A 110,844-nucleotide genomic window follows, 5' to 3' on the forward strand; every position below is an offset into this window, starting at 1 on the left:
AATTGTTAACCTTTTCATCATGGTTAACCCTGTTTACGGAGCACCTCAAAAATAAACCTTACACTGGCAAGGTGAATACAATGACCGAAATAATTACCCGTAAAGAAAAGATCAGTTATGGGTTAGGCGATATGGCGAGCCATATTGGGCTGGATAACGTCATTATTTTTCTGACGTTTTACTATACGGACGTGGTGGGGCTACCTGCCGCATTCGTGGGCACCATGTTTCTTCTGGCGAGAACCGCCGATGCCATAATAGACCCGGCGATGGGCTATATCGCAGACAGGACGCGCACGCGCTGGGGCAAATTCCGCCCCTGGATGCTGTGGCTGGCGCTGCCCTTTGGGGCAAGTTGTCTGCTCACCTACGCCGTGCCAGCGTCGCTCGATCTGCACGGTAAAATGATTTTCGCCACCGTCAGCTATACCCTGATGATGCTGATGTATACCGCAATCAATATTCCCTATTGCTCCATGGGCGCGGTGATTACGCCCGACAACGATGCGCGAATTTCCCTCCAGTCCTATCGCTTTTTCCTGGCCACGCTGGGTGGCGCGCTGTCGACATTCTTTATGATGCCGCTGGCAGAGTTTTTAGGCGGCGATGATAAATTACTGGGCTACCGCTGGGCGATGGCCATTATGGCGACCATCGCGGTCGTCATGTTCTGGATCTGCTTCGCCAATACGCGTGAACGTATTAAGGCTCCCGCCACCCACAATAATTATCTTGCGGAACTGCGGGATTTATTACGAAACGACCAATGGCGGGTTGTCGCCGTCCTGGTATTAACCAACATTGGTTTTGGCGTTATTCGCCTTGGCGCAATGATGTATTTCGTCACTTATTATCTCGGTAGCGCGAGCTATTTTATGTGGATGCTCGGGGCGCATATTCTCGGGAAAGCCGCAGGCAGCGCGCTGGCCAAACGTCTGACGCAGAACGTCAGCAAAGTGCAGATGTTTGGATACTGTTCCGTACTGGCGGGGGTACTCAGCATCGCCCTGTTCTTTGCGCCTAAGTCAGTGCTTATTCTGGTGCCCATGACGTTTATCGTCTCCACCCTTTACCAGGCCACCACCACGCTGATGTGGGTAATGATGGCGGACGTCGCCGATTACGGCGAATGGAAACAGGGCAAACGCATGGACGGCGTGATCTTCTCAACCTTTCTCGCCGTACTCAAGCTGGGAATGGCGATCAGCGGCGCGATTGTTGGCTGGACGCTGGGCTTAAGCGGCTATGTCGCCAACGCCCCGGAACAGACCACCACGGCCATGTACTGCATCATCGCCCTCTTCACCGTCGTGCCTGGCGTCTTGTCACTCTGCGCGTTTGCCACGCTGCGCTGGTACAAGCTCGACGACAGCACAATGCAATCCATCCATCTTGCCAAACACCCTGTTTAGAAGGACGCGTTTTCCATGAGTGAGCTGATCCAACATTCCAACAGTATCGAATGGCGTTTTGAACGCCAGACCCTGCGTATTGAACCGTGGGGTGAAAACAGCCTGCGCGTCAGGGCCACCTGCTCCCCGGCTTTTGATGACGCCTTACAGGCACTGTTTCCCGCCGCCCCTTACCGGGCTGAGATTGTCGCCGAAGCGGAAAGCCTGACGCTGCGCAACGGCAATATTACCGCGACGCTGAATCTTAAAGGTCAGCTGGCCTTCTACAATCAGCGCGGCGAACTGCTGCTGGAAGAGATGTGGCGCCAGCGTTCAACGGTGGGTATCGGTGCCAGCGAGAAGAGCCAGGATAAATATGTCAGCGCCCTGAAGCTGGATGGCCGCGAATTTAAGCCGCTAATGGGGGGGAAATATCAGCTCACCGTCCGGTTTGAATCGCGTCCGGATGAACGCATCTATGGCATGGGTCAGTATCAACAGCCGTGGCTGGATCTGAAAGGCTGTACGCTGGAACTGGCACAGCGCAACTCCCAGGCCAGCGTGCCCTTTATGCAGTCCAGCCTTGGCTATGGCCTGCTGTGGAACAACCCGGCGATTGGTGAAGCCAGCTTTGCAAAAAATCAGACGGAATGGCGCGCCCGCGTCACAGGAGAAATGGACTACTGGATCACCGCCGCCGACACGGTGGCGGATATCACCCGCCAGTATGTGAAAGCCACCGGTACTCCGCCCTCCGCCCCGGCGTTTATCAGCGGGCTGTGGCAGTGCAAATTACGCTACCGCACCCAGCAGGAGGTGCTGGAGGTTGCGCGGGAGTATCGCCGCCGTAATCTGCCGCTATCGGTGATGGTCATCGACTTTTTCCACTGGCCGAATCAGGGCACCTGGTGCTTCGACCCCGTAGACTGGCCCGATCCTGAAGGGATGGTCGACGAGCTGCGCGAAATGGGTATTGCGCTGATGGTGTCGGTGTGGCCAACGGTAGAGGCGCGCAGCCCTCTCTACCCGCTGATGAAAGCCAAAGGCTGGCTGGTCAGCAGTGAACGTGGCGTGCAGGTCAACCTCGATTTTATGGGCAATACCACCTTCTTTGATGCGACCCATCCTGAGGCGCGGAAATTCGTCTGGGATACGGTGAAGAAAAATTACTACGACATGGGCATTAAGCTGTTCTGGCTGGACGAAGCGGAACCGGAATACCGAGCCTATGATTTTGACAACTATCGCTACCACGCCGGTCCGGTGCTGGAAGTGGGCAATCGCTACCCGCGTGACTTTGCGCAGGGCTTTTACGATGGGCTCCAGGCAAATGGTGAAACCGACATTGTTAACCTGGTACGCTGTGCCTGGGCAGGCAGCCAGCGCTTCGGCGTGCTGGCGTGGTCGGGTGATGTCCACTCCTCGTTCCATGCTTTTCGCAATCAACTCGCCGCGGGACTGAATATGGGGCTGGCGGGGATCCCATGGTGGACAACCGATATCGGTGGCTTCCAGGGAGGGAACGTTAACGACCCGGCGTTCCACGAATTGCTGATCCGTTGGTTCCAGTGGGCGGTGTTTACACCGGTTCTGCGCATGCACGGCTATCGCGAACCGCAGATCCAGCCCCCGGAGCGCTACCGTGACGGCATTCCTCAGTGTAACAGCGGTTCGCCTAATGAGCTGTGGAGTTACGGAGAAGAGAATTACGCCATCATGCAGCACTGGCTTACCGTGCGCGAAACCCTGCGCCCGTATATTGACGCGTTGTACCAGCAGGCTCATCTGCACGGAGACCCGCTCATGCGTCCGCTGTTCTGGCACTATCCGCAGGATAAGCAGAGCTGGACGTGTGAAGATCAGTATCTGTTTGGCGAAGATCTTCTGGTGGCGCCGGTTATGCAGGCCGGTCAGCGTGAGCGCGATGTCTGGCTGCCGACGGGCAATAGCTGGGTCGCTCTCAACGGTGAGCGCTACGCCGGTGGGGAGCATATCCGGGTGCCTGCGGCGCTGGAAACCATCCCGGTGTTTATCCGCGAAGGAAGTCCACTTATCCAGCAGCTGGTGGACTGACGTCAGGCAAGTGCCCAAAAATAGACAATTTTTTCAGTAAAGCCTGCCTGCCGTCGCGTTTGCGCGTAAAGTAAGCAGGCTTACTATTTTTGGCAAGGATCCCGTCATGTTCGACCCTACTCTGCTCATACTTCTGGCCCTGGCTGCTCTGGGTTTTGTCAGCCACAACACCACCGTCGCGATTTCCATTCTGGTCCTGATCATCGTTCGTGTCACACCGTTGAATACCTTCTTCCCGTGGATAGAAAAACAGGGGCTTACCATCGGGATCATTATTTTGACCATCGGCGTGATGGCCCCGATTGCCAGCGGAACGCTACCGGCCTCCACGCTGCTGCACTCCTTTGTAAACTGGAAATCGCTGGTGGCGATTGCGGTGGGCGTTTTTGTCTCATGGCTTGGCGGGCGCGGCGTGACGCTGATGAGCAGCCAGCCTTCACTGGTGGCCGGGCTGCTGGTGGGCACCGTGTTAGGCGTGGCGCTGTTTCGTGGCGTGCCGGTTGGCCCGCTGATTGCTGCCGGACTGGTTTCGCTGTTTATCGGGAAGTCGTAGTCAGGCTGGCGATATAGCGGGCGGGCGTCTGTCCCAGTCCTTTCTTAAACATGGTGATGAAGGCGGTGGTGGAGTCATACCCCAGCGCCTGCGCCGCCTGCTGAACCGACTTTCCGCCGATCAAAAACTGCAATGCGACAATCAGCTGGAGCTGGTGCCGCCAGCGGCGAAAGCTCAAGCCAGTCTCTTTCACCACCAGCCGCGCCAGATTGCGTTCGCTCATGGCAAAGTGGCTGGCCCACTGCGCCAGCGTCTGCCAGGCGGCAGGTTCGTTTGCCATGGTCTCGCTCATCAGGCGAATTTTTGGATGCGGAGATACCGGCAGCTGTAGATGCTCCTGCGGTTGCAGGGGCAGTTCATCAAACAGGACGTCAACCAGCCTTCCGGTAGCGGGAAGAGGCAGTTCCTCCCGTGACCTGTCCGCAAGCGCCAGCACCAGCTCCCGCACCAGGGGCGATATTTTCAGCGTACAGGTACGCGTCGGCAATTCGAGCGCACCGGGTTCAATAAACAGCAGACAGAGCTGCGCGCCGGGCGTCGCCTTGTTGCTGTGCGGCGTTTGTCCCGGGATCCACACCGCATACTGGGGCGGCACCATCAGCATCGCGTTCTCCACTTCACAGGTGATCGCGCCACCCAGCGCCATAATCAGCTGCCCTTTGCGGTGCTGATGCAGCGGAATATATTGTTCCTGTGCCACCACGCGGATGCGAAAGGCCACCGCCGCGTCGTGCTGGCTATCGGGATCGTAGCCGTCGAGCCCCAGTCCGTACATAAAGTTGTCCGATATTAGCGATAAACTGTCATTTTAGCCTGATTTCAACCACGACTTAAATCGGTATGGTATGCGCTCGCCTGAACGTAAGAGACAATAATGACTACTGCTATTCAACCTTCCGGGAAACAGGGTGCGCTGCTGATTGCAGGCATCCTGATGATTGCCACGACGCTGCGCGTCACCTTTACCGGTGTCGCCCCCCTGCTCGATACCATCCGACAGGACTATGGTTTAAGCACGGCGCAAACCGGCCTGCTCACGACGCTGCCTCTGCTGGCCTTCGCCTTTATCTCTCCCCTTGCCGCAGGCGTCGCCCGGCGCCTGGGCATGGAGCGCAGCCTTTTTATCGCTCTGCTGCTGATTTGCATCGGGATTGGCGTACGTTCGCTGCCGTCGGCCTCGCTGCTATTTATCGGTACGGCGATCGTGGGCTGTGGGATTGCGCTGGGCAATGTCCTGCTACCTGGCTTAATCAAACGTGATTTTCCGGGCCAGGTCGCAAAACTGACGGGGGCTTATTCGCTGACGATGGGGGCCGCTGCTGCCGCAGGGTCGGCGCTTATCGTCCCGCTGTCGCTGGGGAGTGGTGGCTGGCACGGGGCGCTGCTGATGCTGATGTTCTTCCCGCTGGTGGCGCTGCTGCTGTGGTTACCGCAATGGCGCCAGAAGCCGGCCGCCACCCTGACCGGAGCGGGCGCGCTGCACAATCGGGCTATCTGGCGCTCGGCGCTCGCCTGGCAGGTGACGCTTTTTCTGGGCATTAACTCGCTGATTTACTACGTCATTATCGGCTGGTTACCCGCGATTTTGCTTAGCCACGGCTACAGCGAAACGCAGGCTGGCTCCATGCACGGGCTTCTCCAGCTGGCAACCGCGGTTCCCGGTCTCGCCATTCCGCTGATCCTGCACCGTCTTAACGATCAGCGTGGCATTGCCGGGCTAGTCGCCCTGATGTGCGCCGTCAGCGCGGCCGGGTTCTGGTTCGCGCCGGGGCTGGCCGTCGTCTGGACGCTGGTGTTTGGCTTTGGATCCGGCGCCACCATGATCCTCGGCCTGACGTTTATCGGGCTGCGCGCCAGCTCGGCCCATCAGGCCGCGGCGCTCTCCGGCATGGCACAGTCGATTGGCTATCTTCTGGCGGCCTGTGGCCCACCGCTGATGGGGAAAATTCACGATACCGCCGGAGACTGGCGCATTCCGCTGCTCGCCTGCGCGCTGGCCGCGGTGGTGATGGCGTTATGCGGTATGCTTGCCGGGCGTGACCGGGAGATCACACCCCGCTGACATTCAAGGCAGACCCGGAGGTCTGCTTTTTTTATCCCTGCGCCGCCCGCAGCATGGCCTGTACCAGCACGACCGGGCGCCCTTGCAGCGCGGCCCGCTCATGCTGGAACAGGGTGAGGACAAAGAAAGGATGGGTTACCAGCTCTGCCGCTCGGATCTCGCCCTGCTCGTCCCAGCCCGTTACGCGCATGTCGCCCCGCTCAAGCTGGTCGGCAAACTCAGGTGAGACGCCGTAATTGCAGTGATACCCCTCCTGAATTTCCGGCTTGCCATACGCTTTAGCAATCAGCGTGTTATTCCGCAGCTCGATCGCGTCGGTTTTTTCCACCAGCGAGCAGGTCAGCGGCGCAATTACCATCCTTCCCTCGGTGTCGGTTTCGGCATGGCCTGCATCGTGCCAGCCCAGTACATTACGCGCATACTCAATCAGCGCATGCTGGAACCCGCCGCAGGTGCCGAGAAAGGGGATGCTATTCTCACGCGCGTAACGGGCCGCAATAAACGCCGCCTCGGTTTTTTTATACGGGCTTGCCGGTACCAGCCAGATGGCATCGTACCCGACGAGGTCTTCGGCGCTGGTCAGCTCAGGCGTGGCGAGCCAGTCATAATCAGCGGTGAGATCCAGAACCGCAGCGGCGTCGTCAATCGCCAGCGGGATCGCCTGGTGCGCAATAACATCGGGATTGTAATCACCAACCAGCGCAATGCGCAGCGTCGTTTTAACCGTGGAGAGTTCCATCAGAGATTCCTTATGCCGGAGGATTTTCAGATAACATAAGGAACCTCAGACTACCGATCTTTTGCAATTATCACAATACCTTAAATTGGGTGGATAAAAGCCGGGTGCTATAGTGTTCTTGCAGAACGTCGTAAGGAAATGAGGAGGACCCATGATTCAATGTAAACGCGTGTATGAGCAGGCGACCTCAAAAGACGGTTACCGGATCCTGGTCGACAGACTCTGGCCGCGAGGGATAAAAAAGACCGACCTCGTCTGTGATGAGTGGTGTAAAGCGCTAACGCCGTCCAGCGAACTGCGAAAAGCTTTTCACAGTGAAACGATAGATTTCACCGCGTTCAGTGAAGCCTATCGTAAAGAGCTGGCGCAGCATCCGGATGAAGGCAAACGCCTGGCGGCTCTCGCCAAACAGCAGACCGTGACGCTACTCTATGGGGCGAAAAATACGGAGCAGAATCACGCGCAGGTACTGGCGGACTGGCTGCGTAAACTGTGATTAACCGATCGCCAGCTCATCCACGTTGTGTGGCATCTCGTCGGGAGTAAGCGGCATCAGATGTTCCGGGCGAACAAACGCAAAACCGTGCTGATTATCAAAGGCATAAACATCACCGGTGACCAGCCACAGCACACGCGCTGACGTGGCGGGTAATTGCGTCATGACGCCGTTAACCGGGTTCACAAAACGCTGGCCCGGCTGACAGAGGCCAAACAGCTCGACGGATTTACCGATATTTCGACGGCCTGCCGCCGTACGCGCACCCACGATCATCGCCATGCTGCCCGGTTTTAACTGAAACATACTTCTTCTCGCAAACGTACTGCCAGAAACTGGCTAAGAATAATCCTAAAGAGAAGTGTATCGCAGTTTTATTGCCGTTGTCATCTGGTCGGTTGCGGGTGATCGCGGTGGTAGAGATCCCATTCATCGATCACTTCCCCGCCTGGCAATTTGCACTCGGTACGTACGCCCTGCGGGCTTTGAACAGGGATTTGCTCTCCCCCTTTCTCCAGACAGTACACTGACGCCGGGTTTGCCATACCAATAGCGTGCGGCGGTTGAGGCGCATCAGGAGGGGTTGTCTTTGTTGAGCAGGCGGCCAGCGGTAAAACCAGCGCCAGGAGAAGATATTTCATTATCATGATCCTTCAGGGTGTAAAAACGTCAGAGTAACGGGTCATCGCCGTTTTCTCCATGATTTCTCCATTAAACCTGCACGATTCCCCCTTATAGTGATGCCTGTTCTCACACTGACCAGAGAACATCATTCCGTAATCAAGATGTTTTGCCCCGATCTCAACATCGGGGCTTTTTTTTAGCTTCACCCTCATCCGCCTCCAGAAGAATCTATAAAATTAATCCTGTTCATGTTTTACTATGGCTGGAGTCTATATTTTCAGCACAACATGCAGATACAGAGGTCTTCTGCATGGGAGTCATCCTGCCTCATGTCAGATATCATTCTTGCCCGTGTTTCAGAAACCCTCTCCACTGAGCAATCTCTCGACAGTCTGGTGCGTCAGCTACTGGAAATGCTGGAAATTGTGACGGATATGGAATCAACCTACCTGACGAAAGTCGATATCAATGCGCGTTTGCAGCACATTTTATATGCCCGTAACAGCAAGCAAATGCAGATCCCTGAAGGGTTCAGCGTGCCCTGGGACGAAACGCTGTGTAAGCGCGCCATCGACAGCGACACGTTGTTCAGTAACGAGGTGCCCGACCGCTGGCCGGAGTGTGAAGCGGCCAAAGCACTGGGCATTACAACCTATATGAGCGTGCCGGTTCACCTGGCTGACGGTTCTCTGTATGGCACGCTTTGCGCGGCCAGCACCGCACAGAAACAGTTCAGCGAGCGTGGCGAGCAGGTGATCAGACTCTTTGCCGGTTTAATTGGTCAGTACATTCAGAAAGAGTCGCTTGTGCTTCAGCTTCGCGAAGCAAATGCGGCGCTCATTGCCCACTCTCACACCGACGCCCTTAGCGGCCTGCCGAATCGTCGCGCCATTTTTGAAAACCTTACCACCCTGTTCTCACTGGCGCGCCATTTTAACCGCAACGTCATGATGGCCTTTATTGACCTCGATGATTTCAAGCGAATCAATGACCAGTACGGGCATGAGGCGGGCGATCGCTTCCTTGTACAGGTCGGCAAGCGACTGACTCACGAGCAAACGCAGGATGAGATTATTGGCCGGCTCGGCGGCGATGAATTTCTGGTTGCCAGCCTGAGTCACAGCGATGATGGCGACGCCAGCAAAGGGGTCAACGCAATCAAAACCCGCCTCAATGGTCTTATTGCGGGCGAATACAGGTTAGGTAATGCCACTATTCTTTATCCCGGCGCAAGCCTTGGCGTCGTTATTGTTGATCCTCACCGCACTGATGAAGATAGCGCCCTGCGCACCGCAGACCTCGCGATGTATCAGGATAAAAAAGGAAAAAGCAAAACAGGCTTTGTCGCGTTAGATTAAAATCGTACACTCTACGGCCTTATACAAACTCAAACAGGTGATGGCATGAGAATAGGGATCCTCTTTCCGGTGGTTATTTTTATCACGGCGGTGGTGTTTTTAGGCTGGTTTTTCCTTGGTGGTTACGCCGCGCCGGGGGCTTAAATGAGAAAAACGACCATCATCATGCTGATTGTCGCCATCGTGGCCGTCGCCGGTACGCAGTTGGGCTGGTGGTAACGCCCAAAGTAAAAAGGCCGCCGTCAGGCAGCCTTTTTTAACTCAGGTCAGATTTAGCTTTTGATTTTTCTGTAAATAAACAGAACAACCAGCGCGCCAATCACCGCGACGACAAAGCTGCCGAAGTTGAAGCCATCAACTCTGCCAAAGCCGAACAGGGTACTGATCCAGCCACCGACGACTGCACCCACAATCCCCAGAATGATCGTGACGATGAAACCGCCGCCATCTTTGCCCGGCATAATCCACTTCGCCAGGATCCCCGCAATCAGCCCAAAGATAATCCAGGATAAAATTCCCATAGCTTTCCTCTCTGTATGGTTTTTGTCATTAAATCAACGACACAGAAAAGGATAGCACAGGATCTGAGAAAGGAAATTTGTGATAGGAATCACACGGTTCGTTTGATTAAAATATAAGCAGTAAAAAAATGCCGTTCCACACTCATCGTGGGGTTGCATCTTTTACTGAGAAAGATTATCTTTCTCATTACTGAATAGTTGAGCAAATCACTCAGGTATTCAGTACGACATTGCTCACATTGCTTCCAGTATTTCTTGCCCACTCTTGAGTGGGCTTTTTTTTGCCCGAACCCACCAAAATCTGGCGTTTCTTCAGTGGAGGTGAAACGCTATTCTCTGTGGCTGCTGAACAACAAAAACGTTGATAACATGAACGTATCAAGCAAGTTTGTCATCTGCCTTAATCTTGTTTCTGCCAGTACGTTACTGCTACTGCTCTCAACACGGTTTGAGTGGTTCTGAGATGAAAGGAGCATGGCATAATGGCTTTCCTTTCGATTCCGTGCAGCCTCAACTCTCATACTTGTAGCTTTTATGACCTGTGTTAAGATCCCTGCACCTCAGGACGTGGTGGGACAACAGGAAAATGAAGAAGGCCATTGCCGTTGCTATCATCTCAACCTTTATGGTCGTCCTGTCGCTGTATGCGGTTAACGCCATTATCGCTGAGCAGCAAAAGAACCGGCAGAGGGAGATCTCCCACACGCTCTTAAGCTATTCTGAAGAGTTAACGCAAAATATCGCCAGTACGCTTATAAATACCTCCGCGCAGGGATGCGATAGCGCCAGTCTGAACGACTACCGAAAATTAAAGATGCGAAGTCTCTATTTCGCCGATGTGGGGTTTATTGAAAAGGGGAAAATCACCTGCACCGCGTTTTGGGGCAAGCTGGCAAATCCCATCGCCCTTCCCTCTGAGCTGCATAATACCCAGAACGGATTCAGCCTGGCGCAGTTTTCGCAGAAAGATTTCTTTGTCGGCAATGCGACAATCTATAACCACCTTATTATCTTCACCTCCCGTTCAGCCTACGATAAATTTGCCCCCGTTACCGCCAACTATTCGCTTCGTTCTTCCACTAAAGATTTCGGCCGCACCTTTTTCACCGTTACGCCGCCATCAGAAAACTTCAGCCGCTTACAGTCTCTGTTATTTACGCTGGCTGTGACAGAGTGCAGTACACGCTGGGATTTGTGCGTTACCGTCACACACCATGATGCCGGACTGGCTTCGCTCTCCCACGTAGTGATGGTGCTTCTGTGCTTGTTTTTATACTTTATCTGGGTATCCCTGACGCTGTTTTCTCTTCGACTTTATGAAGACCGACGTTCTCTGGAACGAACGCTGGTCAAAGCGGTAAAAGCGAATACCATCAGCGTTCATTTTCAGCCTGTTATTCGGGTTGCTGATAAGAAAATCGTCGGGGTTGAAGTGTTATCAAGATGGCAGGATAACAATCACAAAGAGGTTTCTCCTGAGCTGTTTATCCCGTTAATTAAAAAAATTGGCCTGTATAACGTTTATTATCAGAACATGATAAAGAAATCCCTGGCGGAAATTGCCGCGCTGGCCGCTGAACATCAGTTAATGATTTCACTGAACGTTGGCCGGACGGAAATTGAAGACGGCAAATTCCTGGCGGTATTACGTCATGAATGCTCAGAGAACGCGATTCCCTTATCGTTAATCAAAGTTGAGTTATCCGAAAATGGCGTTTCCACCGCGGCCATCCTTGAAGAGTTTTGTGAGGAGCTTAAATCGGCAGGCGTCAAAATTTCAATAGACGATTTTGGTGTGCAAAACTCTAATCTGGCCAGGCTATCAAATCTCAAATATGACGAAATCAAGGTGGATAAGTCGTTAGTGGACGGCATCAGCGAGCACTATAAACAGGATATCCTGGTGATCTTCAGCGACGCGCTCGCTAAACTGCACAAAACCCTGGTTTTTGAAGGGGTTGAAAGCGAAACGCAATATCAGTTCATCGCGCAGAGATACCCCGATGCCCTCGTACAAGGCTGGTACTTTTCAAAGTCGCTAACCCGGCACGACCTCGCCAGGCTGCTGGCAGACTCAGCGCGATGACGCGTTATTCATTGCCCCACTGATTCAGGAAGTTCGCAATATCGTCAATGCGCGCTTCGTCTATCTCCGCCTGGACAGCCATCTCCCGCTGCGCCTCTTCACTGATTTCCTCATTGTTGTATAAGCGAGTGAGCAGCAGCTGGAAATAGTGTGCCAGCGGCGTACGTTCTGCCTCTTCTACCGGTTTCGCCGTTTCAGTCGCATACTCGTCGACGATGTCATAATACTTGAGCGGGATATCATGGTTCATAGCGTTGTTTCCGTCTTGTGTGCATAAAAAACGGGAACCCTCAGGCTCCCGTTGTCATTTAACCCAGCGAGTGGATTACATGTTCGCGATAATCGCATCCCCAAACTCTGAGCATTTCAGCAGCTTAGCGCCTTCCATCAGACGTTCAAAGTCATAGGTGACGGTTTTCGCGTTAATCGCGCCTTCCATACCCTTAACAATCAGGTCTGCGGCTTCGAACCATTCCATATGACGCAGCATCATCTCTGCGGACAGAATGATAGAGCCTGGGTTGACTTTGTCCTGGCCTGCGTATTTAGGTGCAGTACCGTGAGTTGCTTCGAACAGGGCGCACTCGTCACCGATGTTCGCGCCCGGGGCGATACCGATACCACCCACCTGTGCTGCCAGCGCATCGGAGATGTAGTCACCATTCAGGTTCATACAGGCGATCACGTCATACTCAGCAGGTCGCAGCAGGATCTGTTGCAGGAACGCATCGGCAATCACATCTTTAATGATGATCTCTTTACCGGTGTTCGGGTTCTTAATTTTCTGCCATGGGCCGCCGTCGATCAGTTCACCGCCGAACTCTTCGGTCGCCAGCTGGTAGCCCCAGTCTTTGAACGCGCCTTCGGTGAACTTCATGATGTTGCCTTTGTGAACCAGGGTCACAGAGTCACGATCGTTGGTGATAGCGTATTCGATGGCGGCACGCACCAGACGCTTGGTCCCTTCTTCGGAGCACGGCTTGATGCCGATGCCGCAATGCTCAGGGAAGCGAATTTTCTTCACACCCATCTCTTCGCGCAGGAATTTAATCACTTTTTCTGCATCAGCAGAGTCCGCTTTCCATTCGATACCGGCGTAGATGTCTTCTGAGTTTTCACGGAAGATAACCATGTCGGTCAGTTCCGGGTGCTTAACCGGGCTTGGGGTGCCCTGGTAGTAACGCACCGGACGCAGACACACATACAGATCCAGTTCCTGACGCAGCGCCACGTTCAGGGAGCGAATGCCGCCGCCAACTGGCGTGGTCAGAGGGCCTTTGATAGCAACGCGATAGTCGCGGATCAGGTCCAGAGTTTCGGCTGGCAGCCAGACGTCCTGGCCATAAACTTGAGTCGATTTTTCACCGGTGTAAATTTCCATCCAGGAAATTTTACGCTCGCCTTTGTAGGCTTTCTCAACAGCGGCATCAACCACTTTCAGCATTGCCGGGGTAACGTCTACGCCGATACCGTCGCCTTCAATGAACGGGATAATCGGGTTGTGAGGAACGTTAATCTTGCCGTTTTGCAGGGTGATCTTTTTACCTTCCGCCGGAACAACTACTTTGCTTTCCATTAACCTCTCCTTCGAGCGCTTCTGGTTGTTACTGATCTTATGTTAATAAATTGTAATGAGCCTTCCGATAGTACCTGATTGTCCGACGCCATGAAAGGTCTTCGTTATTAGGCTATAATGCGGCAATTGATAACGCCTGAAAATACCATGACGAAAACTTCTTTTAGAAAACACCGGGTTGAGCGATTCAGCTCACGACAAGCCACCAGAAGAACGCCAGAACCCCAGCCAACGCGGGTCATACTGTTCAATAAACCCTACGATGTATTGCCGCAGTTTACCGACGAGGCCGGGCGCAGCACGCTGAAGGACTTTATTCCCGTTCAGGGAGTGTACGCGGCGGGACGTCTGGATCGTGACAGCGAAGGGTTGCTGGTGCTCACCAATGACGGCGTGCTCCAGGCCAGGCTCACTCAGCCGGGCAAGCGTACCGGGAAAATTTACTTTGTGCAGGTTGAAGGCGAGCCGGACGACGCGTCGCTGGCAAAACTGCGTAACGGCGTAACGCTGAACGACGGTCCCACCCTGCCGGCTGGTATTGAGCGCGTGAATGAACCCGAGTGGTTGTGGCCGCGCAACCCGCCGATTCGTGAGCGGAAATCCATTCCCACCAGCTGGCTTAAAATAACCCTTTATGAAGGCCGCAACCGACAGGTCAGGCGCATGACTGCGCATGTGGGCTACCCTACCCTGCGACTCATTCGCTATGCCATGGGCAGCTACACGCTGGACTCGCTGGCAAACGGGGAATGGCGGGATGTTACCCCTAAGGAGAACTGATGTTTAAACCTCATGTTACGGTCGCCTGCGTGGTCCATGCGCAGGGGAAATTCCTGGTGGTGGAAGAGACCATCAATGGCAAAGCGCTGTGGAACCAGCCTGCCGGGCATCTTGAAGCCAATGAAACCTTACGCCAGGCGGCAGCCCGTGAGCTGTGGGAGGAGACGGGTATCCGCGCCGAACCGCAGCATTTTATCCGTATGCATCAGTGGATAGCGCCTGACCAGACGCCTTTCCTGCGCTTCTTATTCGCCGTTGAACTTAACGAAACGTGCGCCACTGAACCGCACGACGACGATATCGATCGCTGCCTGTGGGTGACTGCCGAGGAGATCCTGAACGCGCCAAACCTGCGTTCGCCGCTGGTGGCGGAAAGCATCCGCTGCTGGCAGTCTGCGGCGCGCCTGCCGCTGGATATCATTGCAGAGTTTAACTGGCCGTTTACAGAGGGTGTCAATGGTGGGGGGGCGTGATAGAATACGCCGCCTTGAAGTTCAATGTCGTGAGTATTCCATGTCAGATAACAGCCAGAAAAAAGTAATCGTCGGCATGTCCGGCGGTGTCGATTCCTCCGTTTCCGCCTACCTGTTGCAGCAACAGGGCTATAAGGTGGAGGGCCTGTTCATGAAGAACTGGGAGGAAGACGATGGCGAGGAATACTGCACTGCCGCTGCGGATCTCGCCGATGCGCAGGCCGTGTGCGATAAGCTCGGCATCGAACTGCACACCGTTAACTTTGCCGCAGAATACTGGGACAACGTTTTTGAACTCTTCCTCGAAGAGTACAAAGCGGGCCGCACGCCAAACCCGGATATCCTGTGCAACAAAGAGATCAAATTCAAAGCCTTCCTGGAATTCGCCGCGGAAGACCTGGGCGCAGACTACATTGCGACCGGCCACTACGTGCGTCGCGCGGATGTAAATGGCAAAAGCCAGCTGCTGCGCGGCCTGGACGGCAACAAAGATCAGAGCTACTTCCTCTATACGCTGAGCCACGAACAGATTGCCCAGAGCCTGTTCCCGGTCGGCGAGCTGGAAAAGCCGGAAGTGCGTAAGATTGCTGAAGATCTGGATCTGATCACCGCGAAGAAAAAAGACTCCACCGGTATCTGTTTTATCGGCGAGCGTAAATTCCGCGAGTTCCTGGGGCGCTACCTGCCTGCACAGCCGGGCAAAATCGTCACCGTTGACGGTGATGAGATTGGTCAGCACCAGGGGCTGATGTACCACACTCTCGGCCAGCGTAAAGGTCTGGGTATCGGCGGCACCAAAGAGGGCAGCGAAGATCCGTGGTACGTGGTCGACAAAGACGTCGAAAACAATATTCTGGTTGTGGCTCAGGGTCACGACCACCCGCGCCTGATGTCCGTTGGACTGATCGCGCAACAGCTGCACTGGGTCGATCGCGAGCCGCTGAAAGGCACGCTGCGCTGCACAGTGAAAACGCGCTACCGCCAGACGGACATCCCTTGCACCGTAACCGCACTGGATGACGATCGCATTGACGTGCGTTTCGACGAGCCGGTTTCCGCCGTTACCCCTGGCCAGTCTGCTGTTTTCTACCGCGGCGAAATTTGCCTCGGCGGTGGGATCATTGAACAGCGCCTGCCGCTGCCTGCTGTTTAAACCGTTTGCACACATAAAGGAGACCGTGTGGCGAAGAACTATTATGACATCACCCTGGCGCTGGCGGGAATTTGCCAGTCAGCCCGTCTGGTGCAACAGCTGGCGCATCAGGGTCATTGCGACGCTGATGCCCTGCACGTTTCACTCAACAGCGTTATCGATCTTAACCCAGGCTCCACGCTGGGCGTCTTTGGCGGCAGTGAAACCAATCTTCGTCTCGGTCTTGAAACTCTGCTCGGCGTGCTCAACGCCAGCAACCGTCAGGGGTTGAACGCGGAACTGACCCGCTACACCTTAAGCCTGATGGTGCTGGAACGTAAGCTTAATGCGGCAAAAGGCGCAATGAATACCCTGGGCGACCGCATCGCCGGGCTACAGCGCCAGCTCGACCACTTTGACCTCCAGTCTGAGACCCTGCTCAGCGCGATGGCCGGTATCTACGTTGACGTGATTAGCCCGCTCGGCCCGCGTATTCAGGTCACCGGTTCGCCTGCCGTATTGCAAAGCCCACAGGTACAGGCGAAGGTACGCGCTTCGCTGCTGGCAGGCATCCGTGCCGCCGTGCTGTGGCAACAGGTCGGCGGTGGCCGCCTACAGTTAATGTTTTCTCGTCATCGCCTGACGACTCAGGCAAAACAAATTCTTGCTCATTGTTAACCTCCCGGAGTTGCGAATTATGGAATTATCCTCACTGACCGCCGTATCCCCTGTCGATGGACGCTACGGCGATAAAGTCAGCGCGCTGCGCGGGATCTTCAGCGAATATGGCCTGCTGAAGTTCCGTGTTCAGGTTGAAGTACGCTGGCTGCAAAAGCTGGCCGCCCAGACAGCAATCAAGGAAGTTCCTGCTTTTGACGCAAAGGCAAACGATTACCTTGATAAAATCGTTGCTGAGTTCAGCGAAGAAGATGCCGCGCGCATTAAAACCATCGAACGCACCACCAACCACGACGTGAAAGCGGTTGAATACTTCCTGAAAGAGAAAGTGGCAAGCGTCCCTGCCCTGCACGCGGTATCTGAATTTATTCACTTCGCCTGTACGTCTGAAGATATTAACAACCTGTCTCACGCGCTGATGCTCTCTACCGCGCGGAAAGAGGTAGTACTCCCTTACTGGCGTAAAATCATTGATGCGGTGAAAGCGCTGTCCGTGGAATACCGCGACATTCCGCTGCTGTCCCGTACTCACGGCCAGCCAGCAACCCCATCCACCATGGGTAAAGAGATGGCGAACGTGGCGTACCGCATGGAACGCCAGTATCGTCAGCTGGAGCAGGTTGAGATCCTCGGCAAAATCAACGGCGCGGTGGGTAACTACAACGCCCACATCGCCGCGTACCCGGAAGTGGACTGGCACCAGTTCAGCGAAGAGTTTGTGACCTCTCTGGGGATCCAGTGGAACCCGTACACCACCCAGATTGAGCCGCACGACTACATCGCCGAGCTGTTTGACTGCATTGCGCGCTTCAACACCATCCTGATCGACTTCGATCGTGACGTATGGGGTTACATCGCCCTGAACCACTTCAAGCAGAAGACCATCGCCGGGGAAATCGGTTCGTCCACCATGCCGCACAAAGTGAACCCAATCGACTTCGAAAACTCCGAAGGTAACCTAGGTCTGGCGAATGCCGTGTTGCAGCATATGGCGAGCAAGCTGCCGGTATCCCGCTGGCAGCGCGACCTGACTGACTCCACGGTGCTGCGTAACCTGGGCGTAGGTATTGGCTACGCGCTGATCGCCTACCAGTCCACCCTGAAAGGTGTGAGCAAACTGGAAGTTAACCGCGACCGTCTGCTGGACGAGCTGGATCACAACTGGGAAGTGCTGGCGGAGCCGATTCAGACCGTGATGCGTCGTTACGGCATCGAAAAACCGTACGAGAAACTCAAAGAGCTGACCCGCGGTAAACGCGTTGATGCTGAAGGTATGAAACAGTTTATCGACGGTCTGGCGCTGCCAGAAGAAGAAAAAGCGCGCCTGAAAGAGATGACCCCGGCAAACTATATTGGCCGTGCCATCGCTATGGTTGACGAGCTGAAGTAATCGCCCTTCCCCCTTTCCACCCGGAAAGGGGGCTGCTTTTCATCATCGAGCCGACATTTCACGTCACATTATCTGTTTTGCCGGGATTAGAGCCTGCCGTCAGGCTGATTGTTATTTTTTGCCGTGGAATAACTTTCCGGAATATACCGTTTTAAGCCGAACGGGCACAGTTTGAACTGGCACGGGGTTTCAGCCGTGCACAGGCGATCCATCTCCTGTCGGTTGCCTGGACACGCGTTTTTCTGTTTGAACCCCATCCAGCCTATTGATGTAAAGGGCATTGCCTGCGCTATCCATACTCTACGCCGCCGATCGTTAATCAGGATCCCCTGGTTTGAAGTGGTGATGATTTCACCTGTACGAACGTAATAATCTCCCTTTAACCACAGGATATAATTCAGGCCATACTGTGTTTCAACTTTGCAAAAGATGGTTCCGCTTTCCGGGCTCGCAATAGTCTCAACAACCTTCCATTCCATAAAGTCCTCTTTACTCGCTATATTGCTGTTTTGTTGTGTAAAAATGCTGCTTTTCTGGCACATCTTATGCAAATCTAATTTCGCACCATAAAATAAGCGTAGACAAAGCCAGGCATAGTGAGAACATCCTTACAAAAAAAAGGGCAATATTTACAAAACTGGCGTGCCCGTGCTGTCCAAAAAGCGACTCGCCTTCAACAGTTCATAAACGGATGGCTGTTTTATCGGGATTGCGAAAGCTTGCGAAAACAAGTCAGTTTATATTACCCGCGCCTGCTGGGGGCGCATGAGGCTTACGTGAGTTGGGTGGGTGATATGAACCAGGCTCAGGTCAACATACTTAATAATCAGGTGCCTGGCGTCATCCCCCCCTGTGTTCGGGAGCATGAAAAAAATCATTTAATTTCATTGCGCTGGTGTCAACCTGAATAATCAGCGTTAAACTATTCATACCATTTATAAAGGGAGAAGTGATGATGCGCGTACTGGTTGTTGAGGATAACGCATTGCTACGCCATCACCTGAAAGTTCAACTTCAGGAGATGGGTCATCAGGTGGATGATGCTGAAGACGCAAAAGAGGCCGATTATTATCTCAATGAACACCTGCCGGACATCGCCATTGTCGATTTAGGGCTGCCGGATGAAGACGGATTGTCCCTTATCCGCCGCTGGCGTAGCCATGACGTTTCCCTGCCGGTACTGGTGCTGACTGCCCGCGAAGGCTGGCAGGACAAGGTTGAAGTCCTGAGCGCTGGCGCGGATGACTACGTGACCAAACCCTTCCATATTGAAGAAGTCGCTGCGCGTATGCAGGCGCTGCTGCGCCGCAACAGCGGGCTGGCGTCACAGGTTATCTCTCTGCCGCCGTTCCAGGTGGACCTCTCTCGCCGCGAATTTTCTATTAATGATGAAGTGATCAAGCTGACCGCATTCGAATACACCATCATGGAAACGCTGATCCGTAACAACGGTAAAGTGGTGAGCAAAGATTCCCTGATGCTTCAGCTCTATCCGGATGCCGAGCTGCGCGAAAGCCACACCATTGACGTGCTGATGGGTCGCCTGCGTAAAAAAATTCAGGCGCAGTACCCGCATGACGTGATCACCACCGTGCGTGGTCAGGGCTACCTGTTCGAATTACGCTAAATGAAAGGGATATTGCGCCACATTTTACCCCTTTCGCTGCGGGTTCGCTTTTTGCTGGCAACCGCCGCCGTCGTGCTGGTGCTGTCGCTCTCTTATGGGATGGTGGCGTTGGTCGGTTATAGCGTGAGCTTCGATAAAACCACCTTCCGCCTGCTTCGCGGCGAAAGTAACCTGTTTTATACCCTGGCGAAGTGGGAGAACAACCGAATCACCGTCGAGATGCCGGAAAACCTGAATCAGCAGAGCCCGACGCTGGCGCTGATCTATGATGAAAAAGGGAAATTGCTTTGGGCCCAGCGCGATGTCCCGTGGTTGAAAAAGCGCATCCGTCCGGAATGGCTGAAAACCAACGGTTTTCATGAAATAGAAGCCGACCTCAACTCCACCAGCAGCCTGCTGCGTGACGATCGCGCCTTACAGATCAAGCTAAATGAGATCCGTGCCGAAGATGACGACACGGAGATGACCCACTCTGTGGCCATCAACCTTTACCCCGCCACTCTGAACATGCCGCAGTTAACCATTGTGGTGATCGATACCATACCGGTTGAGCTGAAACGCTCGTATATGGTCTGGAACTGGTTTGTGTATGTTCTGGCTGCCAACCTGCTGCTGGTGATCCCTCTCCTGTGGGTTGCTGCGTGGTGGAGCCTCCGCCCGATTGAATCCCTTGCCAAAGAGGTGCGCGAGCTGGAGGAACATCACCGCGAGAAGCTAAACCCGGAGACCACGCGTGAGCTGACCAGCCTGGTGCGCAACCTCAACCGCCTGCTGAAAAGCGAACGTGAACGCTACGACAAGTATCGCACGACGCTCACCGACCTTACGCACAGCCTGAAAACCCCGCTGGCCGTGATGCAGAGTACCCTGCGTTCCATGCGCAGTTCGAAAATGAGCGTGGATGACGCCGAGCCGGTGATGCTGGAACAAATCAGCCGTATTTCACAGCAGATCGGCTATTACCTGCACCGCGCGAGCATGCGTTCCGGAAGCGCCCTGTTGAGCCGTGAACTGCACCCGGTAGCCCCGCTGCTGGATAACCTCACCTCTGCGCTGAACAAGGTGTACCAGCGTAAAGGGGTCAACATCAGTCTGGATATCTCACCGGAAATTAGCTTTGTCGGTGAGAAAAATGACTTTATGGAAGTGATGGGAAACCTGCTCGATAACGCCTGCAAATATTGTCTGGAGTTTGTCGAGGTGTCCGCGCGGGTAACGGATAACGAACTGCATATTATCGTTGAGGATGATGGTCCTGGCATTCCCTGTAATAAACGCGAAGTGGTGTTCGATCGCGGCCAGCGCGCCGATACGCTGCGGCCAGGCCAGGGCGTCGGATTATCCGTCGCCAGGGAAATCGTCGATCAGTACGAGGGCAAGATTGAAACCGGTGAAAGTTTGCTGGGCGGTGCCCGTATGGAAGTCATTTTTGGCCGCCAGCATCCCGTATCGAACGATAGTTGACCCGAAATGTGAAAAATACGCGGATCTCGCAGTCAGGGGGCGGTGCTTCCGTTATAATCCGTCTCAGTAAGAGCCTGCGGAATACAAAAATATGGATTATCAATTAACGCTTAACTGGCCCGAATTTATTGAACGTTACTGGCAAAAACGCCCGGTCGTTCTTAAACGCGGGATCAGCAATTTTATCGACCCTATTTCTCCTGACGAACTCGCTGGTCTGGCGATGGAAAATGAGGTAGACAGCCGTCTGGTGAGCCACCAGGACGGGAAATGGCAGGTCAGCCACGGTCCCTTTGAAAGCTACGATCACCTGGGCGAAAACAACTGGTCTTTACTGGTGCAGGCGGTCAACAACTGGCACGAACCCACCGCAGCCTTAATGCGTCCCTTCCGCGCCCTGCCAGACTGGAGAATGGACGATCTGATGATCTCCTTCTCCGTTCCCGGTGGCGGCGTGGGTCCGCATCTGGATCAGTACGACGTGTTTATCATTCAGGGTACCGGGCGCCGTCGCTGGCGCGTGGGCGAAAAAGTGCCAATGAAGCAGCACTGCCCCCACCCGGATCTGCTTCAGGTTGATCCGTTTGAAGGGATCATTGATGAAGAGCTGGAGCCAGGCGACATTCTCTATATCCCACCGGGCTTCCCGCATGAAGGTTATTCCCTGGAAAACTCGCTGAACTATTCGGTTGGTTTCCGCGCGCCAAGCGGGCGCGAGATGATCAGCGGATTTGCTGACTATGTTTTACAGCGTGAGCTGGGCAGCTACCGTTACAGCGATCCGGACGTTCCGGCGCGTGAGCACCCGGCGGATATTCTGCCAGAGGAGCTGGATAAGCTGCGCGGGATGATGCTGGATCTGATCAACGAACCGGAGCACTTCAGACAGTGGTTTGGCGAGTTTATCAGCCAGTCGCGTCACGAACTGGACGTCGCACCGCCAGAGCCGCCTTATCAGGCAGATGAAATTTATGATGCGCTCCAGCAGGGCGATAAGCTGGTTCGTCTGGGCGGATTACGCGTACTGCGCATTGGCGAAGAGGTATTCGTCAACGGCGAGCGCCTGGACTCTCCGCATCGCCCGGCGCTGGAAGCGATTGCCAGCCATATGGTGCTGACTGCGGATACCTTCGGCGACGCGCTGGACGATCCCTCCTTCCTCGCCATGCTGGCCGCGCTGGTGAACAGCGGGTACTGGTTTTTTGAGGACTGAGCCGCTTTAATGCCCGGTGACGCTGCGCTTACCGGGCCTACGATCGAAATGTAGGCCGGGTAAGGCGTAGCCGCCACCCGGCATAAAACATTACCGCTTCGCGGTTAACTCCGCTATCCGCACGATCACCTGCACCGCTTTCTCCATCCCTTCCAGCGTCACGAATTCATGCTTGCCGTGGTAGTTATATCCACCGGTAAACAGGTTCGGGCACGGCAGGCCCATAAACGACAGCTGTGAACCATCGGTACCGCCACGGATCGGTTTCATCACCGGCTCGATGTCACAATCGCGCATCGCCTGCTGGGCGATATCAAGAATATGCGGATGCTCCATCACCTTATCGCGCATATTGTAATAGCTGTCTTCGATGATGAGTTCAATATAGCAATCCGGATGTAGCCCCTTGCCGACCTTTTTCGCGATCTCCATCATCTTACGTTTGCGTGCTTCAAAGGCTTTGCGGTCGAAATCGCGGACAATATAGTGCATCTGCGCGCTGTCCACGGTCCCCTTGATGCTGGTCAGATGATAAAAACCCTCATACCCTTCCGTCATCTCCGGGCTCTCTTCGGCGGGCACTTCCGCATGAATACGCGCAGCCAGCGACAGCGCATTCACCATCACCCCTTTCGCAGACCCCGGGTGCACGTTGTTCCCAACGATTTTGATCGTCACCGATGCCGCGTTAAAGTTTTCATACTCCAGTTCACCCACGCCGCCACCGTCGACGGTGTAGGCCCACTGCGCGTTAAACGCCTCAACGTCAAAGTGTTTCGCGCCTTTTCCAACCTCTTCATCCGGCGTGAAGGCCACGCGGATATCGCCATGTGGGATATTTTTGCCCTTCAGCACCGCCAGCGCCGTCATGATCTCGGCGATGCCCGCTTTGTCATCGGCCCCCAGCAAGGTTTTGCCGTCAGTGGTGATTAACGTCTGCCCCAGCAGCTGATGCAGTACCGGGAACATCACCGGCGACAGCACTTCGTCGCCAATGCCCAGCGCAATATCACCGCCGCGATAGTTTTCAACAATCTGCGGGTTTACGTGTTTACCGCTAAAATCAGGTGAGGTATCGACATGAGAAATAAAGCCAATTGCCGGGATATCGCCGTCAATACTCGCCGGCAGCGTTCCCATCACGGTCCCTTTTTCGCTGAGCGTGACATCAACCAGCCCCATGGCCTCCAGCTGCTCTTTCAGCAGATTTAGCAGCTTCCACTGGCCTTCGGTGCTTGGCACCTGTCGGACCCCCGGCTTAGATTGGGTATCCAGCGAAACGTAATGTAAGAAACGCTCAAGTAGTTTATCCATGCAGTCACCCTCACTTTTTGTGACAACATTATCATTAAGCAGCAAAACGCAAATATTGCGTCAGGTCACTTTTATCCCGCAAACGAGAACTTTTTACGTTTATATCGTTGTGCGTTAATAAATGTAGCTTATGAATCAGTGAGAAGGATTGGCGATTCAATGGGTTTGCCGTAGAATGTCCGCCCTCATTACGAGTCACCAAGGTGGTTACACACAAACCCCGCTTCAGTCTGCTGCCTGAGGCGTCTATATGGGACAGCGCGAAAATTGAATACACAACCCCGTTCCCTTTCACCGCTGGTGCAACTGGAACGAATTCGTAAAAGTTTCGATGGCAAAGATGTCATTTCCGACCTTAATCTGACCATCAATGACGGTGAGTTTCTCACGCTGCTCGGCCCCTCCGGCTGCGGCAAAACCACCGTCCTGCGCCTTATCGCCGGGCTGGAAAGCGTCGATAACGGCCATATCCATCTTGAGAACCAGGACATAACCCAGGTTCCAGCCGAAGATCGCCACGTCAATACCGTCTTTCAGAGCTATGCCCTGTTCCCGCACATGACCGTGTTTGAGAACGTGGCGTTTGGCCTGCGGATGCAAAAAACACCGGCCAGCGAGATCCCACCTCGGGTTACCGAAGCCCTGCGCATGGTACAGCTGGAGGCGTTCGCCCAGCGCAAGCCGCATCAACTTTCCGGTGGTCAGCAGCAGCGTGTGGCCATTGCCCGCGCCGTGGTCAACAAACCTCGCCTGCTCCTGCTGGATGAATCCCTCTCCGCGCTGGACTACAAGCTGCGCAAGCAGATGCAGAACGAGCTGAAAGCGCTTCAGCGTAAGCTCGGCATCACGTTCGTGTTTGTTACGCACGATCAGGAAGAAGCCCTGACCATGTCAGACCGTATCGTGGTGATGCGCGACGGCAAGATTGAGCAGGATGGCACCCCGCGTGAAATTTACGAAGAGCCGAAAAACCTGTTCGTCGCCAGCTTTATAGGCGAAATCAATATTTTCAACGCCACGGTGATTGAGCGTCTGGACGAGCAGCGCGTTCGCGCGAACGTGGAAGGCCGCGAATGCAATATTACCGTCAACTTTGCCGTCGAGAAGGGGCAAAAGCTCAACGTCCTGCTGCGCCCGGAAGATCTCCGCGTTGATGAGATCCACGACACGGCTGACGTCGAAGGTCTGATCGGTTACGTTCGCGAACGCAACTACAAAGGGATGACCCTCGAATCCGTTGTGGAACTGGAAAACGGCAAAATGGTGATGGTCAGCGAGTTCTTTAACGAGGACGATCCGGACTTCGACCACTCGCTGGATCAGAAAATGGTCATCAACTGGGTAGAAAGCTGGGAGGTTGTACTGGCTGATGAAGAACACAAGTAAGTTCCAGAATGTGGTGATTGCCACGATCGTCGGTTGGCTTGTGTTGTTTGTCTTTCTACCCAACCTGATGATCATCGTAACCAGCTTCCTGACCCGCGACGACGCGAACTTCGTGGCGATGGTCTTTACGCTGGACAACTACGCGCGCCTGCTCGATCCGCTCTATTTTGACGTGCTGCTGCACTCGCTGAATATGGCGCTGATTGCTACCCTCGCCTGTCTGGTGCTGGGGTATCCATTCGCCTGGTTCCTGGCCCGCCTGCCGCAAAAAGTACGGCCGCTGCTGCTGTTTTTACTGATTGTACCCTTCTGGACCAACTCGTTAATCCGCATCTACGGGCTGAAAATCTTCCTCAGCACCAAAGGTTATCTGAACGAGTTTCTGCTGTGGCTGGGGGTGATCGAGACGCCGATCCGCATCATGTTCACCCCGGGCGCGGTGATTATCGGCCTGGTCTATATCCTGCTGCCGTTTATGGTGATGCCGCTCTACTCCAGCATTGAAAAGCTCGATAAGCCGCTGCTGGAAGCGGCGAAAGACCTGGGCGCCAGTAAGTTACAAACTTTTGTCCGCATCATTATTCCGCTGACCATGCCGGGTATTATCGCCGGCTGTCTGCTGGTCATGCTGCCTGCGATGGGCCTGTTCTACGTCTCGGACCTGATGGGCGGGGCGAAAAACCTGCTGATCGGTAACGTGATTAAGAGCCAGTTCCTGAATATCCGCGACTGGCCGTTCGGCTCGGCCACCAGCATAACGCTGACGGTGGTGATGGGACTGATGCTGCTGGTTTACTGGCGTGCATCACGCCTGCTGAATAAGAAGGTGGAGCTGGAATGATCGGTCGACTGCTTCGCGGCGGTTTTATGACCGCCATTTATGCGTATCTCTATATTCCGATAATCATTTTGATCGTGAACTCCTTTAACAGCTCACGCTTCGGGATCAACTGGCAAGGGTTTACCACCAAATGGTATGGCCTGCTGATGAACAATGACAGCCTGCTACAGGCCGCTCAGCACTCGCTGACGATGGCGGTATTTTCTGCCACCTTCGCGACGCTGATTGGCTCGCTGACCGCCGTGGCGCTGTACCGCTACCGTTTTCGCGGTAAGCCGTTCGTCAGTGGCATGCTGTTTGTGGTGATGATGTCCCCGGATATCGTGATGGCCATTTCACTGCTGGTGCTGTTTATGCTGCTGGGCGTCCAGCTCGGTTTCTGGTCGCTGCTGTTCTCGCATATCACCTTCTGTCTGCCGTTTGTGGTGGTAACCGTCTACGCGCGTCTGAAAGGGTTCGACGTACGCATGCTGGAAGCGGCGAAAGATCTGGGTGCGAGCGAGATGACCATTCTGCGCAAAATCATTCTGCCGCTGGCGATGCCCGCCGTGGCAGCAGGATGGCTGCTCAGCTTTACCCTGTCGATGGACGACGTGGTCGTGTCCTCCTTCGTCACCGGGCCGAGCTATGAAATTCTGCCGTTGAAGATCTACTCAATGGTTAAAGTCGGTGTTTCACCCGAAGTGAACGCGCTGGCGACTATTCTGTTGGTGTTATCGCTGGTTCTGGTAATTGCCAGCCAGGTTATTGCTCGTGATAAAACAAAATCTCAGGGGACACAGAAATGAAAAAAATGCTTGCCGCTGCGGCACTGGTGCTCGGAATGGGCGCCGCGCATGCTGATGACAGCAAAACGCTCTATTTCTACAACTGGACCGAGTATGTGCCGCCGGGCCTGCTGGAGCAGTTCACCAAAGAGACGGGCATCAAGGTGATCTATTCGACCTACGAGTCGAATGAAACCATGTACGCCAAGCTCAAAACCTATAAAGATGGCGCGTATGACCTGGTGGTGCCGTCGACCTATTTCGTCGACAAGATGCGCAAAGAAGGCATGATCCAGAAGATCGACAAAACGAAGCTAACCAATTTTTCAAACCTCGATCCTGAGATGCTAAACAAGCCGTTCGACCCGAACAACGACTACTCCATTCCGTACATCTGGGGCGCGACGGCAATTGGCGTCAACAGCGATGCCATTGATCCAAAAACGGTTTCATCCTGGGCTGACCTGTGGAAGCCGGAATACAAAAGCAGCCTGCTGTTAACCGACGATGCGCGCGAAGTGTTCCAGGTTGCGCTGCGTAAACTCGGCTATTCCGGTAACACCACCGATCCGAAAGAGATCGAAGCGGCGTATAACGAACTGAAAAAGCTGATGCCAAACGTGGCGGCGTTCAACTCGGATAACCCGGCTAACCCGTATATGGAAGGTGAAGTGAATCTGGGTATGGTCTGGAACGGCTCTGCGTTTGTGGCGCGTCAGGCCGGGACGCCGCTGGAGGTGGTCTGGCCGAAGGAGGGCGGCATCTTCTGGATGGACAGCCTCGCGATCCCGGCGAATGCGAAAAACGTCGAGGGCGCCCTGAAGCTGATCAATTTCCTGCTGCGCCCGGATGTGGCAAAAGAGGTGGCGGAAACCATCGGCTACCCGACGCCAAACCTGGCCGCGCGGAAGCTGCTCAGCCCTGAAGTGGCAAATGATAAATCGCTTTATCCGGACGCTGAAACCATCAGCAAAGGGGAATGGCAGAACGACGTCGGTGACGCGAGCCGCCTGTATGAAGAGTATTATCAGAAGCTAAAAGCAGGCCGTTAATGCGTAACGGGCGACGCAATGTCGCCCGTTACTCTTACAGCCCCTTCAGGAGTTTATCCACAAAGGCTGGCACCACCTCGCTCGCCAGACCGTAATGTTTCTCTTCAAACTCGCTCCCGACCTGGCTTGGCTCCAGATTAAGCTCCACCGTATGGGCACCTTGCAGTCGCGCTTCGTGAACAAATCCTGCCGCCGGATAGACATGTCCTGAGGTACCAATGGCGATAAAGACGTCCGCCATAGCCAGGGCGCTGTAGATCTCATCCATTCCCAGCGGCATTTCGCCAAACCAGACCACATGCGGACGCAGACGCGAAGGGAACTGACAGCAGTGGCAGCGGTCTTCGTCCAGCACGTCCTCTTTCCAGTCCAGCACCTGACCACTCCATGCGCACCGCACCTTGAGCAGTTCGCCGTGCATGTGAATGATGTTGTGGTTTCCGGCCCTTTCGTGAAGATTGTCGATGTTCTGCGTGACCAGCAGAAAACGATCCCCCAGCGCTTCCTCCAGCTTTGCCAGCGCCAGGTGCGCCGCATTCGGTGCAATCTCCGGCTGCTGAAGCTGGCGACGGCGGGCGTTGTAGAACGCCTGCACCAGCGCCGGGTCGCGGGCGAAACCTTCCGGCGTCGCCACATCTTCAACTCGGTGTTCTTCCCACAGTCCGTCCGCCGCGCGGAAGGTCTGAATACCGGATTCGGCGGAGATCCCCGCCCCGGTCAACACCACCACTCTGGGTTTATCCATCGCTTCTGGCATCATCCTGTCTCTGAAAAAGATCCGCTGACGCAGGCGTTCACGTAAGCGGCGTTTATTTTTGCGAAAACGGCTGAGTCGACCCTGGCGACGCGACAGCATAATAACCTCGTAAACTAATCGGTGAGATGAAGGAATGCGGCTCCGCGCATGCCTCCTGCGTCCCCGTGTCGCGCACGCTCAATGCGCGGCACGCGGGCGACCGGCAATAAATGTCGGGGCAGACGCCCGGACAACTGTTCCGTAATCGCAGTGAAATTTGACAGCCCTCCCCCGATCACCAGCAGATCCGGGTCGACGATGGTCAGGATATTCCCCAGGCACACGGCCAGCAAGTCGAGATAGCGTTCAACGTGCTCTCGCGCCTGCGCATCCCCTTGTTCCCACAGGGTAATGATTTGGGGGGCGTCATGTTTCTGATGATAGAAGTGTTCATAAAGCCATGCAAACCCACGGCCTGAAAGGTAACTCTCAATACAGCCGTGCTGACCACAACCGCAGCGGATCAACGGGAAATCACGTCCGACAACATCCAGCGCATCCACCGGCAGACGGATATGACCAAATTCGCCGGTAATGTAGCTGCGCCCGGTAATGGGCTTACCGTTAATGACTATCCCGCCCCCCACGCCGGTTCCGAGGATCAGCCCCATAACCAGCGGATAGCGACGAAACTCGTCGTCCCAGGCCTCTGAGAGAGCAAAACAGTTGGCATCGTTGTCTAAGCGCACGTCGCGCTCAAGGAGAGCAGAAAGATCGGCACGCAGCGGTTTGCCGCTGGCAGCAGGAACGTTGGCGGCATACAGCGTGCCATCGTCGGTTTCGGGCATACCCGGAATACCAATGCCGACGCTGCCTTTGACGCCAAAGCGTTCATCCGCTTGCGCCACCAGCGCGGCAATGGCGGTTAAAAATTCATCGTAGCTTTCGCGCGGCGTGGGTACGCGGGTTTCCCATTGTAGCTTAAGGTCTTTATCGAACACGCCGAGCGCAATCTTGGTGCCGCCAATATCAAATCCGTAATACATGATGCATTCCTCTGTTTGATTCAGCGGCCAAAAGACCGCTAAACCATGACGAAATTACTGGCCACTTAATACCCTCGCCGGATCAATTCGGCTTGCGCGACGCGCCGGATACCAGCTTGCCAGCAGACTCAGTAAAAGTGCTGTCACCAGCACATAAATAACGTCCAGCCAGTGCAGTTCAGACGGCAGGAAGTCAATAAAATAGATATCGCCTGACAGGAACTGATGGCCAATAAGCGCTTCAATTCCGTTAATAATCGGCGTCAGCTGAAGGGAAACCACCACGCCGATCGCCACACCGCAAAGGCTGCCAAACAGCCCCGCCAGCAAACCGTACCAGACGAAGATGGCGCGAATAAGACCGTCTTTCGCCCCTAAGGTACGCAGCACGGCGATGTCGCCGCTCTTATCCTTAACGGCCATGACCAGCGTCGAGACGATATTAAAACACGCCACCCCAATCACCAGCACCATCGCCAGATACATAATCGCGCGGATCATCTGGATATCACGGTACATATACCCGTAAGTGCCGATCCAGCTTTTGATGTAGACATAGTTATTGGTCACGCTGCCAGCGTCACGCACCAGTTTATTGGCGTTGAAGACGTCGTTAACCTTAATGGCAATGCCCGTCACGCTGTCGCTCATATCCAGATACTGGCGCGCATCTTCCAGCGGCACCATCGCGAAGCTGTGATCGAGCTGGCCGCTCAGCTGCAAAATACCGGTGACGTGCAGACGTACGCGCTTAGGCTGCTGCAATTTGTGATCAGCGCTGGCGTTCGGGATCATGATCGAGACCCAGTCGCCCTGCTTCACCTTCAGCGCATCGGCAACGCCTTTGCCCATGATGATCTGCTGCTCGCCAGCCTTAAAGTTTGCCCATGCGCCATTTTGCACATAGCGCGGCAGCGCACTCAGACGCTCTTCCTGACGAGGATTTACCCCTTTCACCTGAATGGCGCGCAGGTTTACCCCGCTCTCTACCAGCCCGGTAAAGTTGATGTAAGGTGCAGCCGCCGCAATGCCGGGCACCTTTTCCACTTTGTTAAGGGCATCACGCCAGTTGGACCACGGCTGGTTAGCCGGCTCGATTTCACCGTGGGGGACAACGGCCAGAATGCGGTTATTCAGTTCACGCTCAAAGCCGTTCATGGCGCTTAAGCCCACGATCAACACCGCCACGCCCAGGGCGATACCGATGGTGGAGATCACGGAGATAAGGGATACCATCCCGCTCCGGCGACGACCGCGGCTAAAGCGTAACCCGATGAGTAACGATAACGGTGAAGCCATTACTCCGCTCCCATCAGCGTCAGTTCAGCATTCAGACGACCGTCGCGCATTTCCAGCTGACGCCCCATCCGCTTAGCCAGTTGTAAATCGTGGGTGACCACCAGAAACGCGGTTCCCTGCGCGGCGTTCAGTTCGCCGAGAAGCTGGAAAATGCTGTCTGCGTTACGCGCATCGAGGTTACCTGTCGGTTCATCCGCCAGCACCAGGCGCGGGTTGTTGACCAGCGCACGGGCGATGGCCACACGCTGACGCTCACCGCCGGAAAGCTCAGACGGACGGTGATTCCCGCGATGACCCAGCCCTACCGCTTTTAGCATGTCGCTGGCGCGGGCATTAATTTCCGCGGGTTTCTTTTTACCAATCAGCAGCGGCATTGCGACGTTTTCCAGCGCCGTAAAGTCCGGCAGCAGATGGTGGAACTGATAGATAAAGCCCAGCTCGCGGTTACGCAGCTCGGCTTTCGCCGTAGACGACATTTTACTCAGCGGCTGCCCGGAGAAGATCACATCGCCTTCGGTTGGCGTGTCCAGCCCGCCAAGCAGGTGCAGCAACGTACTTTTACCGGAGCCAGAGCTACCGACAATCGCCATCATCTCGCCTTCGCCCACGCTAAAACTCACATTGTGCAACACGTCGGTCTGCACAGTGCCTTCCTGATAGCGTTTGGACAGGTTGTCGCACTGCAACAGGATCTTATTCATAACGTAAAGCCTCAGCGGGTTGAGTAGCGGCAGCCCGCCAGGAAGGATAAAGCGTAGAAAGCAGCGCAATGGCCATCGCGGCCAGCGCAATACCGACCACCTGGAGCGGCTCGATTGCCACCGGCAGCGCCGCGCCATCAAGCAGCGCGCCAATAATCGGCATGAGATTGTTGAGCTGGCAGGCGAGCAGCGCACCCAGCGCCGCGCCGAGCAGCGCGCCGATGATGCCGGCGCTGGCGCCCTGGACCATAAATACCGCCATGATCTGGCGCGGAGTCAGCCCCTGAGTTTGCAGAATGGCGACTTCGCCTTGCTTCTCCATCACCATCAGCCCGAGCGAGGTGATGATATTAAACGCGGCAACGGCCACGATCAGGCTCAGCAGCAGCCCCATCATGTTTTTCTCCATGCGCACGGCCTGGAAAAGTTCGCCCTTCCGGTCGCGCCAGTCCTGCCATTTCGTCCCTTCCGGTAGCGTCTGCTGGCTAAGGGTATCCACCTTCAGCGGCGCATCAAGCCACAGACGCCAGCCGGTGATATTTCCCGCCGGGTAGCGCATCAGACGCGAGGCGTCCTGAATGTTCACCAGCATCTGGTAACCATCAACTTCGCTGTTCGCCGCAAACGTGCCAATCACGTTGAACAGACGCTGGCTTGGCAGACGCCCCATCGGCGTAAACTGACTGGCTGACGGCACCATCACGCGCAGCTGATCGCCACGGTTGACCCCGAGCTGCCCGGCAAGCTGCTCGCCGAGGATGACGTTGTATTTACCCGCTTCCAGGTCGGTTTGTTTCACATTGACCAGGAACGGCGTCAGCGGATCTTTTTGCGCCGGATCGATACCCAGCATCACCCCGACCGCCACGCTACGGGCGCTTTGCAGCACCACATCGCCCGTCGTGAGCGGCGCAACGCGCGTGACACCCTGTAACTTCACCGCGCTTTCCGGCAGCTGTTGCGGATTAACGGAACCCTGAGTGGAAGAGAGAACGGCCTGCGGCATCAGCCCCAGGATATTGTTTTGCAGCTCGCGCTCGAAGCCGTTCATGACGGAAAGCACCGTCACCAGTGCCATCACGCCAAGCGTAATGCCAATAGTCGAAAGCCAGGAGACAAAGCGACCGAAGCGGTCCGCGGCGCGCCCACGCATGTAACGTAAGCCTATAAAGAGTGCGACAGGTTGATACATGAAATCCGTCTGTTTGCTGATAGCAGACCCACGAGTATATAAGCGAATCCGCTAAGCGTAAATGACTGAAACCGTAAGATTCGGTAATCATTTTTCCGAAAAATTCAGATAAATCATCATACTACTGACTGAACTTCAACCAGACAGCCTCCACCTTTTCCGAAAATCGTCCTGATACAGACTGTTACCCGTTACATCAGGGTTTCATTTTACAACAATCGTCCTTTCGTTTATGGCAACAAGGTCGTCACGCACAATGAAACAAAAAGCATTATGGATTAACCAGATAAAAGGTCTGTGCATCTGCCTGGTGGTGATTTACCACTCGGTGATCACCTTTTATCCTCACCTGGACGGGCTACAGCATCCGTTATCGGGCCTGCTCGCCAAATGCTGGGTCTACTTTAATCTTTACCTTGCCCCGTTCCGTATGCCGGTGTTTTTCTTTATCTCCGGCTATTTGATCCGTCGATATATTGACGAGGTGAACTGGCGCACCAGTCTCGACAAGCGGATCTGGAGCATTGTCTGGGTTTTGGCCCTGTGGGGCGTCCTGCAATGGCAGGCGCTGACTCATCTGAATGCCTGGCTCGCCCCCGAGCGAGAGCTGGCGACAGCATCCAATGCGGCCTACGCCGATTCCGTTTCAGGGTTTGTACGGGGAATGCTCACGGCCAGTACCAGCCTGTGGTATTTGTACGCCTTAGTGGTCTACTTTACGCTCTGTAAGCTGCTGAGCCGCTGGAAACTGCCGATGCTGGGGCTTCTGGCGCTGGCAAGCATCGCCATCAACTTCCTGCCGTTACCGTGGTGGGGAATGAACAGCGTGGTACGCAACATGGTCTACTACAGCCTCGGCGCATGGTACGGCGCGCAGTTGATGGCGTGGATGAAAGGGATGAATTTGCGCCGCAGCTGGCTGATCCTCATCGCCTCTGGTGCGGTGTCGGTGGTGCTGTGGTTCGCTAACGTCCCTCTGCCGCTCTCTCTGCTGTCAATCGTGGTTATCATGAAGCTCTTTTACAGCTTCGAGCAGCGTTATGCCGTTCATCCCAATAATCTGCTGAACGTGATCGGTTCAAACACCATCGCGATATATACCACCCACCGCATTTTAATCGAGGCATTTAGCCTGCTCCTGATCCGCGAAATGAATGCGGCGTACTGGCCGATCTGGGCGGAGTTAACGCTGATTCTGGTCTACCCGTTTATCAGCCTGCTCGTCTGCACGCTGGTTGGGCTGGGGGCACGTAAGCTCTCAACCGCCCTCTTTGGCGATCTTTTCTTCTCCCCTCCCGCGCGGCTTTCGCCCGTGCCCACAACCCGCTAACTAACCCTGTCCCATGCGTACTACAAAATAAGGCCTGCACAGACGGCTCCCTCTCCCTATGGGAGAGGGCTGGGGTGAGGGTGAACATACAGCTGTGGTGCTCGTTCCGTTCACCTTATATTCCTTGCTATTCTATAACCGCACGAGCGGTGAACGTGCCAGGGTGGCTCAGTCGCCACCACCCTGGCAACCCGGGCTCCCGGCGGTAAATCGTCGCTTCGCGATACCCTCGGCTTATTCCTTCCGGCTATCGGGTCGGGCATGAGCCTGCATCCATGCAGGCCACGCCCTCTCGGCGCATCCCTGCGCCTCGCCCCGGCCTTCAGGAAACGCCTCAGCGATTTACAGCCGGACCAGGGCATCGCTGAAAGCCCTCAGTTAGTCTGAAGACAACGTTATTGCTTCTGCTTTCAAATTACTGAGGAACCCTCTACCCATCCGGGGTCACTTTCCCTCTTGTGCGGTTACGATTTGCTTATGTAAAACGATCGAGGATAATAAAGACATTGCGTATCAGTGATATGCCCCAATACTGTTGGTATATCCCCAAGAGACTCTGACATAGCCATGCCTGAACACTATCGTTACTCCTTGCCTGTCAAAGCGGGCGACCAGCGCCAGCTGGGCGAACTCACGGGCGCGGCCTGCGCCACCCTGGTGGCGGAAATTGCTGAGCGGCATCCAGGGCCGGTGGTGCTGGTTGCCCCGGACATGCAAAACGCTCTGCGCCTGCACGACGAAATTCGTCAGTTCACCGATAGCCTGGTGTTCAGCCTGGCCGACTGGGAAACGCTTCCCTACGACAGTTTTTCTCCGCACCAGGAGATCATCTCTTCACGCCTGTCGACGCTGTATCAGCTTCCCACCATGCAGCGCGGCGTGCTGATTGTACCGGTGAATACCCTGATGCAGCGCGTCTGTCCGCACAGCTATTTGCACGGCCATGCGCTGGTGATGAAAAAAGGCCAGCGCCTGTCGCGCGATGCCCTGCGCGTGCAGCTGGACGGAGCCGGCTATCGACATGTCGACCAGGTGATGGAGCACGGCGAATATGCGACGCGCGGTGCGCTGCTGGATCTCTATCCGATGGGCAGCGATCGGCCATATCGTCTGGATTTCTTTGATGATGAGATCGACAGCCTGCGCGTGTTCGACGCTGACACCCAGCGCACGCTGGAGGAAGTGGACTCCATTAACCTACTGCCCGCCCATGAGTTCCCGACGGATAAAACCGCCATCGAGCTGTTCCGCAGCCAGTGGCGCGACAGGTTCGACGTGAAGCGCGATGCCGAACATATCTACCAGCAAGTCAGCAAGGGCACCCTTCCGGCCGGGATCGAGTACTGGCAGCCCCTGTTCTTTAACGAACCGCTGCCGGCGCTGTTCAGCTACTTCCCGGCGAATACGCTGATTGTTAACACCGGGGATATCGACGCCAGTGCCAGCCGCTTTGAAAGCGAAACGCGCGCCCGCTTTGAAAACCGGGGCGTTGACCCGATGCGTCCGCTGCTGCCGCCGGAAATGCTGTGGCTACGTACCGACGAGCTGAACGCCGAGCTGAAACGCTGGCCGCGCATGCAGCTCAAAACCGACGCGCTTGCCGAGAAGGCGGCGAACACCAATCTCGCGTTCCGGACGCTGCCTGACCTGGCCGTCCAGGCGCAGCAGAAATCCCCGCTTGATAATCTGCGCAAGTTTCTTGAGTCCTTCACCGGGCCGGTGGTCTTCTCCGTTGAAAGTGAGGGTCGCCGTGAAGCGCTGGGCGAACTGCTGGGACGGATCAAAGTTGCGCCGAAACGCATTCTTCGCCTGAGCGAAGCGACCGGAAATGGCCGTTACCTGATGATCGGCGCCGCCGAGCACGGATTCATTGATACGCTCAATAACCTGGCGTTGATTTGTGAAAGCGACCTGCTGGGCGAGCGCGTCGCGCGCCGTCGTCAGGACAGCCGTCGCACCATCAACCCGGACACCCTGATCCGTAACCTGGCCGAACTGCACCCCGGTCAGCCGATCGTTCACCTTGAACACGGGGTGGGTCGCTATCAGGGGATGACCACCCTCGAAGCAGGCGGCATCAAAGGTGAATACCTGATGCTGACCTACGCCAACGACGCCAAACTGTACGTGCCGGTGTCGTCCCTGCACCTAATCAGTCGCTACGCCGGGGGCGCGGAAGACAACGCGCCGCTGCATAAGCTGGGCGGCGATGCCTGGGCGCGCGCGCGCCAGAAGGCAGCGGAAAAAGTGCGCGACGTGGCCGCCGAGCTGCTGGATATTTACGCCCAGCGTGCGGCCAAAGAGGGCTATGCGTTTAAGCATGATAAAGAGCAGTATCAGCTGTTCTGCGACAGCTTCCCGTTTGAAACTACGCCGGATCAGGCCCAGGCCATTAACGCCGTGCTGAGCGACATGTGCCAGCCGCTGGCCATGGACCGCCTGGTCTGCGGTGACGTGGGCTTCGGCAAAACCGAAGTGGCGATGCGTGCCGCCTTCCTGGCGGTGGAAAACAACAAGCAGGTGGCGGTGCTGGTGCCGACTACCCTCCTCGCCCAGCAGCACTTCGACAACTTCCGCGACCGCTTCGCCAACTGGCCGGTGCGCATTGAGATGCTGTCGCGTTTTCGCAGCGCCAAAGAGCAGACGCAAATCCTGGAACAGGCAAGCGAAGGCAAAATTGATATTCTGATCGGCACTCACAAGCTGCTGCAAAGCGACGTGAAGTGGAAAGATCTGGGGCTGCTGATCGTGGATGAAGAGCACCGCTTCGGGGTGCGCCATAAAGAGCGCATCAAAGCGATGCGCGCCGACGTCGACATTCTGACCCTGACCGCAACGCCGATCCCGCGCACCCTGAACATGGCGATGAGCGGCATGCGCGATCTGTCGATAATCGCCACCCCACCGGCGCGCCGTCTGGCGGTGAAAACCTTTGTTCGCGAGTACGACAATCTGGTGGTGCGCGAGGCGATCCTGCGCGAAGTGCTGCGCGGCGGCCAGGTGTATTACCTGTATAACGACGTTGAAAATATTCAGAAAGCCGCCGACAGGCTGGCAGAGCTGGTACCGGAAGCGCGCATCGCCATTGGTCACGGCCAGATGCGCGAGCGCGAGCTGGAGCGGGTGATGAACGATTTCCACCACCAGCGTTTCAACGTGCTGGTGTGTACCACCATCATTGAGACCGGGATCGACATTCCAACGGCGAACACCATCATTATCGAACGTGCGGATCACTTCGGCCTGGCCCAGCTGCACCAGCTGCGCGGGCGCGTCGGGCGCTCGCACCATCAGGCCTACGCCTGGCTGCTGACGCCGCATCCGAAGGCGATGACCACCGACGCGCAAAAGCGTCTGGAAGCTATCGCCTCGCTGGAAGATCTGGGTGCTGGCTTTGCGCTGGCGACCCACGACCTGGAGATCCGCGGCGCCGGTGAGCTGCTGGGTGAAGACCAGAGCGGCTCCATGGAAACCATCGGTTTCTCGCTGTATATGGAGCTGCTGGAAAATGCCGTCGACGCGCTTAAAGCAGGACGTGAACCGTCTCTGGAAGATCTCACCAGCCAGCAGACCGAAGTGGAACTGCGCATGCCTTCTCTGCTGCCGGATGATTTTATTCCTGACGTGAATACCCGTCTGTCGTTCTACAAACGCATTGCCAGCGCGAAAAGCGAAGGCGAGCTGGAAGAGATCAAAGTCGAACTGATTGACCGTTTTGGGATATTGCCCGATGCGGCGCGCAACCTGCTGGATATTGCCCGCCTGCGTCAGCAGGCGCAGAAGCTGGGCATTCGCAAACTTGAAGGCAATGAGAAAGGCGGCGTCATTGAGTTTGCCGAGAAGAACCACGTCGATCCGATGTGGCTGATTGGCCTCCTGCAAAAACAGCCGCAGCATTTCCGTCTTGATGGCCCGACGCGTCTGAAATTTACTCAGGATCTGACGGAACGTAAAACCCGCATGGACTGGGTGCGTAACTTTATGCGTCAGCTGGAAGAGAACGCCATCGCATAACGGTTTCCCCCGCCAGCGCCCGGCTGGCGGGGGGACAATTTACAAACTCTTTGCACTTCGCCCGAACTTCCCGACTATACATTCGCCATAATTATCATTAAGGCCTTATAAAACAATAACCTTATCATTTGTATGGATTATGATAATGATGATTTCTTCGCGTTTTACCCGCTGGTTAACTCTGTTTGCGCTGGCCGCGACGGTTGCCGTCGCGCTCCCTGCTCGCGCCAATACCTGGCCTCTTCCGCCTGCCGGCAGCAACGTCGTAGGTGAAAACCGCTTTCACGTGGTTGAAAACGATGGCGGTTCGCTGGAAGCGATTGCCAAAAAATATAACGTCGGGTTCCTGGCGCTGTTGCAGGCCAACCCGGGCGTAGATCCATACGTGCCCCGTGCAGGCAGCGTACTGACGATTCCGCTGCAAACCATCCTGCCGGACGCGCCGCGTCAGGGCATTGTGATTAACCTCGCCGAGCTGCGTCTGTATTACTACCCGCCGGGCAAGAACGAAGTGACCGTCTACCCTATCGGTATTGGTCAGTTGGGGGGCGATACGCTCACGCCTACCATGGTCACCACCGTCTCTGATAAGCGCGCTAATCCAACCTGGACCCCGACGGCAAACATTCGCGCCCGTTATAAAGCTCAAGGTATCGACCTGCCTGCCGTGGTGCCTGCTGGCCCGGATAATCCGATGGGGCACCATGCGATTCGCCTGGCGGCATACGGTGGGGTTTATCTTCTGCACGGAACGAATGCGGATTTCGGGATCGGGATGCGCGTCAGCTCCGGCTGCATTCGCCTGCGCGATGACGATATCAAAACGCTCTACCGCGTGATCGCCCCTGGCACGAAAGTGAATATCATTAATACGCCGATTAAAGTGTCTGAAGAGCCGGGTGGCGTCCGTCTGGTTGAGATCCACCAGCCGCTATCGAAAAACATCAATGACGATCCGCAGACGCTGCCGATTAATCTGAATGCCTCGATGGTGAGCTTTAAAACGAATGCCAATACCGATGGCGCGGTGATGGAGCGGGCGATGGAAGCGCGCTCGGGGATGCCAACCGATGTCACGCGGCATCATGAGGTTGCTCAGCAATCAATGTAAAGCAGTAATAACGACAAACGCCCTGCATCAGCAGGGCGTTTTTTATTGCAGTGGCATAACGGAGGGTTGCGTTACGCTTATTTGTAGATAACAGCGGTACCGTGCAGGGTGTTAGGACCGGTCACAGAGGTGATGCGGAATGATTTCGCACCCATTTCGTCAGCTTTTTGTGCCAGCTGATCTTCCAGAGAGCCCAGATTAGTCCCGGCAGTGGCAGAGATGGTACCGACTTTCTGCTGGTCTGCTGGCGTGGATTGCACTTCAACAGCAGCGAAGCTTGCGAAAGAGAGTGAACTCAGAACGGCGGCAGCGATGAGGGTTTTAACGTTTTTCATGATTTTATACCTTTAGGCAGATGATGTAGTGGTCGTTAGTTATTTAGTTAACGATCGATAGGTAAATGATAGATGTGATCCAGGTCACACGTCAACCCATTTTTATAATGGTCGTTAAATTAATTTCATTTGCCTTATATTTCATAAAGATAAAATTAAATTATTTTTCAGAAATCACCGCTGGTCGTTGCAGACGTTTATTTTTATAATGACTATTCAACAAAACAACAGAGGACCAACGGCACATGACAACCGATGTTACGCGTTGCGCGAAGAAAAGCCGTGGCCGACCAAAAGTGTTCGACAGGGATGCGGCGCTCGATAAGGCCATGACGCTCTTCTGGCAGCATGGGTATGAAGCTACGTCGCTTTCCGATCTTGTGGAAGCAACGGGCGCGAAAGCCCCTACCCTGTACGCAGAGTTCACCAACAAAGAAGGCTTATTCCGGGCCGTTCTGGACAGATACATCGCGCGCTTCGCGGCAAAACATGAAGCCCAGCTGTTCTGCGAAGAAAAAACGGTTGAGCAGGCATTGCAGGATTATTTCACGGCAATCGCGACCTGCTATACCAGCAAGGACACGCCTGCGGGCTGTTTTATGATCAACACCTCCGCGACCCTCGCGGCATCGTCTAAAGAGATTGCCAACACGGTCAAATCGCGGCATGCGATGCAGGAGGAGACGCTCAGCACGTTTCTGGCTCAGCGTCAGCAGCGCGGCGAAATACCGGCGCATTGCCGTCCGCAGGAGCTTTCCCAGTATCTGAGCTGTATTTTACAGGGGATGTCCATCAGCGCCCGTGAAGGCGCGACGCTGGAAAAATTGCAGGGGATTACGCAAACAACGCTGCGCCTGTGGCCTGAACTTCTTAAACTCTGACGCAAAAAAAAGCTCCTCAGCCTGAGCGCATGAGGAGCTAAGTTCAGAGAACATCTTTTTTACACTTTGTTATTCAGTATCAGCTGACCGTTGCTGTCGAGAGGGATCTGCGTGCCAGGATCTTTATCCATGCGGATTTTGCCCTGCTGATCGCCAATTTTGTAGGTTACGTCGTAGCCCAACATTTTTTCAGACTTGTCATACACGGTTTTACAGCGCTGCTGCGTTGTGGTGTAGGTATCATTTTCCTGCATCGCGCCCTGTACCTGGTTACCGGCATAACCGCCACCCAGCGCACCAACCACCGTCGCGACATCCTTACCACGGCCGCCACCAAACTGATGACCAATCACCCCACCAGCAACCGCGCCCAGCACGGAGCCAGCGATACGGTTTTCATCCTGAACCGGACGACGGTGGGTGACAGAAACATTACGGCACTCCTGACGAGGCGTCTTGACCGTCTCTTTGATCGGTGTAGCGGAAACCACCTGCGCATACTGCGGGCCACGATCAAGTACGTTCAGACTGGCAACGGCAGCCACACCTAACGCAGCTGCGACGCCAATCCCTATACCCGCCAACATTGATTTATTCACGGGACTTCCTCCTTTGTTGCAATTGGTAGCAATTTTGCAGCGCAATAAACGCTTCGCCAATAAGATAAAGGATCAAAATCAGGGCGGTTGACCGGGACAACGTGGGTTTAAGAGAACTCTTAAGCGTCAGGAGGGAAATGCACAGCATGATGTGCTAAGAATTCCCTCCGGAGGGCCCGGAGGGAGAGAGAAATTAGTGCAGCTTCAGGCGTGGACGGATCACGCGGTTGATGCGGCCAACCAGCATCATCAGGCCGGTTTTGAAGTAGCCGTGCAGCGCAATCTGGTGCATACGATACAGAGAAATGTACACGAAGCGGGCGATGCGCCCTTCCACCATCATGGAGCCGCGCATCAGGTTACCCATCAGGCTGCCCACGGTGGAGAAGTTTGAGAGCGACACCAGAGAGCCGTGGTCTTTGTAGACATAGGCTTTCATCGGTTTGCCTTTCATCTGTGCCAGGATGTTATGCAGCACGAGGCTTGCCATCTGGTGTGCGGCCTGAGCGCGAGGCGGTACAAATCCGCCTTCCGGACGTGCGCAGGAGGCACAGTCGCCAATGGCGAAGATGTCCGGATCGCGCGTGGTTTGCAGCGTCGGCTCTGTCACCAGCTGGTTAATGCGGTTCGTCTCCAGCCCACCGATATCTTTCATGAAATCAGGCGCTTTGATCCCCGCAGCCCAAACCATCAGGTCGGCCTGGATATATTCGCCGTCTTTGGTATGCAGGCCGCCCTCATCCGCGCTGGTCACCATGGTCTGTGTCAGCACGCGCACGCCCAGTTTGGTCAGCTCGTTGTGCGCCGCGCCGGAAATACGCGGCGGCAGCGCAGGCAGAATACGTTCACCTGCTTCCACCAGCGTCACATTCAGCGCTTCGTTAGTCAGCCCTTTGTAGCCGTAGCTGTGCAGCTGTTTGACCGCATTGTGCAACTCCGCCGATAATTCAACGCCCGTTGCGCCGCCGCCCACGATAGCAATGTTGACCTTGCCGTTAGCACCCATGTTATTGGTGTACTTCAGGAACAGGTTAAGCATCTCCTGATGGAAACGACGCGCCTGATGCGGGTTATCCAGGAAGATGCAGTGCTCTTTTACGCCTGGGGTGTTGAAATCATTGGAGGTACTGCCCAGGGCCATCACCAGCGTGTCATAGGCCAGCTTGCGCTCAGGAACCAGCAACTCGCCTTTATCATCACGCAGCTCAGCCAGCGTGATGGTTTTGTTTTCACGATTGATATCCACCACCGAACCCAGCTGGAACTGGAAGTGGTGGTTACGCGCATGCGCCAGATAGCTCAGCGCATCCACGCCCTCATCCAGCGACCCGGTCGCCACTTCGTGCAGTAACGGCTTCCACAGATGACTGTGGTTACGATCCACCAGCGTGATTTTGGCTTTCTTACCGCGACCCAGCTTCTTACCCAGCTGTGTCGCGAGCTCCAGTCCGCCAGCACCACCGCCGACAATCACTATCTTTTTCAATGGCGTAGTCAACGTGACCCCCTCAAATTATTAACCAATTGTTAATTAAAAGTTATATAAATAACCCTTAATTAACAACAGGTTACTGCGCTGAAACCATTCAGATTCATTGAGAATAGCACGTCAGGCGCATTGGTCATACCAAAATTGATATGTATCAAGTTTTGATGGTTTAAAAGTAGACAACTCTGACAAAAAAGAGGCCCGGTACGCTTTCACGTACCGGGCCTTTATCAGGTTCAGGGAGATTAGCCCAGCGTTTTAAAGGCTTTAATACGCTGCAAGTGCGGGGAAATGTTTTTGAACTTGTGGGTCTGCTCTTCGTCCCAGACAATTTCGTAGTAATGGTGCAGAAGCTCGGCGGCGCGGGAGCTGTTCAGCGCTTCATCGTTGCGGGAAAGGATCACCAGACACCGATCGCGGTTCTTTTCACGGAAATTGCTCACGCATTTAGTTGCGATGTCGGCGTACTCCTCCGGGCGATCGATTTTGCCTTCCATGTTTTCGTTTGGAAAGAGGTTAGGATTAAAAATGACCTGACGGATATCGCACAAAAAACCGATGCGCTCTGCCCAGTATCCTCCTAACCCCACGCCGCAGATCAGCGGGCGATCGTCGATATTGAGCTGCAACATTTTATCCACTTCTTTAAGCAGATGCTGCATGTCATGCTTCGGATGACGTGTGCTGTAACTGATCAGCCGGACATCCGGATCGATAAACTGCAATTGCAGCACTTTCTCATGATTACCAGGACTGTTTGAGTCAAAACCGTGTAAATAAATGATCATCGTCTCACCACGCTACGCCTTCCGGGATGAATTAAAGGGCTGCTTTATGTGCCTGCCAGCGCTCGTTCAGGGCTTCAAGCCGGGCGTTTACCGTTTTCCAGCGCGCCGAGTCCATCAGCTCCTGACGACTAAATGAACCTTTATGATACAATTGTGTAACACGTTCAGCATTGATCGGCGACAGGTTATCCAGCACGCTCACCGCCCCTTTACGATTATTGCAGACGAGGATCATATCGCAACCCGCATCCAGCGAAGCCTGCCCACGTTCGGCATAGCTTCCCATGATCGCCGCCCCTTCCATGGATAAATCGTCAGAGAAAATTACGCCATTGAAGCCTAATTCCTGACGCAGCACGGTTTTCAGCCAGTGCGGAGAGCCGCTGGCCGGACGCGGATCGATCTCACTGTAGATGACGTGCGCAGGCATGATGGCATCCAGCTTGTTATCAGCGATCAGCGAGCGGAAAACCGACATGTCTTTGGCGCGAATGTCTGCTTCCGGGCGCGGATCGCGCGGGGTTTCTTTATGGGAATCCGCCGTCACCGCCCCGTGGCCCGGGAAATGTTTGCCGGTGGTTTTCATGCCCGCAGCATGCATACCGTCAATAAAGCGCGTCGCCATTGCCAGCGCAATACGCGGATCGTCATGATACGAACGCTCACCAATTGCCGCGCTAATGTGTCCTACGTCCAGCACCGGGGCGAAGCTGATGTCGATATCCATGGCGATCATCTCGCTGGCCATCAGCCAGCCGGCGTCCTGCGCCAGTTGACCGCCCTCTTCGATCCCCAGCAGCGCAGCAAAAGATTGCGCGGCGGGTAAACGGGTAAACCCTTCGCGGAAACGCTGCACACGCCCACCTTCCTGGTCTACGGCCACCACCAGGTGATTGCGCGACGCCGCACGGATCTGGCGAACCAGCTCACGCAACTGCTCCGGATCATGATAATTGCGGGTGAAAAGAATCAGCCCCCCTACCAGCGGATGCGCCAGAATTTCGCGCTCTTCCGCATCCAGCTCAAACCCTTCGACATCCAACATTACTGGACCCACACCTACCTCTCTTATCCTTTCGTTTGTAACTGACGCCAGGCATCATTTGCCAGCGCAATAAATTGTTTGTCATCTGTCTGCTGAAGGCGCATTTCAAACCATCCCGCCATCAGCATCAACACCCACGGACGCCAGCGCGCGACCTGCCGCGCAAGGGTGAGCGCATTGATGTTGGCGTTTCGGGCATAGGCGGTTATCAGCTGCTCGCGCGACGCCTCATCAGGCATCCAGACCGCAGCGAGTTCGAGCGCCACGTCACCGTCTCCGGCATATTCCCAGTCGATAAGTTTCTCGCCTGCCGTGGTATGAACGATATTACCCGCGTGGACATCCATATGCAGCGGCGCCAGACGTAACGCCTGCGGCTCTCTCGCTCTGCGTAGCCGCTTAAGCTGCGCCAGCCAGTAGGGCGTGCGTCGTCCAGGCGCAGCCTGCTGCCAGTAGTGATCCAGCAAAGGAAGTAACGTTACCCGCCAGCCCAGACGCGGCTGGCGATGCAGATGATACAGCATGGCTGCAAGCGCAGGCGTATCGGGAAGCTCGCTTTTGATCTCACCCGCAATAAACGCCACCGCCATCCAGTCTCTGATAAAGAGATGAGGTTGTGGCGCAAGGTCAGCGGGCAGGCGCTTCAGGGCGCGGAACTGGCGACGAAAATGGGAGGCAGGCGCGGCGGCATCGTGATGCTGACGTAAAACCAGCCGATGGTCGCCACGCTCAATAATGCAACTCGCGCCGCCAAGCCCGGCGGGGGCTTGCGGCGCGATAACACGGTACTGAGGGAAATAACGCGTCAGGACGTCATGACGCGTGCGCTTATTGTTGCGTAACGGCACCTTTACCTGACCAGATAATTTCGCCGGTCTGAACCAGCATTAACTGCATCTGCAACGACGGCGTGTTCACGTTGCCTGTCGCGTTAGAATAAAGGACATACTGCGCGCCAACGTTGCGGGCAATACCAATCGCTTTACTGCGCGAACCCAGGCTGTCCTGAGGCGACAGACCAAGCTGCTGCTTGGCGACCGCGAGCTGCTGAGCTGAGACCAGCGTAAATTTACCGTTGTTTGCCAGCGCGTTGCGCAGGGTTTCCGTCGCTTCTCCCGCATTCAGGGAACCGTTTGTACGGTTGTTCACGCTGTCCACCAGCAGCACGCTGCCGGGCGTAACGCCCTGTGCCTGCAACATTTTGCCCACCATCGGCTGCATCGCGCCGTTCCAGTCATAGTGGCGTACTCGCGGCGCAGGCTGTGCGGTGTCGTCCGGATGTTCGATCGGGCCAGGCTGCGCCGGAATGGTCGGTACAGACGGCACGGTTGGAACAGGCTGCGCTGGCGTTGTTGGCTGTTCCGTTCCCGGCTTCGCCTGATCTACCGGTGCTGGTTCTTCCGTTCGCGTCACACAACCCGCCAGAAAGAGTGCAAAAGCACTCAGGAGCGCATAACGGCTCATTGTTTTAATCAAGGTTCACTCCTTACAAATAAAGATAAAGTCTCACCTTATGTGCACCCAGATAGCTGGCGCTGCCGTAGAGCGTGACTGACGATCTTGCCGGGATGGTCACGCTGCGCGGCACCTCAAGCGGGTGCATCTCAAGACCTCTCACGTCATACCAGTAGAAGCGATAATGCACCGTCACTGGCTCTTGCCTTTCGTTATAGAGCATAGAGGAGGCTGAAGACTGGATTTCGCTTATGGTCAGCGAAGGTTTCTCCGCCGTGATGCCCGCAGCAAGCACTGAGGACTCCATCACCAGCGTCTGTTCTTCACTGACCGGGATGGCGGGACGCGCGCTGCACCCAACCATTACCAGCGTCACGATCAGCGCTGCAATACGCCCAGTTAACATATTAAAGACCTTTATGTGCCAGCATCGGTCCCAGTGGACGTCCACCCAGCAGATGCATATGAATATGATAGACTTCCTGGCCGCCATGGCGATTACAGTTCATGATCAGACGGTATCCGTCTTCAGCAATCCCTTCCTGCTCTGCGATTTTCGCGGCTACCGTAAGCATACGGCCCAGCGCCACTTCATGCTCGGTTTTAACGTCATTAACGGTCGGGATCAGAATATTGGGAATAATAAGGATGTGCGTCGGCGCCTGGGGAGAAATGTCGCGGAAAGCCGTGACCAGTTCATCCTGATAGACAATATCCGACGGAATTTCGCGGCGGATAATTTTACTGAAAATCGTTTCTTCAGCCATGACCTTTTCCTTTTAAGTTTAATCTGGCGTCGTGCGTCCGTTGTTAACACACATTGTCTGATTTACTGCGTGACACAAGACAAGAGTATGAGCGAGTTTCTCCTGTCCTTTCAACCTTCTCCCGTGATTTCTTTCCTGATTGTCTGCCATCTGGCTGAAGAGGCATCGCTTTAGGACATTTCTTTTCTGAAACCTTATTTCAGTTCATCCCGAAACATCTGTTTACAGCGTTAATCACAATGCGTATATTTCGCATTTGCATTTTCATGCGCATTTTTAACATAGAAAACGACGTCAGCCCGTGCTAGCGGGACTGTCGCGAATTACCTTCACCATTCACTAAGGGTTTGATGATGTCTTTCATTAATCACACCAGGGATGGGCAACATCAGCCTGCCGCAACACCTTCGTTGCTGGCCGCCTGCATTGCTATGGCATTGACGCCAACCGCCGCTTTCGCTGCTTCAACCACCGAAGATACCGTCGTCGTAGACGGGGGTTTTGACAACACACAGGATCTTTCTGCCAGCCAGGATCAGGATTACAGCGTAAAAACTACCACCACCGGCACCAAACTGTTGCTGGTTCCCCGCGACATCCCACAGTCCGTCAGCGTTATCAGCCAGCAACGTATGGCTGACCAGAATCTGCAATCCATCGGACAGGTGCTGACGAATACCACGGGCATTACGGCCCAGGTGCAGGACAGCGACCGTACCGTGTTTTACTCACGCGGCTTTTTCGTCAGCAACTACGCCTATGACGACCTGCCAACCTCCATCAGTGAAGTGTGGAACTTTGGTGATACCGCCGCGGATACCGCGATTTATGACCGCATCGAAGTGGTTCGCGGTGCCACCGGCCTGATGTCCGGCACCGGCAACCCGGCGGCGTACGTTAATATGGTGCGTAAGCACGCGGACAGCCCGGAATTTAAAGGTAACGTCTCCGCCAGCTACGGCAGCTGGGACAAGCAGCGCTACGTGCTGGATCTCCAGGCGCCGCTGGTAGAGTCAGGTAAGGTACGGGGCCGTCTGATTACCGGTTATCAGGACAACGACAGCTTCGTGGATAACTACCACTACCGGAAGAAATTCCTCTACGGTGTGATGGACGCGGATGTCACCGACAGCACCACCCTCTCGGTAGGGTATGAGTATCAGGAAAGCCATACCGCCGACCCAACCTGGGGCGGGCTGCCGACCTGGTACAGCGACGGAAGTAAGACCCACTACAATCGCAGCCAGACTGTCGCACCTGACTGGGCTTATTCAGATAAAGACAGCACCCGCATCTTCGCTAACCTGACTCAGCGTTTCGATAATGGCTGGGAAGCGCACATCAACGGTATGCACGCTGAAACCAACTTCGACTCCAAACTGATGTATATGTCCGGCTATCCGGATAAAGAGACCGGTGCGGGCCTGGTGGGTTACGGCGGCTGGAACCGTGGGGAACGTAAACAGGATGCGGTTGACGCCTTCCTGCGCGGCGGCTTCGATCTCTTTGGCCGTCAGCACGAAATGATGTTCGGCGGCAGCTTCAGCCGTCAGCGTAACCATTACGACAACTCCATGCCGGATGCGGTATACGGCATGGTTGATGTCGGCAACTTTAATAACTGGAACGGGAACATCGCCGATCCCCAGTGGACGCCGTGGAAACTCTACAGCAAGGATGATATTCGCCAGTCTTCAGCCTATTCGTCGGCTCGTTTCTCGCTGGCCGATCCGCTGCACCTGATCCTGGGCGCGCGCTACACCCAATATAACATTCGTTATAACCCGGCAGGATCGCCGAATACCCGTCTGGAAAGCACCAAAGATGATGTCACGCCGTACGCCGGCCTGGTGTATGACATCAATGAGGACTGGTCGACCTACGTCAGCTATACCTCTATCTTCCAGCCGCAGGATAAGCGCGATGTCAGCGGACGTTATCTTGACCCTACCACGGGTAAAAGCTACGAAGCCGGGGTGAAGGCGGACTGGTTTAATACCCGCCTCACCACCTCGCTGGCGATTTTCCGCATTGAGCAGGATAACGTCGCCAGCAACACCTATACCTACATGCCGAGCGGTGAGTCGATCTATGAATCGCTGGACGGGGTGGTCAGCAAAGGGGTCGAGTTCGAGCTCAACGGTGCCCTGACCGATAACTGGCAGCTGACCTTCGGCGCGACGCGTTACATCGCAGAAGATAAGAATGGCAACGCCGTCAGCTCCGATCAGCCGCGCACAACCATGAAGCTCTTCACCCGCTATCAGTTGCCAATGCTGCCGGAACTGACCGTGGGCGGTGGCGTAAACTGGCAGAACAAAGTGTGGACGGACGTGGAAGGCGGCCCGGCAGGACGTTCCCGCGCGGAGCAAGGCAGCTATGGGCTGGTGAACCTGTTCAGCCGTTATCAGGTCACCAAAGATTTTGCGGTGCAGGCTAACGTCAACAACCTGTTCGACAAAGAGTATTACGATTACGTCGGATCGTATGCGGTTTATGGCGCGCCGCTGAACGTCTCGGTGAGCGCGAGCTACGATTTCTGAATGACAGAAGCCCGGTGGCGCTGCGCTTACCGGGCCTACCCATCACGTAGGCCGGGTAAGACGCCGCCACCACCCGGCACCACAAATCGCAGTAATAAAAAAGGCAGCCATTCGGCTGCCTTAGTCTCCCCAGGTCACAGCTTAGTTGTTGCGGATGTACTCATCCATTTCGGTTTTCAGGTTATCGGATTTCGTACCGAAGATTGCCTGAACACCAGAACCTGCAACAACGACGCCCGCTGCGCCCAGCTTTTTCAGACCCGGCTGGTCTACTTTCGCAACGTCAGCAACGCTCACACGCAGACGAGTGATACACGCGTCCAGGTTAGTGATGTTCTCTTTACCACCGAAGGCAGCTACCAGAGCAGGCGCCATTTCGCTGGTCGCACCGGCTTTGCTGTCTTCCGTTGCATCTTCACGACCCGGCGTTTTCAGGTCCAGTGCTTTGATCAGCACACGGAAGACGGTGTAGTACACCACTGCGTAGCCCGCACCCACAATTGGGAACAGCCACAGCTTGCTGCTGTTACCGGACAGAACGATGAAGTCGATCAGACCGTGAGAGAAGGACGTACCGTCACGCATACCCAGCAGGATACAGATTGGGAATGCCAGACCTGCCAGTACCGCGTGGATGATGTACAGGATCGGCGCAACGAACATGAAGGAGAACTCGATCGGCTCGGTGATACCGGTCAGGAACGAGGTCAGCGCTGCGGAGATCATGATACCGCCCACTTTTGCACGGTTCTCTGGTTTAGCAGAGTGCCAGATCGCAATTGCGGCGGCCGGCAGACCGTACATTTTGAACAGGAAGCCACCAGACAGTTTACCTGCCGTTGGGTCACCCGCCATGTAGCGTGGGATGTCGCCGTGGAACACCTGGCCTGCTGCGTTGGTGTATTCACCAATCTGCATCTGGAATGGAACGTTCCAGATGTGGTGCAGACCAAATGGTACCAGGCAGCGCTCAATGAAGCCGTAGATACCGAACGCCACAACCGGGTTCTGGTAAGCCGCCCACTGAGAGAAGGTCTGGATTGCCGTACCGATTGGTGGCCAGATGAAAGACAGAACCACACCGGTGAAAATCGCGGCCAGACCAGAAATGATCGGCACAAAACGTTTACCCGCGAAGAAGCCCAGATACTCAGGCAGCTTGATGCGATAGAAGCGGTTAAACATATACGCTGCAATCGCACCGGAGATGATACCACCGAGAACACCGGTGTCCGCCAGATGCTTAGCGGCAATCTCTTCAGCAGGTAAATGCAGTACCAGCGGCGCAACCACAGCCATGGTTTTCACCATGATGCCGTAAGCAACAACGGACGCCAGCGCGGATACACCGTCGTTATTGGTGAAGCCCAGAGCAACACCGATAGCGAAGATCAGCGGCATGTTAGCAAAAACAGAACCGCCTGCTTCGGCCATCACGTGGGAAACTACGGCTGGCAGCCAGCTGAAGTTTGCAGAACCGACACCCAGCAGGATACCTGCGATAGGCAGTACGGATACTGGCAGCATCAGCGATTTACCGACCTTTTGCAGGTTAGCAAATGCATTCTTAAACATAATTGAGAGTGCTCCTGAGTATTTGTGCTTTTTTTACGTTTTCACGCATTGGCCCGGGGGGAGTACCGCGCCGTGGACAGGACATCTAAGCGCCCTTTATTTATTACACAGAGTAAAATAATTCCCTCTGAGTTTGTTTGACGGCTATCACGTTTCAGTTCAAGACGGCCAAAAAACTTGCAGATATTTACATAAAGCATGTCTGGATGTGTCTAAAAACGCCATCACCGCCCCAAATGAGGCGGTGAACTTTACTCGTTTTACTTATTAATTACGAGCCTAAAAATAACAGGCGTATCAAACAGATTGCAGGCGGGCGGGGTCGATATGGAACAGACTGGCGAAGTTTTCCGTTGTCACGCGAGCCAGCTCTTCAATACTGACACCTTTCAGAACGGCCATATACTCAGCGACATCCCGGGTCATCGCTGGCTGATTTTCTTTGCCGCGATGAGGCACCGGTGCCAGGTACGGGGAATCGGTTTCCACCAGAATACGATCCAGCGGAACATATCGCGCCGCATCACGCAGTTGCTCAGCATTCCGGAACGTTACAATCCCCGAGAACGAGATATAAAAACCTAAATCAAGCAGCTTACCCGCCGTTTCTCTGTCTTCAGTGAAACAGTGTAGTACGCCACCGCAATCCGTCACCTTTTCTTCCCGCAGGATCGCCAGCGTGTCGGCGCGCGCATCGCGGGTATGAACGATAACCGGCTTATTCAGTTCACGGCCAATACGGATGTGGTTGCGGAAGGATTCCTGCTGGCGAGGTTTCGTTTCCGGGGTGTAGAAATAGTCGAGACCGGTCTCGCCCATCGCCACTACGCCCTCTTCTGCGGCAAGACGGCGTAAATCCTCAACGTCGTACGCTTCATCCTGATTCAGCGGATGCACGCCGCAGGAGAAGACGACATTATCGCGCTCGCCTACCAGTTCACGCATGGCGCGGTAACCCGGCAACGTGGTCGCCACGGCCAGGCAAAATTTCACATCGCGCGCGGCGGCTTTCGCCAGCACGTCGTCCACATTTTTATGCAGGGACTGATAATCCAGGCCATCAAGATGGCAGTGTGAGTCGACTAAAAACATAACGTCTCTCTCAGAGGTGGGAAACCGGAGGTATGACGCCCGGTTGCAGGTAGTGTTCGATACGCAGTAACTGGTCGGTCAGTAAAAGCTCGCGATTGAGACCGGTTACCGTCAAAAGTTGTTCACGACTCTGGCAGATATCATGAAGGATAGCGTGAAGCGACTGCCCTGACAGGCGATTCGCCAGCGTGGTGACCAGCGCCCACACGTCAGGGTTAGTCAGAAGCGTCGCCCCCTGCTGGATTTTGAGCGCATCCAGCAGCAGTGCGGCCAGCCAGTGCAGCCGTTCCGGAGCCTGATCGCTGTTCAGCGCTGGCAGCACGCTCAGCCAGTCATGGCTGTCGAGGGCTGATTCAACCGCACGACATAGCGTTTCACGCTGGGACCACACTTCCGGCTGCAATAAGGCCAGCGCAGCCGCAGGCGCACCGCTGCACAGGCGCAACGCCGAGCGCGCCGCATCTGGTGACACCGTCACTTCTCGCTCAAGCCAGGCGAGCGCCCAGGATTCCTGAGGGACAGCGAGGTGGTGAAGACGGCAGCGACTGCGCAGCGTCGCCAGCAAGCGTTCCGGCTCGCGGCAGGAGAGGAAAAACCAGGTATTCTCTGGCGGCTCTTCCAGGGTTTTTAACAGGGCGTTGGCTGCGGCTTCCGTGAGTAGCGCGGCGTCTTTCAGCCACACCACTTTCGCCCCCCCCAGACGCGCATATTCGTACAGTTTCTCACTGACCTCACGCACCGCGTCGATACCGAGCGTATTTTTGCCCTTCTCGGGTTCGAGGGTGTAATAGTCAGGATGCGTGCCCGCCTGCATAAGCTGGCAACCCCGGCATTTACCGCAGCTTTTATGTCCTTCCGGCTGTTGGCACATCAGAAAGCGGGTGATGGCGTAAATCAACGCATCATCACCCATTCCCGGCAGCGCCTGGATCAGTAACGCATGATGCCCCCGACCAACCTGATAGCTGCCGATCAGCTGTTCAAAGTGTGGGCGCAACCATGGATACCATTTCATGCCTGCTGCTCCTGTAGCCACTGCGTAACGGTCTGCTGAATATCACGCGTAACGTCTTCAAGGGATTGCGTCGCGTCGATGGTACGAATGGTCTTGTCCTGCCCGGCCAGTTCCAGATAACGCGCACGGGTGCGGTTAAAGAAATCAAAAGACTCCTGCTCAATGCGGTCCAGTTCGCCGCGGGCACGGGCGCGCTTCAGGCCCACCTCAGGAGTTACGTCCAGATACAGCGTCAGGTCAGGACGGAAATCGCCCAGAACCGCGTCGCGAAGCGTAGCCAGCATGGCCTGATCGATACCCCGGCCCCCGCCCTGATACGCCTGGGTTGAGAGATCGTGGCGATCGCCAATCACCCATTTCCCTTCTGCCAGAGCGGGTTTGATCACCGTCTCCACCAGCTGAACGCGCGCCGCATAGAACATCAGCACTTCCGCTTTGTCGGTAATAACTTCATCACCAACGGATTTGATATCCAGAACCAGGCTGCGCAGTTTTTCCGCCAGCTGCGTACCGCCCGGCTCGCGGGTGAAGACCATGTCGGCGACGCCAAGCGACGTAAGCGTATCCACCACCACGTTACGGGCGGTGGTTTTGCCCGCCCCTTCGAGTCCCTCAATGACAATGTATTTACTGCGCATTTTTTTCCTTAAGTGCCTTCAGATAGTCCTGAACGGAGCGATTGTGGCTGGCCAGGTTGGTATTAAACGTATGCCCCCCTTTTCCGTCAGCCACAAAATAGAGATACGGCGTTTTGGCCGGGTGCGCGGCGGCCTTCAACGAAGCTTCACTCGGCGTCGCAATCGGTCCAGGCGGCAGGCCGCTAATCACGTAGGTATTATACGCCGTTGGCGTCTCCAGATCTTTTCTGGAAATCCTGCCGTTGTAGTTTTCGCCCATGCCGTAGATGACGGTAGGATCGGTTTGCAAACGCATGCCGATGCGCAGACGGTTAATAAACACCGAGGCAACCTGGTCACGTTCGGCAGCAACGGCCGTCTCTTTCTCGATGATCGAGGCCATCGTCATGAACTGGTTTTGATCTTTATAAGGCAGGCCCTCTGCTCGCCCTTTCCAGGCAGCGTCTACCGCCGCGACCATTTTGTTGTGCGCGCGCTTCAGAATGGCCACATCCGTCGTGCCTGCCGTATACATCCACGTATCGGGCCAGAACCAGCCTTCCACCCACTCGGGATGTTCGAATTTTAAGGCGTCTGCCACGGTCTGGTAGCGGTCATCTTTCAGCGCATGCTTAATGTATGGCGCGTCCCGCAGCTGCCTGAGGTAATCGCTCAGACGCATACCTTCCACAAAACGCAGCGGGAACTGGGCTTCTTTACCACTCTCCAGCAGTTGCAGCATCTCGCGCACGGTCATGCCAGGGGTAAAGCGATAGGTGCCGGCCTTGAAATGGGACAGGTCCGGTTCAATACGCAGCAGCCACTGGAATACGCGTGGGCGATTGATAATTTTGTCGTCATACAGCTGCTGACCAAGCGCCTGCCGCCCGGTCCCCGCTTTCAGGGTAAAAATCGTCTCGTCTTTTATCAGAATCTGACTCTCCGCCAGCTGACGGACTTTCCACACTCCCGCTCCGCCAGCGATACCGAACGCAACGATAAGAAGGAGGACAAAGCGTAACATTTTCTTCATGACTACCTGGTTTGCTCACATAACGGGGCCAGAAACTGGAACAGCTCGCGGGATGACCAGCATTTGCGGCCATAAGCGCGAACGGGGACAACGGGCATCAGCGCATTGCAGATAACGGCTTCATCGGCAGACAGCAGCGCCTCTTCCTTAGCGTTGACTTCGACAACGCGAAAGCCTGCGCGTGCCAGCTGGTGCAGACAAAACTGCCGCATAATGCCGTTGACGCCGGCCTGCTCCAGCGAAGGCGTGAACACATCACTGCCCTTCCGCCAGAGTAAATTAGCCGCACAGCATTCCGTAATGTACCCTTCGCTGTCAAGAACCAGCGCCTCCCCGGCCTCCGTCTGCTCAAGATGAGTACGAATAAGCACCTGTTCAAGGCGGTTGAGATGTTTTATACCCGCGAGCATCGGGTTTCGCCCCAGACGTACCGGACTTAGCGCCAGGGCAACGCCCTCTTCACGCCAGTGCGCATAATGGGAAGGATAATCTGAAACAGAAAGGACCCGCGTAGGATGCAGACAGGCAGAACCGCTATAGCCCCGGCCACCGCTCCCGCGGCTGATAATGACTTTCAGGACGCCGCTTGCTTTATCTGAGGCCAGCCTACGCATTTCACTTTCAAGAATGTCCCACTGCGAGAAGGGGATCAGTAATGCTTCGCAGGCTTTTTGTAAACGAAGGATATGGGCCCCGAGCAGACACACGCCACCGTCGAGAATACGCGCAGTCGTGAAACAGCCATCGCCAAACTGGGTCGCCCTGTCGCTTGCCGGCAGCGTGTCTTGCTCAAGACCATTAATTAAAAACATGGTGGCTCCTTATGCGTGGAGGCTCAGTCTGGCAGGATGTGAGCAGCCGGACAAGGGGATTTCACCTAATAAAAAAGGCCCGGCAAGCGGACCTTTTTTATCGTCAGCGACTAACCAGACTCAGACCTTTTTGAAGATCAGAGAACCGTTAGTCCCACCGAAGCCGAAGGAGTTACACAGGGTATACTCCATACCGCTAACCTGGCGTGCTTCGTGAGGAACGAAGTCCAGATCGCAACCTTCATCCGGATTATCCAGGTTGATGGTTGGCGGTACAGCCTGATCGCGCAGCGCGAGAATTGAGTAGATCGACTCTACCGCCCCCGCAGCACCCAGCAGGTGACCGGTCATGGATTTCGTGGAGCTTACCATTACGCGGCCGGCAGATTCGCCGAAGATAGACTTAACAGCCTGCGCTTCTGCTTTATCGCCCGCAGGGGTAGACGTCCCATGGGCGTTAACGTAGCCAATCTGTGCCGGCGTAATGCCCGCATCGCGGATGGCGTTTTCCATCGCCAGCGCAGCGCCTGCGCCGTTCTCTGGAGGAGACGTCATGTGATAAGCATCGCTGCTCATGCCAAAGCCAACAACTTCAGCATAAATTTTCGCGCCACGTTTTTTCGCGTGTTCGTACTCTTCCAGTACGATCATGCCTGCACCGTCACCCAGCACGAAACCGTCACGGTCTTTATCCCACGGACGGCTCGCCGCCTGCGGATTATCGTTTCGGGTAGAGAGCGCACGCGCTGCACCGAAGCCACCGACGCCCAGCGGGGTACTGGCTTTTTCAGCGCCGCCCGCAACCATAGCATCTGCATCGCCGTACGCAATGATACGCGCGGCCTGGCCGATGTTATGCACGCCAGACGTACAGGCTGTCGCGATTGAGATGCTTGGGCCACGCAGGCCGAACATAATGGTCAGGTGACCTGCCACCATGTTGACAATCGTAGACGGAACGAAGAACGGGCTGATTTTACGCGGGCCGCCATTCATCAGAGATGTATGGTTTTCTTCAATCAGACCAAGACCGCCAATCCCGGAGCCGATAGCGGCGCCGATACGGGTCGCGTTCTCTTCCGTAATCTCAAGGCCAGAATCCTGCATGGCCTGAACGCCAGCGACAATTCCATATTGAATGAAGGCATCCATCTTGCGCTGTTCTTTGCGCGAGATGATCTCTTCACAGTTAAAATCCTTTACTAAGCCAGCAAATTTCGTTGCATAGGCGCTAGTATCGAAATGGTCGATTAGGCTGATGCCGCTCTGACCGGCAAGGAGAGCTTTCCAGGTGGACTCTACGGTATTGCCGACAGGAGACAACATGCCAAGTCCGGTCACAACTACACGACGCTTAGACACGCTTGTCCTCCAGGGAGGGATAAAAAAAGAGATTCGTGGGACAACAAAAGATAAAACTCAGGCGGTCGAATGACCGCCTGGAGATGTTCACTTACGCCTGGTGACCGTTGATGTAATCAATGGCAGCCTGAACGGTGGTGATTTTCTCAGCTTCTTCGTCCGGAATCTCAGTATCAAACTCTTCTTCCAGAGCCATTACCAGCTCAACGGTGTCAAGAGAATCTGCGCCCAGGTCTTCAACAAAGGAAGCGGAGTTCACAACTTCTTCCTGCTTAACGCCCAGCTGTTCGCCGATAATTTTCTTAACGCGTTCTTCGATAGTGCTCATACTCTTAAATTTCCTATCAAAACTCGCTTTCGCGATGGTTTTCGTAGTGTATAAAATGTTGAAAAATTTGCAACTAAATCCCGGCAGGTCTTACCACGATTTTACGTTATTTTGAGGCCATTTGCCCAAATAACGCAAATATTTTCGATCGTGATTAAACCATGTACATCCCGCCGTTGACGTGGAGGGTTTCACCAGTGATGTAACCCGCTTCGTCAGAGGCTAAAAATGCAACCGCGCTGGCGATTTCTTTAGGGTCGCCAAGACGACCCGCAGGAACTGCCGCCAGCGTACCCGCACGCTGCTCATCAGTCAGCGCACGCGTCATGTCCGTTTCAATAAAGCCCGGAGCAACAACGTTTACAGTAATTCCGCGGGACGCGACTTCACGCGCCAGCGACTTACTGAAACCGATCAGACCTGCTTTCGCCGCAGCGTAGTTAGCCTGACCAGCATTTCCCATGGTACCAACCACAGAACCTACAGTGATAATACGACCATGACGCTTTTTCATCATAGCGCGCATTACCGCTTTTGACAGACGGAATACAGATGACAGGTTGGTTTCGATAATATCGTTCCACTCGTCGTCTTTCATTCGCATCAGCAGGTTGTCGCGAGTGATCCCGGCATTATTGACCAGAATATCCACTTCGCCAAACTCTGCGCGAATATTTTCCAGAACAGATTCGATAGATGCTGGTTCAGTCACATTCAGTACCAGACCTTTACCGTTCGCACCCAGATAGTCGCTGATGGCCTGTGCGCCATTCTCACTGGTCGCAGTCCCGATCACCGTCGCGCCGCGCGCAACCAGTGTTTCAGCAATAGCGCGCCCAATACCGCGGCTTGCGCCGGTCACCAGGGCAATTTTTCCTTCAAAACTCATGGTATTCCTCTTTTATTGCGAGAGTGCCGCTTTCATGGCTTCCGGCTCGTTAATCGCCGAGGCAGTCAGGGTGTCTACAATACGTTTTGTCAGACCGGTAAGTACCTTACCTGGACCAACTTCATACAGATGTTCAACGCCCTGAGACGCCATAAATTCAACGGTTTTAGTCCACTGAACCGGGCTGTAGAGCTGGCGAACCAGCGCGTTACGGATAGCCTCCGGCGCGGTTTCGCACTGCACATCGACGTTATTCACAACGGAAATCGTCGGTGCGTTAAAGGTCATTTTTTCCAGCTCAACCGCCAGCTTATCGGCAGCGGGCTTCATCAGCGCGCAGTGAGACGGCACGCTCACCGGCAGGGGCAGTGCACGTTTTGCGCCCGCAGCTTTACAGGCAGCGCCTGCACGCTCAACCGCTTCTTTATGACCCGCGATAACCACCTGGCCTGGCGAGTTAAAGTTTACCGGAGAAACGACCTGACCTTCAGCAGATTCTTCACAGGCTTTAGCGATAGACGCATCATCCAGACCGATGATGGCAGACATGCCGCCCGTGCCCTCTGGCACCGCTTCCTGCATGAATTTACCACGCAATTCAACCAGGCGTACCGCGTCAGCGAAGGCAATCACCCCTGCGCAGACCAGCGCAGAGTATTCACCCAGGCTATGACCCGCCATCAGCGTCGGCGCTTTGCCGCCCTGCTGCTGCCATACGCGCCACAATGCGACGGAGGCTGCCAGCAGTGCCGGTTGAGTCTGCCAGGTTTTGTTCAGCTCTTCAGCGGGGCCCTGTTGGGTCAGCGCCCACAGATCATAACCCAGCGCGTCAGAGGCTTCACGGAAAGTCTCTTCAATAACCGGATAGTTTGCTGCCATTTCAGACAACATCCCAACAGTTTGCGAGCCCTGTCCCGGGAACACAAAAGCAAATTGCGTCATTTTTTAATCCTTATCCTAGAAACGAACCAGCGCGGAACCCCAGGTGAACCCGCCACCAAAGGCTTCAAGCAAGACCAGTTGGCCCCGTTTAATTCGTCCATCGCGTACCGCTTCGTCAAATGCGCACGGTACCGATGCCGCAGAGGTGTTGCCGTGGCGATCAAGCGTCACCACAACGTTATCCATAGACATGCCCAGCTTCTTCGCCGTCGCGCTGATGATACGCAGGTTCGCCTGATGCGGCACCAGCCAGTCGAGTGCGGTGCGTTCAAGGTTATTGGCTTCCAGCGTCTCATCGACAATATGCGCAAGCTCAGTCACCGCCACCTTGAATACTTCATTACCTGCCATGGTGAGATAAATGGAGTTATCAGGATTAACGCGATCGGCGTTAGGCAGCGTTAACAGCTCGCCGTAGCGGCCATCGGCATGCAGGTGCGTGGAGATGATGCCCGGCTCTTCGGACTGCCCCAGCAGCACCGCGCCCGCGCCATCGCCAAAAATAATGATCGTGCCGCGATCGGTCGGATCGCAGGTACGCGCCAGCACATCAGCGCCGATCACCAGCGCATATTTTACGGCGCCCGATTTTACATACTGATCGGCGATGCTCAGCGCATAGGTGAAACCCGCGCACGCTGCTGCAACATCAAATGCCGGACAGCCTTTGATGCCGAGCATGTTCTGCACCTGGCACGCTGCGCTTGGGAAGGCATGCGTGGCAGAGGTTGTCGCCACCACAATAAGCCCGATCTGTTCTTTATCAATGCCAGCCATCTCAAGCGCTCGCTGAGCGGCTTCGTAGCCCATAGTGGACACAGTTTCGTCTGGCGCGGCGATACGACGTTCACGGATACCTGTGCGCGTGACAATCCACTCGTCAGACGTCTCTACCATTTTTTCAAGATCGGCGTTGGTACGCACTTGTTTTGGCAGGTAGCTGCCGGTACCTAAAATCTTCGTATACATGTACGCTCAGTCACTTTTAGCTAATACAGATCCCAGGCGAGCGGCAATCCTCTGAGGGACTTGACGCTGCACCGCCTGCACTGCCTGTTCAATCGCGACGGTAAATGCTCGCTGATTGGCGGCGCCATGACTCTTAATCACGATGCCGCGCAATCCTAACAGACAGGCGCCATTATACTGGTCGGGGTTGAGGTGACTGAATCGCCGCGTCAGGCTTTTTTGTAACCAACGCTTTAATAAAATCAGCCACCAGGACCTTTTTTTACCTTCTCCCTGCGATTTCAGCAGAGAAAGGAACATTCGTACGACCCCTTCCATGGTCTTCAACGTCACGTTTCCGGTGAAGCCATCACACACTAATACATCCGTTTTGCCCGTCAGCAACTCATTGGCTTCGAGATAACCAATATAGTTGATGGAGGGGACCTGTTTGAGTATTTCCGCAGCGTCGCGGATACTGTCCAGGCCTTTGGTCTCTTCTTCACCAATATTCAGTAAAGCAACGCGGGGATTGTTAATCCCGACCACGTCTTCAGCCAGCACCGACCCCATAACGGCAAACTGAGCCAGCATTGTACTATCACAATCCACGTTAGCGCCCAGATCCAGCACCACCGTTTTGCCCTTCTGCTGATGCGGTAATACCGTCACCAGCGCCGGACGCTCAATGCCCTCAATCGGCTTGAGCAATAATTTCGACAGCCCCATCAGCGCGCCAGTATTTCCCGCGCTGACGCAAGCCTGCGCTCGCCCTTCTTTCACCAGCTCCAGCGCCATTCGCATAGAGCTGCCGCGGCTATTACGAATAGCCTGCGATGGCCGGGCATCACTGGCAATAACTGACTGCGCAGGAATAATCTGCAGACGCGAACGTTGTTCAAAGTCAGCTTTTGCAAGTAATGGCGTGATTGTGTCGGGATTACCGACTAAAAGAAGTGTGAGTTGCGAATTAGAATTCAGTGCCTGCAATGCTGCAGGCACTGTCACGGAAGGGCCAAAATCTCCCCCCATGACATCTAACGCCAGGGTTAGACGTGTCAAGGTATCGTCGCAGCCTGGTTCGGTAAACTCCCCGTTTGCACGGGGAAGTTCCTCACTAAGCCTAATCACGCTGACGCGTGATTACTTAGTGATAACCTTGCGGCCGCGGTAGAAACCGTCAGCGGTGATGTGGTGACGCAGGTGTTTCTCACCAGAAGTCTTGTCTACAGACAGGCTGGTAACTGCGGTCAGCGCGTCATGGGAACGACGCATGCCACGTTTGGAACGGGTTGGTTTATTCTGTTGTACGGCCATGGACCTTACTCCTCAATTACTTACGCTTTAAGCTGGCTAATACGGCAAATGGGTTTGGTTTTTGCGCTTCATCAGGCAGTTCCCCAAAGACCATGTCCGCCTCGGACACTTCACAGTGTTCAGAATCATGCACCGGAACGACTGGCAGGGAGAGGATGACTTCATCTTCAACCAGCGCCAGAAGATCGATTTCACCGAATTCGTTAACCTCAATCGGCTCATACGCTTCCGGGAGTGCTTCAGCCTGTTCGTCAGAACGAACCGGACTAAAACAATACGTTGTGTGAACATGCTGTACAAACGGTTTCCCGCAACGCTGACATTCGAGCGTTACCGTCACCTTTGCATCACCGGTTAACACGGCGAGACGCTGGTTGTCGATAGCGAACGACATGGAGCATTCTACATCACTGTCCACACTGACTACAGATTCGGCAATACGCTCAGCCTGATCGGAAGAATAGATTCCTTCGTAATCGAGGCGTTTTTGAGCCGTACGAACCGGATCAAGAGTCAGGGGTAATTTTACCTTTTGCATAGGGCGCGCATATTAACTTTGTAACGTCATAGAGTCAAAGAAAAAGGCAACCAGAGCTGCCTTTTGCCAATTATTCGCACACATTGCGGCCTGTAGTTTAAAATGGCTGGCATCGATACGCTATATCTGGTGATAAAAATATGCCAAATCTCGTCCTTGCTTCCACTTCACCTTATCGCCGAATGCTGCTGGAAAAGCTCGGGATCCCGTTTGAATGCGCTGCGCCGGAGGTGGATGAAACGCCACAGCCGGGCGAGTCACCGCGTCATCTGGTGACCCGTCTCGCGAAAGAGAAAGCACAGTCGCTGGCCGTACGTTACCCCGCACATCTGATTATAGGCTCCGATCAGGTTTGTGTGCTGGACGGCGAAATCACCGGCAAACCGCATACGGAAGAAAACGCCTGCCAGCAGCTGTTGCGTGCGCGAGGCGGTATCGTGACCTTTTATACCGGCCTGGCGCTTTATAATTCGGCTTCCGGTCATCTGCAAACCGAGTGCGAGCCGTTTGATGTGCACTTCCGTCATCTTAGCGAGCAGGAGATTATGGATTATGTGCGTCGGGAACGTCCGCTAAACTGTGCAGGGAGCTTTAAAAGTGAAGGACTAGGGATTGCGTTGTTCGACAAGCTCGATGGCCGCGATCCCAACACGCTGGTGGGGTTGCCGCTGATTGCGCTGTGCCAGATGTTAAGGCGAGAAGAGTGTAATCCGCTGACGATGTGACCGTTGCGGCCTGATGCCCACAGGGAGAGGGAGAAAAACATGTAGGCCGGGTAAGCGCAGCGCCACCCGGCACAAAATCAGCCGCGCAGAACTTTCAGACAGCGTTTGAGCTGCTCATCCAGCGGCGCTTCAATACGGATAACTTCGCCGGTATTAGGATGGGTAAATTTCAGCGCTGCCGCGTGCAGGAACAGACGCGACAGCCCTGTTCCCGCCAGCTGCTTATCAAATTCGCGATCGCCATAGCGGTCATCAAACGCAATCGGATGGCCCGCAAACTGGGTATGGACGCGAATCTGGTGGGTACGCCCCGTCACCGGACTACAGCGCACCAGCGTGGCGAATTCGTAGCGCTCTTCAACTTTAAAGCGCGTCTCAGACGGTTTCCCTTCCTGATTAACACGAACAATGCGCTCGCCGCTTTGCAGAATATTTTTCAGCAGCGGCGCCTGCACCACTTTCACGTGGGACTGCCACTGGCCGCGAACCAGCGCCAGGTAATCTTTCTGCATCCCTTTTTCACGAAGTTGCTCGTGCAAAGAACGCAGCGCAGAACGTTTTTTCGCCACCAGCAGCACGCCAGAGGTATCGCGGTCAAGACGGTGAACCAGTTCGAGGAAACGCGCTTCCGGGCGCAGCGCGCGTAACCCTTCAATCACGCCGAAGCTCAGACCGCTCCCCCCGTGTACCGCCGTTCCGGACGGTTTATTCAGCACCAGAATGTGGTCGTCCTCATAAAGGATAACGTCGCTCAGGGCCGCGACTTTTTGCAGCTTCGGAGAAACGACCTCTTCTTCACGCTCTGCAACACGTACCGGTGGAATCCGGACTTCATCGCCCGCCTCGAGCTTATACTCTGGCTTCACGCGTTTTTTGTTCACCCGCACCTCGCCCTTACGCAAGATGCGATAAATCATACTTTTTGGCACGCCCTTCAACTGGGTGCGCAAAAAATTATCGATACGTTGCCCCGCCTCGTCGTCGGCGATGGCAACCATTTTTACGGCTGGAGTCTCTGTTTTCATGGTTGGCGATTCTAAATAGCGTCAGACATTAGCGCCACTCATTTTTCTATGCTTATATTTACTTTTATCCGGACCACTCCCCTTTCGCGCAATCGATTTGGTGGTTATTAAACCAATCACCCCGTTGAAGTGAAGAAACTGTGAGTAACCGGGTGATAATTGGTAAAAGTCATCTTGCTATAACCCGGCGAGCAGTGGAATAATGAATCCGTTTTCCGCGTTAAATCCGGGTTTTGTAAGGATGTCGACGGAATGACCAATTTTGTCTGACCGATCATCCACGCAGCAATGGCGTAAGACGTATTGATCTTTCAGGCAGTTAGCGGGCTGCGGGTTGCAGTACTTCCCGGTATAAGGATTGTTCTCTGGAGAGTTTTCCCAGGCAATTCCCCTGATAATTGCGCTGTGTTTCCGTATGAAACACAGGCAACCGACACTCTGCGCCTCTTAAGCGAGCGACAACCGTGAGGTTGGCGACGTGAATAGACACGAGGCCATCGGTTCATACCCCGGAAAGCGTCACCTTGCCCGCAGCTTTGTCGTCAATGTAAGAATAACGAGTAAGTTACGATGAAAAGAATGTTAATCAACGCAACTCAGCAAGAAGAGTTGCGTGTCGCCCTTGTGGATGGGCAGCGCCTGTACGATCTGGATATCGAAAGTCCTGGACACGAACAGAAAAAAGCGAACATTTACAAAGGCAAAATCACCCGCATTGAACCAAGCCTTGAAGCTGCATTTGTCGATTACGGTGCTGAGCGTCACGGTTTCCTTCCTCTCAAAGAAATCGCCCGCGAATATTTTCCTGCAAACTACAACTCCCATGGCCGTCCGAACATTAAAGATGTTCTGCGTGAAGGTCAGGAAGTTATCGTCCAGATCGATAAAGAAGAGCGTGGCAACAAAGGTGCCGCACTGACCACCTTTATCAGCCTGGCAGGAAGCTATCTGGTATTGATGCCAAACAACCCGCGTGCGGGTGGCATCTCTCGCCGTATCGAAGGCGATGACCGTACCGAGCTGAAAGAAGCGCTGGCAAGTCTCGAGCTGCCAGACGGCATGGGCCTTATCGTGCGCACCGCAGGCGTCGGCAAATCTGCCGAAGCGTTGCAGTGGGACCTGAGCTTCCGTCTGAAGCACTGGGAAGCCATCAAGAAAGCGGCTGAGAGCCGTCCTGCTCCGTTCCTGATCCACCAGGAAAGCAACGTTATTGTGCGTGCCTTCCGTGATTATCTACGTCAGGACATCGGTGAAATTCTGATTGATAACCCGAAAGTGCTTGAGCTGGCTCGCCAGCACATCGCCGCGCTGGGTCGCCCGGATTTCACCAGCAAAATTAAACTGTACACCGGTGAAATCCCGCTGTTCAGCCACTATCAGATTGAATCCCAGATCGAGTCTGCCTTCCAGCGTGAAGTGCGTCTGCCGTCCGGCGGTTCTATCGTAATTGATACCACCGAAGCGCTGACCGCTATCGACATCAACTCCGCGCGTGCAACCCGCGGCGGCGACATCGAAGAGACCGCCTTCAACACCAACCTTGAAGCCGCTGATGAAATCGCCCGCCAGCTCCGCCTGCGCGACCTGGGTGGTCTGATTGTTATCGACTTCATCGACATGACCCCGGTTCGCCATCAGCGTGCGGTTGAAAACCGTCTGCGTGAAGCGGTGCGCCAGGATCGCGCACGTATCCAGATTAGCCATATCTCGCGCTTCGGCCTGCTGGAAATGTCCCGTCAGCGTCTGAGCCCGTCACTCGGCGAGTCCAGCCATCACGTCTGCCCGCGCTGTTCCGGTACGGGTACCGTGCGTGACAATGAATCGCTCTCCCTCTCTATTCTGCGTCTGATTGAAGAAGAAGCGCTGAAAGAGAACACCAAAGAGGTTCACGCCATCGTTCCGGTGCCGATTGCCTCCTACCTGCTGAACGAAAAACGTGCAGCGGTAAGCGCAATCGAAGCGCGTCAGGGCGGTGTTCGCTGCATCATCGTGCCAAACGACGAGATGCAAACCCCGCACTATCACGTGCTGCGCGTGCGTAAAGGCGAAGAGACAAGCACCCTCAGCTACCTGCTACCGAAGCTGCATGAAGAAGAAATGGCGCTGCCATCGGATGAAGAGCCTGCCGAGCGTAAACTGCCTGAGCAGCCTGCATTAGCAACCTTCATCATGCCGGAAGCCCCGCCGGAAGCGACGCTGGAAAAACCAGCGGCAAAACCTGCCGTGCAAAAGGCGGCCCCTGCCGCGCCAAAAGCGCAGCCTGAGCAGCCGGGTCTCCTGAGCCGCATCTTCGGCGCGTTGAAAAAAATGTTTGCTGGCGAAGAAGTTCAGCCTGAGCAGCCGAAAGAAGCGCCAAAAGAAGCGAAACCAGAGCGTCAGCAGGACCGTCGTAAGCGTCAGAACAATCGTCGCGATCGTAATGACCGCAACGACCGTAGCGATCGTAACGAGCGCCGTGATAATCGTTCCGAGAACAACGAAGGTCGTGAACAACGCGAGGACAACCGTCGCAACCGTCGCGAGAAGCAACAGCAGAACGTTGAAGATCGTGAGATTCGCCAGCAGGCGGGCGATGAGTCCGAGAAGAGCAAACAGCGTGACGAGCAGCAGCCTCGCCGCGAGCGTAACCGTCGTCGTAACGACGAGAAACGCCAGGCCCAGCAGGAAGTCAAAAACCTGAACCGCGAAGCGCCTGTTGAACAGCAGGACACGGAGCAGGAAGAGCGTACTCAGGTTATGCCGCGTCGTAAGCAGCGTCAGCTGACCCAGAAAGTACGTGTGGGTGCTGTTCAGACGGAAGAAAACGACGTTATCGCGGTTGAAGCAGCAGAAAGCACAACGGGTACCCAGGTCGCGAAAGTTGACCTGCCAGCCGTAGTGGAAAATCAGGTTGAGCAGGACGAAAGCAGCGAAAACCGTGACAACGCAGGTATGCCGCGTCGCTCCCGTCGTTCTCCGCGTCACCTGCGCGTGAGCGGCCAGCGTCGTCGTCGCTACCGTGACGAGCGTTACCCGACTCAGTCGCCAATGCCGCTGACCGTGGCGTGCGCGTCACCTGAGATGGCATCCGGTAAAGTCTGGATCCGTTATCCGGTTGCTCGCCCGGAGCAGGCTGTTGAAGAACAGGCTGTGACCGAAGAGGTGATTGCACCGGTAGCAGCGGTGGAAGACGTCGTGACTGAAGCGGCAACCGTGGTTGAACCGCAGGTTGTTGACACGGCGGCACCGCAGGCTGTGGAAGTGGAAACGAACCATCCTGAAGTCATTGCTGCGCCGGTTGATGCCGCCCCGCAGATCATTGCCGAAGAAGATACCGTGGTGGCTGAAGAAGTCGCGGAGGAAGCTGAACCAGTCTCCGCAGCAGAAGAGCCCGCAGACGTTGCCGTCGAAACGGTGACGGAAGAGGTTGTTCAGGACGTCGAGATTCAGGTTGAGCCTGTTGTCGAAGAGGTCAAAGAGGCTGAAGTGAAATCCGAGCCGGTTGAGGTCGTTGCCGCTCCAGCGCCTGCTCACGTTGCTACCGCGCCGATGACTCGCGCCCCGGCACCTGAGTATGTACCTGAAGCGCCACGCCATAGCGACTGGGTTCGTCCGGCATTCAACTTCGAAGGCAAAGGTGCTGCCGGTGGTCACAGTGCAACGCACATGGCTACTGCGCCAGCGACCCGTCCTCAGCCTGTTGAATAACGCACGCTAAGACTGAAAGCCGACCTTCGGGTCGGCTTTTTTATGGCTGTTGCAGGGGCTTTCTCATTCCGGTGACCTCCGGCATTATCTGCCGCATCAGCTCCAGAAAACGCCGCAAGCGCGCCGGATAATAACGAGACCAGGGGTAAACCAGATGTACCGGTAACGCTGCCGGCTGCCACTCTGGCAGTAGATGCACCAGTCTTCCTTCCTGAATATCATCCTGTACTGTCCAGCTGGATACCACCGCCACGCCCAGCCCGGTGAGTGCCGTATTGCGCGCCACATACAGGCTGTCGGTACTCAGCCGTGGCGTAATGGTAACCCGCGCCGGGGCAGATGATGCATCGTGGAAAAGCTCCACATGGCGTTGATAAAAAGAGCTGATGGCAATCCAGGGAAGCTGCTGCAAATCTTCCGGCGTTTTAACCGCGGGATAACGGGCCAGTAATTCCGGTGAAGCCACCACCGAGCGCGGCACTTCAGCCAGCAGCACGGACACGGTTGCCGGATCGACTTCCACACCCACCCGAATAGCACAGTCAAGGTTGTCGCCGAGGAAATCAACCGAGCGATCGTTGAGCATCCACTCTACAGAAAGCTGGGGATAGCGCTGTAAAAATTCGGTTAACGGTTTCAGAAGCTGATCCTGGCCAAACGCGTGCGGGGCGCGCACCCTCAGCACCCCAACCGGTTCATCTTCCGTCTGCCCTACCTCGTCTTCCAGCGCCAGCCAGCTGTCAATCACCCGTCGGGCATGCTGATAGCAGCGTTCGCCGTCATCGGTCAGCCGGGTCGTATGGGTTGTGCGCAGCATCAGGCGTACTCCCAGCATGGTCTCAAGCGACTGCAACCGTCGGCTCACCGTGGCCTGGGTTGTTGCCAGCTGACGTGCCGCCGCAGAAAGAGACCCCGCCTCCACAATGCGAACAAACGTTCGCATCAGTTCTACCCGATCTATACGCTCAGACCTTTTCATACCATTTTTACCCATACGCCACACGTATAAGCGTTTTACCACCGCGCCCGCTACCGTCACAAGGCGTACTGATAAAAAATAGCCGCACACGACGAATGAGGTACATCTTATGAACACAACCACCACCCGGGCAGTAAGCCGCTGGGTAATCTTAATGCTGGCGCTCGGTGCGGGCTTTAGCGTGGCATCCATCTATTATGCCCAGCCTCTGCTGCCGCTGATGGGCTCAGACCTGCATCTGAGCATCGAAGGCATGGGCATGGTCCCGACGCTCACCCAGGCGGGTTATGCCCTGGGCATCCTGTTTCTGCTCCCGCTCGGCGATCGTCATGACCGCAGAACGCTGATCCTGATAAAAAGTGCGGCCCTGGCGCTGTTCCTGCTGGGTTGTAGCCTGACCGGACAACTGCACTCCCTGCTGCTCACCAGCCTGCTGATTGGCATGGCCGCCACCATGGCGCAGGATATTGTCCCGGCCGCAGCGATCCTCGCGCCGGAAGGTAAACAGGGAAAAACGGTCGGCACGGTGATGACCGGCCTGCTGCTGGGGATTTTGCTCTCCAGAACCGTCAGCGGCGTGGTCGGTGAAGCCTTTGGCTGGCGGGTGATGTATCAGCTGGCTGCTGCAAGCATTGCCTTTGTCGGCGTGGTGATGTGGGCCGTACTCCCACGTTTTGCTATTCACTCCACGCTGAGCTATCCCGCGCTGATGCGTTCCATGAAGCACCTGTGGCGTCGTTACCCGGCACTGCGTCGCGCGGCGCTGGCCCAGGGTTTTCTGTCGATTGCCTTTAGCGCATTCTGGTCAACGCTGGCGGTCATGCTGCTGGAACGGTATCACCTTGGCAGTGCCATAGCGGGTGGATTTGGTATTGCCGGAGCCGCTGGCGCGCTGGCCGCACCGCTGGCGGGTGGTCTTGCCGATAAGCTGGGCGCCGGTAAAGTGACCCAGCTGGGTGCCGCGCTGGTGACCCTCTCGTTTGCCCTGATGTTCCTGATGCCGGCACTGGGTGTACACGGTCAGTTGATCCTGATTGCCCTCTCAGCGGTCGGTTTCGATCTCGGCTTGCAGTCCAGCCTCGTGGCCCACCAGAACCTGGTCTACAGCCTTGAGCCGCAGGCCCGCGGACGCCTGAACGCCCTGCTGTTTACCGTCATTTTCATCGGAATGGCGCTGGGCTCGGCATTAGGCAGCAATATCTATACGCTGGCAGGCTGGTCTGGCGTGGTGGCTCTGGCAACCCTGTGTGGTGCCATTGCGCTGGCTATCAGAGTGATTGAAAGCGCCCGGGTGCTGTCCGCACAGGCAGAAAGTGTGTAAAAAAAATGCCCAACCCGGACGGGTTGGGCAGTCAAAACATGCCCAGTTTCAAGACATGTCAAACAGGTCAGAGTCTTATTTGTTCATCTGGAACAAAGACATACCCTGCATATCGCTAAAGGCTTTATACGAGGCCTGCAACGCCGCCTGCTGCATGGTGTAGGACGAAATCACCGAGTTCCAGTCCACGTCAACCAGGTTACTCATCTGCTGCGTCTGACCCAGCGCGCGGTCTTCACCCAGAGCGTCCAGCTTGCCCAGCTCATCCAGCTTGATGCCGAGGTCGGCGCGCACGGTCAGCACGTTGTTGAGGGAGTTGCTCAGGCCACGGTTGGCTTTATCAATAGCCGCCGTAAACGCCTCGGCTTTCGTTTCGTCCTCCCCAATTGGCTTATTCAGCGCTTCAATTGCGGCGTCGAGGATCTTGAACAAATTCGTTTCCGGCGCACTACCATCTGGCTCTGGCTTGGCATTGCTGGTGAAGCTATCGAAAACTTCAGTGCCCGTATGGCTAATTTGCATCGTGCGCGCGGAGTCAACCTGCTGGCTGATTGGCGTTCCGCCGCCCTTATAATCACCCGTCGCCTGGTCGAAAGCCGCCGCTTCGGTCTTGTAACCGGAAAAAATATAGCGACCGTTACCGTCCGTGCTGTTAGCCAGGTTCATGAGCTGATCGCGAATACCTTGCAGGTTCGTGGCCAGCGAAGCGCGGTCATCGTCACTTAACGTACCGTTGCCCGCATTGACAATCTTTTCCTGAGCAGCCTGGATAGCGGTTGTCACTTGCGATAACACGTTCTCTTCCAGCGAGACTTTCGTCGTAGCGAAGGAGCGCGCCAGCGCATACTGGCTGTTTTGCGTTTGAGCCTGAGAGAGCACAACGGCCTGCGAGGCGGCAATCGGATCGTCAGACGGACGGTTGATGCGCTTCCCCGTAGACATCTGCTCGCCGTAGCTGAGCCAGAGGCTTTGGGAGTTCGTCACGCCGCGCATGCTTTGCTCATACATCATTTGAGTACTAATACGCATTTTTTATGCCTCAGCCTTAGCGGATATTGATCAATGCATCAAACAGCGTGCTCGCCGTTTGCAGCACCTGCGCATTCGCCAGATAGTACTGCTGATAGCGTTGCAGGTTGCCATACTCTTCATCCAGGTTAACCCCGGAGATTGACTGCTGTTGTTTGGTCAGCTGCGTCACCACGTTGACTTTGGTTTCGCTGCTGGTTTTCAGCGACGCCGTGGTGCTGCCCACCGTACTGACCAGCGCGGCATAAGCATCGTTAAAGGTTTTGTTCCCTCCCACCAATTTGGCGCTCTGTAAATCCAGCAGCTTCTGGCCATTGGTATTGTCGCTTTCGCCGCTTCCTTTCGCGGAGGCCATCGCCAGTTTGGATTCGTCGCTGATCGCTACGTCCATATTCACAATGACGTCATTCACCGGTTTGACGATGAAACTGTCTTTATTATCGGCTGAGCCGCTAATCTTAACGTTGAGACCATCAAACGACAGATTACCGCTGGCGTCAGGCTTGGCCGTGAAGCTGGTATTGTCCGACAGACGCGTGATTGTCCAGTCAGTACCGTTGTACTCAACTTTATAGTTTGTCGCCTGAACCTTTGTACTGTCCGTCATCGTGGCCGTAACGGACGCGCTTCCGGTGTTTTTACCGTTACTCAGCACTGCCGGAGAGCCAAAATCAAACAGCTTGCCGCCTGCATCCCCGTTGGCATCAAAGCCAGCCTGGTGCTGGGTATTCATGGCATCCGCAAACGCCAGCGCCATCTGGTTAAGGGTGTTTCGCGCCTGATCCAGATCCTGAGAACGGAACGTTAACAGCCCCCCAAGCGACCCCGTGGTGATCTGTTTTTCTGAGATCTCCACGTTGCCCGCTGCGGTATCCACATACGCAATTGTTGTACGCGCTGGGTCCGCACTGGATTTCACCGCCGCCAGCTGGCTGGCGTTGCTGCCCTGTACCAGGGTGTAACCGTTGGCGATAGAGATGTTGTAGGTGCCGCTGTCCTGTACGGTGACGTCCACACCGACAATCTTGTTCAGTTCACTCACCAGCTGATCGCGCTGATCGAGCAGTTCATTCGGGGATGCGCCCGCACCGACGCCAGTCAGCCGGGAGATCTGATCGTTAAGATTGGCAATCTGTTTCGCGTAGTTATTGATCTGATCGACGCTGGTAGAAATCGCCGTATTGACCTGCGCATCCTGATCGCGGAGATATTGATCGTTGGTTTTAAACTGGTTTACCAGACCATCCGCCTTCCCGAGTACCGTCTGGCGAGCAGCCGGATCTTCTGCGTTACTCACCAGCGTTTGCAGGCTTTTAAAGAAATCCTGGAGGTTGGCAGAAAGCGAGTTCGTGGTATCAGAAAGCACGTCGTCAATTTTTGACATCTGCTGGTAGCGCGTGGTCAGCCCACTGCTCTGGTTCTGCGCCGCGCGCAGCTGGTTGGTGATAAACGCATCATATTCACGCTGAACACCGGAGACATAGACCCCGTTACCCACCCAGCCACCGCCGGTCAGGGTGCTGTTTGATGCCCCCAGAATGGTGGTCTGGCGGGTATAACCTGCCACGTTGTAGCTTGAAATATTATTACTGACGGTATTGAGTGCCGACTGCGCAGCACTGAGGCCACTCATGGCGCTGTTAATCAAACTGGACATGGGGGTTCCTTTTATACGTTCAGACACGAGTCCTGATGAAGGTTATCGGCAACCTCCACCGGGACTTGAGAACTTTCAGAACAGATTTTCGAGATCTGTGCTATACGCTTTGCTGACCTTCTCAGACATGGATTTCAGCTGCTGGATCATGCTGGTCAGCTTGCGCGCATAGTTTGGATCGGTCGCGTAGCCAGCATTCTGCAATGCCTGAGCGCCCTGCTCTGGCGTGGCGGCCTGGGTCACGGCGGTGTAGCGCGGATTCCGGCTCAGCAGCCCGACATAATCCGACAACGCTTCCAGATACGAGCTGTAGACGCGGAATTTGGCTTTCACCTTCACTGCCGCACCGTTCTCATATTCGGTGGTGGTGATCTCGGTGGTCGGCCCTTTCCAGCTGGAGGTGGCCTTCACGCCAAAGATGTTGAAGCTCGGCTCACCGTTCTCCCTGCGGATCTGACGTTGCCCCCAGCCCGACTCCAGCGCCGCCTGCGCCAGAATCAGATGGTGCGGCACGCCGCTCTCTTCACTGGCAAGACGCGCCGGCAGGGAGAGCTGCGCCAGGAAGTCTTTGCTGTCGCCGGAGAGCGGCTCGTCACGCGTTTCTGCCGGCTTCGGCATCGCCTTACGCACCATCTGCGTCAGCGCCTGATTTTGATAACTGGTCACCTTTTCGAGATCAAACTTCAGCGGCACCTGCGGCGGGGCCTCTTCAGGCGGGAGCCCCTGAGCGGCTGCGGTCTGCTTCACGATCATGTCCGCCAGGCCGAGCCCCTTTCCGGCGGTCATTTGCTGGGCAATCTGCTGATCGTACATGCTGGTGTAAAGCCGCGTGGAATCACTGCTGAACATGCCATCTTTCGGCAGGGTTTCACGCATGCTTTTCAACATCATCTGTACGAACATGCCTTCCACCTGACGGGCAACCGGGCGGATATTCGCCGCCGGATCCTTGCCCGCTTTGGTTTTCAGCTCGTTGAGCGACTGGGCATCCCAGGCGGCACTGGTCAACAGTTTGCTATCGGTCAGCATTTAGATGATTTCCAGTCTGGCGCGCAGGCAGCCTGCACTTTGCATGGATTGCAGAATGGACATCAGATCCATTGGCGTTGCACCCAGCGCATTCAGAGCACGCACCACGCTGTTCAGGTTGGCGCTGGAGCGCACGCTCTGCAACGAACCGCCGCTCTGTCGCAAATCAATCTGCGTCTGCGGGGTCACTACCGTCTGACCGCCACCAAACGGGGTATCCGGCTGGCTGACGTTGGCCGAGCGGTTAACCGTGACGGAGAGATTGCCCTGCGCCACGGCGCAGCTGTCCAGCGTCACTTCGCGGTTCATCACCACCGAGCCGGTACGGGAGTTGATAATGACTTTCGCATCCTGCACCGGCACGTTCACTTCCATATTCTGGATATCGGCCAGCAACCGCACCTGGTTGCTGCTGCCGGTTGACGTGCGGATCTGCACGGTACGGGCATCCAGCGCGGTGGCGCTGCCGTAGCCCCGGCTGCGGTTGATGGTGTCAGCGATCTGCTGCGCCATCGTAAAGTCTTCGTTATTCAGTTGCAGGTTAATGGTGTTGCCGGTGCCGAACTGGGTCGGCAGCTCACGTTCGATGATCGCGCCGTTGGTAATACGTCCCCCGTTCAGCTGGTTCACCTGCACGCTGCTGCCACCCGCCGACGCGCCTGCTCCGCCAACCAGAATGTTGCCCTGCGCCAGAGCATACACCTGGCTGTCGACGCCTTTCAGCGGCGTCATCAACAGCGTACCGCCGCGCAGACTTTTGGCGTTACCCATCGACGAGACAACCACGTCGATGGTCTGCCCCTGACGCGCAAAGGCCGGATAAGACGCGGTCACCATCACGGCCGCCACGTTTTTCAGCTGCATGTTGGTCCCGGCCGGTACGGTAATACCGAGCTGCGAGAGCATGTTGTTCAGGCTCTGGGTGGTGAACGGCGTCTGGGTCGTCTGGTCACCCGTCCCATCCAGCCCCACCACCAGGCCGTAGCCAATCAGCGAGTTTTCGCGCACGCCCTGCACGCTGGTGAGATCGCGTATGCGATCGGCCTGCGCAACGGTAGCGACCAGCGACAGCGCCACGGCGAAGAGAAATTTATACATAGGTCACCTCGCTTACATCGGCGATAAGTTAAGGAAGAAGCGTTGCAGCCAGCCCATATTTTGCGCTTCGTTGATGTAGCCGTTGCCGACGTACTCAATGCGCGCATCCGCCACCTGGGTGGACGGTACGGTGTTGGTGCCGCTGATAGTGCGAGGGTTAACCACACCGGAGAAGCGAATGAATTCCGTACCCTGGTTAATGGCGATCTGTTTTTCGCCCACCACGTGCAGGTTGCCGTTCACCAGAACCTGATCAACTGTTACCGTCAACGTTCCGCTGAAGGTGTTGCTGGCGTTCGCGCCACCTTTACCGTTAAAGGTGTTGCCGCCGGAGGCTTCCACATCCGCACGGGCGTTGCCGAACAGCCCTTGCAGATAGCGCGGCACGGTGTCGAAGCCAAAATTGGTTTTGCCGTCGCGGCTGGCGTTCGCCGACGAGCTCTTACTCGCACTGACGTTTTCCTGCAACACAATGGTCAGCGTATCGCCAACGTTACGCGGACGACGGTCTTCAAACAGCGGCTGATAACCGTAGTTAATCGGCTGCGCGGTCTGGAAAATAGAGCCGTTCACCACCGGCGCGGGGCCGGGAACGGGTTGGGCGGTAGTCGCACCCTGTACCAATGGTTTAGACGGGATCCAGGCACACCCGCTGAGGGTGACGGCCAGAACAGTCAGGATCGGATAACGAAACGCCGCGTTTTTTTGCATTGCCTTCATCTTCGAAAACAGGGAGCCGGTGCGACGTTTACCGCACCGGGCTACACCTTAGAGTTGCGTCAGTTTTTGCAGCATCTGGTCGGTCGTCGACACTGCTTTACTGTTAATTTCATAGGCGCGCTGGACCTGGATCATATTCACCAGCTCTTCCGCCACGTTAACGTTCGAGGTTTCCACATACCCCTGATACAGCAGCCCCGCCCCGTTCAGGCCCGGGGTACTTTCATTTGGCGTGCCGGAAGACTGCGTTTCGGTGTAGAGGTTCTCGCCGATGCTTTCCAGTCCGGTATCGTTCATGAAGGTGGTCAGGTTGAGCTGTCCAACCTGGACCGACGCGGCCTGACCTTGCTGAGTGACGCTGACGATACCGTCACGACCAATGGTGATACTCAGCGCGTTCGCCGGTATGGTGATCGCAGGCTGAACCTGGAAACCGCCCGCCGTCACCAGCTGGCCGTTCTGATCCACCTGGAACGAACCATCGCGGGTATAGGCGGAGGTCCCGTCAGGCAGCTGCACCTGGAAGAAACCCTGACCTTTAATGGCAACGTCTTTACTGTTGTTGGTCTGGGACAGGTTGCCCTGGCTGTGCAGACGCTCGGTGGCGACCGGGCGCACGCCGGTACCAATTTGCAGACCGGACGGCAGCGTGGTTTGCTCAGAAGACTGCGCCCCTGGCTGACGAATCGTTTGATAAAGCAAATCTTCGAAAACCGCACGCTGGCGCTTGAAACCATTGGTGCTGACGTTTGCCAGGTTGTTGGCAATCACATCCATATTGGTTTGCTGTGCGTCCAGACCGGTTTTCGCGATCCATAAAGAACTGATCATAGGGAGTCCTGTTAACTCATAGCCAGAAGTTGGTTAGCCTTGCCTGCGTTTTCATCGACGCTGCTGATAATTTTCATCTGCATTTCGAAGCGGCGGGCGCTGGCGATCATGTCGGTCATGGCTTCGACCGGTTTGACGTTACTGCCTTCCAGCACGCCGGACATCACGCGGATGGTCGGGTCGGCCTGTAACGTGGCGCCACGCGTGGCCTGCGCCGCCTGGGTCAGACGGAACATCCCGTCATCGCCACGCTGCACTTCGTTGCCTTCCGCTTTCACCAGCTTCAGACGACCGACAGGCGCAACGGTGTTCGCCGGGTCGCCCGGATTTAACGCCGAGATGGTCCCGTCTGCCGCAATGGTCAGCTCGGACCCTTCCGGCACCGTCAACGGACCGGCTTCGCCCATCACCGGATGCCCCTGAATCGTCAGCTGCCCGGTGGCGCTTACCTGGATATTACCGTTGCGGGTATACCCTTCCCCGCCGTCCGCCGTTTGCACCGCCAGCCAGCCGTCCTGCTGAAGGGCAACGTCCAGCGGACGCGCGGTGTAATCCATCTGGCCTGGCGTCATGTCGGCGCCCGGCGTGGAGGCGGTGACCAGCGTACGCGTAGGCAATGACAGACCTTCTACCGGCACCGCACGCAGCGCGTTGAGCTGCGCACGAAAACCTGGCGTGGAGGCGTTTGCCAGGTTGCTGGCGGTAACAGCCTGCTGATTGAGCGTCTGGCTTGCTGCGCCCATCGCTGTATATATTGCGTGATCCATTGCGCTTTCCCGTCAGCTGCTTAACGCAGGTTAACCAGCGTGTTGAGGATCTGATCCTGGGTTTTGATGGTCTGCGCGTTGGACTGGTAGTTACGTTGCGCGACGATCATGTTCACCAGCTCTTTACTCAGATCGACGTTGGAGGCTTCCAGCGCGCCGTTAGTCAGCGTGCCGAAGTTACCGGAACCCGCGGTACCCAGCAGGGCAACACCGGAAGACTGCGTGGCAGACCAGACGTTATCCCCTTCGGATTTCAGGCCTTCGTTGTTGGCGAAGTTTGCCAGCACGATCTGGCCCAGCACCTGGGTCTGTTCGTTCGAATAGTTACCGACAACGGTACCGTCATCGTTGATCTGGTAGCTCACCAGATCGCCCGGCTTATAACCGTTCTGGCTCGTCGCCACGATGTTGTTCGCACCGGTGTTTTGCTGCATGGAGTTGGCGAAACTCATGTCAAACGTGGCTGGCGTCGCGCCCGGAACGGTGCCCGTTGTGATCTTGATATCATCGCCACCCGTCAGCACACCACTCTCGTTAAAGGTCAGCGTGGTTGCCAGTTTCGCTGCATCTCCCGCTACGCTGCCGTCCTGCGAATACACTTTCCAGGAGTTAGCTGGCGTCTCGTTTTTGACATAAAACAGGTTCATGTTGTGCGCATTACCCTGACTGTCAAACACCGTCACGGTGCCTTTCTTGTTGTAAGAGTCAGGGTTGGACGGATCGAAGGCGACGGTTGGCGCGGTATCGGTGGAGTTCAGGTTGATCTGCTGAGAGGCCGTGGTGGTGGACTTCGCCGCCATCAGCGTCGTTGGGATGGAGATCGCCTGCGGATTCGCACCGGTTTGCACCGTAGGCGGCGTGCCGGCAACCGGATAACCGGTTAACTGAAGCCCCTGCATGTTCACCAGGTTACGGTTTTCATCCAGCTTGAACTGGCCGTTGCGGCTGTAGAACACGGAACCGTTGGCATCCACCATACGGAAGAAACCGTTCTGGCTGATGGCGACGTCCAGACCGCGACCGGTGTTGGTGGTCGTCCCGTCGGTGAAGTCCTGGGTGATACCCGCAACCTTCACGCCCAGACCCACTTTAGAGCCTGCAAACATATCTGCAAAAGACGCAGAACCGGATTTAAAACCATAGGTCGCGGAGTTGGCGATGTTGTTGCCAATGACGTCCAGGTTGGTGGCCGCAGCATTCAGGCCGCTGACCGCTTGAGAAAAGGCCATGACTTACTCCTGATAAGTATTAAGGCTTAGATAATCTGCCGAACTTCGTCGAGTGTGGTGGTACCGGAGGTACCCAAATCCAGTTTGTTGCCATCGCTACCCTTGATGACGCCCTGAACCAGGGCAAACTGTAGCGGCTGAGCCACCAGCTGAGTGGTGCCGTTGCTGGCGCTAATCGCAACCTGATACGAGCCGTTAGGCGCTTTAGTGCCGTCGGTCAGGCTGCCATCCCAGGTAAAGGTATGAACGCCCGCTTTAAGCTCGCCAATCTCAATCGTGCGCACCACGTTGCCGCTGGCGTCTTTGATTGTGGCGGTGACTTTGTCGGCTGGCTGCTGCAACTCAACGCCAAACGGCGTCGTGGTGGTGGTGGACGTGCCATCGGTAGTGCTGGTGCCCGCCAGAATCGTGGTCCCCGGGATCATCACCCCGTGACCGATCAGGTTGGCGGCCTGCAAGGACTGGCTGTTATCGATTTGACCGGAGACCGAGCCGAGCGTGGTGTTCAGTTTCTCAATGCCGCTGACGGTACTGATCTGCGCAAGCTGCGTGGTCAGTTCGTTGTTCTGCATCGGATTGGTCGGGTCCTGATTTTTCAGCTGTGCCACCAGCAGGGTCAGAAAGCTGCTCTGTAAATCGGAGGCATTGCTCCCGGTGAGAGAGCTGGAACCGGTCGCACTGCTGGTGCTGTTGACGCCGGTATTTGTCGGGTCATTCACGTTTACGGCGATGGACATGCGTGTCTCCTTTACTGGCCGAGAGTGAGTGTTTTGAGCATCATGCTCTTCACGGTATTAAGCACTTCGACATTTGCCTGGTAACTGCGCGACGCGGACATGGAGTTCACCATCTCCCCGACCACATCCACGTTCGGCATTTTCACGTAGCCGCTGGCATCCGCGAGCGGGTTGCCAGGCTCGTAAACCAGCTTGTCGGGTGCCTGGCTCTCAACCACGTCCGCCACTTTTACGCCGCCCGTTGCCGCACCCGGTGCAGCATCAACCTGGAAGACAACCTGTTTAGCGCGATACGGTTGCCCGTCAGGGCCGGTCACGCTGTCGGCGTTGGCCAGGTTACTGGCGGCCACGTTCAGTCGTTTGGACTGCGCCGTTAATGCCGAACCGGCGATATCAAAAATATTCAGCAAGGCCATTTACTAATTGCCCCCCTGTAGGACGGTCATCATGCCTTTAATTTGCCCGCCGAGTAGCGTCAGACCTGTCTGGTATTGCAGGCTGTTATCGGCAAACTGTGTGCGCTCCCGGTCCATGTCGACGGTATTGCCATCAAGTGAGGGCTGATCGGGAATACGGTAAAGCAGGTCGGTCGTTGGCGCGGTCATCGCCTGAGCGGGAATATGACGTGAGGATGTCAGGGCCAGTGAGACACCCGTTCCTTCGGCACGTCCACGCTCCATCACTTTTTTGAGTTCACTGGAAAAATCAATATCGCGCGCCTGATACCCGGGGGTATCCGCGTTGGCGATATTGGCGGCTAAAATCTCCTGCCGCTGGGCGCGTAAATTGAGCGCTTCCTGCTGAAAACGTAACGCGGCGTCGAGTTTATCGAGCATGTCTCCTCCGCTGATGAGAAAATTTCAGTTCACAGCTTAAATCTCACCCCGTCTCCCCTATCGACGGAATAAGCGCAAAATGCGTCGCTATTTGTTGCGTTGATGGAAAACCACTGCGGGTAGAATTTGCTAAATTCTGGACATGGTGGAACGTGCGATGCGGACTTTTAAACGTGGCCTGGCGGCGACCCTACTGCTTTTAAGCCCTCTGGTGCAGGCTGAGGGGTTAGAAGACCAGCTCAATGCATTCTTTGCGCAGAAGCTGGCCGGTTTCAGCGATGACGTACGCGTGACCGTGCGCACCCCGCCTAACCTTTACCCTTCCTGCGAAGCCCCGTCATTTAGCGTGACCGGCAGCACCCGCTTATGGGGCAACGTGAACGTGCTGGCGCGTTGCGCCAACGAAAAACGCTATTTACAGGTTGCGGTTCAGGCGACGGGCAATTATGTTGTCGCCGCCGTTCCCATTCCCCGGGGCAGCCTGCTGCAACCTGACAGCGTAACGCTGAAGCGAGGCCGTCTGGATCAGCTTCCACCGCGGACGATGCTGGATATCAACCAGGCTCAGGAGGCGGTCAGCCTGCGCGATGTCGCTCCTGGACAGGCGATACAGCTATCCATGCTGCGCCAGGCGTGGCGGGTGAAAGCAGGACAACAGGTGATGGTGGTCGCCAATGGCGAAGGCTTTAGTATCAACAGTGAAGGAAAAGCGCTGAATAATGCCGCAGTGGCACAAAATGCCCGGGTCAGAATGTCCTCAGGCCAGGTGGTCAGCGGCACGGTCGGTCCTGATGGGAATATTCTGATTAACCTGTAATCTTTTTAAAGATTTCGCGGCGACTGCCGATAAATATTCAACAAATGATGATGTCAGGCGCAAACGCCGCGAACCCTCGATGAGGACAACACTATGAGCATTGATCGTACATCAGCCCTGAAGCCGGTTAGCACTGTACAACCTCGCGAAACGAATGAGGCTGCCCCGCAAAAAACGCGTCTGGAAAAAACGTCGACGGCTAACAGCACCAGCGTCACGCTGAGCGATGCGCAGTCGAAGCTGATGCAGCCAGGCAGCAGCGATATCAACATGGAACGTGTTGAAGCGCTGAAAACGGCTATCCGTAACGGCGAACTGAAAATGGATACCAGCAAAATCGCTGATGCGCTGATTCAGGACGCACAGAGTTTCCTCCAGAGTAACTAACCGTATGAGTCGACTGTCAGAAATACTGGATCAGATGACGGTGGTCCTGAACGACCTGAAAACGGTGATGGATGCAGAACAGCACCACCTCTCTTCTGGTCAAATCAACGGCAGCGCGTTGCAACGCATAACTGAAGATAAAAGCTCGCTGCTGGCGACCCTGGATTATCTGGAAAAACAGCGACGCGCTGAGCAAGACGCGAAACGCAGCGCCAATGATGAGATCAACGAACGCTGGCAGACCATTACAGAAAAAACCCAGCATCTTCGCGATCTCAACCAGCATAACGGCTGGCTGCTGGAAGGACAGATTATCCGTAATCAGCAGGCGCTTGAAGTGTTAAAGCCCTATAAAGAGCCGGGGCTGTACGGTGCGGATGGTCAGACGGCCACGGCACGTATCACGGGTGGGAAAAAGATTTCGATTTGACGCAGTAGCGGCACGTCATGAAGCGGGGAGCACCTTCTGGTGAACTCCCCTTTTGGCGTTTATACCGTGCGGCGGGTGAACTCTTTCACTTTGAAGCCAAGCACTGCCAGCGTGGCAAAGTACGCCACCACACCGACCACCACCACGGCCATCAGACGCATCAGGCGGTAAGGCATGGTGCCCTGCGCCCACTCAGGCATGACATACAACATGCCAACCAGCGCGGCCGCCATCACCACTACCGCAATCGCCAGACGCAGCAGGAAGCTTGCCCAGCCCGGCTGCGGTGTGAAGATATCCTGCTTGCGCAGCTGCCAGTACAGCAGCCCGGCGTTCAGACAGGCCGCCAGACCAATCGACAGTGACAGCCCCGCGTGTTTCAGCGGTCCAATAAACGCCAGGTTCATCAGCTGCGTCATGATCAGCGTCACAATGGCAATCTTAACCGGCGTTTTGATGTCCTGACGTGAATAGAAACCGGGCGCAAGCACCTTCACGACAATCAGCCCCATCAGCCCCACCGAGTAGGCTACGAGCGCACGCTGGGTCATGGCGGCATCAAAGGCGGTGAACTTTCCATACTGGAACAACGACACCGTCAGCGGTTTCGCCAGGATCCCCAGCGCCACCGCGCTTGGCAGCGCCAGCAGAAAACAGAGACGCAGGCCCCAGTCCATCAGGCGGCAGTATTCATCGTGGTTGCCGCTGGCGAAACTTTTCGACAGCGACGGCAGCAGAATAGTCCCCAGCGCCACGCCCAGCACCCCGGATGGAAACTCCATCAGACGATCGGCGTAGTACATCCAGGACACCGAGCCCGACACCAGGAAAGAGGCGAAGATGGTATTGATGATCAGCGAGATCTGGCTAACGGACACGCCGAGTATCGCCGGTCCCATCTGTTTGATAACGCGCATTGCGCCCGCATCTTTGAAATTAATGCGCGGCAGAACCAGCATGCCGATTTTTTTCAGGTGCGGAAGCTGGTAAGCAAGCTGTAACACGCCGCCGACGGTCACGGCCCAGGCCAGCGCCAGCACCGGTGGGTTAAAATGCGGCGCGGCGAACAGCGCAAAGCCAATCATGCTGACGTTGAGGAACGTGGGGGCAAAGGCCGGAACGGAGAAGCGGTTCCAGGTATTCAGGATGGCACCCACCAGCGACGCCAGCGAAATCAGCAGAATATAGGGGAAGGTTATACGCAGCAGTTGGGTGGTCAGGGTAAATTTATCCGCTGTGTCAGCAAAACCCGGCGCCGTCACCATGATCACCCAGGGCGCTGCCAGCATCCCCAGGACGGTCACGATCGCCAGCGCCAGCGTCAGTAATCCGGAAACGTAGGCCACAAAGACGCGGGTGGCATCTTCGCCCTGTTTGCTTTTATATTCTGCGAGGATCGGAACAAATGCCTGTGAAAAGGCCCCTTCGGCAAAAATACGGCGCAGCAGGTTTGGCAGCTTAAAGGCGACGAAAAAGGCGTCAGTCGCCATCCCGGCGCCAAAAACCCTTGCCACAATGGCATCGCGCGCAAAGCCAAGCACGCGGGAAAACATGGTCATCGAGCTGACGGCCGCCAGCGATTTTAATAAGTTCATTAACGTGAAGTTCCACAACCCTACGGATTTCCAGGACGGGCAAGCGTTAGCGCCACCCGGCAAAGCCAACAAGCGGCGCTTAGTCTAACCGGATTTCAACGAATTACTATCGGCAGATGTTACAACGCGTTATTCCGACATGGCTTCGCGCCAGAGTCGTTCCACAATGCGCTGCGCCAGAATAGCCTGCTCCCCGGACGTTTCAGGAACCGTCTGATTCTGCACGCAGGTGATGAAGTGACGCGCGCAGCCCACGAAGCCACGCTGCTCCAGGGTGCTTTGCCAGCCGGGAACCGGTAACGCGACCACGCCATTGCCCTTCTCTTCCCGCCACTCTCGCATATCGGTGACGTCATACAGCGCGCCATCCGTAACGGCCTGCACGGACTCGCGCTGGCTGCCCGCCCGACGATGCATGCTGGTCGTCACCTGCAAATGCTCAACGGCAAAATGATGTTCGGCGTAAACCATCTCACCCTGCTCGTTGGTCAGCAGCGTGCCGCTTTGCAGCTGGGCTTTTCCGTTACTCAGCCACAGGGCCGTATCCACGACGTGGAGATAATCATCCAGCAGCGTGAAGCGCAGGTCGTTAGGCCCCACGCTGTCGGTACGGTGCTTATCCATACGCAGAGAGGCGAACGAGCCGGACTGCGCTTTAAGCTGCTGATAGAGCGGCGCAAAACGGCGGTTGAAGCCGACCATCAGCGTCAGCTTTTTACGCGCGGCCAGCTCAATCAGTCGTTCAGCATCCTGTACATTTTCCGCCAGGGGTTTATCCACGCAGACGTGAACGCCTGCGTTCAGCAACTCGCTCACCACCTGGTAGTGCGTCGCGGTTGAGGTATGCACAAATACCGCATCACATTCACGGGCTAAATCCTGTAGCGAACCGGCATAAGGGATGCGCCAGGTTTTGCAGATGCGCTCTGCTTTCTCGCGGGTGGGCGACCACGCCCCTTGCAGCGTCCAGTCGGACGCGGCGCCTAAAACGGGCAGCCAGGCTTTTTGCGCAATCCCTCCCAGCCCCACAACACCAATGCGGAATGTTGTCACGATTAATCTCCCAGATGTGCGAGTAACGCATCCAGACGCTGCTTCAGCCCGGCAACCTCGTCTTCCAGGGCTGCCACGCGCGCGGTCAGGCTGTCGTTTGATGCTGGCGTGTCGGATTCTACGACCAGCGCAGAGGGCTCAACGTCGCCGCTAAACAGGTGCATGTAGCGGCTTTCACGCTTGCCCGGCTCGCGGGGCAGACGCACCACGTAAGGACCGTCCTCGCGTGAGGCTAATCGCTCCAGCGTCTGTTCAACGTCCTGCATATCCTGAAACTCATGCATGCGGGAGGCGCGTGTGCGCAGTTCACCCGGCGTCTGCGCCCCGCGCAGCAGCAGCGTGGTGATCACTGCCACTTCCGCGGCACTGAGTTTTAAATCACCAAATTCGGAATTACAAAAGCGCTGTTCATATTTAGTGACGCGATTACCGAAGCCGCTGACGGTGCGCAGGTAGTGGCGCTTCACCAGCTCGTCAAGGGTATCCTGCACCTCGTGCTCGCCAAGGTTCATCACCGGCTCACGGTTCGTCTTCTGGTTGCAGGCCATCGTGACGGCATTCACGGACAGAGGATACTGTTCCGGCGTGGTGACCTGCTTTTCCAGAAGGCAGCCGACCACGCGCGCTTCGGCGCCATTTAACTGATATTTCATTTTTTCTCCTTAACGACCCGCGGTCCACTCCTGCGTGGTGAGCGCGGTGAGCACATGGTCCCGCCACTCGCCGTCAATCAGCAGATAATCTTTGGCATAGCCCTCTTTCTCAAACCCCAGGCGGGCCAGCAGATCGCCGCTGCGCTTATTGTGCGGCATGTAGTTGGCCATAATGCGATGGATATGTTGCGTGCGCTGCATGTAGCGAATCGCCGCCGTCAGCGCCTCAAACATGAGCCCCTGCCCCTGCCATTTCTGACCGATGGAATACCCGAGGTAACAGGCGTGAAACGACCCGCGTACCACGTTTGAAAAATTGGCAATGCCAACGATCTCTTTCTCTTCCGGATCGAGAAGCGCGAAATAAAACGCACTTCCCTGTTTATGAAATTCCGCAATCATACTGAGGCGCGCCTGCCAGCCAGAGGGGTAGCAGTGGCTCTCGTCCCGAACGGGTTCCCAGGGTTTTAAAAACTGGCGATTCTCGGCGTAATAATCCGCCAGACGCCAGGCATCACGCTCATGCACCAGACGAACGACCAGCCTGTCCGTCGTCAGACGCACTTTTGGCACATTACTGCGATAGCCAAACATCGTTACCACTCCTTCCCGTCGCTTCTGCTCTGCCTGTTAGCTTTACTATACCTGCGCCTGTGCCTTCTGTGAAAACAGTGACATACCATTTTGATCGCTTTTCACATTTTTCGATGAGAACTCTCTATCAAAGCACCTTTTTGATAAAAAAATATTGTCGCCAGCGGGTATGGGAAAAAGCCCGGCGACACCGCAGAATGTTAGCGTGCTCATCTTTTATTTTCCCTGGAGGGGAAATGTCCCGCGTATCACAGGCCAGGAGCCTGGGTAAATATTTCCTGCTCGTCGATAACATGCTGGTCGTGCTCGGCTTTTTTGTCGTTTTTCCGCTTATATCGATTCGTTTTGTCGATCAAATGGGCTGGGCGGCATTGATGGTCGGGATCGCGCTGGGTCTACGCCAGTTTGTACAACAGGGTCTGGGCGTGTTTGGCGGCGCAATAGCCGACCGCTTCGGCGCGAAACCGATGATCGTCACCGGCATGCTGTTACGTGCGGCGGGATTCGCCACCATGGCAATCGCTCATGAACCCTGGCTGCTGTGGTTCTCCTGTTTCCTTTCCGGGATTGGCGGCACCCTTTTCGACCCACCGCGTACCGCGCTGGTGGTTAAGCTTATCCGTCCGCAACACCGGGGGCGCTTCTTCTCCATTTTGATGATGCAGGACAGCGCTGGCGCGGTGGTGGGCGCCCTGCTGGGAAGCTGGCTGCTGCAATACGATTTCCGCCTGGTCTGCGCCACCGGCGCGGTGTTGTTTATTCTCTGCGCGCTGTTTAACGGTCTGTTTCTGCCCGCGTGGAAGCTGTCGACGGTGAAGGCGCCTGTGCGGGAAGGGCTTGACCGCGTGCTGAGCGATAAACGCTTCGTCACCTATGTGTTAACCCTGACCGGCTACTACATGCTCGCCGTGCAGGTCATGCTGATGCTGCCCATTATGGTTAACGATATTGCCGGCACGCCGGCAGCGGTGAAATGGATGTATGCCATTGAGGCCTGCCTCTCTCTGACGCTGCTCTATCCGATTGCCCGCTGGAGCGAGCGCCGTTTCCGGCTTGAGCACCGTCTGATGGCCGGGCTGTTGCTGATGACGCTGAGCATGATGCCCATCGGCCTGGTGAGTTCGCTTCAGCAACTGTTTATGCTGATCTGCACCTTCTATATTGGCTCAATCATTGCCGAGCCAGCCCGTGAAACGCTGAGCGCGTCACTTGCCGACGCCCGGGCCCGAGGCAGCTACATGGGCTTCAGCCGTCTCGGGCTGGCGCTTGGCGGCGCACTGGGTTACACCGGTGGTGGCTGGCTGTTTGATGCCGGAAAAGCGCTCCATCAGCCGGAGCTGCCGTGGGTCATGCTCGGCATGGTCGGCTTTATGACGCTGATTGCCCTCTGGTGGCAGTTCAGTGATAAACGCAGCACCCGCGGGATGCTGGAGCCTGGCGCCTGACCCTCTTTCACTATCAGTTTTTTCTGCTGGTTTCTGTTGGATCACCCTGACATACTGGCGTATCAGGACAGATGCGCCGATTTTATGTTGAGGAACGCCATGAAAAAGATCGTTATTGCCGCTGCGTTAATTGTCAGTGGTCTGCTGGTGGGATGTAACCAGCTTACGCAGTACACCGTCAGTGAGCAGGAAATTAATCAGGCGCTGGAAAAACATAATAACTTTTCAAAAGATATCGGCGTGCCCGGCCTTGCGGATGCGCATATCGTCCTGACGAATCTCGCCAGCCAGATTGGGCGCGAGGAGCCTAACAAAGTCACCCTTTCCGGCGATGCCAGCCTCGATATGACCTCGCTCTTCGGCAATCAGAAAGCGGATATCAAGCTGAAGCTCAAGGCGCTGCCGGTCTTTAATAAAGAGAAAGGGGCCATTTTCCTGCAAGAGATGGAAATCGTCGATGCAGTTGCGACGCCGGAAAAAATGAAACCGGTGCTGCAAACGCTGATGCCGTATCTCAACCAGTCGTTGCAGAACTACTTTAACCAACAGCCTGCCTATGTTCTGAGCGAAGACAAGAGCAAAGGCGAATCTCTGGCGAAAAAATATGCCAAAGGGATAGAGGTGAAACCGGGTGAAATCATCATTCCTTTCACCGACTAAACACTCCGGGCGCTCAGGCGCCCGTTTTTTTTAACGGAATAGTGTGCAAACGAAAACGTTTCCGCTTATGATTTGTGTCCGGCAAAAACAGCCCTCTTATGACTGATCTCTTTCAAGCCGGAGCTTCCATGACTGTACAATCCCAGGTTCTCAAAATCCGCCGCCCAGACGACTGGCATATCCATCTTCGTGATGGCGACATGCTGAAAACCGTCGTGCCGTATACCAGCGAAATTTATGGCCGTGCGATTGTTATGCCTAACCTGGTTCCGCCAGTCACTACCGTCGAGGCCGCGATTGCCTATCGCCAGCGTATCCTTGACGCCGTTCCGGCCGGACACGATTTTACCCCATTGATGACCTGCTACCTGACGGACTCGCTGGATCCGAATGAAGTTGAGCGCGGGTTTAACGAAGGTGTATTCACCGCCGCGAAGCTCTACCCGGCGAATGCCACCACCAACTCCAGCCATGGGGTGACCAGCATTGACGCCATCATGCCCGTTCTGGAGCGTATGCAAAAACTGGGCATGCCGCTGCTGGTGCACGGGGAAGTGACCCACGCTGACATTGATATTTTCGATCGCGAAGCACGTTTTATCGAAACGGTCATGGAGCCGCTGCGCCAGCGTCTTCCGGGGCTGAAAGTGGTGTTTGAACACATTACGACTAAAGATGCCGCAGAGTATGTCCGGGATGGAAACGAGCTGATTGCCGCCACCATCACCCCTCAGCACCTGATGTTTAACCGTAACCACATGCTGGTGGGCGGCGTTCGCCCACATCTGTATTGTCTGCCGATCCTCAAGCGCAACATCCACCAGCAGGCGCTACGTGAGCTGGTCGCCAGCGGCTTCCCGCGCGCGTTCCTCGGCACGGATTCCGCCCCGCATGCCCGTCACCGTAAAGAGGCGAGCTGCGGCTGTGCAGGCTGTTTTAACGCCCCGACCGCCCTGGCAAGTTACGCAACCGTGTTTGAAGAGATGAATGCGTTAGACCATTTCGAAGCCTTCTGCTCCCTTAACGGCCCGCGTTTCTACGGTCTGCCGGTTAATGACACGTTCATTGAGCTGGAGCGCAAAGAAAGCCAGGTTGAAGCGTCGATTGCGCTCACCGACGATACGCTGATCCCCTTCCTGGCCGGTGAAACCGTAAACTGGACGGTAAAACGCTAAAAAAATCGCGCCCCCTGTTGTCAAACCGACAATATAACTGTATAAATAAACAGTATATTACACAGGGGGCATTTATGCGTATCGAAGTCACCATAGCCAAATCCACCGTCCTGCCTGCTGGCGCACTCGACGCTCTGGCGGGTGAACTATCCCGACGTATTAACAGCACTTTTCCTGAAAACGATGGCGCCGTAACGGTACGTTATGCGACAGCAAACCATCTTTCCGTCATCGGCGGCGCGAAAGAAGACAAAGAACGCATCAGCGAAATTTTGCAGGAAACATGGGAAAGCGCCGACGACTGGTTCATCACTGATTAAAATTTGCTCCCTCATTGTGTTTTTTTGCCGGGTCGCCCCGGCTTTTTTTCGTTTCGTCTCCTGAAAGTTCAAAATATTTCAGCATCTTCTTAGAAAATCGTGAATAAGATGGCGTTTTATTGTTCGAACAATCCTAAAAAGCATAAAAATGTGTTGCTACCCGTTTATTTTTTCCTTCTGAACCCTTATTAATTGATATACTGAAATTGCTTTCAGAAAAACATGCATTGAACCTCAAAGTCGTTGTCTTCTAACACGCATTAAGGGGGTTATAATGGAAAAGAATAGTGAAGTCATCCAGACCCATCCGCTTGTTGGCTGGGATATCAGCACCGTAGACAGCTACGATGCGCTGATGCTGCGTTTGCACTACCAGACCCCAAATCAGCAAAACCGTGATGAAGCGGAAGTTGGACAGACGCTGTGGCTTACAACAGACGTCGCCCGTCAGTTTATCTCTATTTTAGAAGCAGGCATCGCAAAAATAGAATCTGGCGACTATCAGGAAAATGAGTATAAACGGCATTGACCTTATGCCCCTTTTCACTCAACAGGCACCCTCGCGGTGCCTTATTTATTTCGCTCTTGTATAAGCCCACTTAGTTAATTACTCTGCTAACAAAGCGTTAGTAAAGAGAAGCCTATGAAATACGATTTAATCATTATCGGAAGCGGCTCCGTAGGATCTGCCGCCGGTTATTACGCCACGCAGGCGGGTCTGAAAGTGCTGATGATTGACGCCCACCTTCCCCCCCACTCTGAAGGAAGCCATCACGGCGATACCCGTCTGATCCGTCACGCTTACGGTGAAGGTGAACGTTATGTACCGCTGGTGCTTCGGGCTCAGACGCTGTGGGATGAGCTGACCGCCCTCACCGAAGATCGCATTTTTGAGCGCACCGGGGTCGTTAACCTGGGGCCAGCCAGCTCCACGTTTCTGGCGACCGTCGAGGAGAGCGCGAAAGCCTACCGCCTGGACGTCGAGCGTCTGGATGCAAACGGCATCATGGCGCGCTGGCCGGAAATTTCTGTTCCTGAAGACTACATTGGATTGTTTGAAGCCAATTCCGGGGTACTGCACAGCGAAACGGCCATTAAGACCTGGATTGATCTCGCCGCCAAAGCGGGCTGCGCGCAGTTGTTCAACTGTCCGGTCACGGGCATCACCCACCATGCAGAGGGTTCAACCGTCACCACCTCTGAAGGTGAATATACCGCCACGCGTCTGCTGGTGAGTGCGGGAACGTGGGTGACGAAACTGCTGCCGGACCTACCCATCCAGCCGGTGCGAAAAGTCTTCTCCTGGTTCCAGTCTGACGGGCGTTACAGCAGCCAGAACAAATTCCCGGCGTTTACAGGCGAGTTACCCAATGGCGACCAGTTCTACGGTTTCCCCTCGGAAAAAGACGCGCTCAAGATTGGCAAACATAACGGCGGACAGGTAATTTCCTCTGCGGAAGAACGCAAGCCTTACGGTGCTTATCCGCAGGATGGTTCCGAAGCCTTCACGTTCCTGCGTAATATCCTGCCGGGCGTAGGCGGGTTGCTTTACGGCGCAGCGTGCACCTACGACAACACCCCGGATGAAGATTTTATCATCGACACCCTTCCGGGACACGATAACACCCTGCTCGTAACCGGACTCAGCGGTCACGGGTTTAAATTTGCCTCTGTGTTAGGTGAAATCGCCGCCCAGTTTGCGCAGGGGATCGCGCCTTCGTTTGATCTCAAGCCCTTCGCGCTCTCGCGCTTTGATCGATAATACCTCTACAGGCTCCGAATAACCGGGGCCTGTTTAGCGATAGAGGCATGATGCGCAGACTGGTGAATTACCTTATCAATAACATCCGCGAGCATTTTATGCTCTACATTGTTCTTTGGTCGCTGCTGGCGATCATTGACGTTATCTATATTGTATTCTTCTGAAAATTCTCGCTGACGTTTATTGACACTCCTTTAAATTTATTTAACTTAAATTTTTTAAAAAACGTCACCTCAAATTTATTGAACGAAGCGATTGAAATACATTGCGGAAACACATTCAAATTCGCTGAAATAAATTAAATAAAAAACATTATTCATTTTTTTCAGTTGCATTATTTATTTAACCCGTCCATTTTTATTGCTCAGTCATTTGAGAACGGAAATTCATATGCAATGGCGTAACTCCTCCCGTCGCTACGGAATAATATCCATGTGTTTACACTGGCTATTTGCACTTGCCGTTTATGCCATGTTTGGTCTCGGCCTCTGGATGGTGACATTAAGCTATTATGACGGTTGGTATCATCAGGCCCCCGAATTGCACAAAAGCATTGGGGTTCTGCTGATGGTGGGTCTGGTTTTTCGCGTGATCTGGCGACATATCTCTCCGCCCCCTCCAGCGCCCAAAAGCCATGGCCGACTTACCCGCATAAGCGCTGTTGGCGCACATATCGCACTCTATGCCCTGCTGTTCGCCATTCTGATCAGCGGCTATCTCATTTCGACCGCAGACGGTAAACCGATCAGCGTGTTTGGGCTTTTTGACGTCCCAGCCACGCTGGCTGACGCCGGTTCACAGGCTGACACCGCAGGTGTGGTTCATCTGTGGCTGGCATGGAGCGTGGTGATCCTGTCTGTCCTGCATGGCCTTGCGGCCCTGAAACATCACTTTATTGATAAAGACGATACGCTGAAGCGCATGCTTGGCCGTTCGTCAGTTGACTCTGGAGCATAAAATGAAAAAACGCCTGTTGGGTATCGCATTAGGTTCGCTGCTATTTACCACCGGTTCGGCCATTGCCGCTGACTATAAAATTGATAAGGAGGGCCAGCATGCCTTTGTCAATTTCCGTATTCAGCATCTGGGTTACAGCTGGTTATATGGCACATTCAATGATTTCGATGGCACATTTACTTTCGACGAGAAAAACCCTGCTGCCGATAAAGTGAACGTCACCATTAATACCAACAGCGTCGACACTAATCACGCCGAGCGTGATAAACATCTGCGCAGCGCTGAATTTCTGAACGTGGGCAAATTCCCGCAAGCTACTTTCGCGTCGACAGAGGTGAAGAAAGACGGTGATAAGCTCGCTATTACCGGTAATCTGACGCTGAACGGCGTAACAAAACCGGTCACACTGGATGCCAAATTAATTGGACAGGGCGACGATCCGTGGGGTGGCAAACGTGCTGGCTTTGAAGCCGCAGGCAAAATTCATCTGAAAGATTTTAATATCACCACGGATTTAGGCCCGGCATCGCAGGATGTTGAGTTGATTATTTCGGTGGAAGGCGTTCAGCAGAAGTCATAAAACAGGCCCGGCAGGCTTTCGCGCCGCCGGGCAGTGTTTTACTCCGGGTCCGGAATACCCAGTTTGGTATTCAGTCGGCCCCGGGATTTATTAAAGATCTTATTCCCGTTCTCGCGTCCGGCACGGCGACGACGTTGCTCTTCTTCAGGCAAGATACTCTCTTCACTGCACAGCTCGCTACAGCAGCCATTAAACTTCTCGGCACATGCAGGGCACTGAATAAACAGCAGATGACATCCGTCGTTTTTGCAGTTGGTATGCGTATCGCACGGCGTACCGCACTGGTGGCAGTGCGCGATCACGTCCTCTGAAATTCGCTCGCCCATACGCTCGTCAAACACAAAGTTCTTACCGATAAAACGCACCGGTAAACCCTGCTCACGGGCGCGACGGGCATACTCAATGATCCCACCCTCAATGTGCCAGACTTTATTAAACCCGTTGTGCTTCATCCAGGCGCTGGCTTTTTCACAGCGGATCCCCCCGGTGCAGTACATAACGATCTTTTTGTCTTTATGCTCCTGCATCATCTCAACGGCTTTTGGCAGTTGCTCGCGGAAGGTGTCGGCAGGAATTTCCATCGCATTCTCGAAGTGCCCCACTTCATATTCGTAGTGGTTACGCATATCAATGAACACCGCATCCGGATCGTCGAGCATCGCGTTCACTTCAGCGGCCTTGAGGTACTCCCCCACATTAGCAGCATTGAAGCTCGGATCGTCAATGCCATCCGCCACAATACGCTCGCGCACCTTCATGCGCAGCACCCAGAATGATTTACCGTCATCATCCAGCGCAATGTTCAGGCGTACGCCGTTAAGCGCCGGATCAAACCCGTAAAGGAGGTCGCGGAAAGCACTGACCTTGATTTCCGGCACGCTGATCTGCGCGTTAATCCCCTCACGCGCCAGATAGACGCGACCAAACACGTTCAGGGCGGTAAAAGCCTGGTAAAGCGCATCGCGGGTCGCCTGGGGATCATCGATGGTGAAATACTTATAGAAAGAGATCGTTGTGCGCGGTTCGGTTTCGGCCAACATACGCGCTTTCAACATCTCATTCGAAACGCGGTTGTGTAACACTGGCATGGTGTACAAGTCCTGCAATCGTTGAGAATTAAAAATCGGTCGGCATGATATAGCAAACAAAGACAATTTACATCCACACAATTTACGCTACATTTCAGTCAACCTGATTAATCAGACTTAACATTTGCATATTCTTTCATGTTTCGATGACAGACATTTTGGCTATGCCTTAAAAAATGAGACAATATCCTTTCAGGACGTTAGAACACAGGACAGACATGACCCAGTTACCGAAATTTACTGCCGCGCTTTTGCATCCCCGCTATTGGTTAACATGGTCAGGCATTGGCTTGTTGTGGCTAATTGTACAGTTGCCTTATCCCGTCATTTTCCGCATGGGTAAAGGACTGGGCCGCATTGCTCAGCAGTTTATGAAGCGTCGCGCCAGGATCGCGTATCGTAACCTTGAGCTTTGTTTTCCTCAGATGAGTGAATCTGAGCGCCACGACATGGTGGTTAAAAACTTCGAATCTGTCGGCATGGGGCTGATGGAGACCGGTATGGCCTGGTTCTGGTCGGATAAACGCATGGCGCGCTGGACGGAAGTGGCCGGGACCGGCATGGAGCCGGTGCATACTCTTCAGGCCAACCAGACTGGCGTCCTGCTGATTGGCGTTCATTTCCTGACGCTCGAAATTGGCGCGCGCATGTTCGGCATGCAGGCCCCGGGTATTGGCGTTTATCGTCCTAACGATAATCCGGTGATCGATTTGATCCAGACCAACGGACGCATGCGCTCCAATAAAAGCATGATCGATCGCAAAGACCTGAAAGGGATGATCCGCGCCCTGAAATCAGGTGAAGTGGTCTGGTATGCCCCGGATCATGACTATGGCCCGCAATCCAGCGTGTTTGTCCCGTTCTTTGCGGTGGAAGATGCAGCGACGACCACCGGGACCTGGATGCTGGCGCGGATGTCCAAAGCGGCTATCGTGCCGTTTGTGCCGCGCCGTAAACCAGACGGTTCAGGCTATCAGCTCATCATGCTGGAGCCGGAACTCGCGCCACCGCTGATTGATGCAGAAACCACCGCGCGCTGGATGAACGGCGTTGTCGAGAAATGCATTATGCTCGCCCCGGAGCAGTACATGTGGCTGCATCGCCGCTTTAAAACTCGGCCTCAGGGCGTCCCTTCCCGGTATTAACCTGCGTGCGGCCTTCCGGGCCGCATGTTGTTTTAGCTTTAAAAGCTCCCCGTCATTGCGGCAATCATACCCCGGGCGCATAATTAGCAGGCTTATTACCTCACTGTTCACGGTACCCTGCACCTCATTATGCGGATAGTTATGTCCCCCACAGATGCTCCCATAAACTGGAAACGTAACCTGACGGTTGCGTGGCTGGGTTGTTTTCTTACTGGCGCCGCCTTTAGCCTGGTGATGCCCTTCCTGCCCCTCTACGTTGAACAGCTCGGCGTCACCGGACATAGCGCCCTGAATATGTGGTCCGGCCTGGTGTTCAGCATTACGTTCCTGTTCTCCGCCATTGCGTCGCCTTTCTGGGGTGGGCTGGCGGATCGCAAAGGCCGCAAAATTATGCTGCTGCGCTCCGCGCTCGGCATGGCGATCATTATGCTGCTGATGGGGGTGGCGCAGAATGTCTGGCAGTTCCTGATACTACGCGCGCTTCTGGGCCTGCTCGGGGGATTTATCCCTAACGCCAACGCCCTGATCGCCACCCAAATCCCGCGCCAGAAAAGCGGCTGGGCGTTGGGCACGCTATCCACTGGCGGCGTAAGCGGCGCACTGCTGGGCCCACTGGCGGGCGGGCTGCTGGCCGACCACTACGGACTGCGGCCGGTATTCTTCATTACCGCCAGCGTGCTGTTCCTCTGCTTCCTGGTGACGCTTATCTGTATCCGCGAGAATTTCACGCCCGTGGCCAAAAAAGAGATGCTGCACGCCCGGGATGTGCTGGCCTCGCTGAAAAACCGAAAGCTGGTGCTGAGCCTGTTTGTAACCACCATGATTATCCAGGTGGCCACCGGTTCAATCGCGCCTATACTGACGCTCTACGTACGCGACCTGGCGGGAAACGTCAGCAATATCGCCTTTATCAGCGGCCTAATCGCCTCTGTTCCCGGCGTGGCGGCGCTACTGAGCGCGCCGAGGCTCGGCAAGCTGGGAGACCGTATCGGCCCGGAAAAGATCCTGATCTGCGCCCTGATCGTCTCCGTCCTGCTGCTGATCCCCATGGCGTTGGTGCAGTCTCCGTGGCAGCTCGGCGTCCTGCGCTTCCTGCTGGGGGCTGCGGATGGTGCGCTACTCCCGGCTGTACAGACGCTGCTGGTCTATAACTCCACCAACCAGATAGCCGGTCGTATTTTCAGTTATAACCAGTCGTTTCGCGATCTGGGTAACGTCACCGGACCGCTGGTTGGCGCGGGGATTTCGGCCAGCTTCGGTTTCCGGGCGGTCTTTATCGTGACGGCAGGCGTCGTGCTGTTCAACGCCGTTTATTCGTGGCTCAGCTTATCCCGGGCGCTACGCCCGGCGCGAATAAGACCACATCGTGACGGCTAATTTTCGCATTCATACTTGCAAAATCACATAATCAGCTATTCTTTCCCTGAATACCTTCACGAAAAACAGGGAGACACCAATGACCATGTACGCCACGCTGGAAGAAGCAATTGATGCCGCTCGCGAAGAGTTCCTCGCCGATAATCCCGGCGTTGAGGAAGAAGATGCTGACGTGCAACAACTCAATATCCAAAAATACGTCCTACAGGACGGCGATATTATGTGGCAGGCCGAATTCTTTGCTGATGAAGGTGAAGATGGTGAATGTCTGCCGATACTGAGTGGTGAAGGTGCGCAGGCGGTATTCGACGGCGACTATGACGAAATTGAGTTACGTCAGGAGTGGCTGGAAGAAAATACGCTGCACGAATGGGACGAAGGTGAGTTTCAGCTCGAACCGCCGCTGGATACCGAAGAGGGTCAGGCCGCAGCGGACGAATGGGACGAGCGATAAGTCACCGCTACTCGTAGGGGCCGTGGCTGGCATCGATGGGCAGCAGTAGCGTGTCGAAAATCAGCGAAAACGGCAGATCGAGCACGGTGAGATAGCGCCATGCGGAATCACGGACATCCCACTGTACGCCGGGGTAGTACTGATTCCCGTGGCCCTGCCCGGGGATGGTGCGGCTGATAATGCTGCCGCAACCGCTGAGCAGGCATGCCATCATGACGACAATGATTACTTTCATTTCTGACCTCTAAAAAAATACCGGCGATTAAGCCGGTATTTTATTTGGCGGGTGGCGCTTCGCTTACCCGCCCTACTTAACAACTTACTTCGCCTTCAGGGCCAGCGGATTGAGCTTCACGTCCTTGTAGTAGTTCACCCACGAAGAGTATCTCTCCGGAGAGGACCACACGCGGTAGTGAAGCCGTGCCATCGTCACCGGATCGCTCAACAGCACCAGACGACGGTCGCGGTTAAGCTTTTCTGGCGTCTCGTTCAGCGCCTGCTCAACGTGGCGATCGCGGGCGATCTCCAGCACCTGGCTGGCGCGGTGACGCGCTGTCGCCATCGCGGTTGCCAGCGCGTTGAATGACGGGTTAAACACGGCATGCATAAAGCCATCATCCAGCGTGCGTTTGCGGTTCTGCTCCAGATAGGTATCGGTATCCACCAGCACCTGCGGCGGAGAATACTCTTCCGGGATCAGGAACAGCTTCCAGCGTTTGGTACGCAGGCCCACCGTGGAACGGCTGGAGATCACCGACACAAACGGCGACAGGATCAGCGAGAAGACGATTGGCGCCAGCCAGAACAGGAAACGCAGATCCAGCCAGGCCATACCAACGGCCCACACCAGGCCCAGCAGCAGCTGAGAGCCGTGGCGCATAAAGGCTTCACTCCACGGCGTAGAGTCATCGTCACGCTGCGGTGAATTCCACACCACTTCCCATCCCAGAAACGCGCTCACCACAAACACCGTATGGAACAGCATACGCACCGGCGCCAGCAGGACCGAGAACAGCACTTCCAGCAGCAGTGAAAGGGTCACGCGGCAGAAACCACCGTACTCCTTCGAACCTTTGCACCAGATCAGAATGATACTGAGCAGCTTCGGCAGGAACAGCAGCACCATGGTCGACGCGAACAGCGCGATCGCCAGCTCCGGACGCCACTGCGGCCACACCGGGAACAGCTGGCGCGGTTGCAGGAAATACTGCGGCTCCGTCAGGGCATGCACAACCTGCAACGCGGTTGAGAGCGCCAGGAACATAAACCACAGCGGCGCAGACAGATAGGACATAACGCCCGTCAGGAACACCGCACGGTGAACAGGGTGCATCCCTTTCACCAGGAACAGGCGGAAGTTCATCAGGTTACCGTGACACCAGCGGCGGTCGCGTTTGAGCTCATCCAGCAGGTTCGGCGGCAGCTCTTCATACGAGCCAGGCAGATCGTAGGCAATCCAGACGCCCCACCCTGCGCGACGCATCAGCGCAGCTTCCACAAAATCATGCGACAGAATGGACCCGGCAAACGACCCTTCACCCGGCAGCGGCGCCAGGGCGCAGTGCTCGATGAATGGCTTCACGCGGATAATGGCGTTGTGGCCCCAGTAGTGGGATTCACCCAACTGCCAGAAGTGCAGACCGGCAGTAAACAGCGGCCCGTAGACGCGGGTCGCAAACTGCTGGCAGCGCGCATACAGCGTGTCCATACCGGACGCTTTTGGCGAGGACTGAATAATTCCCGCGTTCGGGTTGGCTTCCATCAGACGGACCAGCCCGCTCAGGCAGTCGCCGCTCATCACGGAGTCTGCATCCAGTACCACCATGTAGCTGTACTGGTTACCCCAGCGACGACAGAAGTCATCGATGTTTCCGCTCTTACGCTTAACACGACGACGACGACGACGGTAGAAGATCTGCCCTTCGCCCTGCACCTCGGCAATCAGCTCCATCCAGGCTTTTTGCTCCGCCACGCAGATATCCGGATTGTAGCTGTCGCTCAGGATATAGACGTCGAAATGCGCCGCGTTACCGGTCGCCTTCACGGACTCCCAGGTAGCACGCAGCCCGGCGAATACGCGGTCAACGTCTTCGTTACAGATAGGCATGATCAGCGCGGTACGATGCTCAGGATTGAGGGGCTCATCCCCGACCGTCGACGCGGAAATGCTGTATTTGTCACGCCCCATCAGCAGTTGCAGGAAGCCCATCAGCGCCGTCCAGAACCCGGCAGAGACCCAACAGAACAGCACCGCGAACAGCAGAAGAATGCCGCTCTGTAAAATATACGGCAGCAGCTGCATGAAGGAGACCCAGATATCCTGGCCAATCATGTCAGCAGGGTTAATCAACGCCCAGCCCTGGTACGGCAGAATGGTTTTCATGTACCAGGTGGCGACAACCGTCTGCGCCAGCGTCAGCAGCAGCAGAATGTAACGACGAATCGTTCCCACGGTACGCCATTTCTGCTCGGATGCCTGCTGTTCTTTGGTCAGACGTGACAGATAGCGCGGCGTCACGTCACGCCCACGCAGGCGATCCCAGAAGCGGCCCACCGGGTTGGTGCGCCACGGATCGGGGAACATGGAGGAACGCGTGGCCTTCGGCATCGCCTGTAGCTGGTCACGCCCTTCGTCATCCTTGATTAGCTGCCCTTCTGCCAGCGAGTCCGGCCATGCCTGCTCCAGACGTGCCTTCACTGACCCCAGCGGCGTATCATCATCACGGGAAAAGTGACGATGTTCACCATCCAGCGCGGTGTGAACCGCGCGGATGTCGCTCGCAGGGAGTGCCGCTTTTTCAATGTCCGTCAGCGGCATGGCATCAATATATTCAGATGTATTATTCATTGGCAGGTAGCTGATAGCTCCAGGTTTCACTCAGCGGCTTATCGTTACTGACCAGCGCGGCGCGCATTTCAGTGGTCTGTTTCGGATCTTTCACCTTCACGCGCAGGGTCAAACGCCACCCTTTGGTGACCGGGTTGTAACGCACGGTGTTCTCAACGATTTCACCGTTATCGCCAATGCTGGCCTGTGCCGTCACGGCAGTATCCGGGGCCAGTTTTTTCATATCCTGCCCGGTGAAGTCCACGATAAATGCCAGCGTGCCATCCGGCTGACGAATCAGGTTGGACTGCTTCACGTCACCCGTCGAACGACGCGTCTGCATCACATACGCGTTATCCGGTGCGTGCAGCTTGTCTTCGTCACGGCTGAAGGTGATCGCATACTTGAAGTTCATCTCTTTACCGGCTTCCGGCAGCTGATCCGGTGTCCAGTACGCCACAATGTTATCGTTGGTTTCATCGTTAGTTGGAATTTCAACCAGCTCAACCTTGCCTTTACCCCAGTCGCCTTTCGGCGTTACCCAGGCGCTTGGACGCAGATCGTAGCGGTCATCCAGATCTTCAAAGCGGGAGAACTGACGGCCACGTTGCAGCAGACCAAAGCCCTGCGGGTTTTCCATCGCAAAGCTGCTGACGGCGAGGTGTTTCGGGTTGTTCAGCGGACGCCAGATCCACTCGCCGTTACCCGCATGAATGGAGAGGCCATTGGAATCATGCAGTTCAGGACGGAAATTGGTCGCCGGAGAGGGCTGGTTCGGCCCGAACAGGAACATGCTGGTCAGCGGCGCGACGCCCAGTTTGCCCACTTTATCGCGCAGGTAAACTTTAGACTGTACGTCAACCACCGTGTCACGCCCTGGCATGATCACGAAGCGATAAGCGCCTGTCGCACGAGGGGAGTCCAGCAGAGCATAAATTGTCAGACGTTTGTCGGTTGGTTTTGGACGTTCGATCCAGAACTCGCGAAAACGTGGAAATTCTTCACCTGATGGCAGCGCGGTATCAATTGCCAGACCGCGCGCAGAAAGCCCGTACACCTGCCCCGCGCCAATCACGCGGAAGTAGCTGGCGCCAAGCATGCTGACGATTTCGTCGTTTTTATCTTTGCTGTTAATCGGATAAAGCACCTTGAAGCCTGCGAAGCCGAGGTCTTTTACCGTGTCTTTATCGTGTTGCACATCGCCAAAATTGAAATAATCCGGGCTGTACTTGATTTTGCGTACCGCGGTCGCCGTCACTTCGTTGATGGCAACCGGCGTGTCGAAGTACATACCCTGGTGGTAAAATTCAAGCTTGAACGGGGTTTTAATATTGTTCCAGTACGCTTTATCGTGATTGAACTGGATCTGCTGATAGTCCGCGTATTTCATGTCGCGGAAAACGGAGGGCAGGTTACTTTTTGGCGCTTCGTAGCTCTTGCCCGCCATCGATTTAGCCTGTTTTGCGACATCATCGATGTTAAAGGCCAGTGCAGATGAGGTATACAGTGACAACAGCACTGCTACACCCAACCAACGCATTTTCATCATTTGTGGTTTATGTTTCATAATAAGTAAGCACTTCCCCCTTTGTGTGCTTATATCGATCCGATCCATTTTAATGGAAACTCAGGCAATCCGACAACATTATCACTGCTTTGTTCAGCTCGCTGGCTCATGGATTAAGCAAATGAAAGAACCCGCTTTTCACTTTGCGTGCTTATCCTGGAGACAGGGTGTCGGTCTTGGTGTAGGGTTGGCTCCGAATGTAACCATTATGAGCCTTAGGGATAAGGCGAAAAGTCTGAGAATGCGCAAAGTTATATGAGCACAACCCCTGTACAACGTGAATATTTCCTCGACTCGATCCGCGCATGGCTCATGCTATTGGGGATCCCTTTTCATATTTCACTGATCTATTCCAGCCACACCTGGCACGTGAACAGCCAGATGCCCTCCTGGTGGCTGACGCTGTTTAATGATTTTATCCATGCCTTCCGCATGCAGGTATTTTTTGTCATTTCCGGTTATTTCTCTTACATGCTCTTCTTGCGCTATCCCCTCAAACGATGGTGGAAAGTGCGCGTGGAGCGCGTGGGCATACCGATGTTGACGGCCATTCCGCTGCTGACGCTGCCGCAGTTCATCATGTTGCAGCATGTTAAAGGCAAGGCGGAAAACTGGCCGAATCTCTCCTTCTATGAGAAATACAACACCCTGGTCTGGGAGCTGATTTCCCACCTCTGGTTCCTGCTGGTACTGGTGGTGCTAACCACGGTGAGTTTGTTGATCTTCAGCCAGCTGCGCCAGCGCGCGAACACCGCATCCTCGACCTTCTTCGCCAACATCACCCTGGGCAAGCTGTCGCTGCTGTTTCTTGCGCTGGGGGTCGCGTATGCCGCCGTCAGGCGTACCCTGCTCATTGTCTACCCTCCCATTCTGAGCGATGGGCTGTTTAATTTCGTGGTGATGCAGACCCTGTTCTACATTCCCTTCTTCCTGATTGGGGCGCTGGCATTTATTCATCCCCGGCTTAAAGCGCTGTTTACCACCTCCTCCCCCTGGTGTGCGGTGGGTGCTGCGCTGGCCTTTGCCGCCTATCTTCTCAATCAGCGCTATGGCAGCGGGGACGCGTGGATGTATGAGACAGAGAGCGTGATAACGATGCTGATGGGCCTGTGGATGGTTAACGTGGTGTTCGCCCTTGGCCATCGTCTGCTGAATTTTAAATCCAGTCGCGTCACCTATTTCGTTAATGCTTCGCTGTTTATCTACCTGGTTCACCATCCGCTGACGCTGTTTTTCGGGGCGTACATTACGCCGCATATCACCTCGAATGCGCTGGGCTTCTTCACCGGCCTGGTCTTTGTAGTTGGCATTGCCATCGTGTTGTATGAAATCCATCTGCGGATCCCGCTTTTGCGTTTCCTGTTCTCAGGCAAACCTCAGGTTAAAGCGGGATAACAAAAAGGCGCCTCCAGGGCGCCGTTTCTGCACTTCAGACATCAAAATGCCTGGCTGCGCGCGGTCAAAATCCGCTGATACAGGTCGGCGGTGTGCTCATCGAAACAGACAAAAATGACTTTTTCCGGCATGGGTTTGAGGGAAAGGTAGTGATAAACGGTATTCACGGCGATTGTAGCTGCCGCTTCCTTTGGATAACCGTATACCCCGGTGCTAATGGCGGGGAACGCCATGGTCTTATACCCGTTATCCGCCGCAAGCCGAAGGCAGTTACGATACGCCTGCTCCAGAATCTCAGCCTCATGGCGGTCGCCACCGTGCCAGACGGGTCCAACGGTATGGATCACCGCTTTGGCCGGGAGATCGCCTGCAAGCGTAATAACAGCATGCCCCGGCGGGCATTCTCCCTGCTGCTGACGCACGGTTTTGCATGCTTCAAGGAGTTGAGGGCCTGCGGCCCGGTGAATGGCACCGTCCACCCCGCCCCCACCCATCAGGGAGGAATTGGCTGCGTTGACGATCACGTCAACGTGTACCGTCGTGATATCGCCATGAATAACGTCGATTTGCGGTCTCATAAACACCCTCTGCAACCCGCCTTTTTCATCAGTGTATCGCAGAGGGAGAAGGAGAAAAACTGCCGTGAAAAAAACGTCGGTTAGCGGTAATCCACCTGAACGACCGCAAGCGTTTTCTGTTCATTCAGGTATTTCATGCTGACAGCGGCCAGAGCTGAATGAGGATGATGGCCCCGGAGCGCCTCGTCATAACTGATGGTATGCGTTTTCATACGGTTATTTTCCGGACAGGAGATCGCAAACTGCTGATGCCGGGGCGTGACTTCGCACGGGTCAGCGACCACCGCGCCACGAAAATGAATCACCCCACCATTTTCTATAGTTGCTGAATAAGCCGGAGATAAAAAAGAGGACAGGATCAGTCCCAGACCAGAAATAATACACGCTGCGGATTTGAACATTATTTGTACTCCTCAATGAAATTCGTCCTTGAGGGGTAAAAACGCTCCGTTATGACGTATCAATTTAAGCAACCCGATGACTAGGTTCTTGATATCAGCATAGCTTACCTGTGCAGCGCCGCCACTTTATTAAATCATTGATTTCATGAATTATTAAAGCGTACTTGCCGGTGCGTTCCACTGCTGTGATAAATGAAGCGATTTTCCATCGGAAACGGTGACGATTATTTTTACCGCATCCCCTGAACGAATATTTAAACTGATTCGCGTTAAATCAATCGGCTGATTAGCGGGTATAAAAAGAGTATTTTTCTGCCGCGATGTACTTTGTCCCGCTTGCCCCTGTCGGACAGATAACACCTCAACCTGACATTCGCAGGCGTCTGCCAGCGTGACCTGAGGAATAATGGTTGTCATATTTGCCTGCTGTGAGGTGCTGAACGTTATCTGGCTGGCAAGCGCGGCAAGGAGAATGAAGGTGCTCATGAGATCCTCCCGAAAAAAAACAGGGCATGTGCCCTGTTTTTTGGTACAGAAATGAATCAGTACTGATGTGCGGTCGCGTTGTTGCCAAAGCCAACCTGGTGCACAGTCACCGTTGAGCCGGACGCTGTCTGGTCTACCGCCGCGCCGTTGCCGCCGCCGAACTGTTTCACGTTGATAACAGAGTCTTTGCTATTCCACTGGTCGATGGTGGCGCTGTTACCAAAGCCTTTTTGCAGCAGATCGATAGAACTGTCATCAGAGCCCTGACCAACATCTGCGCCGTTACCGCCACCGTGCTGGGTAATGGTCAATTCAGAATCTCGGGCGTCCGTCTGCAAAGCAAGCGCGGAGTTACCGCCGCCGTACTGGTAAATGCTCAGGGTTGAGTCAGGGCCGTTATTGCCGCCACCCCAGCCACCTCCGTGGCCGCCGCCAAATTGTGGTACCGCACCTGCGAAAGCACTGCCAGAAACTACGATTGCTGCAATAACTGCCACTTTGAAAAGTTTCATGGTAAACCCCCATCGGATTGATTAAGGCGTCACACATCGCTAGCGTTGAATAACGCGAATAGCCATTTGCGACTGTCTCTGTACTACAACTGCTGTTTTCTGCGTACCATACTGCGTTATATTCGCCCTGTTACCCGAGCCTTTCTGGATAATCATGGCGGTGTTGCCAAAAGCGCCCTGCTTAATACTCGCATCGTTGCCGTTACCGGTCTGATCGATATAAGCAAGGTTATACGTCCCTGACTGATCAACATGCGCGCGGTTATTCCCGCCCTCCTGGGAAATAATGGACAGCAATTTAGAACCGCCCTGGCGTACATCAGCATTATTACCTGAACCCTGTTGACCAATAATGGCTGCCTGATTGTATGAAGCTTTACTTAATTCATTTATCGCAAAATTATATTCAGAACTGGCTAAATCTGAATCACCTGCGATTACAAACCCAGGCGCACCCAGTAATGTAAACATCATAAACAACATTTTGTTTTTCATGCTGTCACCCTGGACCTGGCTATAAAATAGGTATTTCTTTACCCGTTAACGCGATTCGTTTTGTTAACGCCGCGTTACGGAAAAGAGTATGTCTGCCGAAACATATTTAATATCTCACCCGTGTGCCTTATTTTTATATGCTCATTCACCTCAAAGTCGTAAATCTCGCCTGAAACGACGCGACACACCACTAATGCAGAAATAAATTCTTGTCTGTGCGCCTGGACAACAGCGAGACAGGCTGTCCAACCTGTACCGGCTTCTACAGACAAACATGGCAATGTCTTTTGCCAGGTGCGTGACACGAAGCAAGTTTTCTTAAGAAAATTCTCCGGCTTAGAGAAGTCTTAACTTTTTAGCTGAGTTCATACTTTTTACCGGCTGGCTTACAATAATTAAAAGCCCAACAATTCAATCCGTTATAATATATTGTATGACTTTCAAAATCTGTGCACGTTTATACACCTGTACAACTTCCCCCTTATCTTAAAATCTATTCGCCCTGCAAAATACACAACTTAATATCGAATTTTACATTCTGTTACATGATTAACACTTGCTTTAAAGTTTGCAATAGCTAGATTGAAAACAGCAGTACGTTATTTGTTTTTAATTTTACCGCCTCCTTTGGAGGAAGGTTTTTTAACTACACACAGCAGTGCCACACCTGTCAGTACTTCTGGTGCCCTTTTCAATAATACGAGGGCAGCTGCCGGGTGTCATAAATAACGTGGGGTTTCATCATGTTTAATGAAGTCCATAGCTTACCCGGTCATACATTATTGTTGATCACAAAACCTTCCTTACAAGCGACAGCGTTATTGCAGCATTTAAAACAATGCCTCTCGCTTAACGGGAAACTGCATAATATTCAACGTTCTTTTGATGATATCGCTCCTGGCAGCATCATTCTTCTCGATATGATGGAAGCGGATAAAAAACTGGTCCATTACTGGCAGGATAATTTAAGCAGGAAAAACAATAATATCCGCGTATTGTTATTAAATACGCCTGATGAGTATCCTTTCCGCGATATTGAGAGCTGGCCGCATATTAACGGCGTGTTTTACGTCACTGAAGAAGAAAACCGTGTCGTGGAGGGTTTGCAGGGCATATTGCGGGGGGAGTGTTATTTCTCGCAAAAACTGGCCAGCTACCTCATTACCCACTCCGGAAATTATCGCTATAACAGTTCAGAATCTGCACTTCTGACGCACCGTGAGAAAGAGATCCTGAACAAACTGCGTATTGGTGCTTCAAATATTGAAATCGCCCGTTCGTTATTTATCAGCGAAAATACGGTTAAGACGCATCTTTATAATCTTTTCAAAAAGATAGCTGTTAAAAATCGCACGCAGGCGGTGTCGTGGGCAAACGATAACCTCAGGCGTTAATAGCATGAAACGCACCCTAAGTTGGATTGCCGCCGCAGGCATTATGCTTGCTGCCGGAAACCTTCAGGCTGTTGAGGTGGAAGTTCCCGGACTGTTGACCGATCACACCGTCACCTCTGTCGGACACGATTTTTATCGTGCCTTCAGCGATAAGTGGGAAAGCGATTATCCGGGTAACTTAACCATCAACGAACGGCCCAGTGCGCGGTGGGGAAGCTGGATCACAATAACCGCTAATCAGGACGTTATTTACCAGACTTTTTTATTCCCAACGAAAAGAGACTTCGATCAGAACGTCGCTTTCGCGCTGGCACAAACAGAAGAAGCTATTAACCGCCTACAGTTAGACAAAGCCCTTTTGAGCACAGGCGATTTAGCAAAAGATGAGTTCTAGCAACGACACCTATTTCGGAGGCTGTAATGCGTCTCGCACACACAGTGATTTCGTTAATGCTCATTGCGCCGTTGAGCTGGGCCGGAAATATGACATTCCAGTTCCGCAACCCTAATTTTGGCGGCAACCCGAATAACGGAGCCTTTATGCTTAACCAGGCTCAGGCTCAAAACTCTTATAAAGACCCCAGCTATGACGATGATTTCGGTATCGAGACCCCGTCGGCCCTGGATAATTTCACTCAGGCCATCCAGTCGCAAATATTAGGTGGCTTATTAACCAACATCAATACCGGAAAACCCGGCCGGATGGTCACTAACGACTTTATCGTCGATATTGCCAATAAAGACGGGCAGCTTCAGTTAAATGTGACAGACCGAAAAACCGGTAAAACGTCGACAATCCAGGTTTCCGGTTTGCAGACCAGTTCAACTGATTTCTAAACAACCCCGAAATAAGGACAATTATTATGCAGCGCTTTTTTATTTTAGTTGCAGTGTGCTTATTAAGCGGTTGTTTAACTGCCCCGCCAAAAGAAGCCGCTAAACCCACCCTGATGCCTCGTGCCCAGAGCTACCGGGATCTGACGCATCTGCCGGTCCCTACCGGGAAGATATTCGTCTCGGTCTATAACATTCAGGATGAGACGGGCCAGTTCAAACCGTATCCGGCCAGTAACTTCTCGACGGCCGTACCGCAGAGCGCCACCGCGATGCTGGTCACCGCCCTGAAAGATTCTCGCTGGTTTATCCCGCTGGAACGTCAGGGGCTGCAAAACCTGCTTAACGAACGAAAAATCATTCGTGCCGCGCAGGAGAATGGTACCGTTGGCGTCAATAACCGCATGCCGCTACAGTCTCTCACCGCAGCCAATATCATGGTGGAAGGCTCGATTATCGGCTACGAAAGTAACGTGAAATCGGGCGGCGCGGGTGCGCGTTACTTTGGCATCGGGGCCGACACGCAGTATCAGCTGGATCAGATTGCCGTCAACCTGCGCGTGGTTAACGTGAGCACGGGTGAGATATTATCCTCCGTGACCACCAGCAAAACGATTCTCTCTTATGAAGTGCAGGCCGGGGTATTCCGCTTTATCGACTACCAGCGTCTGCTGGAAGGTGAAATTGGCTATACCTCTAACGAGCCGGTCATGCTGTGTCTGATGTCGGCCATCGAAACCGGCGTGATTTTCCTGATTAATGACGGTATCGATCGCGGCTTGTGGGATCTTCAGAATAAAAGTGATGTGAGTAATGCGGTGCTGGTGAAATACCGAGAGATGTCGGTGCCGCCAGAGTCATAATCGGCGGCGCATAAAAAAGGCGAGATTTCCGTCTCGCCTTTTTTTTATTTGCTTACCGCAGGAACGCTCTGGCTCTTCTCGCGCCGGGCCGCAAGCCAGAGACCGCTGTTCTTCATGGCGTAGCCAAACAGTAATCCCAGCATGAGCGAAGGGACCACCAGCTTCCAGTCCCCCTGCCCTGCAAAGGTCGCACAGGCACCCATGAACGTGCCGGGCACAAAGGACAGCAGCAGATGTTTTGCCTGAATGCACATCAGGAAGGCCACCATACCGGTCATGACGTACCCCAGGATTTCCACATGCGGCGCCAGCGCGCTGCCTTTCATAATGACCAGCGCCCAAATCACACCGCTCATCAGAGTACAGCCGGAGATGAAGAGCCCTTTGAGACCACCCCGCGGGCAGGCGAAATAGGCCGTGCAGCCAAGAAAACCAGCCCAGCTCAACAAGCCGAGAGAGACAGCCACCCACCCCCAGAGGCCGGAGAGGATGCCAGTCGTGATTGCAATACAAAGTAGTATGTTCATGGTGCGCATCTTAGCAGATGCGCACCATAGAAATGAGATCAGAAGCACATTACGTGCAAGTTGAAATGTATCGTTGCAGGATTTTTGTGATTCAAATCACTCTTCGTTCTCTTCTTCCAGCTCGTCCCACATGGCAGCGATGGCGTCACGCGTCAGCGGAGCCAGCGTTCTCCAGAACGGCGAGGTGGCGTGGGCTTCAACTTTACCCAGGAAGGTGCCAACCCACGGAAGCAAATACGTTTCGAACAGGGTTTCAATCGCCTCGTTCTCATCATCACCTGCATTATCTTCAATCCAGGAGGCCGCCAGCAGCAGGGTACCGATATGATCGGCAGGCATATCCGTCAGCGGCATGCCGCGTTCTGACAGAAACGCCCGAACTTCCGCTTCGGTCGTACCTTCCTGCCAGGCAGAACGATACGGCGACACGCGACACTCTTCCCCCACAAACAGCGCGTTGTAATCCGTTGAAATCTGCTGCATATCACAGCTTTTTTGCAAGCGTTCCAGCAACTCATCCTGTTCCAGCGGCCAGCTCTGCGCCAGTTTACCTTCACGAATCAGGGTAAACAGCGGAACCAGCAGCGGATCCTGCGGCTGGCGGTAATATAAGGTGCCCAGCACGCGGCAAAGGATGGAAAACTCATTCATGTTTTTATTCCGTTATTAATTAAAGATCGGCAAATTCATCAATCGGCGCCATGCCGCGCGACTCAAGGAAGTCGAGCATACGACGCGGCGTGACGTTCAGGATCTGTTCTTCCGGGAAATTCACGTCCCGCAATATTTTCAGGCACTCGCTGAAATCACCCAGCGTGAAGGCCGTGTGTGAATCAGAGCCCAGCGCCACCATGCCGCCCGCGTCACGCACGGCCGCCGCCACTTCGCGGCAGTTGGCTTCACTGCCCTTACGCGAGTGAACAAAGGAGGAGTTGTTAATCTCCAGCGCCACGCGGTGCTTCGCTGCCGCCTGCGCCACGGCCTGAATATCAATCGGGTATTTCGGATTTCCCGGGTGGCTGATAATGTGCACGTTGCCGCTGGCAATAGTGGCAATCATCGCTGCGGTGTTGGTCTCTTTATCCTGGGGCGCAAAGACCGGCTCGTGGAAGCCGGCGAGGATCAGATCTAACGAGGTCAGCATCGGGCCGGTGCAGTCAATCTCACCGTCAGTATTTTTGATGTTCGCTTCGATGCCGCGCAGTATCCCGATACCGTCCACCAGGCGTGGCCAGATACGCATATTCACAAAATGCCAGTAGTGCGGCGCATCCGCCATATCCGGACCGTGATCGGTTATCGCAAACAGTTTAATGCCTTTCAGCTTCGCCTGAGCGATATAATCATGGAGGTTACTGTAAGCGTGGGTACTGGCGACGGTGTGCATATGCAGGTCAACGGGATACATCTTTCTCTCCTCTGCGGTTTTTCCCAAGGATAGCAGTTATCAGCGGCGAATATTAGCAAAAACCCGGCGAACGCCGGGTTTCTCTCAGTAGCCTCGCTGTCTGTCGACCTGTCCGGTCACCGCGTTGCCCTTCTCTATTTCGCTGATGGTATGCGAGATGTACGCCACGGCCTCCGCCGGTCGCGTCACGGCCGCAATATGAGGCGTCATCGCCACGCGCGGATGTGCCCAGAGCGGGCTGTCTTTTGGCAGCGGTTCGCGGCTATACACATCCAGCATTGCGCCTTTCAGTTTACCGCTATCCAGCGCTTTCAGCAGATCGTCTTCGACAACGTGTACCCCGCGCGCCAGGTTCATTAAGTAGCTGTCTTCTGCCAACTGGTTGAGGAGCGTGCCATTGATAATGCCGACCGTTTCCGCCGTATTCGGCAGCAGGTTAATAAGGACGCGAGTCCCTTTCAGGAACGCCGGGAGTTCGTCCGTTCCGGCAAAGCTCTCGACGCCTGGATAATCCTTACGGCTCCGGCTCCAGCAGCGCAGTGGGAAGCCCCACGGCGCGAGCGCTTCGGCGACTTTCGAACCCAGTACACCCGCGCCGAGGATGCCGATGGTGAAATCTTCATACTGATAATCCGGAAGCGGTTCCCAGTGGGATTGCTGTTTAAACGCCTGATAATCGTCGAAACGGCGGAACCAGTGCAGCACCTGGCTCACGGCATATTCCTGCATCTGCTGCCCCATACCGGTATCTTCCAGACGAAACAGGGGAATATCCTCCGGCAGCATTTCAGGGTGTGCCTTCAGCTTACTGAGAATGGAATCCACACCCGCACCAAGAGCAAACACCGCCTTCAAACGGCGTCCCTGAAGCATTTCGACCGGGGGATGCCAGACCAGCGCGTAGTCAGCATGTTCATTATCGCCCTGTTTCCATTCGCGAACGCGTGCGCCAGGCAGTGCCGCCGTGAGCGCGTTAATCCAGTAAGCCGTATCAAAAGTGGGGTGATAGAAGATAATATCCATAGTCATTGCCTTTTATTGCGCTGTTTTATTTTCATTTTCAACTGGCTTGCCAGCATAACAAATTTATCGCTAAACCGCGTTGCTGATAAAAGAGGCGTATTTCGCACATTTCGGAATCAGGTTGCCTGAAGTTTGTCTAAACACGCTAAATTACTGAAAAAGTGGGTTGACGGCAGTACGGCTTTTCCTTACATTAGCGCCCGTCCCGACAACAACGGGATGACAATATGGTGAGGTGTCCGAGTGGCTGAAGGAGCACGCCTGGAAAGTGTGTATACGGCAACGTATCGGGGGTTCGAATCCCCCCCTCACCGCCATATTCAAGACAAGAGCTCGTACGAAAGTACGGGCTTTTTTCTTTTATATTCTCCGCAAGGAGATTCGCTCCCTGCGTTCTTTATGTCGGGTGGCGCTACGCTTACCCGACCTACAAAAAGCTAGTCTTCAACCATCTTTGCGTACTCTTCGGTGAGAAAATCCACCAGCGTCCTGACCGACGGCAGCAGGCCGCGCCGGGATGGATACACCGCGTGGATCACTTCCCGTCTGGGTTCCCAGGCATTCAACACCCGAACAAGTTCACCTGAAGCCAGCTGATCCTTCACCATCAAAATGGGCAGCTGTACCACGCCCACGCCCGCCATCGCCGCCTCCCGCAGCGCCAGCATGTCGGTAGTCACCAGGCGCGGCGTGAAGTGAATTTCTGCCTTTGCGCCCTCCGGCCCGCTCAACTCCCACTTATGCAGGTGCTTGCCCGCCCCCATACTTAACCCCGGCCACTCGCTGAGTTCAGAGGGCATCGCCGGGTTGCCCATCCGTTCAATCAGTGCCGGTCCGGCAACCAGACAGTGACCCCTGTCCGCCAGCACCCTTAATACTAAATCGCTGTCATCAAACGGACGAGGACGAACGCGGATTGCCACATCCACCCCCTCCGCCACCAGATCGACCCGGCGGTTGGTGGCTTCAAGCTGGAG

At 55.0% G+C, this 110,844-nt stretch carries 118 protein-coding genes and 1 tRNA gene (1 of these 119 cut by a window edge); 51 read left to right on the forward strand and 68 right to left on the reverse strand.

Annotation, left to right across the window (positions count from 1 at the left end):
* The first annotated feature begins 80 nt into the window (after positions 1-80).
* The 3 genes from ACOTYH_RS01755 to ACOTYH_RS01765 all read left to right on the forward strand — a co-directional run bounded on the left by ACOTYH_RS01755 (position 81) and on the right by ACOTYH_RS01765 (position 4,017).
* On the forward strand, positions 81-1,412 hold the full coding sequence (locus tag ACOTYH_RS01755) for a glycoside-pentoside-hexuronide (GPH):cation symporter (protein ID WP_045336308.1): 1,332 nt from the start codon (positions 81-83) through the stop codon (positions 1,410-1,412).
* A gap of 15 nt (positions 1,413-1,427) precedes the next feature.
* Positions 1,428-3,464 carry a TIM-barrel domain-containing protein gene (locus ACOTYH_RS01760; RefSeq protein WP_421637522.1) on the forward strand — a complete coding sequence of 679 codons (2,037 nt, stop codon included), beginning with the start codon at positions 1,428-1,430 and terminating at the stop codon, positions 3,462-3,464.
* 106 nt (positions 3,465-3,570) lie between these two features.
* Positions 3,571-4,017 carry a DUF441 domain-containing protein gene (locus ACOTYH_RS01765; protein WP_003857881.1) on the forward strand — a complete coding sequence of 149 codons (447 nt, stop codon included), beginning with the start codon at positions 3,571-3,573 and terminating at the stop codon, positions 4,015-4,017.
* Here the strand turns inward: ACOTYH_RS01765 and ACOTYH_RS01770 are convergent.
* Positions 4,001-4,792 (reverse strand): AraC family transcriptional regulator, encoded by a 792-nt coding sequence (locus tag ACOTYH_RS01770; RefSeq protein ID WP_017384695.1) that lies wholly within the window; start codon positions 4,790-4,792, stop codon positions 4,001-4,003. The two genes, ACOTYH_RS01765 and ACOTYH_RS01770, sit on opposite strands and share 17 nt — an antisense overlap.
* A gap of 99 nt (positions 4,793-4,891) precedes the next feature.
* On the opposite strand from ACOTYH_RS01770, the gene ACOTYH_RS01775 reads away from it, so the two are divergent.
* Positions 4,892-6,079, forward strand: a complete 1,188-nt coding sequence (locus ACOTYH_RS01775; RefSeq protein ID WP_017384696.1) for a CynX/NimT family MFS transporter — start codon at positions 4,892-4,894, stop codon at positions 6,077-6,079.
* Between the two features lie 31 nt (positions 6,080-6,110).
* On the opposite strand, the gene ACOTYH_RS01780 is transcribed toward ACOTYH_RS01775, so the two are convergent.
* Positions 6,111-6,818, reverse strand: a complete 708-nt coding sequence (locus ACOTYH_RS01780; RefSeq protein ID WP_414105479.1) for a CTP synthase C-terminal region-related (seleno)protein — start codon at positions 6,816-6,818, stop codon at positions 6,111-6,113.
* 151 nt (positions 6,819-6,969) lie between these two features.
* Between ACOTYH_RS01780 and ACOTYH_RS01785 the strand changes: the two genes are divergently transcribed.
* Positions 6,970-7,314, forward strand: coding sequence for a DUF488 domain-containing protein (locus tag ACOTYH_RS01785; protein ID WP_032653239.1), 345 nt, complete (start codon positions 6,970-6,972; stop codon positions 7,312-7,314).
* Here ACOTYH_RS01785 and ACOTYH_RS01790 read toward each other — a convergent pair whose 3' ends face one another.
* Positions 7,315-7,620, reverse strand: coding sequence for a hypothetical protein (locus ACOTYH_RS01790; protein WP_141414422.1), 306 nt, complete (start codon positions 7,618-7,620; stop codon positions 7,315-7,317).
* 80 nt (positions 7,621-7,700) lie between these two features.
* Positions 7,701-7,955 (reverse strand): DUF333 domain-containing protein, encoded by a 255-nt coding sequence (locus ACOTYH_RS01795; protein ID WP_421637523.1) that lies wholly within the window; start codon positions 7,953-7,955, stop codon positions 7,701-7,703.
* Positions 7,956-8,267: 312 nt separating this feature from the next.
* On the opposite strand from ACOTYH_RS01795, the gene ACOTYH_RS01800 reads away from it, so the two are divergent.
* From ACOTYH_RS01800 to yoaJ, 3 genes are read left to right on the forward strand one after another with little or no spacing between them, the layout of a single operon-like run.
* A complete protein-coding gene (locus ACOTYH_RS01800; RefSeq protein WP_421637524.1) occupies positions 8,268-9,296 on the forward strand; it encodes a sensor domain-containing diguanylate cyclase in 1,029 nt (342 codons plus the stop codon).
* 45 nt (positions 9,297-9,341) lie between these two features.
* Positions 9,342-9,440, forward strand: a complete 99-nt coding sequence (locus tag ACOTYH_RS01805) for a YoaK family small membrane protein (RefSeq protein WP_015570793.1) — start codon at positions 9,342-9,344, stop codon at positions 9,438-9,440.
* A complete protein-coding gene (gene yoaJ, locus ACOTYH_RS01810) occupies positions 9,441-9,515 on the forward strand; it encodes a protein YoaJ (protein WP_015570794.1) in 75 nt (24 codons plus the stop codon).
* A gap of 53 nt (positions 9,516-9,568) precedes the next feature.
* Here yoaJ and ACOTYH_RS01815 read toward each other — a convergent pair whose 3' ends face one another.
* Positions 9,569-9,817 (reverse strand): GlsB/YeaQ/YmgE family stress response membrane protein, encoded by a 249-nt coding sequence (locus ACOTYH_RS01815; RefSeq protein WP_003857896.1) that lies wholly within the window; start codon positions 9,815-9,817, stop codon positions 9,569-9,571.
* 369 nt (positions 9,818-10,186) lie between these two features.
* On the opposite strand from ACOTYH_RS01815, the gene yncL reads away from it, so the two are divergent.
* Both yncL and ACOTYH_RS01825 read left to right on the forward strand, forming a co-directional pair.
* Complete coding sequence (gene yncL, locus ACOTYH_RS01820; protein ID WP_071524166.1) at positions 10,187-10,279, forward strand: stress response membrane protein YncL; 93 nt, start codon at positions 10,187-10,189, stop codon at positions 10,277-10,279.
* Positions 10,280-10,403: 124 nt separating this feature from the next.
* A complete protein-coding gene (locus tag ACOTYH_RS01825) occupies positions 10,404-11,903 on the forward strand; it encodes an EAL domain-containing protein (protein WP_180262957.1) in 1,500 nt (499 codons plus the stop codon).
* 4 nt (positions 11,904-11,907) lie between these two features.
* Here ACOTYH_RS01825 and ACOTYH_RS01830 read toward each other — a convergent pair whose 3' ends face one another.
* Positions 11,908-12,153 carry a YmjA family protein gene (locus ACOTYH_RS01830; protein ID WP_015570796.1) on the reverse strand — a complete coding sequence of 82 codons (246 nt, stop codon included), beginning with the start codon at positions 12,151-12,153 and terminating at the stop codon, positions 11,908-11,910.
* 75 nt (positions 12,154-12,228) lie between these two features.
* Positions 12,229-13,479 (reverse strand): NADP-dependent isocitrate dehydrogenase, encoded by a 1,251-nt coding sequence (gene icd, locus ACOTYH_RS01835; protein ID WP_003857898.1) that lies wholly within the window; start codon positions 13,477-13,479, stop codon positions 12,229-12,231.
* Positions 13,480-13,596: 117 nt separating this feature from the next.
* Here icd and rluE point away from each other — a divergent pair, with 117 nt between their 5' ends.
* The 5 genes from rluE to purB are packed head-to-tail and all read left to right on the forward strand — an operon-like array spanning position 13,597 to position 17,932.
* Positions 13,597-14,259 (forward strand): 23S rRNA pseudouridine(2457) synthase RluE, encoded by a 663-nt coding sequence (gene rluE / locus ACOTYH_RS01840; protein WP_017384702.1) that lies wholly within the window; start codon positions 13,597-13,599, stop codon positions 14,257-14,259.
* Positions 14,259-14,732 (forward strand): NUDIX hydrolase, encoded by a 474-nt coding sequence (locus ACOTYH_RS01845; RefSeq protein ID WP_015570797.1) that lies wholly within the window; start codon positions 14,259-14,261, stop codon positions 14,730-14,732. Before rluE ends, ACOTYH_RS01845 begins: the two co-directional genes overlap by 1 nt.
* Before the next feature lie 40 nt (positions 14,733-14,772).
* Positions 14,773-15,885, forward strand: a complete 1,113-nt coding sequence (gene mnmA, locus ACOTYH_RS01850; protein WP_032667904.1) for a tRNA 2-thiouridine(34) synthase MnmA — start codon at positions 14,773-14,775, stop codon at positions 15,883-15,885.
* 27 nt (positions 15,886-15,912) lie between these two features.
* Positions 15,913-16,542, forward strand: coding sequence for a high frequency lysogenization protein HflD (gene hflD, locus ACOTYH_RS01855; protein ID WP_006809213.1), 630 nt, complete (start codon positions 15,913-15,915; stop codon positions 16,540-16,542).
* A 19-nt stretch (positions 16,543-16,561) separates the two neighbouring features.
* Positions 16,562-17,932: an adenylosuccinate lyase gene (purB, locus tag ACOTYH_RS01860; RefSeq protein WP_017693620.1), complete on the forward strand. Its 1,371-nt coding sequence runs from the start codon at positions 16,562-16,564 to the stop codon at positions 17,930-17,932.
* A gap of 86 nt (positions 17,933-18,018) precedes the next feature.
* Here the strand turns inward: purB and ACOTYH_RS01865 are convergent, their stop codons facing one another.
* Positions 18,019-18,411 carry a hypothetical protein gene (locus ACOTYH_RS01865; protein WP_023296319.1) on the reverse strand — a complete coding sequence of 131 codons (393 nt, stop codon included), beginning with the start codon at positions 18,409-18,411 and terminating at the stop codon, positions 18,019-18,021.
* Between the two features lie 476 nt (positions 18,412-18,887).
* On the opposite strand from ACOTYH_RS01865, the gene phoP reads away from it, so the two are divergent.
* From phoP to ACOTYH_RS01880, 3 genes are all read left to right on the forward strand, one after another.
* The gene (gene phoP / locus ACOTYH_RS01870) at positions 18,888-19,559 is read left to right on the forward strand and encodes a two-component system response regulator PhoP (protein WP_026094318.1); all 672 of its coding nucleotides are present in this window, start codon (positions 18,888-18,890) and stop codon (positions 19,557-19,559) included.
* Positions 19,560-21,023, forward strand: coding sequence for a two-component system sensor histidine kinase PhoQ (gene phoQ, locus ACOTYH_RS01875; RefSeq protein WP_032634007.1), 1,464 nt, complete (start codon positions 19,560-19,562; stop codon positions 21,021-21,023).
* A gap of 91 nt (positions 21,024-21,114) precedes the next feature.
* On the forward strand, positions 21,115-22,236 hold the full coding sequence (locus ACOTYH_RS01880) for a cupin domain-containing protein (RefSeq protein WP_017384706.1): 1,122 nt from the start codon (positions 21,115-21,117) through the stop codon (positions 22,234-22,236).
* A gap of 90 nt (positions 22,237-22,326) precedes the next feature.
* Here the strand turns inward: ACOTYH_RS01880 and pepT are convergent, their stop codons facing one another.
* Positions 22,327-23,550 (reverse strand): peptidase T, encoded by a 1,224-nt coding sequence (gene pepT, locus ACOTYH_RS01885; RefSeq protein WP_048973515.1) that lies wholly within the window; start codon positions 23,548-23,550, stop codon positions 22,327-22,329.
* A gap of 237 nt (positions 23,551-23,787) precedes the next feature.
* Between pepT and potA the strand changes: the two genes are divergently transcribed.
* Genes potA through potD form a run of 4 tightly spaced genes read left to right on the forward strand, consistent with a single transcriptional unit; the run spans position 23,788 to position 27,596 of the window.
* Positions 23,788-24,936, forward strand: a complete 1,149-nt coding sequence (potA, locus tag ACOTYH_RS01890) for a spermidine/putrescine ABC transporter ATP-binding protein PotA (RefSeq protein ID WP_162837914.1) — start codon at positions 23,788-23,790, stop codon at positions 24,934-24,936.
* Positions 24,920-25,777, forward strand: a complete 858-nt coding sequence (potB, locus tag ACOTYH_RS01895; protein WP_032670115.1) for a spermidine/putrescine ABC transporter permease PotB — start codon at positions 24,920-24,922, stop codon at positions 25,775-25,777. The genes potA and potB overlap by 17 nt, the downstream gene beginning before the upstream one ends.
* Positions 25,774-26,565, forward strand: a complete 792-nt coding sequence (gene potC, locus ACOTYH_RS01900; protein ID WP_015570805.1) for a spermidine/putrescine ABC transporter permease PotC — start codon at positions 25,774-25,776, stop codon at positions 26,563-26,565. The genes potB and potC overlap by 4 nt, the downstream gene beginning before the upstream one ends.
* Positions 26,562-27,596 carry a spermidine/putrescine ABC transporter substrate-binding protein PotD gene (potD, locus tag ACOTYH_RS01905; RefSeq protein ID WP_015570806.1) on the forward strand — a complete coding sequence of 345 codons (1,035 nt, stop codon included), beginning with the start codon at positions 26,562-26,564 and terminating at the stop codon, positions 27,594-27,596. Before potC ends, potD begins: the two co-directional genes overlap by 4 nt.
* A 34-nt stretch (positions 27,597-27,630) precedes the next feature.
* Here potD and cobB read toward each other — a convergent pair whose 3' ends face one another.
* The 5 genes from cobB to lolC are packed head-to-tail and all read right to left on the reverse strand — an operon-like array spanning position 27,631 to position 32,570.
* Positions 27,631-28,452 carry a Sir2 family NAD+-dependent deacetylase gene (gene cobB, locus ACOTYH_RS01910; RefSeq protein ID WP_006809226.1) on the reverse strand — a complete coding sequence of 274 codons (822 nt, stop codon included), beginning with the start codon at positions 28,450-28,452 and terminating at the stop codon, positions 27,631-27,633.
* A 14-nt stretch (positions 28,453-28,466) separates the two neighbouring features.
* A complete protein-coding gene (gene nagK / locus ACOTYH_RS01915) occupies positions 28,467-29,378 on the reverse strand; it encodes an N-acetylglucosamine kinase (protein ID WP_032670943.1) in 912 nt (303 codons plus the stop codon).
* Between the two features lie 54 nt (positions 29,379-29,432).
* A complete protein-coding gene (gene lolE / locus ACOTYH_RS01920) occupies positions 29,433-30,677 on the reverse strand; it encodes a lipoprotein-releasing ABC transporter permease subunit LolE (RefSeq protein ID WP_032619921.1) in 1,245 nt (414 codons plus the stop codon).
* A complete protein-coding gene (gene lolD / locus ACOTYH_RS01925; RefSeq protein ID WP_015570809.1) occupies positions 30,677-31,378 on the reverse strand; it encodes a lipoprotein-releasing ABC transporter ATP-binding protein LolD in 702 nt (233 codons plus the stop codon). The genes lolE and lolD overlap by 1 nt, the downstream gene beginning before the upstream one ends.
* A complete protein-coding gene (gene lolC / locus ACOTYH_RS01930) occupies positions 31,371-32,570 on the reverse strand; it encodes a lipoprotein-releasing ABC transporter permease subunit LolC (protein ID WP_421637525.1) in 1,200 nt (399 codons plus the stop codon). The genes lolD and lolC overlap by 8 nt, the downstream gene beginning before the upstream one ends.
* 256 nt (positions 32,571-32,826) lie before the next feature.
* Between lolC and ACOTYH_RS01935 the strand changes: the two genes are divergently transcribed.
* The 3 genes from ACOTYH_RS01935 to ldtC all read left to right on the forward strand — a co-directional run bounded on the left by ACOTYH_RS01935 (position 32,827) and on the right by ldtC (position 39,025).
* The gene (locus tag ACOTYH_RS01935; RefSeq protein ID WP_023296315.1) at positions 32,827-33,900 is read left to right on the forward strand and encodes an acyltransferase family protein; all 1,074 of its coding nucleotides are present in this window, start codon (positions 32,827-32,829) and stop codon (positions 33,898-33,900) included.
* A gap of 567 nt (positions 33,901-34,467) precedes the next feature.
* Positions 34,468-37,914, forward strand: a complete 3,447-nt coding sequence (gene mfd, locus ACOTYH_RS01940; protein WP_017693631.1) for a transcription-repair coupling factor — start codon at positions 34,468-34,470, stop codon at positions 37,912-37,914.
* Between the two features lie 145 nt (positions 37,915-38,059).
* Positions 38,060-39,025: a L,D-transpeptidase LdtC gene (gene ldtC, locus ACOTYH_RS01945; protein WP_023303432.1), complete on the forward strand. Its 966-nt coding sequence runs from the start codon at positions 38,060-38,062 to the stop codon at positions 39,023-39,025.
* Between the two features lie 77 nt (positions 39,026-39,102).
* On the opposite strand, the gene bhsA is transcribed toward ldtC, so the two are convergent.
* Positions 39,103-39,360, reverse strand: coding sequence for a multiple stress resistance protein BhsA (gene bhsA / locus ACOTYH_RS01950; protein WP_006809234.1), 258 nt, complete (start codon positions 39,358-39,360; stop codon positions 39,103-39,105).
* Positions 39,361-39,605: 245 nt separating this feature from the next.
* Here bhsA and ACOTYH_RS01955 point away from each other — a divergent pair, with 245 nt between their 5' ends.
* Positions 39,606-40,241 (forward strand): TetR/AcrR family transcriptional regulator, encoded by a 636-nt coding sequence (locus ACOTYH_RS01955; RefSeq protein ID WP_015570813.1) that lies wholly within the window; start codon positions 39,606-39,608, stop codon positions 40,239-40,241.
* A 59-nt stretch (positions 40,242-40,300) separates the two neighbouring features.
* On the opposite strand, the gene ACOTYH_RS01960 is transcribed toward ACOTYH_RS01955, so the two are convergent.
* From ACOTYH_RS01960 to hinT, 8 genes are all read right to left on the reverse strand, one after another.
* Complete coding sequence (locus ACOTYH_RS01960) at positions 40,301-40,840, reverse strand: glycine zipper 2TM domain-containing protein (RefSeq protein WP_017384715.1); 540 nt, start codon at positions 40,838-40,840, stop codon at positions 40,301-40,303.
* Positions 40,841-41,033: 193 nt separating this feature from the next.
* Positions 41,034-42,338 (reverse strand): NAD(P)/FAD-dependent oxidoreductase, encoded by a 1,305-nt coding sequence (locus ACOTYH_RS01965; protein WP_017693633.1) that lies wholly within the window; start codon positions 42,336-42,338, stop codon positions 41,034-41,036.
* A 236-nt stretch (positions 42,339-42,574) separates the two neighbouring features.
* Positions 42,575-43,117 carry an alpha/beta hydrolase YcfP gene (gene ycfP, locus ACOTYH_RS01970; RefSeq protein ID WP_006809239.1) on the reverse strand — a complete coding sequence of 181 codons (543 nt, stop codon included), beginning with the start codon at positions 43,115-43,117 and terminating at the stop codon, positions 42,575-42,577.
* 31 nt (positions 43,118-43,148) lie between these two features.
* The gene (gene nagZ / locus ACOTYH_RS01975) at positions 43,149-44,174 is read right to left on the reverse strand and encodes a beta-N-acetylhexosaminidase (RefSeq protein WP_032653224.1); all 1,026 of its coding nucleotides are present in this window, start codon (positions 44,172-44,174) and stop codon (positions 43,149-43,151) included.
* An 11-nt stretch (positions 44,175-44,185) separates the two neighbouring features.
* Positions 44,186-45,010: a thiamine kinase gene (thiK, locus tag ACOTYH_RS01980; RefSeq protein WP_032670940.1), complete on the reverse strand. Its 825-nt coding sequence runs from the start codon at positions 45,008-45,010 to the stop codon at positions 44,186-44,188.
* Positions 44,991-45,635 (reverse strand): penicillin-binding protein activator LpoB, encoded by a 645-nt coding sequence (gene lpoB, locus ACOTYH_RS01985; protein WP_085929697.1) that lies wholly within the window; start codon positions 45,633-45,635, stop codon positions 44,991-44,993. Before lpoB ends, thiK begins: the two co-directional genes overlap by 20 nt.
* Positions 45,636-45,648: 13 nt before the next feature.
* Positions 45,649-46,023 (reverse strand): YcfL family protein, encoded by a 375-nt coding sequence (locus tag ACOTYH_RS01990; RefSeq protein ID WP_126766182.1) that lies wholly within the window; start codon positions 46,021-46,023, stop codon positions 45,649-45,651.
* A gap of 1 nt (position 46,024) precedes the next feature.
* Positions 46,025-46,384: a purine nucleoside phosphoramidase gene (hinT, locus tag ACOTYH_RS01995; protein WP_006809243.1), complete on the reverse strand. Its 360-nt coding sequence runs from the start codon at positions 46,382-46,384 to the stop codon at positions 46,025-46,027.
* A 353-nt stretch (positions 46,385-46,737) separates the two neighbouring features.
* Between hinT and fhuE the strand changes: the two genes are divergently transcribed.
* The gene (gene fhuE, locus ACOTYH_RS02000) at positions 46,738-48,927 is read left to right on the forward strand and encodes a ferric-rhodotorulic acid/ferric-coprogen receptor FhuE (RefSeq protein ID WP_126766207.1); all 2,190 of its coding nucleotides are present in this window, start codon (positions 46,738-46,740) and stop codon (positions 48,925-48,927) included.
* 141 nt (positions 48,928-49,068) lie between these two features.
* On the opposite strand, the gene ptsG is transcribed toward fhuE, so the two are convergent.
* The 14 genes from ptsG to yceD form a co-directional block, all read right to left on the reverse strand.
* The gene (ptsG, locus tag ACOTYH_RS02005) at positions 49,069-50,502 is read right to left on the reverse strand and encodes a PTS glucose transporter subunit IIBC (RefSeq protein ID WP_003857942.1); all 1,434 of its coding nucleotides are present in this window, start codon (positions 50,500-50,502) and stop codon (positions 49,069-49,071) included.
* 297 nt (positions 50,503-50,799) lie between these two features.
* On the reverse strand, positions 50,800-51,594 hold the full coding sequence (locus ACOTYH_RS02010) for a metal-dependent hydrolase (protein WP_023303429.1): 795 nt from the start codon (positions 51,592-51,594) through the stop codon (positions 50,800-50,802).
* Between the two features lie 10 nt (positions 51,595-51,604).
* Positions 51,605-52,609, reverse strand: a complete 1,005-nt coding sequence (gene holB, locus ACOTYH_RS02015) for a DNA polymerase III subunit delta' (RefSeq protein WP_032670124.1) — start codon at positions 52,607-52,609, stop codon at positions 51,605-51,607.
* Complete coding sequence (gene tmk, locus ACOTYH_RS02020; RefSeq protein ID WP_015570821.1) at positions 52,606-53,247, reverse strand: dTMP kinase; 642 nt, start codon at positions 53,245-53,247, stop codon at positions 52,606-52,608. The genes holB and tmk overlap by 4 nt, the downstream gene beginning before the upstream one ends.
* The gene (gene yceG / locus ACOTYH_RS02025; protein ID WP_111962025.1) at positions 53,237-54,259 is read right to left on the reverse strand and encodes a cell division protein YceG; all 1,023 of its coding nucleotides are present in this window, start codon (positions 54,257-54,259) and stop codon (positions 53,237-53,239) included. The genes tmk and yceG overlap by 11 nt, the downstream gene beginning before the upstream one ends.
* Positions 54,260-54,261: 2 nt before the next feature.
* The gene (pabC, locus tag ACOTYH_RS02030) at positions 54,262-55,071 is read right to left on the reverse strand and encodes an aminodeoxychorismate lyase (protein WP_421637526.1); all 810 of its coding nucleotides are present in this window, start codon (positions 55,069-55,071) and stop codon (positions 54,262-54,264) included.
* A gap of 120 nt (positions 55,072-55,191) precedes the next feature.
* Entirely contained in the window at positions 55,192-56,433 is a 1,242-nt protein-coding gene (gene fabF / locus ACOTYH_RS02035; RefSeq protein ID WP_032104090.1) for a beta-ketoacyl-ACP synthase II, read from the reverse strand.
* Between the two features lie 91 nt (positions 56,434-56,524).
* Positions 56,525-56,761 carry an acyl carrier protein gene (acpP, locus tag ACOTYH_RS02040; protein ID WP_003857954.1) on the reverse strand — a complete coding sequence of 79 codons (237 nt, stop codon included), beginning with the start codon at positions 56,759-56,761 and terminating at the stop codon, positions 56,525-56,527.
* A gap of 154 nt (positions 56,762-56,915) precedes the next feature.
* Entirely contained in the window at positions 56,916-57,650 is a 735-nt protein-coding gene (fabG, locus tag ACOTYH_RS02045) for a 3-oxoacyl-ACP reductase FabG (RefSeq protein ID WP_003857956.1), read from the reverse strand.
* A 12-nt stretch (positions 57,651-57,662) separates the two neighbouring features.
* Positions 57,663-58,592 (reverse strand): ACP S-malonyltransferase, encoded by a 930-nt coding sequence (gene fabD, locus ACOTYH_RS02050; RefSeq protein ID WP_015570824.1) that lies wholly within the window; start codon positions 58,590-58,592, stop codon positions 57,663-57,665.
* 15 nt (positions 58,593-58,607) lie between these two features.
* The gene (locus tag ACOTYH_RS02055) at positions 58,608-59,561 is read right to left on the reverse strand and encodes a beta-ketoacyl-ACP synthase III (RefSeq protein ID WP_058689464.1); all 954 of its coding nucleotides are present in this window, start codon (positions 59,559-59,561) and stop codon (positions 58,608-58,610) included.
* Between the two features lie 6 nt (positions 59,562-59,567).
* Positions 59,568-60,602, reverse strand: a complete 1,035-nt coding sequence (gene plsX / locus ACOTYH_RS02060; protein WP_205732299.1) for a phosphate acyltransferase PlsX — start codon at positions 60,600-60,602, stop codon at positions 59,568-59,570.
* Positions 60,603-60,683: 81 nt separating this feature from the next.
* Entirely contained in the window at positions 60,684-60,857 is a 174-nt protein-coding gene (rpmF, locus tag ACOTYH_RS02065; RefSeq protein WP_003857964.1) for a 50S ribosomal protein L32, read from the reverse strand.
* A 16-nt stretch (positions 60,858-60,873) separates the two neighbouring features.
* The gene (yceD, locus tag ACOTYH_RS02070) at positions 60,874-61,395 is read right to left on the reverse strand and encodes a 23S rRNA accumulation protein YceD (protein WP_003857966.1); all 522 of its coding nucleotides are present in this window, start codon (positions 61,393-61,395) and stop codon (positions 60,874-60,876) included.
* A gap of 140 nt (positions 61,396-61,535) precedes the next feature.
* Here yceD and ACOTYH_RS02075 point away from each other — a divergent pair, with 140 nt between their 5' ends.
* The gene (locus ACOTYH_RS02075) at positions 61,536-62,120 is read left to right on the forward strand and encodes a Maf family protein (protein ID WP_017693639.1); all 585 of its coding nucleotides are present in this window, start codon (positions 61,536-61,538) and stop codon (positions 62,118-62,120) included.
* 77 nt (positions 62,121-62,197) lie between these two features.
* Here the strand turns inward: ACOTYH_RS02075 and rluC are convergent, their stop codons facing one another.
* Entirely contained in the window at positions 62,198-63,145 is a 948-nt protein-coding gene (rluC, locus tag ACOTYH_RS02080; RefSeq protein ID WP_003857970.1) for a 23S rRNA pseudouridine(955/2504/2580) synthase RluC, read from the reverse strand.
* Between the two features lie 570 nt (positions 63,146-63,715).
* Between rluC and rne the strand changes: the two genes are divergently transcribed.
* Positions 63,716-66,832 (forward strand): ribonuclease E, encoded by a 3,117-nt coding sequence (gene rne, locus ACOTYH_RS02085; protein WP_058689465.1) that lies wholly within the window; start codon positions 63,716-63,718, stop codon positions 66,830-66,832.
* Positions 66,833-66,872: 40 nt separating this feature from the next.
* On the opposite strand, the gene ACOTYH_RS02090 is transcribed toward rne, so the two are convergent.
* Positions 66,873-67,826 carry a LysR family transcriptional regulator gene (locus ACOTYH_RS02090; RefSeq protein ID WP_032671510.1) on the reverse strand — a complete coding sequence of 318 codons (954 nt, stop codon included), beginning with the start codon at positions 67,824-67,826 and terminating at the stop codon, positions 66,873-66,875.
* 94 nt (positions 67,827-67,920) lie between these two features.
* Here ACOTYH_RS02090 and ACOTYH_RS02095 point away from each other — a divergent pair, with 94 nt between their 5' ends.
* Positions 67,921-69,132 (forward strand): MFS transporter, encoded by a 1,212-nt coding sequence (locus ACOTYH_RS02095; RefSeq protein WP_421637527.1) that lies wholly within the window; start codon positions 67,921-67,923, stop codon positions 69,130-69,132.
* A gap of 75 nt (positions 69,133-69,207) precedes the next feature.
* Here ACOTYH_RS02095 and flgL read toward each other — a convergent pair whose 3' ends face one another.
* From flgL to flgB, 11 genes are all read right to left on the reverse strand, one after another.
* On the reverse strand, positions 69,208-70,161 hold the full coding sequence (flgL, locus tag ACOTYH_RS02100) for a flagellar hook-associated protein FlgL (protein ID WP_032670130.1): 954 nt from the start codon (positions 70,159-70,161) through the stop codon (positions 69,208-69,210).
* Positions 70,162-70,177: 16 nt separating this feature from the next.
* Positions 70,178-71,818, reverse strand: coding sequence for a flagellar hook-associated protein FlgK (gene flgK / locus ACOTYH_RS02105; protein WP_017384731.1), 1,641 nt, complete (start codon positions 71,816-71,818; stop codon positions 70,178-70,180).
* A 75-nt stretch (positions 71,819-71,893) separates the two neighbouring features.
* Positions 71,894-72,847, reverse strand: a complete 954-nt coding sequence (gene flgJ / locus ACOTYH_RS02110) for a flagellar assembly peptidoglycan hydrolase FlgJ (protein WP_017384732.1) — start codon at positions 72,845-72,847, stop codon at positions 71,894-71,896.
* Positions 72,848-73,945 carry a flagellar basal body P-ring protein FlgI gene (locus tag ACOTYH_RS02115; protein ID WP_017384733.1) on the reverse strand — a complete coding sequence of 366 codons (1,098 nt, stop codon included), beginning with the start codon at positions 73,943-73,945 and terminating at the stop codon, positions 72,848-72,850.
* Between the two features lie 12 nt (positions 73,946-73,957).
* Positions 73,958-74,656, reverse strand: a complete 699-nt coding sequence (gene flgH, locus ACOTYH_RS02120; protein WP_003857987.1) for a flagellar basal body L-ring protein FlgH — start codon at positions 74,654-74,656, stop codon at positions 73,958-73,960.
* Between the two features lie 57 nt (positions 74,657-74,713).
* Positions 74,714-75,496: a flagellar basal-body rod protein FlgG gene (flgG, locus tag ACOTYH_RS02125; protein ID WP_421637528.1), complete on the reverse strand. Its 783-nt coding sequence runs from the start codon at positions 75,494-75,496 to the stop codon at positions 74,714-74,716.
* Between the two features lie 11 nt (positions 75,497-75,507).
* Entirely contained in the window at positions 75,508-76,263 is a 756-nt protein-coding gene (locus tag ACOTYH_RS02130) for a flagellar basal body rod protein FlgF (protein ID WP_003857990.1), read from the reverse strand.
* Between the two features lie 20 nt (positions 76,264-76,283).
* Positions 76,284-77,492: a flagellar hook protein FlgE gene (gene flgE / locus ACOTYH_RS02135; protein ID WP_015570832.1), complete on the reverse strand. Its 1,209-nt coding sequence runs from the start codon at positions 77,490-77,492 to the stop codon at positions 76,284-76,286.
* Between the two features lie 26 nt (positions 77,493-77,518).
* A complete protein-coding gene (flgD, locus tag ACOTYH_RS02140; RefSeq protein WP_003857994.1) occupies positions 77,519-78,229 on the reverse strand; it encodes a flagellar hook assembly protein FlgD in 711 nt (236 codons plus the stop codon).
* A gap of 11 nt (positions 78,230-78,240) precedes the next feature.
* A complete protein-coding gene (flgC, locus tag ACOTYH_RS02145; RefSeq protein WP_003857997.1) occupies positions 78,241-78,645 on the reverse strand; it encodes a flagellar basal body rod protein FlgC in 405 nt (134 codons plus the stop codon).
* Between the two features lie 3 nt (positions 78,646-78,648).
* Positions 78,649-79,065: a flagellar basal body rod protein FlgB gene (gene flgB / locus ACOTYH_RS02150; RefSeq protein WP_003857999.1), complete on the reverse strand. Its 417-nt coding sequence runs from the start codon at positions 79,063-79,065 to the stop codon at positions 78,649-78,651.
* 157 nt (positions 79,066-79,222) lie between these two features.
* Here flgB and flgA point away from each other — a divergent pair, with 157 nt between their 5' ends.
* From flgA to flgN, 3 genes are all read left to right on the forward strand, one after another.
* Positions 79,223-79,882, forward strand: a complete 660-nt coding sequence (gene flgA, locus ACOTYH_RS02155; protein WP_023296301.1) for a flagellar basal body P-ring formation chaperone FlgA — start codon at positions 79,223-79,225, stop codon at positions 79,880-79,882.
* Positions 79,883-79,975: 93 nt separating this feature from the next.
* Positions 79,976-80,269: a flagellar biosynthesis anti-sigma factor FlgM gene (gene flgM, locus ACOTYH_RS02160; RefSeq protein WP_003858002.1), complete on the forward strand. Its 294-nt coding sequence runs from the start codon at positions 79,976-79,978 to the stop codon at positions 80,267-80,269.
* A 4-nt stretch (positions 80,270-80,273) separates the two neighbouring features.
* Positions 80,274-80,699 carry a flagella biosynthesis chaperone FlgN gene (flgN, locus tag ACOTYH_RS02165; protein ID WP_003858003.1) on the forward strand — a complete coding sequence of 142 codons (426 nt, stop codon included), beginning with the start codon at positions 80,274-80,276 and terminating at the stop codon, positions 80,697-80,699.
* A 59-nt stretch (positions 80,700-80,758) separates the two neighbouring features.
* On the opposite strand, the gene murJ is transcribed toward flgN, so the two are convergent.
* The 4 genes from murJ to rimJ all read right to left on the reverse strand — a co-directional run bounded on the left by murJ (position 80,759) and on the right by rimJ (position 84,594).
* Positions 80,759-82,294: a murein biosynthesis integral membrane protein MurJ gene (murJ, locus tag ACOTYH_RS02170; RefSeq protein WP_023303424.1), complete on the reverse strand. Its 1,536-nt coding sequence runs from the start codon at positions 82,292-82,294 to the stop codon at positions 80,759-80,761.
* Positions 82,295-82,423: 129 nt separating this feature from the next.
* Positions 82,424-83,347, reverse strand: coding sequence for a Gfo/Idh/MocA family protein (locus ACOTYH_RS02175; RefSeq protein WP_062937658.1), 924 nt, complete (start codon positions 83,345-83,347; stop codon positions 82,424-82,426).
* A gap of 2 nt (positions 83,348-83,349) precedes the next feature.
* Positions 83,350-84,000, reverse strand: a complete 651-nt coding sequence (locus ACOTYH_RS02180; RefSeq protein WP_062937657.1) for a YceH family protein — start codon at positions 83,998-84,000, stop codon at positions 83,350-83,352.
* Positions 84,001-84,009: 9 nt separating this feature from the next.
* Positions 84,010-84,594: a ribosomal protein S5-alanine N-acetyltransferase gene (gene rimJ / locus ACOTYH_RS02185; protein WP_003858007.1), complete on the reverse strand. Its 585-nt coding sequence runs from the start codon at positions 84,592-84,594 to the stop codon at positions 84,010-84,012.
* 236 nt (positions 84,595-84,830) lie between these two features.
* Here rimJ and mdtH point away from each other — a divergent pair, with 236 nt between their 5' ends.
* The 9 genes from mdtH (at position 84,831) to ACOTYH_RS02230 (ending at position 91,493) form a co-directional block, all read left to right on the forward strand.
* Positions 84,831-86,039: a multidrug efflux MFS transporter MdtH gene (gene mdtH / locus ACOTYH_RS02190; protein ID WP_003858008.1), complete on the forward strand. Its 1,209-nt coding sequence runs from the start codon at positions 84,831-84,833 to the stop codon at positions 86,037-86,039.
* Between the two features lie 99 nt (positions 86,040-86,138).
* Positions 86,139-86,699, forward strand: coding sequence for a lipoprotein (locus tag ACOTYH_RS02195; protein ID WP_421637529.1), 561 nt, complete (start codon positions 86,139-86,141; stop codon positions 86,697-86,699).
* Positions 86,700-86,827: 128 nt separating this feature from the next.
* On the forward strand, positions 86,828-87,874 hold the full coding sequence (pyrC, locus tag ACOTYH_RS02200) for a dihydroorotase (protein ID WP_017384740.1): 1,047 nt from the start codon (positions 86,828-86,830) through the stop codon (positions 87,872-87,874).
* 74 nt (positions 87,875-87,948) lie between these two features.
* The gene (dinI, locus tag ACOTYH_RS02205) at positions 87,949-88,194 is read left to right on the forward strand and encodes a DNA damage-inducible protein I (protein WP_003858011.1); all 246 of its coding nucleotides are present in this window, start codon (positions 87,949-87,951) and stop codon (positions 88,192-88,194) included.
* 274 nt (positions 88,195-88,468) lie between these two features.
* On the forward strand, positions 88,469-88,723 hold the full coding sequence (bssS, locus tag ACOTYH_RS02210; protein ID WP_015570838.1) for a biofilm formation regulator BssS: 255 nt from the start codon (positions 88,469-88,471) through the stop codon (positions 88,721-88,723).
* A 114-nt stretch (positions 88,724-88,837) separates the two neighbouring features.
* Positions 88,838-89,956, forward strand: coding sequence for an N-methyl-L-tryptophan oxidase (solA, locus tag ACOTYH_RS02215; protein ID WP_045349240.1), 1,119 nt, complete (start codon positions 88,838-88,840; stop codon positions 89,954-89,956).
* A 50-nt stretch (positions 89,957-90,006) separates the two neighbouring features.
* A complete protein-coding gene (locus tag ACOTYH_RS02220; RefSeq protein ID WP_003858014.1) occupies positions 90,007-90,120 on the forward strand; it encodes a YceO family protein in 114 nt (37 codons plus the stop codon).
* 226 nt (positions 90,121-90,346) lie between these two features.
* Entirely contained in the window at positions 90,347-90,913 is a 567-nt protein-coding gene (locus ACOTYH_RS02225) for a cytochrome b (RefSeq protein ID WP_058689472.1), read from the forward strand.
* 1 nt (position 90,914) lies between these two features.
* Complete coding sequence (locus ACOTYH_RS02230; RefSeq protein WP_017384744.1) at positions 90,915-91,493, forward strand: YceI family protein; 579 nt, start codon at positions 90,915-90,917, stop codon at positions 91,491-91,493.
* A gap of 38 nt (positions 91,494-91,531) precedes the next feature.
* Here ACOTYH_RS02230 and ACOTYH_RS02235 read toward each other — a convergent pair whose 3' ends face one another.
* Positions 91,532-92,581, reverse strand: coding sequence for a rhodanese-related sulfurtransferase (locus tag ACOTYH_RS02235; RefSeq protein ID WP_058689473.1), 1,050 nt, complete (start codon positions 92,579-92,581; stop codon positions 91,532-91,534).
* Between the two features lie 218 nt (positions 92,582-92,799).
* Here ACOTYH_RS02235 and ACOTYH_RS02240 point away from each other — a divergent pair, with 218 nt between their 5' ends.
* The 3 genes from ACOTYH_RS02240 (at position 92,800) to ACOTYH_RS02250 (ending at position 95,557) form a co-directional block, all read left to right on the forward strand.
* Positions 92,800-93,726, forward strand: coding sequence for a Kdo(2)-lipid IV(A) acyltransferase (locus ACOTYH_RS02240; protein WP_003858019.1), 927 nt, complete (start codon positions 92,800-92,802; stop codon positions 93,724-93,726).
* A 141-nt stretch (positions 93,727-93,867) separates the two neighbouring features.
* Positions 93,868-95,103 (forward strand): multidrug efflux MFS transporter MdtG, encoded by a 1,236-nt coding sequence (gene mdtG / locus ACOTYH_RS02245; protein WP_058689474.1) that lies wholly within the window; start codon positions 93,868-93,870, stop codon positions 95,101-95,103.
* Positions 95,104-95,182: 79 nt separating this feature from the next.
* The gene (locus ACOTYH_RS02250) at positions 95,183-95,557 is read left to right on the forward strand and encodes a MysB family protein (protein WP_015570844.1); all 375 of its coding nucleotides are present in this window, start codon (positions 95,183-95,185) and stop codon (positions 95,555-95,557) included.
* Positions 95,558-95,564: 7 nt separating this feature from the next.
* Here ACOTYH_RS02250 and ACOTYH_RS02255 read toward each other — a convergent pair whose 3' ends face one another.
* From ACOTYH_RS02255 to mdoG, 3 genes are all read right to left on the reverse strand, one after another.
* On the reverse strand, positions 95,565-95,792 hold the full coding sequence (locus tag ACOTYH_RS02255) for a YceK/YidQ family lipoprotein (protein ID WP_003858030.1): 228 nt from the start codon (positions 95,790-95,792) through the stop codon (positions 95,565-95,567).
* A gap of 84 nt (positions 95,793-95,876) precedes the next feature.
* A complete protein-coding gene (mdoH, locus tag ACOTYH_RS02260; protein ID WP_003858032.1) occupies positions 95,877-98,405 on the reverse strand; it encodes a glucans biosynthesis glucosyltransferase MdoH in 2,529 nt (842 codons plus the stop codon).
* The gene (mdoG, locus tag ACOTYH_RS02265; RefSeq protein ID WP_421637530.1) at positions 98,398-99,951 is read right to left on the reverse strand and encodes a glucans biosynthesis protein MdoG; all 1,554 of its coding nucleotides are present in this window, start codon (positions 99,949-99,951) and stop codon (positions 98,398-98,400) included. The genes mdoH and mdoG overlap by 8 nt, the downstream gene beginning before the upstream one ends.
* 255 nt (positions 99,952-100,206) lie before the next feature.
* Between mdoG and mdoC the strand changes: the two genes are divergently transcribed.
* Positions 100,207-101,346 (forward strand): glucans biosynthesis protein MdoC, encoded by a 1,140-nt coding sequence (mdoC, locus tag ACOTYH_RS02270; RefSeq protein WP_421637531.1) that lies wholly within the window; start codon positions 100,207-100,209, stop codon positions 101,344-101,346.
* Positions 101,347-101,387: 41 nt separating this feature from the next.
* Here the strand turns inward: mdoC and ymdB are convergent, their stop codons facing one another.
* The 5 genes from ymdB to csgB all read right to left on the reverse strand — a co-directional run bounded on the left by ymdB (position 101,388) and on the right by csgB (position 103,818).
* Complete coding sequence (gene ymdB / locus ACOTYH_RS02275; protein WP_015570849.1) at positions 101,388-101,924, reverse strand: O-acetyl-ADP-ribose deacetylase; 537 nt, start codon at positions 101,922-101,924, stop codon at positions 101,388-101,390.
* A gap of 80 nt (positions 101,925-102,004) precedes the next feature.
* Positions 102,005-102,325: a type 1 fimbrial protein gene (locus ACOTYH_RS02280; RefSeq protein ID WP_017384751.1), complete on the reverse strand. Its 321-nt coding sequence runs from the start codon at positions 102,323-102,325 to the stop codon at positions 102,005-102,007.
* Positions 102,326-102,478: 153 nt separating this feature from the next.
* Entirely contained in the window at positions 102,479-102,811 is a 333-nt protein-coding gene (gene csgC, locus ACOTYH_RS02285) for a curli assembly chaperone CsgC (protein WP_023296298.1), read from the reverse strand.
* 56 nt (positions 102,812-102,867) lie between these two features.
* Entirely contained in the window at positions 102,868-103,323 is a 456-nt protein-coding gene (csgA, locus tag ACOTYH_RS02290) for a curli major subunit CsgA (protein ID WP_003858043.1), read from the reverse strand.
* Positions 103,324-103,362: 39 nt separating this feature from the next.
* A complete protein-coding gene (gene csgB, locus ACOTYH_RS02295) occupies positions 103,363-103,818 on the reverse strand; it encodes a curli minor subunit CsgB (RefSeq protein ID WP_017384753.1) in 456 nt (151 codons plus the stop codon).
* A gap of 743 nt (positions 103,819-104,561) precedes the next feature.
* Here csgB and csgD point away from each other — a divergent pair.
* From csgD to csgG, 4 genes are read left to right on the forward strand one after another with little or no spacing between them, the layout of a single operon-like run.
* Positions 104,562-105,212 carry a biofilm master transcriptional regulator CsgD gene (csgD, locus tag ACOTYH_RS02300; protein ID WP_017384754.1) on the forward strand — a complete coding sequence of 217 codons (651 nt, stop codon included), beginning with the start codon at positions 104,562-104,564 and terminating at the stop codon, positions 105,210-105,212.
* 4 nt (positions 105,213-105,216) lie between these two features.
* A complete protein-coding gene (gene csgE / locus ACOTYH_RS02305; RefSeq protein ID WP_003858052.1) occupies positions 105,217-105,606 on the forward strand; it encodes a curli production assembly/transport protein CsgE in 390 nt (129 codons plus the stop codon).
* Positions 105,607-105,632: 26 nt separating this feature from the next.
* Entirely contained in the window at positions 105,633-106,049 is a 417-nt protein-coding gene (csgF, locus tag ACOTYH_RS02310) for a curli production assembly/transport protein CsgF (protein ID WP_003858054.1), read from the forward strand.
* 26 nt (positions 106,050-106,075) lie between these two features.
* Positions 106,076-106,909 carry a curli production assembly/transport protein CsgG gene (gene csgG / locus ACOTYH_RS02315; protein WP_003858055.1) on the forward strand — a complete coding sequence of 278 codons (834 nt, stop codon included), beginning with the start codon at positions 106,076-106,078 and terminating at the stop codon, positions 106,907-106,909.
* A gap of 44 nt (positions 106,910-106,953) precedes the next feature.
* Here csgG and ACOTYH_RS02320 read toward each other — a convergent pair whose 3' ends face one another.
* The 4 genes from ACOTYH_RS02320 to ghrA form a co-directional block, all read right to left on the reverse strand.
* The gene (locus ACOTYH_RS02320) at positions 106,954-107,436 is read right to left on the reverse strand and encodes a DUF1097 domain-containing protein (protein WP_072204512.1); all 483 of its coding nucleotides are present in this window, start codon (positions 107,434-107,436) and stop codon (positions 106,954-106,956) included.
* A gap of 96 nt (positions 107,437-107,532) precedes the next feature.
* The gene (locus tag ACOTYH_RS02325) at positions 107,533-108,087 is read right to left on the reverse strand and encodes a TorD/DmsD family molecular chaperone (protein ID WP_023303414.1); all 555 of its coding nucleotides are present in this window, start codon (positions 108,085-108,087) and stop codon (positions 107,533-107,535) included.
* A gap of 19 nt (positions 108,088-108,106) precedes the next feature.
* Entirely contained in the window at positions 108,107-108,844 is a 738-nt protein-coding gene (locus ACOTYH_RS02330; protein WP_003858061.1) for a phosphatase, read from the reverse strand.
* Between the two features lie 84 nt (positions 108,845-108,928).
* Complete coding sequence (ghrA, locus tag ACOTYH_RS02335) at positions 108,929-109,867, reverse strand: glyoxylate/hydroxypyruvate reductase GhrA (RefSeq protein WP_048247560.1); 939 nt, start codon at positions 109,865-109,867, stop codon at positions 108,929-108,931.
* 229 nt (positions 109,868-110,096) lie between these two features.
* Here ghrA and ACOTYH_RS02340 point away from each other — a divergent pair.
* Positions 110,097-110,184, forward strand: a tRNA-Ser gene (locus tag ACOTYH_RS02340).
* Between the two features lie 120 nt (positions 110,185-110,304).
* On the opposite strand, the gene ACOTYH_RS02345 is transcribed toward ACOTYH_RS02340, so the two are convergent.
* On the reverse strand, positions 110,305-110,844 hold the 3' portion of the coding sequence (locus ACOTYH_RS02345) for a LysR family transcriptional regulator (protein ID WP_017384759.1). 366 nt of this gene lie beyond the right edge of the window; only the last 540 of its 906 coding nucleotides appear in the window; the start codon falls outside the window, past its right edge; it ends in the stop codon at positions 110,305-110,307.

The organism is Enterobacter cloacae complex sp. SHL001 (assembly GCF_049236825.1).
Lineage (GTDB): Bacteria > Pseudomonadota > Gammaproteobacteria > Enterobacterales > Enterobacteriaceae > Enterobacter > Enterobacter hormaechei_C.

Excerpts from the sequence above, each read along its gene's own strand:
- ACOTYH_RS01770 (WP_017384695.1), bottom strand. The coding sequence starts at position 4,792 with ATGTACGGACTGGGGCTCGACGGCTACGATCCCGATAGCCAGCACGAC.
- ACOTYH_RS02330 (WP_003858061.1), bottom strand. The coding sequence starts at position 108,844 with ATGTATCCCGTTGACCTGCATATGCACACCGTCGCCAGTACCCACGCT.
- ACOTYH_RS01780 (WP_414105479.1), bottom strand. The coding sequence starts at position 6,818 with ATGGAACTCTCCACGGTTAAAACGACGCTGCGCATTGCGCTGGTTGGT.
- csgC (WP_023296298.1), bottom strand. The coding sequence starts at position 102,811 with ATGAGCACCTTCATTCTCCTTGCCGCGCTTGCCAGCCAGATAACGTTC.
- flgE (WP_015570832.1), bottom strand. The coding sequence starts at position 77,492 with ATGGCCTTTTCTCAAGCGGTCAGCGGCCTGAATGCTGCGGCCACCAAC.
- csgE (WP_003858052.1), top strand. The coding sequence starts at position 105,217 with ATGAAACGCACCCTAAGTTGGATTGCCGCCGCAGGCATTATGCTTGCT.
- ACOTYH_RS02115 (WP_017384733.1), bottom strand. The coding sequence starts at position 73,945 with ATGTATAAATTTCTCTTCGCCGTGGCGCTGTCGCTGGTCGCTACCGTT.
- mdtH (WP_003858008.1), top strand. The coding sequence starts at position 84,831 with ATGTCCCGCGTATCACAGGCCAGGAGCCTGGGTAAATATTTCCTGCTC.
- ACOTYH_RS02235 (WP_058689473.1), bottom strand. The coding sequence starts at position 92,581 with ATGCCAGTGTTACACAACCGCGTTTCGAATGAGATGTTGAAAGCGCGT.
- ACOTYH_RS01990 (WP_126766182.1), bottom strand. The coding sequence starts at position 46,023 with ATGTTAACTGGGCGTATTGCAGCGCTGATCGTGACGCTGGTAATGGTT.
- fabG (WP_003857956.1), bottom strand. The coding sequence starts at position 57,650 with ATGAGTTTTGAAGGAAAAATTGCCCTGGTGACCGGCGCAAGCCGCGGT.
- phoP (WP_026094318.1), top strand. The coding sequence starts at position 18,888 with ATGCGCGTACTGGTTGTTGAGGATAACGCATTGCTACGCCATCACCTG.
- yncL (WP_071524166.1), top strand. The coding sequence starts at position 10,187 with ATGAACGTATCAAGCAAGTTTGTCATCTGCCTTAATCTTGTTTCTGCC.
- purB (WP_017693620.1), top strand. The coding sequence starts at position 16,562 with ATGGAATTATCCTCACTGACCGCCGTATCCCCTGTCGATGGACGCTAC.
- acpP (WP_003857954.1), bottom strand. The coding sequence starts at position 56,761 with ATGAGCACTATCGAAGAACGCGTTAAGAAAATTATCGGCGAACAGCTG.
- mdtG (WP_058689474.1), top strand. The coding sequence starts at position 93,868 with ATGTCCCCCACAGATGCTCCCATAAACTGGAAACGTAACCTGACGGTT.
- mnmA (WP_032667904.1), top strand. The coding sequence starts at position 14,773 with ATGTCAGATAACAGCCAGAAAAAAGTAATCGTCGGCATGTCCGGCGGT.
- pyrC (WP_017384740.1), top strand. The coding sequence starts at position 86,828 with ATGACTGTACAATCCCAGGTTCTCAAAATCCGCCGCCCAGACGACTGG.
- ymdB (WP_015570849.1), bottom strand. The coding sequence starts at position 101,924 with ATGAGACCGCAAATCGACGTTATTCATGGCGATATCACGACGGTACAC.
- phoQ (WP_032634007.1), top strand. The coding sequence starts at position 19,560 with ATGAAAGGGATATTGCGCCACATTTTACCCCTTTCGCTGCGGGTTCGC.
- flgC (WP_003857997.1), bottom strand. The coding sequence starts at position 78,645 with ATGGCCTTGCTGAATATTTTTGATATCGCCGGTTCGGCATTAACGGCG.
- lolE (WP_032619921.1), bottom strand. The coding sequence starts at position 30,677 with ATGGCTTCACCGTTATCGTTACTCATCGGGTTACGCTTTAGCCGCGGT.
- solA (WP_045349240.1), top strand. The coding sequence starts at position 88,838 with ATGAAATACGATTTAATCATTATCGGAAGCGGCTCCGTAGGATCTGCC.
- ACOTYH_RS02220 (WP_003858014.1), top strand. The coding sequence starts at position 90,007 with ATGCGCAGACTGGTGAATTACCTTATCAATAACATCCGCGAGCATTTT.
- ACOTYH_RS01955 (WP_015570813.1), top strand. The coding sequence starts at position 39,606 with ATGACAACCGATGTTACGCGTTGCGCGAAGAAAAGCCGTGGCCGACCA.
- flgG (WP_421637528.1), bottom strand. The coding sequence starts at position 75,496 with ATGATCAGTTCTTTATGGATCGCGAAAACCGGTCTGGACGCACAGCAA.
- icd (WP_003857898.1), bottom strand. The coding sequence starts at position 13,479 with ATGGAAAGCAAAGTAGTTGTTCCGGCGGAAGGTAAAAAGATCACCCTG.
- ACOTYH_RS01935 (WP_023296315.1), top strand. The coding sequence starts at position 32,827 with ATGAAACAAAAAGCATTATGGATTAACCAGATAAAAGGTCTGTGCATC.
- ACOTYH_RS01790 (WP_141414422.1), bottom strand. The coding sequence starts at position 7,620 with ATGTTTCAGTTAAAACCGGGCAGCATGGCGATGATCGTGGGTGCGCGT.
- ACOTYH_RS02280 (WP_017384751.1), bottom strand. The coding sequence starts at position 102,325 with ATGTTCAAATCCGCAGCGTGTATTATTTCTGGTCTGGGACTGATCCTG.
- ACOTYH_RS02055 (WP_058689464.1), bottom strand. The coding sequence starts at position 59,561 with ATGTATACGAAGATTTTAGGTACCGGCAGCTACCTGCCAAAACAAGTG.
- flgJ (WP_017384732.1), bottom strand. The coding sequence starts at position 72,847 with ATGCTGACCGATAGCAAACTGTTGACCAGTGCCGCCTGGGATGCCCAG.
- ACOTYH_RS02180 (WP_062937657.1), bottom strand. The coding sequence starts at position 84,000 with ATGAAATATCAGTTAAATGGCGCCGAAGCGCGCGTGGTCGGCTGCCTT.
- ACOTYH_RS01880 (WP_017384706.1), top strand. The coding sequence starts at position 21,115 with ATGGATTATCAATTAACGCTTAACTGGCCCGAATTTATTGAACGTTAC.
- ghrA (WP_048247560.1), bottom strand. The coding sequence starts at position 109,867 with ATGGATATTATCTTCTATCACCCCACTTTTGATACGGCTTACTGGATT.
- ACOTYH_RS01765 (WP_003857881.1), top strand. The coding sequence starts at position 3,571 with ATGTTCGACCCTACTCTGCTCATACTTCTGGCCCTGGCTGCTCTGGGT.
- ptsG (WP_003857942.1), bottom strand. The coding sequence starts at position 50,502 with ATGTTTAAGAATGCATTTGCTAACCTGCAAAAGGTCGGTAAATCGCTG.
- ACOTYH_RS02320 (WP_072204512.1), bottom strand. The coding sequence starts at position 107,436 with ATGAACATACTACTTTGTATTGCAATCACGACTGGCATCCTCTCCGGC.
- csgA (WP_003858043.1), bottom strand. The coding sequence starts at position 103,323 with ATGAAACTTTTCAAAGTGGCAGTTATTGCAGCAATCGTAGTTTCTGGC.
- rluC (WP_003857970.1), bottom strand. The coding sequence starts at position 63,145 with ATGAAAACAGAGACTCCAGCCGTAAAAATGGTTGCCATCGCCGACGAC.
- hinT (WP_006809243.1), bottom strand. The coding sequence starts at position 46,384 with ATGGCTGAAGAAACGATTTTCAGTAAAATTATCCGCCGCGAAATTCCG.
- nagK (WP_032670943.1), bottom strand. The coding sequence starts at position 29,378 with ATGTATTACGGATTTGATATTGGCGGCACCAAGATTGCGCTCGGCGTG.
- pabC (WP_421637526.1), bottom strand. The coding sequence starts at position 55,071 with ATGTTTTTAATTAATGGTCTTGAGCAAGACACGCTGCCGGCAAGCGAC.
- ACOTYH_RS02230 (WP_017384744.1), top strand. The coding sequence starts at position 90,915 with ATGAAAAAACGCCTGTTGGGTATCGCATTAGGTTCGCTGCTATTTACC.
- ACOTYH_RS02010 (WP_023303429.1), bottom strand. The coding sequence starts at position 51,594 with ATGTTTTTAGTCGACTCACACTGCCATCTTGATGGCCTGGATTATCAG.
- ACOTYH_RS02090 (WP_032671510.1), bottom strand. The coding sequence starts at position 67,826 with ATGGGTAAAAATGGTATGAAAAGGTCTGAGCGTATAGATCGGGTAGAA.
- dinI (WP_003858011.1), top strand. The coding sequence starts at position 87,949 with ATGCGTATCGAAGTCACCATAGCCAAATCCACCGTCCTGCCTGCTGGC.
- pepT (WP_048973515.1), bottom strand. The coding sequence starts at position 23,550 with ATGGATAAACTACTTGAGCGTTTCTTACATTACGTTTCGCTGGATACC.
- ACOTYH_RS01865 (WP_023296319.1), bottom strand. The coding sequence starts at position 18,411 with ATGGAATGGAAGGTTGTTGAGACTATTGCGAGCCCGGAAAGCGGAACC.
- bhsA (WP_006809234.1), bottom strand. The coding sequence starts at position 39,360 with ATGAAAAACGTTAAAACCCTCATCGCTGCCGCCGTTCTGAGTTCACTC.
- lolD (WP_015570809.1), bottom strand. The coding sequence starts at position 31,378 with ATGAATAAGATCCTGTTGCAGTGCGACAACCTGTCCAAACGCTATCAG.
- ACOTYH_RS01760 (WP_421637522.1), top strand. The coding sequence starts at position 1,428 with ATGAGTGAGCTGATCCAACATTCCAACAGTATCGAATGGCGTTTTGAA.
- mdoC (WP_421637531.1), top strand. The coding sequence starts at position 100,207 with ATGAGCACAACCCCTGTACAACGTGAATATTTCCTCGACTCGATCCGC.
- ACOTYH_RS01785 (WP_032653239.1), top strand. The coding sequence starts at position 6,970 with ATGATTCAATGTAAACGCGTGTATGAGCAGGCGACCTCAAAAGACGGT.
- murJ (WP_023303424.1), bottom strand. The coding sequence starts at position 82,294 with ATGAACTTATTAAAATCGCTGGCGGCCGTCAGCTCGATGACCATGTTT.
- yceG (WP_111962025.1), bottom strand. The coding sequence starts at position 54,259 with ATGAAGAAAATGTTACGCTTTGTCCTCCTTCTTATCGTTGCGTTCGGT.
- csgG (WP_003858055.1), top strand. The coding sequence starts at position 106,076 with ATGCAGCGCTTTTTTATTTTAGTTGCAGTGTGCTTATTAAGCGGTTGT.
- ACOTYH_RS02130 (WP_003857990.1), bottom strand. The coding sequence starts at position 76,263 with ATGGATCACGCAATATATACAGCGATGGGCGCAGCAAGCCAGACGCTC.
- rne (WP_058689465.1), top strand. The coding sequence starts at position 63,716 with ATGAAAAGAATGTTAATCAACGCAACTCAGCAAGAAGAGTTGCGTGTC.
- flgB (WP_003857999.1), bottom strand. The coding sequence starts at position 79,065 with ATGCTCGATAAACTCGACGCCGCGTTACGTTTTCAGCAGGAAGCGCTC.
- cobB (WP_006809226.1), bottom strand. The coding sequence starts at position 28,452 with ATGCTGTCGCGTCGCCAGGGTCGACTCAGCCGTTTTCGCAAAAATAAA.
- potD (WP_015570806.1), top strand. The coding sequence starts at position 26,562 with ATGAAAAAAATGCTTGCCGCTGCGGCACTGGTGCTCGGAATGGGCGCC.
- flgM (WP_003858002.1), top strand. The coding sequence starts at position 79,976 with ATGAGCATTGATCGTACATCAGCCCTGAAGCCGGTTAGCACTGTACAA.
- mfd (WP_017693631.1), top strand. The coding sequence starts at position 34,468 with ATGCCTGAACACTATCGTTACTCCTTGCCTGTCAAAGCGGGCGACCAG.
- fabD (WP_015570824.1), bottom strand. The coding sequence starts at position 58,592 with ATGACGCAATTTGCTTTTGTGTTCCCGGGACAGGGCTCGCAAACTGTT.
- potB (WP_032670115.1), top strand. The coding sequence starts at position 24,920 with ATGAAGAACACAAGTAAGTTCCAGAATGTGGTGATTGCCACGATCGTC.
- mdoG (WP_421637530.1), bottom strand. The coding sequence starts at position 99,951 with ATGAAACATAAACCACAAATGATGAAAATGCGTTGGTTGGGTGTAGCA.
- flgD (WP_003857994.1), bottom strand. The coding sequence starts at position 78,229 with ATGTCCATCGCCGTAAACGTGAATGACCCGACAAATACCGGCGTCAAC.
- ACOTYH_RS01795 (WP_421637523.1), bottom strand. The coding sequence starts at position 7,955 with ATGAAATATCTTCTCCTGGCGCTGGTTTTACCGCTGGCCGCCTGCTCA.
- mdoH (WP_003858032.1), bottom strand. The coding sequence starts at position 98,405 with ATGAATAATACATCTGAATATATTGATGCCATGCCGCTGACGGACATT.
- ACOTYH_RS01815 (WP_003857896.1), bottom strand. The coding sequence starts at position 9,817 with ATGGGAATTTTATCCTGGATTATCTTTGGGCTGATTGCGGGGATCCTG.
- ACOTYH_RS02240 (WP_003858019.1), top strand. The coding sequence starts at position 92,800 with ATGACCCAGTTACCGAAATTTACTGCCGCGCTTTTGCATCCCCGCTAT.
- ACOTYH_RS01830 (WP_015570796.1), bottom strand. The coding sequence starts at position 12,153 with ATGAACCATGATATCCCGCTCAAGTATTATGACATCGTCGACGAGTAT.
- tmk (WP_015570821.1), bottom strand. The coding sequence starts at position 53,247 with ATGCGCAGTAAATACATTGTCATTGAGGGACTCGAAGGGGCGGGCAAA.
- bssS (WP_015570838.1), top strand. The coding sequence starts at position 88,469 with ATGGAAAAGAATAGTGAAGTCATCCAGACCCATCCGCTTGTTGGCTGG.
- flgK (WP_017384731.1), bottom strand. The coding sequence starts at position 71,818 with ATGTCCAGTTTGATTAACAGCGCCATGAGTGGCCTCAGTGCTGCGCAG.
- potC (WP_015570805.1), top strand. The coding sequence starts at position 25,774 with ATGATCGGTCGACTGCTTCGCGGCGGTTTTATGACCGCCATTTATGCG.
- ACOTYH_RS01775 (WP_017384696.1), top strand. The coding sequence starts at position 4,892 with ATGACTACTGCTATTCAACCTTCCGGGAAACAGGGTGCGCTGCTGATT.
- flgA (WP_023296301.1), top strand. The coding sequence starts at position 79,223 with ATGCGGACTTTTAAACGTGGCCTGGCGGCGACCCTACTGCTTTTAAGC.
- ACOTYH_RS02075 (WP_017693639.1), top strand. The coding sequence starts at position 61,536 with ATGCCAAATCTCGTCCTTGCTTCCACTTCACCTTATCGCCGAATGCTG.
- ACOTYH_RS02255 (WP_003858030.1), bottom strand. The coding sequence starts at position 95,792 with ATGAAAGTAATCATTGTCGTCATGATGGCATGCCTGCTCAGCGGTTGC.
- csgF (WP_003858054.1), top strand. The coding sequence starts at position 105,633 with ATGCGTCTCGCACACACAGTGATTTCGTTAATGCTCATTGCGCCGTTG.
- ACOTYH_RS01800 (WP_421637524.1), top strand. The coding sequence starts at position 8,268 with ATGTCAGATATCATTCTTGCCCGTGTTTCAGAAACCCTCTCCACTGAG.
- csgB (WP_017384753.1), bottom strand. The coding sequence starts at position 103,818 with ATGAAAAACAAAATGTTGTTTATGATGTTTACATTACTGGGTGCGCCT.
- ycfP (WP_006809239.1), bottom strand. The coding sequence starts at position 43,117 with ATGATCATTTATTTACACGGTTTTGACTCAAACAGTCCTGGTAATCAT.
- ACOTYH_RS01825 (WP_180262957.1), top strand. The coding sequence starts at position 10,404 with ATGAAGAAGGCCATTGCCGTTGCTATCATCTCAACCTTTATGGTCGTC.
- rpmF (WP_003857964.1), bottom strand. The coding sequence starts at position 60,857 with ATGGCCGTACAACAGAATAAACCAACCCGTTCCAAACGTGGCATGCGT.
- flgL (WP_032670130.1), bottom strand. The coding sequence starts at position 70,161 with ATGCGTATTAGTACTCAAATGATGTATGAGCAAAGCATGCGCGGCGTG.
- flgN (WP_003858003.1), top strand. The coding sequence starts at position 80,274 with ATGAGTCGACTGTCAGAAATACTGGATCAGATGACGGTGGTCCTGAAC.
- ACOTYH_RS02325 (WP_023303414.1), bottom strand. The coding sequence starts at position 108,087 with ATGAATGAGTTTTCCATCCTTTGCCGCGTGCTGGGCACCTTATATTAC.
- ACOTYH_RS01755 (WP_045336308.1), top strand. The coding sequence starts at position 81 with ATGACCGAAATAATTACCCGTAAAGAAAAGATCAGTTATGGGTTAGGC.
- ACOTYH_RS02250 (WP_015570844.1), top strand. The coding sequence starts at position 95,183 with ATGACCATGTACGCCACGCTGGAAGAAGCAATTGATGCCGCTCGCGAA.
- rimJ (WP_003858007.1), bottom strand. The coding sequence starts at position 84,594 with ATGTTTGGCTATCGCAGTAATGTGCCAAAAGTGCGTCTGACGACGGAC.
- ACOTYH_RS01805 (WP_015570793.1), top strand. The coding sequence starts at position 9,342 with ATGAGAATAGGGATCCTCTTTCCGGTGGTTATTTTTATCACGGCGGTG.
- ACOTYH_RS02195 (WP_421637529.1), top strand. The coding sequence starts at position 86,139 with ATGAAAAAGATCGTTATTGCCGCTGCGTTAATTGTCAGTGGTCTGCTG.
- ldtC (WP_023303432.1), top strand. The coding sequence starts at position 38,060 with ATGATGATTTCTTCGCGTTTTACCCGCTGGTTAACTCTGTTTGCGCTG.
- csgD (WP_017384754.1), top strand. The coding sequence starts at position 104,562 with ATGTTTAATGAAGTCCATAGCTTACCCGGTCATACATTATTGTTGATC.
- rluE (WP_017384702.1), top strand. The coding sequence starts at position 13,597 with ATGCGGCAATTGATAACGCCTGAAAATACCATGACGAAAACTTCTTTT.
- yceD (WP_003857966.1), bottom strand. The coding sequence starts at position 61,395 with ATGCAAAAGGTAAAATTACCCCTGACTCTTGATCCGGTTCGTACGGCT.
- lolC (WP_421637525.1), bottom strand. The coding sequence starts at position 32,570 with ATGTATCAACCTGTCGCACTCTTTATAGGCTTACGTTACATGCGTGGG.
- flgH (WP_003857987.1), bottom strand. The coding sequence starts at position 74,656 with ATGCAAAAAAACGCGGCGTTTCGTTATCCGATCCTGACTGTTCTGGCC.
- ACOTYH_RS01845 (WP_015570797.1), top strand. The coding sequence starts at position 14,259 with ATGTTTAAACCTCATGTTACGGTCGCCTGCGTGGTCCATGCGCAGGGG.
- fhuE (WP_126766207.1), top strand. The coding sequence starts at position 46,738 with ATGTCTTTCATTAATCACACCAGGGATGGGCAACATCAGCCTGCCGCA.
- ACOTYH_RS02225 (WP_058689472.1), top strand. The coding sequence starts at position 90,347 with ATGCAATGGCGTAACTCCTCCCGTCGCTACGGAATAATATCCATGTGT.
- holB (WP_032670124.1), bottom strand. The coding sequence starts at position 52,609 with ATGAAATGGTATCCATGGTTGCGCCCACACTTTGAACAGCTGATCGGC.
- ACOTYH_RS02095 (WP_421637527.1), top strand. The coding sequence starts at position 67,921 with ATGAACACAACCACCACCCGGGCAGTAAGCCGCTGGGTAATCTTAATG.